This is a genomic window from Kitasatospora sp. NPDC101176 (genome assembly GCF_044768035.1).
Lineage (GTDB): Bacteria > Actinomycetota > Actinomycetes > Streptomycetales > Streptomycetaceae > Kitasatospora.
On the sequence record NZ_JBIWPA010000008.1, the window covers coordinates 130,193 to 242,285 of the forward strand.

The 112,093-nt window shown below is 74.9% G+C and carries 103 protein-coding genes (2 of these 103 cut by a window edge); 48 read left to right on the forward strand and 55 right to left on the reverse strand.

The genetic code is table 11. The features are described 5' to 3' along the window. The 3 genes in view from ACIRS1_RS14800 to ACIRS1_RS14810 are tightly spaced (at most 30 nt apart) and all read right to left on the reverse strand, a layout consistent with a single transcriptional unit that may run on beyond the window. A protein-coding gene (locus tag ACIRS1_RS14800) for a beta-ketoacyl-[acyl-carrier-protein] synthase family protein (protein WP_360211342.1) crosses the window boundary here: on the reverse strand, nt 1-463 show its start. Its footprint begins 794 nt before the window's first position; the window shows 463 of its 1,257 coding nt (coding positions 1-463); it begins with the start codon at nt 461-463; its stop codon lies beyond the left edge, outside the window. Then, nucleotides 460-885, reverse strand: a complete 426-nt coding sequence (locus ACIRS1_RS14805; RefSeq protein WP_360211340.1) for a cupin domain-containing protein — start codon at nt 883-885, stop codon at nt 460-462. The genes ACIRS1_RS14800 and ACIRS1_RS14805 overlap by 4 nt, the downstream gene beginning before the upstream one ends. A gap of 30 nt (nt 886-915) precedes the next feature. Next, nucleotides 916-2,082, reverse strand: a complete 1,167-nt coding sequence (locus ACIRS1_RS14810; protein ID WP_402839447.1) for a SchA/CurD-like domain-containing protein — start codon at nt 2,080-2,082, stop codon at nt 916-918. A gap of 304 nt (nt 2,083-2,386) precedes the next feature. Between ACIRS1_RS14810 and ACIRS1_RS14815 the strand changes: the two genes are divergently transcribed. After that, nucleotides 2,387-4,012 (forward strand): FAD-dependent oxidoreductase, encoded by a 1,626-nt coding sequence (locus ACIRS1_RS14815; RefSeq protein WP_402839449.1) that lies wholly within the window; start codon nt 2,387-2,389, stop codon nt 4,010-4,012. 137 nt (nt 4,013-4,149) lie between these two features. Here ACIRS1_RS14815 and ACIRS1_RS14820 read toward each other — a convergent pair whose 3' ends face one another. From ACIRS1_RS14820 to ACIRS1_RS14830, 3 genes are all read right to left on the reverse strand, one after another. Next, nucleotides 4,150-5,811 (reverse strand): APC family permease, encoded by a 1,662-nt coding sequence (locus ACIRS1_RS14820; protein ID WP_360211334.1) that lies wholly within the window; start codon nt 5,809-5,811, stop codon nt 4,150-4,152. 540 nt (nt 5,812-6,351) lie between these two features. After that, nucleotides 6,352-6,672: a hypothetical protein gene (locus ACIRS1_RS14825; protein WP_402839450.1), complete on the reverse strand. Its 321-nt coding sequence runs from the start codon at nt 6,670-6,672 to the stop codon at nt 6,352-6,354. Beyond that, the gene (locus ACIRS1_RS14830; RefSeq protein ID WP_402839451.1) at nt 6,669-6,989 is read right to left on the reverse strand and encodes an SAV_915 family protein; all 321 of its coding nucleotides are present in this window, start codon (nt 6,987-6,989) and stop codon (nt 6,669-6,671) included. Before ACIRS1_RS14830 ends, ACIRS1_RS14825 begins: the two co-directional genes overlap by 4 nt. Nucleotides 6,990-7,224: 235 nt before the next feature. On the opposite strand from ACIRS1_RS14830, the gene ACIRS1_RS14835 reads away from it, so the two are divergent. The 3 genes from ACIRS1_RS14835 to ACIRS1_RS14845 all read left to right on the forward strand — a co-directional run bounded on the left by ACIRS1_RS14835 (nt 7,225) and on the right by ACIRS1_RS14845 (nt 10,448). Then, nucleotides 7,225-7,656 carry a helix-turn-helix domain-containing protein gene (locus tag ACIRS1_RS14835; protein WP_402839453.1) on the forward strand — a complete coding sequence of 144 codons (432 nt, stop codon included), beginning with the start codon at nt 7,225-7,227 and terminating at the stop codon, nt 7,654-7,656. Beyond that, nucleotides 7,649-8,062, forward strand: coding sequence for a DUF4180 domain-containing protein (locus ACIRS1_RS14840; RefSeq protein WP_402839455.1), 414 nt, complete (start codon nt 7,649-7,651; stop codon nt 8,060-8,062). The genes ACIRS1_RS14835 and ACIRS1_RS14840 overlap by 8 nt, the downstream gene beginning before the upstream one ends. A gap of 166 nt (nt 8,063-8,228) precedes the next feature. Continuing rightward, nucleotides 8,229-10,448 (forward strand): NADP-dependent isocitrate dehydrogenase, encoded by a 2,220-nt coding sequence (locus tag ACIRS1_RS14845; protein ID WP_402839456.1) that lies wholly within the window; start codon nt 8,229-8,231, stop codon nt 10,446-10,448. A gap of 97 nt (nt 10,449-10,545) precedes the next feature. Here ACIRS1_RS14845 and ACIRS1_RS14850 read toward each other — a convergent pair whose 3' ends face one another. Then, nucleotides 10,546-11,184: a YdcF family protein gene (locus ACIRS1_RS14850; protein ID WP_402839458.1), complete on the reverse strand. Its 639-nt coding sequence runs from the start codon at nt 11,182-11,184 to the stop codon at nt 10,546-10,548. An 83-nt stretch (nt 11,185-11,267) separates the two neighbouring features. Then, nucleotides 11,268-12,284, reverse strand: a complete 1,017-nt coding sequence (locus tag ACIRS1_RS14855) for a cytochrome c oxidase assembly protein (RefSeq protein ID WP_360211500.1) — start codon at nt 12,282-12,284, stop codon at nt 11,268-11,270. A gap of 213 nt (nt 12,285-12,497) precedes the next feature. Here ACIRS1_RS14855 and ACIRS1_RS14860 point away from each other — a divergent pair, with 213 nt between their 5' ends. Beyond that, entirely contained in the window at nt 12,498-13,514 is a 1,017-nt protein-coding gene (locus tag ACIRS1_RS14860) for an NAD-dependent epimerase/dehydratase family protein (RefSeq protein WP_402839460.1), read from the forward strand. Between the two features lie 139 nt (nt 13,515-13,653). Here the strand turns inward: ACIRS1_RS14860 and ACIRS1_RS14865 are convergent, their stop codons facing one another. Next, nucleotides 13,654-14,037, reverse strand: coding sequence for a VOC family protein (locus ACIRS1_RS14865; RefSeq protein ID WP_360218376.1), 384 nt, complete (start codon nt 14,035-14,037; stop codon nt 13,654-13,656). Nucleotides 14,038-14,192: 155 nt separating this feature from the next. Between ACIRS1_RS14865 and ACIRS1_RS14870 the strand changes: the two genes are divergently transcribed. The 4 genes from ACIRS1_RS14870 (at nt 14,193) to ACIRS1_RS14885 (ending at nt 19,275) form a co-directional block, all read left to right on the forward strand. After that, nucleotides 14,193-15,083 carry a LysR family transcriptional regulator gene (locus tag ACIRS1_RS14870; protein ID WP_402839462.1) on the forward strand — a complete coding sequence of 297 codons (891 nt, stop codon included), beginning with the start codon at nt 14,193-14,195 and terminating at the stop codon, nt 15,081-15,083. An 80-nt stretch (nt 15,084-15,163) separates the two neighbouring features. Beyond that, complete coding sequence (locus ACIRS1_RS14875; protein WP_402839463.1) at nt 15,164-15,457, forward strand: ATP-binding protein; 294 nt, start codon at nt 15,164-15,166, stop codon at nt 15,455-15,457. 630 nt (nt 15,458-16,087) lie between these two features. Continuing rightward, nucleotides 16,088-17,179, forward strand: a complete 1,092-nt coding sequence (locus tag ACIRS1_RS14880; RefSeq protein ID WP_402839465.1) for a peptidoglycan-binding protein — start codon at nt 16,088-16,090, stop codon at nt 17,177-17,179. 356 nt (nt 17,180-17,535) lie between these two features. Beyond that, nucleotides 17,536-19,275 (forward strand): serine/threonine-protein kinase, encoded by a 1,740-nt coding sequence (locus tag ACIRS1_RS14885; RefSeq protein WP_402839466.1) that lies wholly within the window; start codon nt 17,536-17,538, stop codon nt 19,273-19,275. Nucleotides 19,276-19,395: 120 nt separating this feature from the next. Here ACIRS1_RS14885 and ACIRS1_RS14890 read toward each other — a convergent pair whose 3' ends face one another. The 5 genes from ACIRS1_RS14890 to ACIRS1_RS14910 form a co-directional block, all read right to left on the reverse strand. After that, entirely contained in the window at nt 19,396-20,391 is a 996-nt protein-coding gene (locus ACIRS1_RS14890; RefSeq protein ID WP_402839468.1) for a 2-hydroxyacid dehydrogenase, read from the reverse strand. Between the two features lie 127 nt (nt 20,392-20,518). Next, nucleotides 20,519-21,544: a 6-phosphofructokinase gene (locus ACIRS1_RS14895; protein WP_360218361.1), complete on the reverse strand. Its 1,026-nt coding sequence runs from the start codon at nt 21,542-21,544 to the stop codon at nt 20,519-20,521. A 352-nt stretch (nt 21,545-21,896) separates the two neighbouring features. After that, a complete protein-coding gene (locus tag ACIRS1_RS14900; protein ID WP_360218358.1) occupies nt 21,897-22,625 on the reverse strand; it encodes a glutamine amidotransferase in 729 nt (242 codons plus the stop codon). A 46-nt stretch (nt 22,626-22,671) separates the two neighbouring features. Then, on the reverse strand, nt 22,672-23,934 hold the full coding sequence (locus tag ACIRS1_RS14905; RefSeq protein WP_387904011.1) for a MurT ligase domain-containing protein: 1,263 nt from the start codon (nt 23,932-23,934) through the stop codon (nt 22,672-22,674). Between the two features lie 251 nt (nt 23,935-24,185). Continuing rightward, on the reverse strand, nt 24,186-24,920 hold the full coding sequence (locus tag ACIRS1_RS14910) for a GNAT family N-acetyltransferase (protein ID WP_402839471.1): 735 nt from the start codon (nt 24,918-24,920) through the stop codon (nt 24,186-24,188). 396 nt (nt 24,921-25,316) lie between these two features. Between ACIRS1_RS14910 and ACIRS1_RS14915 the strand changes: the two genes are divergently transcribed. Beyond that, nucleotides 25,317-29,231, forward strand: a complete 3,915-nt coding sequence (locus tag ACIRS1_RS14915) for an amino acid adenylation domain-containing protein (protein ID WP_402839473.1) — start codon at nt 25,317-25,319, stop codon at nt 29,229-29,231. Nucleotides 29,232-29,401: 170 nt separating this feature from the next. Beyond that, a complete protein-coding gene (locus tag ACIRS1_RS14920) occupies nt 29,402-29,647 on the forward strand; it encodes a hypothetical protein (RefSeq protein ID WP_402839475.1) in 246 nt (81 codons plus the stop codon). Between the two features lie 99 nt (nt 29,648-29,746). Here the strand turns inward: ACIRS1_RS14920 and ACIRS1_RS14925 are convergent, their stop codons facing one another. From ACIRS1_RS14925 to ACIRS1_RS14950, 6 genes are all read right to left on the reverse strand, one after another. Then, a complete protein-coding gene (locus tag ACIRS1_RS14925; RefSeq protein WP_402839477.1) occupies nt 29,747-30,625 on the reverse strand; it encodes an aminoglycoside phosphotransferase family protein in 879 nt (292 codons plus the stop codon). Between the two features lie 134 nt (nt 30,626-30,759). Then, complete coding sequence (locus ACIRS1_RS14930) at nt 30,760-32,019, reverse strand: sensor histidine kinase (RefSeq protein ID WP_402839479.1); 1,260 nt, start codon at nt 32,017-32,019, stop codon at nt 30,760-30,762. Then, nucleotides 32,016-32,858, reverse strand: coding sequence for a response regulator (locus ACIRS1_RS14935; RefSeq protein WP_402839481.1), 843 nt, complete (start codon nt 32,856-32,858; stop codon nt 32,016-32,018). The genes ACIRS1_RS14930 and ACIRS1_RS14935 overlap by 4 nt, the downstream gene beginning before the upstream one ends. Then, entirely contained in the window at nt 32,855-33,757 is a 903-nt protein-coding gene (locus ACIRS1_RS14940) for a hypothetical protein (RefSeq protein WP_402839483.1), read from the reverse strand. Before ACIRS1_RS14940 ends, ACIRS1_RS14935 begins: the two co-directional genes overlap by 4 nt. Before the next feature lie 154 nt (nt 33,758-33,911). Beyond that, nucleotides 33,912-34,721, reverse strand: coding sequence for a class F sortase (locus tag ACIRS1_RS14945; RefSeq protein ID WP_402839485.1), 810 nt, complete (start codon nt 34,719-34,721; stop codon nt 33,912-33,914). Between the two features lie 79 nt (nt 34,722-34,800). Beyond that, entirely contained in the window at nt 34,801-35,340 is a 540-nt protein-coding gene (locus tag ACIRS1_RS14950; protein WP_396317652.1) for a hypothetical protein, read from the reverse strand. Nucleotides 35,341-35,768: 428 nt separating this feature from the next. Between ACIRS1_RS14950 and ACIRS1_RS14955 the strand changes: the two genes are divergently transcribed. Further along, complete coding sequence (locus tag ACIRS1_RS14955) at nt 35,769-36,518, forward strand: DUF2306 domain-containing protein (protein WP_402839487.1); 750 nt, start codon at nt 35,769-35,771, stop codon at nt 36,516-36,518. 21 nt (nt 36,519-36,539) lie between these two features. On the opposite strand, the gene ACIRS1_RS14960 is transcribed toward ACIRS1_RS14955, so the two are convergent. The 4 genes from ACIRS1_RS14960 to asnB form a co-directional block, all read right to left on the reverse strand. After that, a complete protein-coding gene (locus ACIRS1_RS14960) occupies nt 36,540-37,049 on the reverse strand; it encodes a hypothetical protein (RefSeq protein WP_360218325.1) in 510 nt (169 codons plus the stop codon). A gap of 76 nt (nt 37,050-37,125) precedes the next feature. Continuing rightward, nucleotides 37,126-38,658 carry a pyridoxal phosphate-dependent decarboxylase family protein gene (locus ACIRS1_RS14965; protein ID WP_402839489.1) on the reverse strand — a complete coding sequence of 511 codons (1,533 nt, stop codon included), beginning with the start codon at nt 38,656-38,658 and terminating at the stop codon, nt 37,126-37,128. 143 nt (nt 38,659-38,801) lie between these two features. Beyond that, complete coding sequence (locus ACIRS1_RS14970) at nt 38,802-39,920, reverse strand: hypothetical protein (RefSeq protein ID WP_360218319.1); 1,119 nt, start codon at nt 39,918-39,920, stop codon at nt 38,802-38,804. 229 nt (nt 39,921-40,149) lie between these two features. Continuing rightward, nucleotides 40,150-42,000, reverse strand: coding sequence for an asparagine synthase (glutamine-hydrolyzing) (gene asnB / locus ACIRS1_RS14975; RefSeq protein ID WP_402839491.1), 1,851 nt, complete (start codon nt 41,998-42,000; stop codon nt 40,150-40,152). A 227-nt stretch (nt 42,001-42,227) separates the two neighbouring features. On the opposite strand from asnB, the gene ACIRS1_RS14980 reads away from it, so the two are divergent. Beyond that, nucleotides 42,228-42,503 (forward strand): hypothetical protein, encoded by a 276-nt coding sequence (locus ACIRS1_RS14980; protein WP_244178662.1) that lies wholly within the window; start codon nt 42,228-42,230, stop codon nt 42,501-42,503. A 142-nt stretch (nt 42,504-42,645) separates the two neighbouring features. Next, a complete protein-coding gene (gene glmS / locus ACIRS1_RS14985) occupies nt 42,646-44,472 on the forward strand; it encodes a glutamine--fructose-6-phosphate transaminase (isomerizing) (protein ID WP_360218313.1) in 1,827 nt (608 codons plus the stop codon). Nucleotides 44,473-44,611: 139 nt separating this feature from the next. Here glmS and ACIRS1_RS14990 read toward each other — a convergent pair whose 3' ends face one another. The 4 genes from ACIRS1_RS14990 to ACIRS1_RS15005 all read right to left on the reverse strand — a co-directional run bounded on the left by ACIRS1_RS14990 (nt 44,612) and on the right by ACIRS1_RS15005 (nt 48,049). Beyond that, nucleotides 44,612-45,022, reverse strand: a complete 411-nt coding sequence (locus ACIRS1_RS14990; protein WP_387904044.1) for a hypothetical protein — start codon at nt 45,020-45,022, stop codon at nt 44,612-44,614. Between the two features lie 187 nt (nt 45,023-45,209). Continuing rightward, on the reverse strand, nt 45,210-46,139 hold the full coding sequence (locus tag ACIRS1_RS14995) for a glutaminase (protein ID WP_402839493.1): 930 nt from the start codon (nt 46,137-46,139) through the stop codon (nt 45,210-45,212). Nucleotides 46,140-46,295: 156 nt separating this feature from the next. Next, nucleotides 46,296-46,997, reverse strand: a complete 702-nt coding sequence (locus tag ACIRS1_RS15000; protein ID WP_402839495.1) for a DUF3152 domain-containing protein — start codon at nt 46,995-46,997, stop codon at nt 46,296-46,298. Between the two features lie 149 nt (nt 46,998-47,146). Further along, nucleotides 47,147-48,049: a LysR family transcriptional regulator gene (locus ACIRS1_RS15005; RefSeq protein WP_402839497.1), complete on the reverse strand. Its 903-nt coding sequence runs from the start codon at nt 48,047-48,049 to the stop codon at nt 47,147-47,149. A 156-nt stretch (nt 48,050-48,205) separates the two neighbouring features. Between ACIRS1_RS15005 and ACIRS1_RS15010 the strand changes: the two genes are divergently transcribed. Together ACIRS1_RS15010 and ACIRS1_RS15015 are read left to right on the forward strand one after the other, a co-directional pair. Continuing rightward, nucleotides 48,206-49,000 carry an SDR family oxidoreductase gene (locus tag ACIRS1_RS15010; protein ID WP_402839499.1) on the forward strand — a complete coding sequence of 265 codons (795 nt, stop codon included), beginning with the start codon at nt 48,206-48,208 and terminating at the stop codon, nt 48,998-49,000. A 14-nt stretch (nt 49,001-49,014) separates the two neighbouring features. After that, a complete protein-coding gene (locus ACIRS1_RS15015; RefSeq protein ID WP_402839501.1) occupies nt 49,015-49,752 on the forward strand; it encodes an ester cyclase in 738 nt (245 codons plus the stop codon). 95 nt (nt 49,753-49,847) lie between these two features. Here the strand turns inward: ACIRS1_RS15015 and ACIRS1_RS15020 are convergent, their stop codons facing one another. Continuing rightward, nucleotides 49,848-50,390, reverse strand: coding sequence for a DinB family protein (locus tag ACIRS1_RS15020; protein ID WP_360218292.1), 543 nt, complete (start codon nt 50,388-50,390; stop codon nt 49,848-49,850). A 109-nt stretch (nt 50,391-50,499) separates the two neighbouring features. On the opposite strand from ACIRS1_RS15020, the gene ACIRS1_RS15025 reads away from it, so the two are divergent. Continuing rightward, the gene (locus ACIRS1_RS15025) at nt 50,500-51,474 is read left to right on the forward strand and encodes a helix-turn-helix transcriptional regulator (protein ID WP_402839503.1); all 975 of its coding nucleotides are present in this window, start codon (nt 50,500-50,502) and stop codon (nt 51,472-51,474) included. Between the two features lie 245 nt (nt 51,475-51,719). On the opposite strand, the gene ACIRS1_RS15030 is transcribed toward ACIRS1_RS15025, so the two are convergent. Continuing rightward, on the reverse strand, nt 51,720-52,637 hold the full coding sequence (locus ACIRS1_RS15030) for a LysR family transcriptional regulator (RefSeq protein WP_402839505.1): 918 nt from the start codon (nt 52,635-52,637) through the stop codon (nt 51,720-51,722). Between the two features lie 214 nt (nt 52,638-52,851). Here ACIRS1_RS15030 and ACIRS1_RS15035 point away from each other — a divergent pair, with 214 nt between their 5' ends. From ACIRS1_RS15035 to ACIRS1_RS15045, 3 genes are all read left to right on the forward strand, one after another. Next, nucleotides 52,852-53,436 (forward strand): SRPBCC family protein, encoded by a 585-nt coding sequence (locus ACIRS1_RS15035; RefSeq protein ID WP_402839507.1) that lies wholly within the window; start codon nt 52,852-52,854, stop codon nt 53,434-53,436. Nucleotides 53,437-53,444: 8 nt separating this feature from the next. Further along, nucleotides 53,445-54,251 carry a maleylpyruvate isomerase family mycothiol-dependent enzyme gene (locus ACIRS1_RS15040; protein WP_402839509.1) on the forward strand — a complete coding sequence of 269 codons (807 nt, stop codon included), beginning with the start codon at nt 53,445-53,447 and terminating at the stop codon, nt 54,249-54,251. 150 nt (nt 54,252-54,401) lie between these two features. Further along, on the forward strand, nt 54,402-54,929 hold the full coding sequence (locus ACIRS1_RS15045; RefSeq protein ID WP_402839511.1) for an NAD(P)-binding domain-containing protein: 528 nt from the start codon (nt 54,402-54,404) through the stop codon (nt 54,927-54,929). A gap of 474 nt (nt 54,930-55,403) precedes the next feature. Here the strand turns inward: ACIRS1_RS15045 and ACIRS1_RS15050 are convergent, their stop codons facing one another. The 3 genes from ACIRS1_RS15050 to ACIRS1_RS15060 all read right to left on the reverse strand — a co-directional run bounded on the left by ACIRS1_RS15050 (nt 55,404) and on the right by ACIRS1_RS15060 (nt 58,756). Beyond that, nucleotides 55,404-56,324, reverse strand: a complete 921-nt coding sequence (locus ACIRS1_RS15050; protein WP_402839513.1) for an immunity 49 family protein — start codon at nt 56,322-56,324, stop codon at nt 55,404-55,406. A gap of 178 nt (nt 56,325-56,502) precedes the next feature. Further along, nucleotides 56,503-57,261 (reverse strand): maleylpyruvate isomerase family mycothiol-dependent enzyme, encoded by a 759-nt coding sequence (locus tag ACIRS1_RS15055; protein WP_402839515.1) that lies wholly within the window; start codon nt 57,259-57,261, stop codon nt 56,503-56,505. A 142-nt stretch (nt 57,262-57,403) separates the two neighbouring features. After that, nucleotides 57,404-58,756, reverse strand: a complete 1,353-nt coding sequence (locus tag ACIRS1_RS15060; protein ID WP_402839517.1) for an aldehyde dehydrogenase family protein — start codon at nt 58,754-58,756, stop codon at nt 57,404-57,406. Nucleotides 58,757-58,874: 118 nt separating this feature from the next. On the opposite strand from ACIRS1_RS15060, the gene ACIRS1_RS15065 reads away from it, so the two are divergent. After that, nucleotides 58,875-59,339 carry a MarR family winged helix-turn-helix transcriptional regulator gene (locus ACIRS1_RS15065; RefSeq protein WP_402839519.1) on the forward strand — a complete coding sequence of 155 codons (465 nt, stop codon included), beginning with the start codon at nt 58,875-58,877 and terminating at the stop codon, nt 59,337-59,339. 149 nt (nt 59,340-59,488) lie between these two features. On the opposite strand, the gene ACIRS1_RS15070 is transcribed toward ACIRS1_RS15065, so the two are convergent. From ACIRS1_RS15070 to ACIRS1_RS15080, 3 genes are all read right to left on the reverse strand, one after another. Further along, nucleotides 59,489-61,474, reverse strand: a complete 1,986-nt coding sequence (locus ACIRS1_RS15070) for an acyl-CoA dehydrogenase (protein WP_402839521.1) — start codon at nt 61,472-61,474, stop codon at nt 59,489-59,491. Between the two features lie 122 nt (nt 61,475-61,596). Further along, the gene (locus ACIRS1_RS15075; RefSeq protein ID WP_402839523.1) at nt 61,597-63,273 is read right to left on the reverse strand and encodes an amidohydrolase; all 1,677 of its coding nucleotides are present in this window, start codon (nt 63,271-63,273) and stop codon (nt 61,597-61,599) included. A gap of 83 nt (nt 63,274-63,356) precedes the next feature. Further along, the gene (locus tag ACIRS1_RS15080) at nt 63,357-64,052 is read right to left on the reverse strand and encodes a TetR/AcrR family transcriptional regulator (protein ID WP_402839524.1); all 696 of its coding nucleotides are present in this window, start codon (nt 64,050-64,052) and stop codon (nt 63,357-63,359) included. Between the two features lie 73 nt (nt 64,053-64,125). Between ACIRS1_RS15080 and ACIRS1_RS15085 the strand changes: the two genes are divergently transcribed. Both ACIRS1_RS15085 and ACIRS1_RS15090 read left to right on the forward strand, forming a co-directional pair. Further along, nucleotides 64,126-65,562, forward strand: a complete 1,437-nt coding sequence (locus tag ACIRS1_RS15085) for a purine-cytosine permease family protein (RefSeq protein ID WP_402839526.1) — start codon at nt 64,126-64,128, stop codon at nt 65,560-65,562. A 274-nt stretch (nt 65,563-65,836) separates the two neighbouring features. After that, a complete protein-coding gene (locus ACIRS1_RS15090; protein WP_402839528.1) occupies nt 65,837-66,526 on the forward strand; it encodes a DUF6461 domain-containing protein in 690 nt (229 codons plus the stop codon). A 115-nt stretch (nt 66,527-66,641) separates the two neighbouring features. Here ACIRS1_RS15090 and ACIRS1_RS15095 read toward each other — a convergent pair whose 3' ends face one another. Then, nucleotides 66,642-67,556, reverse strand: a complete 915-nt coding sequence (locus tag ACIRS1_RS15095; protein WP_402839530.1) for an SDR family oxidoreductase — start codon at nt 67,554-67,556, stop codon at nt 66,642-66,644. Then, nucleotides 67,553-68,233 carry a TetR family transcriptional regulator gene (locus ACIRS1_RS15100; RefSeq protein ID WP_402839531.1) on the reverse strand — a complete coding sequence of 227 codons (681 nt, stop codon included), beginning with the start codon at nt 68,231-68,233 and terminating at the stop codon, nt 67,553-67,555. The genes ACIRS1_RS15095 and ACIRS1_RS15100 overlap by 4 nt, the downstream gene beginning before the upstream one ends. A gap of 209 nt (nt 68,234-68,442) precedes the next feature. Here ACIRS1_RS15100 and ACIRS1_RS15105 point away from each other — a divergent pair, with 209 nt between their 5' ends. After that, nucleotides 68,443-69,156, forward strand: coding sequence for a DUF5995 family protein (locus ACIRS1_RS15105; protein ID WP_402839533.1), 714 nt, complete (start codon nt 68,443-68,445; stop codon nt 69,154-69,156). 97 nt (nt 69,157-69,253) lie between these two features. On the opposite strand, the gene ACIRS1_RS15110 is transcribed toward ACIRS1_RS15105, so the two are convergent. The 4 genes from ACIRS1_RS15110 to ACIRS1_RS15125 form a co-directional block, all read right to left on the reverse strand. Further along, complete coding sequence (locus ACIRS1_RS15110) at nt 69,254-70,099, reverse strand: Ig-like domain repeat protein (RefSeq protein ID WP_402839535.1); 846 nt, start codon at nt 70,097-70,099, stop codon at nt 69,254-69,256. 540 nt (nt 70,100-70,639) lie between these two features. Next, nucleotides 70,640-71,242: an HAAS signaling domain-containing protein gene (locus ACIRS1_RS15115; protein WP_402839537.1), complete on the reverse strand. Its 603-nt coding sequence runs from the start codon at nt 71,240-71,242 to the stop codon at nt 70,640-70,642. Next, nucleotides 71,239-71,619, reverse strand: coding sequence for a PadR family transcriptional regulator (locus tag ACIRS1_RS15120; RefSeq protein ID WP_360215161.1), 381 nt, complete (start codon nt 71,617-71,619; stop codon nt 71,239-71,241). The genes ACIRS1_RS15115 and ACIRS1_RS15120 overlap by 4 nt, the downstream gene beginning before the upstream one ends. Nucleotides 71,620-71,733: 114 nt before the next feature. After that, nucleotides 71,734-72,585: an NUDIX domain-containing protein gene (locus ACIRS1_RS15125; RefSeq protein ID WP_402839539.1), complete on the reverse strand. Its 852-nt coding sequence runs from the start codon at nt 72,583-72,585 to the stop codon at nt 71,734-71,736. A gap of 285 nt (nt 72,586-72,870) precedes the next feature. Between ACIRS1_RS15125 and ACIRS1_RS15130 the strand changes: the two genes are divergently transcribed. The 4 genes from ACIRS1_RS15130 (at nt 72,871) to ACIRS1_RS15145 (ending at nt 79,208) form a co-directional block, all read left to right on the forward strand. Beyond that, the gene (locus tag ACIRS1_RS15130) at nt 72,871-74,478 is read left to right on the forward strand and encodes an alpha/beta hydrolase (RefSeq protein WP_402839541.1); all 1,608 of its coding nucleotides are present in this window, start codon (nt 72,871-72,873) and stop codon (nt 74,476-74,478) included. A 116-nt stretch (nt 74,479-74,594) separates the two neighbouring features. Next, a complete protein-coding gene (locus tag ACIRS1_RS15135; protein WP_360215170.1) occupies nt 74,595-75,200 on the forward strand; it encodes a disulfide bond formation protein DsbA in 606 nt (201 codons plus the stop codon). 281 nt (nt 75,201-75,481) lie between these two features. After that, nucleotides 75,482-77,428, forward strand: coding sequence for an ATP-dependent zinc metalloprotease FtsH (ftsH, locus tag ACIRS1_RS15140; RefSeq protein WP_402839545.1), 1,947 nt, complete (start codon nt 75,482-75,484; stop codon nt 77,426-77,428). Between the two features lie 406 nt (nt 77,429-77,834). Continuing rightward, a complete protein-coding gene (locus tag ACIRS1_RS15145; RefSeq protein ID WP_402839548.1) occupies nt 77,835-79,208 on the forward strand; it encodes a M14 family metallopeptidase in 1,374 nt (457 codons plus the stop codon). Between the two features lie 271 nt (nt 79,209-79,479). Here ACIRS1_RS15145 and ACIRS1_RS15150 read toward each other — a convergent pair whose 3' ends face one another. Together ACIRS1_RS15150 and ACIRS1_RS15155 are read right to left on the reverse strand one after the other, a co-directional pair. After that, entirely contained in the window at nt 79,480-80,724 is a 1,245-nt protein-coding gene (locus ACIRS1_RS15150) for a damage-control phosphatase ARMT1 family protein (RefSeq protein ID WP_402839549.1), read from the reverse strand. A gap of 212 nt (nt 80,725-80,936) precedes the next feature. Then, on the reverse strand, nt 80,937-81,347 hold the full coding sequence (locus ACIRS1_RS15155) for a squamosa promoter-binding protein 15 (protein WP_402839552.1): 411 nt from the start codon (nt 81,345-81,347) through the stop codon (nt 80,937-80,939). A 411-nt stretch (nt 81,348-81,758) separates the two neighbouring features. Between ACIRS1_RS15155 and ACIRS1_RS15160 the strand changes: the two genes are divergently transcribed. The 3 genes from ACIRS1_RS15160 (at nt 81,759) to ACIRS1_RS15170 (ending at nt 83,212) form a co-directional block, all read left to right on the forward strand. After that, nucleotides 81,759-82,355, forward strand: coding sequence for a nuclear transport factor 2 family protein (locus ACIRS1_RS15160; RefSeq protein ID WP_402839555.1), 597 nt, complete (start codon nt 81,759-81,761; stop codon nt 82,353-82,355). 129 nt (nt 82,356-82,484) lie between these two features. After that, nucleotides 82,485-82,634, forward strand: coding sequence for a hypothetical protein (locus tag ACIRS1_RS15165; protein ID WP_402839557.1), 150 nt, complete (start codon nt 82,485-82,487; stop codon nt 82,632-82,634). A 245-nt stretch (nt 82,635-82,879) separates the two neighbouring features. After that, nucleotides 82,880-83,212, forward strand: coding sequence for a hypothetical protein (locus ACIRS1_RS15170; protein ID WP_402839559.1), 333 nt, complete (start codon nt 82,880-82,882; stop codon nt 83,210-83,212). A 13-nt stretch (nt 83,213-83,225) separates the two neighbouring features. On the opposite strand, the gene ACIRS1_RS15175 is transcribed toward ACIRS1_RS15170, so the two are convergent. Continuing rightward, complete coding sequence (locus ACIRS1_RS15175) at nt 83,226-83,807, reverse strand: hypothetical protein (protein ID WP_402839560.1); 582 nt, start codon at nt 83,805-83,807, stop codon at nt 83,226-83,228. Nucleotides 83,808-83,951: 144 nt separating this feature from the next. Here ACIRS1_RS15175 and ACIRS1_RS15180 point away from each other — a divergent pair, with 144 nt between their 5' ends. Together ACIRS1_RS15180 and ACIRS1_RS15185 are read left to right on the forward strand one after the other, a co-directional pair. Next, on the forward strand, nt 83,952-84,623 hold the full coding sequence (locus tag ACIRS1_RS15180) for a hypothetical protein (RefSeq protein WP_402839563.1): 672 nt from the start codon (nt 83,952-83,954) through the stop codon (nt 84,621-84,623). A gap of 58 nt (nt 84,624-84,681) precedes the next feature. Further along, entirely contained in the window at nt 84,682-85,560 is an 879-nt protein-coding gene (locus ACIRS1_RS15185; RefSeq protein ID WP_402839566.1) for a hypothetical protein, read from the forward strand. 103 nt (nt 85,561-85,663) lie between these two features. Here ACIRS1_RS15185 and ACIRS1_RS15190 read toward each other — a convergent pair whose 3' ends face one another. Next, complete coding sequence (locus ACIRS1_RS15190) at nt 85,664-86,086, reverse strand: hypothetical protein (RefSeq protein WP_402839569.1); 423 nt, start codon at nt 86,084-86,086, stop codon at nt 85,664-85,666. Between the two features lie 207 nt (nt 86,087-86,293). On the opposite strand from ACIRS1_RS15190, the gene ACIRS1_RS15195 reads away from it, so the two are divergent. The 4 genes from ACIRS1_RS15195 to ACIRS1_RS15210 all read left to right on the forward strand — a co-directional run bounded on the left by ACIRS1_RS15195 (nt 86,294) and on the right by ACIRS1_RS15210 (nt 90,094). Beyond that, nucleotides 86,294-87,142: an ADP-ribosylglycohydrolase family protein gene (locus ACIRS1_RS15195; RefSeq protein WP_402839572.1), complete on the forward strand. Its 849-nt coding sequence runs from the start codon at nt 86,294-86,296 to the stop codon at nt 87,140-87,142. A 179-nt stretch (nt 87,143-87,321) separates the two neighbouring features. After that, the gene (locus ACIRS1_RS15200) at nt 87,322-87,843 is read left to right on the forward strand and encodes an SAM-dependent methyltransferase (protein WP_402839575.1); all 522 of its coding nucleotides are present in this window, start codon (nt 87,322-87,324) and stop codon (nt 87,841-87,843) included. An 11-nt stretch (nt 87,844-87,854) separates the two neighbouring features. After that, the gene (locus ACIRS1_RS15205; RefSeq protein WP_402839578.1) at nt 87,855-88,598 is read left to right on the forward strand and encodes an SDR family NAD(P)-dependent oxidoreductase; all 744 of its coding nucleotides are present in this window, start codon (nt 87,855-87,857) and stop codon (nt 88,596-88,598) included. A 275-nt stretch (nt 88,599-88,873) separates the two neighbouring features. Further along, complete coding sequence (locus tag ACIRS1_RS15210) at nt 88,874-90,094, forward strand: glycosyltransferase (RefSeq protein WP_402839580.1); 1,221 nt, start codon at nt 88,874-88,876, stop codon at nt 90,092-90,094. Nucleotides 90,095-90,236: 142 nt separating this feature from the next. Here the strand turns inward: ACIRS1_RS15210 and ACIRS1_RS15215 are convergent, their stop codons facing one another. Beyond that, nucleotides 90,237-90,971, reverse strand: coding sequence for a hypothetical protein (locus tag ACIRS1_RS15215; protein WP_402839583.1), 735 nt, complete (start codon nt 90,969-90,971; stop codon nt 90,237-90,239). A gap of 292 nt (nt 90,972-91,263) precedes the next feature. Between ACIRS1_RS15215 and ACIRS1_RS15220 the strand changes: the two genes are divergently transcribed. Further along, nucleotides 91,264-91,650: a hypothetical protein gene (locus tag ACIRS1_RS15220; protein WP_402839586.1), complete on the forward strand. Its 387-nt coding sequence runs from the start codon at nt 91,264-91,266 to the stop codon at nt 91,648-91,650. A 57-nt stretch (nt 91,651-91,707) separates the two neighbouring features. Here the strand turns inward: ACIRS1_RS15220 and ACIRS1_RS15225 are convergent, their stop codons facing one another. The 3 genes from ACIRS1_RS15225 to ACIRS1_RS15235 all read right to left on the reverse strand — a co-directional run bounded on the left by ACIRS1_RS15225 (nt 91,708) and on the right by ACIRS1_RS15235 (nt 95,180). Further along, complete coding sequence (locus tag ACIRS1_RS15225) at nt 91,708-93,384, reverse strand: DUF885 domain-containing protein (protein WP_402839588.1); 1,677 nt, start codon at nt 93,382-93,384, stop codon at nt 91,708-91,710. A 247-nt stretch (nt 93,385-93,631) separates the two neighbouring features. Then, nucleotides 93,632-94,546, reverse strand: a complete 915-nt coding sequence (locus tag ACIRS1_RS15230) for an SDR family oxidoreductase (protein WP_402839591.1) — start codon at nt 94,544-94,546, stop codon at nt 93,632-93,634. A gap of 214 nt (nt 94,547-94,760) precedes the next feature. After that, nucleotides 94,761-95,180: a DUF5997 family protein gene (locus ACIRS1_RS15235; protein WP_360215230.1), complete on the reverse strand. Its 420-nt coding sequence runs from the start codon at nt 95,178-95,180 to the stop codon at nt 94,761-94,763. 67 nt (nt 95,181-95,247) lie between these two features. Between ACIRS1_RS15235 and ACIRS1_RS15240 the strand changes: the two genes are divergently transcribed. Both ACIRS1_RS15240 and ACIRS1_RS15245 read left to right on the forward strand, forming a co-directional pair. Beyond that, the gene (locus ACIRS1_RS15240; RefSeq protein WP_387906991.1) at nt 95,248-96,069 is read left to right on the forward strand and encodes a LysR family substrate-binding domain-containing protein; all 822 of its coding nucleotides are present in this window, start codon (nt 95,248-95,250) and stop codon (nt 96,067-96,069) included. A gap of 181 nt (nt 96,070-96,250) precedes the next feature. After that, nucleotides 96,251-96,832, forward strand: a complete 582-nt coding sequence (locus tag ACIRS1_RS15245; RefSeq protein WP_387906923.1) for a DUF421 domain-containing protein — start codon at nt 96,251-96,253, stop codon at nt 96,830-96,832. A gap of 49 nt (nt 96,833-96,881) precedes the next feature. On the opposite strand, the gene ACIRS1_RS15250 is transcribed toward ACIRS1_RS15245, so the two are convergent. After that, on the reverse strand, nt 96,882-98,210 hold the full coding sequence (locus tag ACIRS1_RS15250; RefSeq protein WP_402839595.1) for a cytochrome P450: 1,329 nt from the start codon (nt 98,208-98,210) through the stop codon (nt 96,882-96,884). Nucleotides 98,211-98,505: 295 nt separating this feature from the next. On the opposite strand from ACIRS1_RS15250, the gene ACIRS1_RS15255 reads away from it, so the two are divergent. Continuing rightward, nucleotides 98,506-99,909 (forward strand): amidase, encoded by a 1,404-nt coding sequence (locus tag ACIRS1_RS15255; RefSeq protein ID WP_402839597.1) that lies wholly within the window; start codon nt 98,506-98,508, stop codon nt 99,907-99,909. Nucleotides 99,910-99,985: 76 nt separating this feature from the next. Here ACIRS1_RS15255 and ACIRS1_RS15260 read toward each other — a convergent pair whose 3' ends face one another. Continuing rightward, nucleotides 99,986-101,944, reverse strand: a complete 1,959-nt coding sequence (locus ACIRS1_RS15260) for an FUSC family protein (RefSeq protein ID WP_402839600.1) — start codon at nt 101,942-101,944, stop codon at nt 99,986-99,988. 523 nt (nt 101,945-102,467) lie between these two features. On the opposite strand from ACIRS1_RS15260, the gene ACIRS1_RS15265 reads away from it, so the two are divergent. From ACIRS1_RS15265 to ACIRS1_RS15290, 6 genes are all read left to right on the forward strand, one after another. Beyond that, nucleotides 102,468-103,577, forward strand: a complete 1,110-nt coding sequence (locus ACIRS1_RS15265) for a phytanoyl-CoA dioxygenase family protein (RefSeq protein WP_402839603.1) — start codon at nt 102,468-102,470, stop codon at nt 103,575-103,577. Beyond that, a complete protein-coding gene (locus ACIRS1_RS15270; protein WP_402839605.1) occupies nt 103,559-104,872 on the forward strand; it encodes a DUF6271 family protein in 1,314 nt (437 codons plus the stop codon). Before ACIRS1_RS15265 ends, ACIRS1_RS15270 begins: the two co-directional genes overlap by 19 nt. A gap of 166 nt (nt 104,873-105,038) precedes the next feature. Beyond that, the gene (locus ACIRS1_RS15275; protein WP_402839688.1) at nt 105,039-106,277 is read left to right on the forward strand and encodes a type III PLP-dependent enzyme; all 1,239 of its coding nucleotides are present in this window, start codon (nt 105,039-105,041) and stop codon (nt 106,275-106,277) included. Beyond that, complete coding sequence (locus tag ACIRS1_RS15280; RefSeq protein WP_402839608.1) at nt 106,274-106,909, forward strand: GNAT family N-acetyltransferase; 636 nt, start codon at nt 106,274-106,276, stop codon at nt 106,907-106,909. The genes ACIRS1_RS15275 and ACIRS1_RS15280 overlap by 4 nt, the downstream gene beginning before the upstream one ends. 5 nt (nt 106,910-106,914) lie before the next feature. Next, nucleotides 106,915-108,150: an MFS transporter gene (locus ACIRS1_RS15285; RefSeq protein WP_402839611.1), complete on the forward strand. Its 1,236-nt coding sequence runs from the start codon at nt 106,915-106,917 to the stop codon at nt 108,148-108,150. 367 nt (nt 108,151-108,517) lie between these two features. Next, nucleotides 108,518-109,258, forward strand: a complete 741-nt coding sequence (locus ACIRS1_RS15290) for a PIG-L deacetylase family protein (RefSeq protein WP_360215260.1) — start codon at nt 108,518-108,520, stop codon at nt 109,256-109,258. A 21-nt stretch (nt 109,259-109,279) separates the two neighbouring features. Here the strand turns inward: ACIRS1_RS15290 and ACIRS1_RS15295 are convergent, their stop codons facing one another. From ACIRS1_RS15295 to ACIRS1_RS15305, 3 genes are all read right to left on the reverse strand, one after another. Then, the gene (locus ACIRS1_RS15295) at nt 109,280-110,083 is read right to left on the reverse strand and encodes a DedA family protein (protein ID WP_402839613.1); all 804 of its coding nucleotides are present in this window, start codon (nt 110,081-110,083) and stop codon (nt 109,280-109,282) included. 50 nt (nt 110,084-110,133) lie between these two features. Then, nucleotides 110,134-110,328: a DUF1918 domain-containing protein gene (locus tag ACIRS1_RS15300; protein ID WP_360215266.1), complete on the reverse strand. Its 195-nt coding sequence runs from the start codon at nt 110,326-110,328 to the stop codon at nt 110,134-110,136. 156 nt (nt 110,329-110,484) lie between these two features. Continuing rightward, nucleotides 110,485-111,168 carry a TetR/AcrR family transcriptional regulator gene (locus tag ACIRS1_RS15305; protein WP_360215269.1) on the reverse strand — a complete coding sequence of 228 codons (684 nt, stop codon included), beginning with the start codon at nt 111,166-111,168 and terminating at the stop codon, nt 110,485-110,487. A gap of 365 nt (nt 111,169-111,533) precedes the next feature. Here ACIRS1_RS15305 and ACIRS1_RS15310 point away from each other — a divergent pair, with 365 nt between their 5' ends. Beyond that, nucleotides 111,534-112,093: the 5' portion of a phytanoyl-CoA dioxygenase family protein gene (locus ACIRS1_RS15310; protein ID WP_402839616.1), read on the forward strand. 238 nt of this gene lie beyond the right edge of the window; the window shows 560 of its 798 coding nt (coding positions 1-560); its start codon is at nt 111,534-111,536; its stop codon lies beyond the right edge, outside the window.

The following is a 112,093-nucleotide window of genomic DNA, read 5'->3' on the forward strand; positions in this document are numbered from 1 at the left end:
GTTCGGCGACCGCGGAGGCCAGCGTGCTGGGCGCGAAGGCCCGGTGCAGCTGCGGTTCGGCCCGGCGGTGGTCGACGTCCCAGCGGGCGCCGCCGGCGCTGACCAGGGCGTAGTCGTGCTCCAGCCGGGTGGTGCCGCCGACGGCGGTGCCGAGCGAGACGGCGATCCGCCACGGGTCCTCGGCGGCCAGGTCCAGGCCCGCGTCGGCGATCGCCTCGTCCGCCGCGACCATCGCGAACTGCACGTAGCGGTCGGCCCGTTGGACCTCGTCGGGGCCCAGCCCGTGTGCCGCCGGGTCGAAGTCGCACTCGGCGGCGATCCGGGAGCGGAACCCGGTGGGGTCGAAGAGGGTGATGCCCCGGGTGGCGGTGCGTCCGGCGGTGAGGAGGTCCCAGAAGGCCGGGACCCCGACACCGCCGGGTGCGACCACACCGATCCCGGTGACGGCGACGCGCCGCGTCACGAGGCCACCTTGGCGTGTTCCGGCGGGCCGGAGGCGGCGGTCTCCTCGGTGTCGACGTGGCCGAGTTCGGGGCGCGGGGCGAGCGGGCCGAGGTGGAAGACCATCCTGGCCTCGGTGTCGCCGACGTTGCGGAACCGGTGGCGCATGTTGATCGGGATCATCAGGCCCTGGTTGGGCTTGATCACGCGGGTCTCGCCGTCCAGGTCCACCTCCAGGTCGCCGCAGACCACGAACACGAACTCCTCGGAGTACGGGTGGTAGTGCTCGCCGATCCGTTCGCCGGGCTGGACGATCGCCAGGCCCATGAACCCGCTGGTCGCCCCGCAGGTGGTCGGGGTGAGCATGGCGCGCAGGTCGCCGCCGCGCCGACGGTTCTCCGGCGCCTCGTCGACGTTGACGATCCGTGGGTACTGCGTAGTCATGGTGTTGCCTCCGAAGTGAATGACGGAACGTCAGCTGTTCTGGGAGCTCCGGTCGGTGACCGGGTTCATGGCGCGGGCGGCGAGCACCGCGGAGAGTCCGGCGACGGTGCGCAGGTCACCCTGCGGGCCGAGGTCGAGCAGACGGGAGAGCTCGGCGGCCTCCTGGTCGCCGGCCACGCCCAGGGCCGCCGCCGGGTCGGCCTCGGCGGGGACCCGCAGGTCGACCAGGCGCACCACGACGTCCTCCCGCTGGAAGACGGTGCCCGCGGCGACCGGGCCGGTGGGGTCGGCGGTGGCCAGGTTGTCGTGCTCGGCGAGCAGTTCGGCGACGGCCCGCCCCTGGCCGGGCCGGACGGGGTACAGCACCGCGTGCCGGTGCAGCCGGGCGGCGGCGGGGGAGCTGGCGATGGCCTGGTGCTTGGCGGGCAGTGCGGCCCGGGCGAAGAAGGCGCGCGCGGCCTGCGGGTCGCCCAGCTGGCGGTGCTCCTCCAGGTACGGGTTGATCGCCTCCTCGACGGCCCGCACCTCGGGCTGCATGGCCACGTGGCGCAGCGCGTCGCCGAGGCTGCCGATCACCTCGACGGCCCGGACCACGCGGTTGCCGTGCATGAACAGCGAGGTGCGGCGCAGCCGGGTGTGCTCGTCCACCTCGGCCCGCGGGGAGGCGTAGCCGGACAGGATCCGGGCGACCTCGGGCTCGCTTCCGGGCTTCACGGTGAACGTGAGCGCGTGCCGGACGACGCCGTCGGGGCCGGGCTCGGCCTTCGGCGGGCCGACGTGCGCGGCGGGCTCGCTGCGCGGCAGGCCGGGCGGGACCTCCATCGGGGCCCGGGTGCCGGTGGAGGTCCCGCCCGAGGTCTCGCGCAGGATGGCGTAGCGCAGCGAGCGGAAGTTGTCGCTGACGCAGCCGTGCATCGGTTTGACCATCTCGCGGTGGGCCGGGCTGTCCACCCACTGCAGGAAGGTCTCCTGGTCCTCCCACTCGCTGGTGATCAGCCACTGGCGGGGGTCGTTGATCGACTGGCACAGCTGGTCGCTGACATGGCCGGGCACCGAGGCCACCTGGTGGCGCAGCTGCTCGTAGACGTCGAGGAAGCGCTGCTGGGCGCCGTCCTGGATCTCCAGCATCAGCACCACCCGGAGCCGGGTGTCGGACTCGGAGTGCTGCTCGCTCTGAGGTTCGGACAGAGTTGTCATGATCCACTTTCTGCTCTGGGCCGCACGCTGCGGGCCGTGGCGGGCCGCGTCCGGCGGGTGCTCCCGGCCTGGGGAGGGCGGTGTGTGGGCGATCGGCCCGCGCGGTCGGCGCCAGGCCTGAGCTCGATCGTGAGCGGCGTACCCGGGGGGCGCGAGATTTGCGGGCCATCCGAGCGAAGGGGCGGCACAAGGGCCCCGCGACGGGGGATGGAAGAGCGGGGCCCCCGGCCGTGCGGGCCCCGTCGACGGCGGCGCCGAGCCCATTCGCCGGTCCGCGGAATCCCCGTACAGGGCGGAGCAATTGATGAATCCGAAGGTTGACGACCGGGTGCCGGTCCTGATCGTGGGCGGGTCGCTGGTCGGCCTGTCGGCCTCGCTCTTCCTCGGCCGACTGGGTGTCAGACACCTGCTGGTCGAGAAGCACGCCGACACCTCGCATCACCCGCGTGGCCGAGGCAACAACGTCCGGACGATGGAGCTCTACCGGGTGGCCGGGATCGAGCCGGCGATCCGGGAGGCGGCCTCGGTGCTCGCGCCGAACCACGGCATCCTGCAGGCGCCCTCGCTGACCGGCGACGAGCAGGAGTGGCTGTTCCGGGAGATCGACCCGGGCGGGCGGCTCGCCCGGTTCAGCCCCAGCTCGTGGTGCCTGTGCAGCCAGAACGACCTGGAGCCGGTGCTGCTGCGGGCCGCCCGCGGCCTCGGCGGGGACGTCCGCTTCAGCACCGAGCTGCTCTCCTTCGAGCAGGACGCCGAGGGCGTCACCTCGGTGCTGCGCAGCCGGGAGACCGGCGAGGAGCGCGTGGTGCGCTCGGAGTACCTCGTCGCGGCGGACGGCCCGCGCAGCCCGGCCCGCGAGCGGCTGGGCATCGGGCAGAGCGGCAAGGGCGAGCTGTTCCACAACGTCAGCATCACCTTCCGCGCCAAGCGGCTGGCCGACGTGGTCGGCGACCGGCACTTCATCGCCTGCTACCTGACCAACCCGGAGGCGGACGGTGCGCTGCTGCCGGTGGACAACCAGGAGGAGTGGGTCTTCCACGCGCCCTGGCACCCCGAGCACGGCGAGCCGCTGGAGGCCTTCACCGACGAGCGCTGCGAGCGGCACATCCGCACCGCCGTCGGCCTGCCCGACCTCGACGTCGAGGTGACCGGCCGGGCGCCCTGGCACGCCGCCGAACGGGTGGCCGACCGCTACGGCGACGGGCGGGTCTTCCTCGCCGGGGACTCCGCGCACGAGATGTCGCCGACCGGCGCGTTCGGCTCCAACACCGGCATCCAGGACGCGCACAACCTGGCCTGGAAGCTCGCCGCGGTGTTGTCCGGCTGGGCGGGCCCGGGCCTGCTGGAGACGTACGGGCAGGAGCGCCGGCCGGTCGCGCAGGTGACCGGCGAGCGGGCCTCGGCCCGTTCGGCCGAGCACAGCCACCCCGGGTACGCGGTCGTCCCGGGCGTCGGGCGCCAGGCCGGGGTGCTGGCGGTGGCGCTCGGCTACCGCTACCCGGCGGGCGCGGTGACCGGCACGGACCAGGCGGGCCCGGTCGTCCCCGAGCAGTTCGAGGTGGCCGGGGAGCCCGGCAGCCGGGCCCCGCACCAGTGGCTGCTGCGGGCGGGCGTGCGGCTGTCGACGCTGGACCTCTACGAGCAGTCGATGGTCCTGCTGACCGGCCCGGACGGCGGGGCCTGGCGTTCCGGTGCGCGGCGGGCGGCGGACCGGCTGGTCGTGCCGCTGGAGGCCTACCGGATCGGCGACGGACCGGAGGACGACCTCGCGCCGGAGCCGGGCGGGGACTTCGCCGGGCTGCACGGCATCGGCTCGGACGGCGCGCTGCTGGTCCGCCCGGACGGCTTCGTGGCCTGGCGCTCGACGGGCCCGGCCGAGGACCCGGAGGCCGAGGTCGCGGCGGCCCTGCGCGCGGTGCTCGACCTGTAGCGGGCCGTCCGGCCGGTCCCGGGCTCGGACCGCCGGGACCGGCCGCGCGGGGCCGGACCCTGCAGACGACGCGGGACGGGCCCGCCGGTCGTGTGACCGGCGGGCCCGTCCTGGGGTTTCGGGGTGTGTCAGTGGGGTCAGTGACCGCCCGCGTCGACCACCTCGACGTCGGCGACCTCGCGCTGGATGTCCTCGGCCGGCAGGGCGACGCGGATCGCCCAGAAGTAGATGCCGAGGGCGAACACCGCGACCAGGCCCATGTCCCACCACATCGGGATCCGGCCGGTGCCGTCACCGAAGCCGCCCTGCCAGGAGATCAGGCCCAGGCCCAGCAGGTAGACGGGCAGCCACTGGGCGGACTTCCAGCTGAGCCGCGGCGCGTTCGGCAGGCCCCTGCGGATCGCGTAGGCCGCGTAGCCGCCGAGCAGGAGGTAGCCGAGGACGATCGCCATGCCCAGACGGGACAGGGTGTGCCAGCCGGACCAGTAGATGATGAGGCTGGAGACCACGAAGGCGGCCGGGGAGATGATCCCGCCGAGCGGCAGCCGGTACGAGCGCTCGTGGTCGGGCAGCCGGCGGCGCAGGGCTCCGAAGGCGAGCGGGGCACCGGCGTACATCAGCACGCTGGCGGAGGTGATGAAGCCGACCAGCTCCTGCCAGCTCGGGAAGGGCAGGAAGCAGATCACGCCGGTGATGAAGGACATGATCAGGCCGAACCACGGCACGCCGTTCTTGTCCAGCTGCTCGAACTTCTGCGGCGCGTAGCCGTTCTTGCTCAGGCCGTAGGAGATGCGCGAGGTGGAGGTGGTGTAGATCAGGCCGGTGCCGCCGGGGGAGACGATGGCGTCGAAGTACAGCACCCAGGAGAGCCAGCCGAGGCCGACCAGGGTGGCGAGACCGGCGAACGGGCCCTCGATGCCGGGGAAGTCGAGCTTGTCCCAGCCGTTGGCGAAGGAGCTGAGCGGCAGCGAGCCGATGAAGGCGACCTGCAGCAGGACGTAGATCAGGGTGCCGATGGCGACGGAGCCGAGCACGGCGCGGGGGATGTCGCGCTTGGGGTTGCGGCTCTCACCGGAGATCTGGATGGCCTGCTCGAAGCCGAGCAGCGCGAAGATGATGCCGCTGGAGCTGATCGCGGCGAGCACGCCCTTGGCACCGAACGGCGCGAAGCCGTGCGAGGTGAAGTTGGACGAGTGGAAGTTGGTGATCGACAGCGCCAGGATCGTGAGCAGCGGGACGCCGATCTTGAGCCAGGTCGCGATCGAGTTGGTGGCCGCGAGGACCCGCACACCGAGGAAGTTGACGGCGACGAACACGCCCATCAGGAGCACCGCGACGATGAACCCGCTGGTGGTGAGGGTGCCGTTCTCGTTGAGGAAGCTCTTGGCGAACTCCCAGTGGCCCGCGTAGCCGATCATCGCCTCGACCTCGATCGGGGCGACGGTGGCGGCCTGGAGCCAGGAGAACCAGCCGAAGGACATGCCGGCGAGGCCGCCGAACGCGTAGTGCGGGTACCGCGCGGTGCCACCGGCGACCGGGAACATCCCGCCGAGCTCGGCGTGCACGAAGGCCAGCAGCACGATCGCGACTGCGCCGATGCCCCAGGAGAGGAGGGCCGCAGGCCCGGCGGCGACGACGGCGTTCTTCGCGCCGAACAGCCAGCCGGAGCCGATGATCGAGCCGACCGAGGCCCACATGAGGCCGATGAGCCCGACGTGGCGCTTGAGCGACCGGTTGGAGGTGCCGGACTCGGTGCCGGTGCTCTGTCCGGGCGGCGAGATCTGGTTGAGGGAAGCCATGGGCGATCTCTCTGTGTGTGGGGGCTCCGGCAGACGACGGAGCGCGGAGAGTTGCCACACAGTAGGGCTATTCATAGACCTCTGCACAGATTTCATTACTGAATGTTTACTTACTTTGCCGGATATCCCTGCAGGTAGGGGGCTATCTGTTCATGTGTGTGTTACGTGACTGGTGAGTAGGTTCAGTATTTGAGCGTGAATTGAGCATCGGCCCCCGAGGCGGCAATATGGACGCCTCGGGCGATACATGGAAATGGTGATCGCCGCATAGCGATGCGCCAATTGCCCCTCGCTGCTTGCTTCTTGGCGAGATGTACGGGCTCACCGAAGGGCCGCCGGCCGCTCCCCGGGGCGGTGTGGAACGGGCCGCGCTCGTGCCGCCCCGGGGCGCGCCCGGGCCGCCTTCCGGAGGGTCGCCGGCCGCTCGGCGGCCCCGGAGCCGCGACTCGGGCGCGTGTCGTGCGTCACGTGGCTCCGGCGGGCCGCCGGTGCTACGAGGTGTCTGGATCACTGCCGGGGCCCTGATCCGCGAGACACCTCTTACGGGACCGGCCGCAGGACCACCGGGGCCGGGGCGAGGGTGCGCAGCACCAGGTCGATCCGGACCTTCGCGGCGCCGGCGCGCTGCAGCGCGGCGGCCACCTCCCGTAACTCCTCCGGCCCGGTGCAGGCCAGTCGGAGCTCCAGGTCGGCGTCGCCGGCGAGGGCGAGGCCGCCCCGGACGGCCGGGTGCTCCGCCGCCAGGGCGTCGAAGTCGAGCGGGACGGGCCCGTGGCTGACCCGGGCGAGCGCGTGCAGCGTCCGGGTTGGCTCCGGCCGCTCCTGCTCCGGGCTTCCGGTGACCAGGTGGAGGGCGGTCACCGGTGCTGGAGCTGTGCGGTCGGGGCGGTGGCCGGCGGTCCGGCCGGGGCGGCGACGGGTGGTGTGGCGACGGGCGGGGCGACCAGGCGCGGGTCGAGGACGAGGGTGTCCACGCCGAGCGGGGCGACGAGGTCGCGCAGCGCGGGCTCGGCGAGCTCGGTGTACGGCTGGGCCGGTCCGAGGAGGGCGGCGAGGGCCTCGGGGGAGGAGAAGCCGACGGCGCAGCGGCGGCCGTCGCGCAGGCGGAAGAGGCGGAGGGCGGTGGTGCCGCCGGTGCCGGAGACGGTGACCGGTACGTGCCAGACGACGCGGGCCATGCGGGTGCTCCCGGGTGGAGTGGTGGGCCTGCCGGAACTGCTGCTTCGACGCTAGGCCGGGTTTCGCCGGGCGTCGCCGGTCCTGACGCGGCGTTGACCGAATGGGGTGGTGCCTTGACGCAGTCCTGACGGTCGGCTCACCCGAGTGGACTACGCCACTCCACATACTTCCGTAAACATCCCCATCGGATGGTAGTTTGCGTGATGATAGGGAAGTTCGAGAGGATGGCCGCAGGTGGCGCAGTACTACTCCGTGGAACAGGTGGCCGAACTGCTCGGCCTGCACGTCCGGACCGTCCGCGGCTACATCCGCGACGGCCGGCTCGCCGCGACCAGGATCGGCAAGCAGTACCGGATCGCCCGCGCCGACCTGGAGGCCCTCACCGGCGCCCCTGCCGGGCGGGCCGACACCGCCGCCGCGCCGCGGGCGGAGGTGTCCGCCGTCATCCGGATCGAGGGCGTCGGGCGGCTCGCCGCGGACCGGCTGACCACCACCGTGCTCGCCGCGATCGCCGGACCGCGCGACGGCGGCCGCCCGCTGCACGTCGAGACCGTCCACGACGCCGAGCGCGAGACCCTGCGGGTGGTCGTGCTCGGGGACCCGGCCGACACCGCCGCGCTGCTCGCCATCATCGACTCGTTGACCAGGGAGAACAGCCATGTCTGAGCAGTCCGTGCAGCAGCCCGTACAGCCGGGGCGGGGGGACCGCCCGGCGGCGTCCCCGCTCAGCGACGGGACCGTCCTGCGCCTGCCCGCGGAGGGGGCGCCGATCCGCGGGGAGCAGGACGCCCTGGACGTGATCGGCGACGCCTTCGGCCGCGGCGCCACCTGGGTGGTCGTCCCCGCGGCCCGCCTGCACCCCGACTTCTTCGCGCTGCGCACCCGGGTCGCCGGCGGCATCGTGCAGAAGTTCGTCAACTACCGGGTCGGCCTGGTCGTGCTCGGCGACATCGCCGCCCACGTCGCCGCGAGCGACGCGCTGCGCGACTTCGTCCGGGAGAGCAACCGCGGCGACCAGCTCTGGTTCCTGGCCGACGAGGCCGCGCTCGAGGCCAGGTTCGCCGAGGTCTGACCGCCCTCCGCTTGCCCCGGGCCCGCTCGGGGACCACGGTGGGACTGACCGTCGCCGCGCCCCCCGGGGCGCCCGGCGCGCGCTCCGGGGCGGGGGGAGGTGGAGCGAGGGGCCCGTGACGAGATATCTTGACGTCAAGACGTTGGAGACGTGAAGCGGAGTACCGATGACTGACTCGACCATCATCTATACGCACACCGACGAGGCTCCGGCCCTGGCGACCTACTCGTTCCTGCCGGTGGTCCAGGCGTACGCCTCGACCGCGGGTGTGCGCGTGGAGACCCGCGACATCTCCCTGGCCGGGCGGATCATCGCGAGCTTCCCGGAGCGTCTGGCCGAGGGCCAGCAGATCGGGGACGCCCTCGCCGAGCTGGGCGAGCTGGCCAAGACCCCGGCCGCCAACATCATCAAGCTGCCGAACATCTCGGCCTCCGTGCCGCAGCTGAAGGCCGCCATCGCCGAGCTGCAGGCCCAGGGCTACGCCCTGCCGGACTACCCGGACGACCCGCGGACCGACGAGGACAAGGACGTCCGCGCCCGCTACGACAAGGTCAAGGGCAGCGCCGTCAACCCCGTCCTGCGCGAGGGCAACTCGGACCGCCGCGCCCCGGGCTCGGTGAAGAACTACGCCAAGACCCACCCGCACCGCATGGGCGCCTGGACCTCCGAGTCCAAGACCAACGTCGCCACCATGGGCGAGAACGACTTCCGCTCCACCGAGAAGTCCACCGTGATCGCCGCCGACGGTGCGCTGCGCATCGAGCTGGTCGGCGAGGACGGCACCACCACCGTGCTGCGCGAGAAGGTCCCGGTGCTCGCCGGCGAGGTCGTCGACGCCTCGGTGATGCGCGCCGCCGCCCTGAACGAGTTCCTGGCCGCCCAGGTCGCCCGGGCCAAGGCCGAGGGCGTGCTGTTCTCGGTGCACCTCAAGGCCACCATGATGAAGGTCTCCGACCCGATCGTCTTCGGCCACGTCGTGCGCGCCTTCTTCCCGAAGACCTTCGCCCAGTACGGCGAGGCGCTGACGGCCGCCGGCCTGAACCCGAACAACGGTCTCGGCGGCATCCTCGCCGGCCTCGACGCGCTGGCCGACGGCGCCGCGATCAAGGCCTCCTTCGAGGCCGAGCTCGCCGAGGGCCCGGCCCTCGCGATGGTCGACTCGGACAAGGGCATCACCAACCTGCACGTCCCGAGCGACGTCATCGTCGACGCCTCGATGCCGGCCATGATCCGCACCTCCGGCCACATGTGGGGCCCGGACGGCCAGGAGGCCGACACCCTCGCCGTGCTGCCCGACAGCAGCTACGCCGGCGTGTACCAGGCCGTCATCGACGACTGCCGCGCCCACGGTGCCCTGGACCCGGCGACCATCGGCTCGGTGCCGAACGTCGGTCTGATGGCCCAGAAGGCCGAGGAGTACGGCAGCCACGACAAGACCTTCGAGATCGCCACGGCGGGCACCGTCCGCCTGGTCGACACCGCGGGCGACGTGGTGCTGGAGCAGGCCGTCCAGCCGGGCGACATCTTCCGCGCCTGCCAGACCAAGGACCTGCCGATCCAGGACTGGGTCAAGCTGGCCGTCACCCGCGCCCGCGCCACCGGCGACCCGGCGGTGTTCTGGCTGGACGAGACCCGCGCCCACGACGCCGTCCTGATCGAGAAGGTCAAGACCTACCTGCCGGAGCACGACACCACCGGCCTGCAGATCGAGATCAAGTCCCCGGTCGAGGCCACCACGTTCTCGCTGGAGCGCATCCGCCGCGGCGAGAACACCATCTCGGTGACCGGCAACGTGCTGCGCGACTACCTGACCGACCTGTTCCCGATCCTGGAGCTGGGCACCAGCGCCAAGATGCTGTCGGTCGTCCCGCTGATGGCGGGCGGCGGCCTGTTCGAGACCGGCGCCGGCGGCTCCGCCCCGAAGCACGTCCAGCAGCTGGTCAAGGAGAACTACCTGCGCTGGGACAGCCTCGGCGAGTTCTTCGCGCTGGCCGCCAGCTTCGAGCACCTGGCCACCAGCACGGACAACGCCCGGGCCCAGGTGCTGGCCGACACCCTGGACCGCGCCACCGGCACCTTCCTCAACGAGGACAAGTCGCCGAGCCGCCGCCTCGGTGGCATCGACAACCGCGGCAGCCACTTCTACCTGGCGCTGTTCTGGGCCCAGGAGCTGGCGAAGCAGACCGCCGACGCCGAGCTGGCCCAGGCGTTCGAGGGCCTGGCCAAGGCGCTGACCGAGCAGGAGCAGGTCATCGTCGACGAGCTGATCGCCGTCCAGGGCTCGCCGGTCGACCTCGGCGGCTACTACCAGCCGGACCCGGCCAAGGCCGCGGCCGTGATGCGCCCGTCGAAGACCTTCAACGAGGCGCTCGGCAACCTCGGCTGAGACCGCTCGGGCTGAACCGCGGGCAGGCCCCCGGATCCCTCGTGGATCCGGGGGCCTGCCCGTGTCGTGCGTCCGGGGCCGCCGGCCTGTGCCGCCCCTAGGCGAGGCCCAGGGCCGCCCCGGTGCCGGTCAGCAGCAGGACGGCCGCGCCGTTGGCCCGGGGGTGGGCCAGCGCGGTGCCGACCGCCTCCCGCAGGAGCGCGTACGGGCCGTGCGCGAGCAGGCCGTCCGCGGCGAGCATCCGGGCGGGGGCGCCGGCCCGGCGGGCGGCGAGCGCGGCGCGGACGGTGTGGAAGCCGTTGGTGACGACGGTGCACCGGTAGCCGGGCCGCTCGGCGGCCATCAGGGCGGCGCTGAAGCGGAGGTTCTCGGTGGTGTTGACGGCCCGTTCCTCGCGGCGGATCCGTCCGGCCGGGACGCCCCGGGCGATCAGGTGGCGGGCCATCGCCGCGGCCTCGGTGCAGTTCTCGTGCCGGCCCTTCCCGCCGGTGACCAGCAACAGGGGGGTGTGGCCGGCGGCCTCCTCGGCGGCGAAACGTTTCAGTGCGCCGTCCAGCCGGGCCGCGAGCGGCGGCGCGGGCTCGCAGCCGTCCAGCGCGGCGCCGAGCACGACCACGAAGTCGGCGCCGAGCGGCGCGGGGCGGCGCCGCTGCCAGAGCGCCCGGCCGACGAAGCCGAGCACCCAGACCAGGGCGTACCCGCCGAGCAGGGCGGCGGTGGGCAGCAGGACGTGCATACCCCGGTGAACGCGTACGGCGGAACCCCCGTTCCGCGCGGGAGACGGGGGTTCCGCCGAGCAGGGGGCAGGAGGGGGCGTGCTCAGCCCGCCTCGGCCGCCGGGGTGGACGGCGTGACCGGCGAGGACGGCGCGGCCGGGGCGTCGGCCGGGCGTCGGTCGCGCTTGTGCAGCGAGGCCAGGTAGGCGTTGTACGCCTCCAGCTCGGCGTCGCCGCTGCGGTCCTCGGCGCGGTCCCGGCGACGGGCCTGCCGCTGCTCCGACCCCATCCACTGGTACACCAGCGCGATCAGCACGATCGCGGTCGGGATCTCGCCGAAGGCCCAGGTGATCCCGCCGGCCAGTTTCTGGTCCTCCAGCAGGTCCGTCCCGGGCGGCGCGCCCTCCGTGGTGAAGGTGGTGACCAGCGGATGGGCGGCCATCATCACCGCCACGCCGAAGAAGGCGTGGAACGGCATGCCCATGAACAGCTCGATGATCCGCATCACGTGGCCCGGGCGGTGCGGGCCCGGGTCCACGCCCATGATCGGCCAGAAGAAGGCCAGACCGGTGAGCAGGAAGTGCACCATCATGAAGATGTGCCCGGCGCGGTACTGCATCAGGAAGTCGAACAGCGGGGTGAAGTAGACCCCGTACAGGCTGGCGATGAACAGCGGGATGGTGAACGCCGGGTGCGAGACCACCCGGACGTAACGGCTGTGCAGCAGCGCCACCAGCAGCTCGCGCGGGCCGCGCGGGCGGCCCTTGCCGGCCGGACGCAGCGCACGGAGGGCCAGCGTGATCGGGGCGCCCAGCAGCAGCAGGATCGGCGTCAGCATGGACAGCACCATGTGCTGGATCATGTGCGCGCTGAACAGCACCATGCCGTAGTCGTTCAACCCGGTGCAGGTGACCAGGAGCAGGGTCCCGACGCCGGCCACCCAGCCGACCGTCCGGCCGACCGGCCAGCGGTCGCCGCGCCGGTGCAGGCGGACCACGGCCACCGCGTACAGGGCCAGGGCGACCAGGCCGGCCAGCAGGAACACCCAGTCGGGGGACCAGGTCCAGACGTTGGAGAGGCTGAAGGGGCCTAGTCGGGTCATCCCGCCGTGGTGGTGCATTCCTGACATTCCGTCGCCCATCGGCGGGTCCTGCTTTCCGTCCGCGCGGCCCCTGGAATGGGTCCGGTTCGCCCGTTTTGCTTGGCATACAGCCTAGGTGGGCCTTACCCCGGGCCGTGCCCCGCCCCCCTTGGTCCGGGTCGGCGCAGGCCGCGGGGAGGCCGCCCGGCGGCTGGCTAGACTGGCCGGACGGTCGACGGGGAGGACGGACGCATGGCGGCTGGACGGGAACGGGCGGGGTCCGGGCGGTCCGTACCGGAACCGCCGGCGGGGGAGCGGCCGGGGCGGGCCGGGGCGGCCCGGCCCACGGTCGCGCTGACCGGGGCGACGGGCTTCATCGGCTCCGCCGTGCGCGCCGCCCTCGACGCCCGGGGCGTCCGGGTGCGCGCGCTGGCCCGCACGGTGCCGGACGAGCGGGGCGCCACCGACTGGGTGCCGGGCGACCTCGCGGACGGCGCGGCCCTGACCGCGCTCTGCGAGGGCGCCGACGCGCTGCTCCACCTGGCCTCCCGGGTCTCCGGCGGCACCGAGGAGTGCGAGGCGGTGAACGTGCGCGGCACCGCGGCGGTGACCGCCGCGGCCGGGCGGGCCGGGGTGCACCGGATCGTCCACCTCTCCACGGCCGCCGTCTACGGCGTGGGGCCGCACGACGGTGTCGAGGTCGACGGGGTGGTGCCCGCCCCGCACTCCGAGGCCAGCCGGACCAGGCTGCTCGCCGAGCGGCACGCGCTCGCGGCCGGCGCCGTCGTGCTGCGGCCCGGCCTGGTGACCGGCACGGGCGACCGCTGGGTGGTGCCCGCACTGGCCGAGCTGGTCCGCCGGGTGCCGGGGCGCTGGGAGGGCGGGCGCGCCCGGCTCTCGCTGGTGGACCGCGAGGACCTGGCCCGGCTGATCACCGTCCTCGCCCTCGACGACCACGCCGTCCCGTCCGGCGTGCACCACGCGAGCCACCCCGAGCCGGTCCGGGCTGGCGACCTGCTCGACGCCCTGGCCGGCCTCGGCCTGCTGCCCGCGGCGGACGGCCCGGACACCTCCTGGGAGGAGTGCCGCCGCCTGCTCGCCGCCGCTCCCGGCCGGGTCTCCGAGCGCCAGTTCGCGCTGATCGCCCGGGACCACTGGTACCGGAGCGAGGACGTCTGGCGCCTCGCCGCCTGCCCGCCCGGCCCGGGCCCGCTGGCGGGCCTCGCCGCGGCTGCGCCCTGGTACCGCCGGGCCCTGGCGCGTGTCTGACGACTCCCGCGGGGCGCGCGGGTCCCCGGTCACGACCTCGCCCCCGGCCGGGGGGGGGGGGGGGCGGGCCCCCCCCCCCCCCGCGGGGCGGGCCCCCCCCCCCCCCCCCCGGCCGGGGGCGTCGGACCGGCCCGGGGCGCTAGTCGGCGTCCTCCGGGTACCAGCGGAGCTCGACGGTGTTGCCGTCCGGGTCCTGGACGTAGACCGAGGTCGCGCTGCCGCGCGCGCCGTAGCGCGGGACGGGGCCCTCGAGGACGGTGAGGGTGCCCGCGTCGATGACCTCCTGCCAGTCCAGCGGTTCCACGGTGAGGCAGAAGTGGTCGACGTTGGAGCCGCCGCGGGCGCGGTCGACCAGATCGATGATCGTCTCCGGGCCGACCCGAACGGACGGGAAGGACACCTTCCCGGCGCGCCACTCGTCGACCCGGACCGGCTCCAGGCCGAGCGGGCCGGTGTAGAAGGCCAGGGACCGTTCGACGTCGCCGACGTTGAGGACCAGGTGGTCGAAGGCCTTGACGCGCATGCTGCACAGCTCCGTGGGTGGGTTCCGTCCCGGGCCGGTGATCCCCGGCCGGGGTGACGGGCTCCACGATCCCGTGCCGCGTCGGGGGCATCAAGAGCCGATCGCCATACGATCAATTAGCGCGATTAATCAATCGGGCGAGGAGGAGGGGGGACGTGCTGGAACGGCTGGAGATCGAGATCTTCCTGGCGCTCGCCGAGGAACTGCACTTCGGCCGCACGGCCGAACGCCTGCGGCTCACCAGCGGGCGGGTCAGCCAGGTGATCGCCAAGCTGGAGCAGCGGATCGGCGGAGCACTGTTCGAGCGGACCAGCCGGAGCGTCCGGCTCACCTCCGTGGGGCGGCAGTTGGCCGACGACCTGGCACCCCTGGTGGCCGGTCTGGACGCGGCCCTCCGGCGGGCGGTGGACGCGAGCCGCGGGGTCACCGGCGAGCTGCGGGTGGCCTTCCTCGGGGAGTGGATGGCGCCGGTGCTGCTGGAGGTCGTCGCCCTGTTCGGCGAACGCCACCCCGACTGCCGGGTCGAGGTCCGCGAGGCCCACCTCTCCAACTCCCGCTCGGGCCTGCTGGACGGTGTCGTCGACGTCCTCATCGCCTCCTACCCCTTCGACGGCATGGCGCGCGGGCCCGCGCTGCTCACCGAGGGCCGGGTGCTCGCGGTGCCCGCCGGACACCCGCTGGCCGGCGAGGCGTCGGTCTCGATCGAGGTGCTCGCGGACCACCCGGTGGTGCAGTACCCGGCCGTGACCTCGGTGACCTTCAAGCAGGACCGCACCCCGGACCGCACGCCGTCCGGGCGGCCCGTCCCGAAGGGGCCCTCCGGCGACTCCCTCTCCGAGATGCTCACCCTGGTGGCGATGGGCCGGGGCGTCCTGCCGGTCGGCGAGCACGCCCGCCGCTACTACCCCCGGCCCGACATCGCCTACGTGCCGATCCGCGACGTGCCGCCGATCGAACGCGGACCGGTCTGGCTGGAGAGCAACACCACCGCCCGGGTGCGGGAGTTCGTCCGGGCCGCGGCGGACGTCGCGGCCCGGACCGGCTGACCGGGTCGGCCGCGCCGTGCGACCGGCCGGGTCCCGTCTCCTCGTCCGCCGGCACCGCTCGCCGCCTGGTACGGGACCAGTTGGCCGGATGGGAGCCGACCGACCTGGTGGTCGGCGAGATGGCCGGCAACGCCCTGCGCCACGGTCGCGCGGTCGGGCCGCTGCGGCTGCTCCGGCATGACCGCCTGGTGATCGAGGTGTCCGACCGGGGCCCCGACCTGCCGCAGATCCAGCACGCCTCGCTGAGCGACGAGGGCGGGCGCGGACTGCAGCTGATCAACGTCCTGTGCCGCCGGTGGGGGGCCTGCCGGACCGCCTTCGGGAAGGCGGTCCGGGCGGAGCTCGACCTGCCGAAGGGCACCCGGGTGCCGTAGCCGCCCCGCAACCCGGTGGCCGCGGCCGGGTCCGTCCACGCCGTGTCGTCCCGGGCGGCATCCGACCGCCCGGATAGCCTGACGGTCAGTCACCACCACGCCAGGGAACGGGGTCGGAAGCCCGAGCGGCTGATCGGCAGCCGGACGGCGAGCAGCGGAGCTTCCCTCGCGGCCGTTCGCCCGCCCTCCCGCCGCCGACGCGCGTCCGTTCCGGCGCTGGGCCCGGCCCCGGACCCGTCGGCGCCCTCTGACGGACCCGGGACGTCCCAGGGACGGGCTTCCCTGGTGGGACGGGTCCGGCACGGTCGAGGATGGCTTCTGTCGGGAAACGGGGACCGCCGCCCGTCACGTGCGGTCCCCTGCCCCGGTGGCCCCGGCGATCCGAACTCCTGTGGGGGGACCTTCCATGACCGAGAACCTGTTCCAGCGTGGTGTCGTCGCCGCCGGTGCGGCCCGCCCCGTCGTCACCGTCCCCGGCGCCCTCGTTCCCACCTCTGACTGACGGCCCGCCACCGGTCGGGAGAAGGAGCGAGGGGGAGGGCGCCAGGCCCGCCCGTCGAGACGATCGCGCGCCGGGGGGCGGGCTGCTCCGCTGCCCTGACGAAACATCACGAACTTGGAGAGCCTTCTGTGACCACCTTCCTGCCTGCCCGGCGCCGGCTGTCGCTCGGCCTGGCCCTGGCGGCCGCGCTGACCGGCGTCGGCGCGTACACCGCCTCCGTCGCCTCCGCCGCGACCCCGCCCGCCCCGCTGCCGCTCACCTCCTCCGCCTGCCCCGCCAACATCCAGCAGGGCGAGGCCGACGGCTGCGTCACCCAGCTGCAGACCGAACTCAACCTCACCGGCGCCACCCCGGCCCTCACCGTCGACGGCCAGTTCGGCCCCGCCACCGGCACCGCCGTCCGCGCCTTCCAGGGCGCCCACGACCTCACCGCGGACGGCATCGTCGGCCCGGCCACCAAGACCGCGCTCGACGCGGCCGCCACCGCCGCCTCCGGCACCGTGGACCTGCGCACCCAGTGCGGGACCCTGCGGACCGGCGCCTCCGGGCCGTGCGTCTCCACCCTGCAGACGCTGCTCAACACCTTCAAGGCCGGGCGCCTCGTCGCGGACGGGCGGTTCGGGCCCGCCACCGACACCGCCGTGCGCAACTTCCAGGCCTCGCACGGCCTGGTGATCGACGGGATCGTCGGCACCGCCGTCAAGAACGCCCTCTACAGCAGCACCCCCGCCCCGCTGCCCAGCGGCCCGGTCAACGCGACGAAGGTGCTGAACGCGGCCAAGTCGTACCTGGGCGTCCCGTACGTGTGGGGCGGCGGGCACTCCCTGCGCGGCGAGGGCCCCGGCCCGTCCCTGGGCACCTGCGACGGCTACACCGGCTCGATCCACCCCTGCCCGGCCGACACCACCGCCGGCCTGGACTGCTCCGGCCTGGTCCGGGCCGCCTTCTGGTTCGGCGCCGGCATCGACCTCGCCAACGGCGGCGACACCACCGAACAGACCCTCGACAAGCACCTCACCCCGATCACCGAGGCCCAGCGCCGCCCCGGCGACGTCGAGTACTTCGGCACCGGCCCCCACGACACCACCCACGTCGTCCTCTACGCCGGCACCGACTCCGCCACCGGCGCCGACATGATGTACGAGGCCAAGGAGACCGGCACCGACGTCCACTACGTCACCCTGCGCACCGGCGGCTACTGGTACCACGTCACCGCCTGACCCAGCCCCACGCGCGGGTGGCACCGACCGCCACCCGCGCCGGGTCCGCCGTCCGTCGACCAGCGGTGTGCCGCCACGCCCGGCCGGGGATCCCCGGCCGGGCGTGGCGCGTGCCCGGGCCCGCTCGGACCGGGCGGCGGCCACGACCGGGCCCCGGCCACGACCCCCACCGGAGCACCCTCCTGGCCACCATCCTCCGGCACGTCGCCCCGTCACCGCCGCGAGTGCCTGCCGGTGCGCCCTCGCCGTCCCCACCGCCGCCGTCACGGCGGTCATGGCCCGTGTCGGCGTCGGGGGTGAGATGCTCTCCTCCGAAACGTGAACATCCATCAGTCATACGGTCTGTTCATCGGGGGATGATCGTGCGGAGCGGCATGCGATTGGCCGGGCGGTACCTGCTCCAGGAGCCGCTGGGCCGCGGCGGCATGGGCGAGGTCTGGCGAGGCCAGGACGAGCGGCTGCACCGCCCGGTGGCGGTGAAGACGCTGTCGCCGGCCGCCGCGACCGATCGCGCCGCCGTCGCCCGGTTCCGCCGGGAGGCGGAGATCGCGGCCAACCTCGACCACCCCGGCATCACCACGGTGTTCGACATCGACGAGCACGTCGAGGAGGACGGCCGCACCCTGCTCTTCCTGGTCATGGAACTGCTCCGGGGGCGCGATCTGCACGCGGTGGTCGCCCAGCACCCCGGCGGCGTCCCGATCGAGCAGGTGAGGGAGTTCAGCCGGCAGATCCTGGAGGCGCTGGGCGCCGCTCACGAGCAGGGCGTGACCCACCGCGACATCAAGCCCGCCAACCTCTTCCTGCTGGCGAACGGCCGGCTGAAGGTCTGCGACTTCGGCATCGCCCGGCTCGCCGACGCCACCCGGATCACCTCGACCGGCGGCATCGCGGGGACACCGCTGTACATGGCCCCGGAGCAGATCCAGGGACGGCCCTCCGACCAGCGCACCGACCTGTACTCCTTCGGCTGCGTGTTGTACGAACTGCTCACCGGCGCGGGCTGGGTGGACACCACCGCCGGTGTCGCCTCGCTGCTCTACCAGCACATCGGCCAGTCGCCCGCCGCGCCGAGCACGAAGCGCCCGGGGATCCCCGAGCACCTCGACCGGCTCGTACTGGACCTGCTCGCGAAGGATCCGGCCGACCGGCCTGCGACCGCGGCGGCGGCGCTCGCGCTGCTGGTCCCGCGCGGCAGCGAGTCCGAGTCCGAGTCCACCGCCCCCGGTCCGGCACAAGCCGGGCTGGCATCAGCCGACCCGCCACCCGGGGATCCGCCGCCCGGAGGCCCGGAGACCCCGCCGCCCACGGCGCCCGCCACCGCGCCGGGCACGGCCGCGCCGGCCGACGCCCCCCGCCCGCGCCGCGGCCGGCGGAAGGCCGTGCTGACCGGCGCCTCCGCCGTCCTGGCCGTAGCCGCCGTCGCGGTCGGCGGCTACTACCTGACCGGTGACCGCTGGTGGCGCGACCCTCCTGCCGACGTGCATCCGCTGCGCAAGGACGAGACGGCCTCCGGCACCGTCATGGCGCAGGGCGAGACGGCCAGGATCCCCTTCATCTACGACACCGGCTCCGACCCGCGGCACACCTCCTCCGTTCGAACCACCCTGGGCGTCACCGTCACCTCCATCGCTCCGGTCGGGGGACCGGCCGGGCCGGGTGGCGGCGACGCCCTCTACTGCGTCCGCTTCACGACGACCAACCTCGGCACCGAGGAGATGCCCGCCCAACTGCGGACCGACGGCGTCGCGGCCTGGAACGCCAACACGAGCGAGACGTTCACCGGCGGCCTGTTGGGCGGTGTGCAGCACCAGACCGTCCACGGCAGACCGGCGCTCCTCATGGAAGGGGTGCTCTCGGACGGCACCGTCACGACCGCACACGTCGTCGGCCCCGGGGCGCGGCAGGAGGTCGAGTCACCCACCTGCCGCCCGCACGACCCGGGCACGGTCGCCGCCGGCCGGTCGGTCGACCAGGCCGCGACCGTCAGCGTCCCCGCCGGGCTCACCGTCACCGGCGCCCGCTGGACGGAGCCGTCCTCCACCGCGGACACCCCGGCCGACGACGCACACACCTACTGGGTCCAATGGGGATAGGAGCGCCGCGCACCGCCGCGGCGCCCGGCCGTCGACCGCCGGGCGTGACGGCGGTGGCGGGGCCCGTCACGGTCGTCGAGCCGCCCTCCGGCCGGGGTGCACGCGGGGCTTCCCGTCGGGTCAGACCTTCGGGACGAGGGTGTTCTCGTTGCGTCGGCCGGCGGCGAAGTCGTCGACGTTGCGGGCGGTGGCGTCGATGATCTGGCCCACCGCGGTGCTGGTGAAGTAGGCCTGGTGGGAGGTGACCACGACCTGGGGGAAGGTGACCAGCCGCGCCAGCACGTCGTCCGTGACGCCCTGGACGGATCGGTCGGTGAAGAAGACGCCGGTCTCCTCCTCGTAGACGTCCAGGCCGACGCCGGAGAGGCGTCCGGCGCGGAGGGTTTCGACGAGGGCGGCGCTGTCGAGGAGGCCGCCGCGGCTGGAGTTGACGAGGATGGCGTCGTCCTTCATCCGGGCCAGTGCGGTCGCGTCGATCAGGTGGTGGGTGGCGGGCACCAGCGGCACGTGCAGGCTCACCAGGTCGGCGCGGGCCAGGAGTTCGGGCAGCTCGGTGTACGTCATGCCGAGGTCGAGACAGGCCGGATTCTGCACGATGTCCCAGCCGAGCAGCTCGGTGCCGAACCCGGCCGCGATCCGGGTGAAGCACTCGCCGATCTTGCCGGTGCCGATCACCCCGACCGTCATGCCGTGGACGTCGCGGCCGAGCAGGCCGTCGAGGCGGAAGTCGAACTCTCGGGTGCGGGTGGCGGCGCGGGTGAGGCGGCGGTTGACGGCCAGCGCGAGGGCCCACGCGTGTTCGGCGACGGCGTACGGGCTGTAGTGGGAGACCCGGGCGACGGTGAGGCCGAGGCCGGCGGCGGCATCCAGGTCGATGTTGTTGAAGCCGGTGGAGCGCTGGGCGATCAGCCTGGTGCCGCCGGCGGCCAGGACGGCGAGGGTCTCGGCGTCCAGGACGGCGTTGACGCTGCTGCTGACGGCCGGGTGGCCGGCGGCGAGCGGGGCGGTGTCGCGGTCGAGGAAGACCGTCAGGCAGCGCAGTGCGTGGCGGCCGCCGAAGGCCCGTTCCAGCAGGGGCTGTTCGTCGGCCTGCACGCCGTACGCGAGGATGTCCATCGGCTGTCCCTCCACGAGTGGTCCGGTCCACCGGTCACGTTAGTGGGGGAACCGCCCGGGAGGCCTGCCGGACGCACGGAGGCCCCCGCACCGGTGCGGGGGCCTCCGTGCGTCCGGTGCGGAGCGGTCAGAGGACCGTCTCCGCCTCCAGGTAGCGCTCCTGCGGGACGGTCTTCAGCTCGGCGACGGCCTCGGCCAGCGGCACCAGGTTGATGTTGGTGCCCTGCAGCGCGGTGATGTGCCCGAAGGCGCCCTTGTGGACGGCCTCGACGGCGTGCCAGCCGAAGCGGGTGGCGAGCACCCGGTCGTAGGCGGTCGGGGTGCCGCCGCGCTGGGTGTGGCCGAGGATCACCGGGCGGGCCTCCTTGCCGAGGCGGTGCTCCAGCTCGCGGGAGAGCTGCGTGGCGATGCCGGTGAACCGCTCGTGGCCGTAGATGTCCTTGCTGCCCTCCTCCCAGTGCATGGTGCCGGGTTCGGGCTTGGCGCCCTCGGCGCAGACCACGATGGCGAACTTCTTCTGCCGGTCGAAGCGCTCGCGGACGACGGCGGTCAGCGCGTCGATGTGGAACGGGCGCTCCGGGACGACGATGGCGTGCGCGCCGGCGGCCATGCCCGCGTTGAGCGCGATCCAGCCGGTGTGCCGGCCCATGACCTCGACGACCATGACCCGCTGGTGGGACTCCGCGGTGGTCTTGAGCCGGTCCAGGGCCTCGGTGGCGACCGAGACGGCGGTGTCGAAACCGAAGGTCACGTCGGTGGCGGCGATGTCGTTGTCGATGGTCTTCGGCACGCCGACGATCGGCAGGCCCGCGTCGCTCATCAGCTTGGCGGCCTTCAGGGTGCCCTCGCCGCCGATCGGGATGACGGCGTCCAGGCCGAGGTCCGAGCAGTACTTCTTGGCCCTCTCGACGCCGTCCCGCAGGTGGCTGGGCTGCACCCGGGAGGAACCGAGGATGGTGCCGCCCTGGGCGAGGATGCCGCTCACCGAGTCCAGGGTCAGGGGGCGGTGGTGGCCCTCCAGGAACCCGCGCCACCCGTCCTCGAACCCGATGATCTCGTCGCCGTGGTCGACCACCCCCCGGTGCACCACGGAACGGATCACCGCGTTCAGGCCGGGGCAGTCACCGCCGCTGGTCAGCACTCCGATACGCATTAGCTTTGCAACTCCCGAGCAGAACCGAGGAACGGCCGGACTACAGGCTGGGACGACGAGCCGACACCGTAGCGGGGCGCCCCCACGCCGCGGTGGCGGGGAGGTTGCCGTGGGGTGAAGGACCGGCCGATCCGGACAGAACATCCGAAACCGGCCGCGGAGTCGAGCATACGGCGCCTGCGTCCGGCCGGGCAGGAGCCGACGCGGGAGCGGCGCCGTCGGCGCCCCCGCGCGGAAATGCAGCCTGCTGCCGAGGAGGGTGTGCAGTAGGCAGCCCCATTGTGGTACGTCCGGGGCCGTCCGCGGACCGGGTGACCGCATCGCGGGCACCCGGCCGGGACGGGCGGACGTGCTACGCGGGGCGCGTCGTGGCGGCGATGCGCTCGGCGCGCAGCGCGTCGTACCAGGTGGTGTCGGCCGGCGGCAGGGCGTTGACGTCCAGCGCCAGCTTGATCAGCATGTCCGCGACCGCGGGGTTGCGGGCCAGCACCGGGCCGTGCAGGTAGGTGCCGAAGACGGTGTCCCGCCAGGCGCCCTCGGTGCCGTCGCCGGTGCCGTTGCCCCGGCCGACGCTGACGGTGGCGAAGGGCTGCACGCCCTGGCCGAGGTGGGTGATGCCCTGGTGGTTCTCGAAGCCGGTCAGCTGCGGCAGACCGAGCCGCGGGTCGACGTCGGCGAGCACGTCGCCGACGCAGCGCTCGCCCTCGCCGCGCGCGGTCCAGACGTCGAGCAGTCCGAGACCGGGCTCGCGCTCGCCGAGGTCGTTGATGAACTCGTGGCCGATGATCTGGAACCCGGCGCAGACGCCGAAGATGATCGCGCCGTTCTCGGCGGCCCGCACCAGACCGCTGTCGGCGCGCAGCCGTTCGGCGGCCAGTCGCTGCGGCCGGTCCTCGCCGCCGCCGATCAGGTAGATGTCGCCGCTGGTGGGGACCGCCTGGTCGGAGCGGACGTCGATGCGGGTCACGTTGAGATGGCGCTGGCGGGCCCGGCGCTCCACGACCAGGGCGTTGCCGCGGTCGCCGTAGGTGCTGAGCAGGTCCGGGTAGACCCAGACCACGCGCAGGCTGCTCTCACTCATCCTCGAAGGCCTTCCGTCACGATCAGATGGGGCTGCGGGCACGGCATCAGCCGGCCACGACCTTCCGCAGCTGCTGGAAGGCGGTGTAGTTGGCGATGGCCTCGATCCGGCCGGGCGGGGCCATCCGGACGGCCTGCTCCAGCGTGTCCACCACGTGGAACTGCAGCCCGGCGACCTCCAGGCGGACGGCCAGGTCCAGCTTGCGCTGCCCCATCACGAACACCGGGTGCCCGGCGAGGCGCTCGTAGTCGACGTCCCAGAGCCAGGAGGTGTCGGTGCCGTCGGCGTCGAGCGCGTTGACGGAGAGGATCACCGGGGTCGGCGGGCCGTCGATCAGCGAGAAGGTCTCCAGCCAGCCGGCCGGGTTCTTGGCCAGCAGCAGCCTGATGTCCCGGCCCTGGTACTGGACGACGTCGTAGCGGCCGGCCACCGCGGTCACCGAGCGCATCCGCTCCAGCGCGACCTGCGGGGAGACGCCGAACACGGCGGCGACGGCGGCCGAGCTGGTGGCGTTGGCCAGGTTGGCCCGGCCGGGCAGCTGGAGCTGGATCGGCCAGGCGCCGCGCTGCGGGTCGATCACGTGGGTGCCCTGGAGCGCCCAGTGCGGGTTGGGGCGCCGGAAGCCGCACTCCTGGCAGAACCAGTCGTCGCCGGGGCGCTGCATCACACCGCCGCAGGCGGGGCAGGACCAGGCGTCCTCCTTCCAGGCCTGTCCGGCGGCCACCCAGACCACCTTCTTGCAGGAGGAGGCGGCCCAGGTCACCAGCGGGTCGTCGGCGTTGGCGATGACCACGGCCTCGGTGTTCTGCAGGCCCTCGCGCCACTTCTCCGCCATCATGCGGGTCTCGGCGGCGCGGTCGAGCTGGTCGCGGGAGAGGTTGAGCAGGGCGATCGCCTTGGGGCGGGTGTCGCGGGCGACCGTCGCCAGGTACTTCTCGTCGACCTCGATGACGCCGAACCGGGCCTCCGAGCCGCCGGCCAGGGCGGAGGTGATGCCGGCCGGCATGTTGGCGCCCAGGGCGTTGGAGACCACCGGGCCGGCGGCGCGCAGCGCCTCGGCGATCAGGCGGGTGGTGGTGGTCTTGCCGTTGGTGGCGCTGACCAGGACGACGTCCAGGTGGTCGGCGAGGGTGCCGAGCAGGTCGGGGTCGAGCCTGAGGGCGACCTTGCCGCCGATCACCGAGCCGCTTCCGCGTCCGGCCTTGCGGGACACGGCGGCGGCGACCCGGCCGGCCGTGACCGCGATCTTGGCGCGGGCCGGCAGCGAGGCGTCGCGTGCGCCTGTGGGCTCCGATTCGGTGCCTGCCATGCTCAGTGATTCCTCCTTGCTGCGGCACCGCCCGGGGCCGGATAACGGGCCGTCGGGCGGCGGGGACGGGGCCAGCCTACCGACTCCGCCGCCCGGCTCGACGATCCGGACCCCGTGCCGCCTGCTGCGACGGGCCCCCGCGGGGCACTGACGGGCCGTCAAGGAGGGCGGTGTACGGAGGGCCCCTCGCCGCCGGGGACGCCTCGCGGGGCCCGCCCGGTTCCCCGGGTAAGGATGTCGTGAAGAAATGATCAGCAGGCCGGACGGCTGCGGGCGCCCGGCTCCTCCGCGGTCAGCGTGGCCGTGATCACCAGGGTCCCGTCCTCGGAGTGGAAGGCCAGCGGCGCGGGCAGTCGGCGCATCGCGGTGATCAGCCCGGTGTTGCCGCCGTGCGTCACCGCGTACACCGTCCCCACCCCGGCCGAGCGGGCCGCCGCGGACAGCCGCCGCAGCAGGGCGAGCCCCAGCCCGCGGCGCTGCCAGGCGTCCTCGACCAGCACCGCCAGCTCGGCCTCGCCGTCGTCCCACATCAGGTGCCCGAGCGCGACGATCCGCCCGTCGGAGGTCGTCACGGCCAGGCTCCGGCCGTGCCGGCCGTCCAGCAGGTGCTCCAGATAGCGGCCGGCGTCGCGCACCGGCCCGTGGTAGCGCAGCCGCAGCGAGGCGGGGGAGCAGCGGCCGTGCATCGCCAGCGCCGCGGGCTGGTCGGCCGGCCCGGCCGGGCGCAGCAGCAGCTCGGTGCCGTCGGCCAGGACGAGTCGGGACGGGGCCTCCACGGCCTGGTCGCCCGCCGGGCGGGGGCGGGCGGGAGACGGATGCCGGGGCGCCGGCTGCTCCGTCGACGGGTGCGAGCGGGCCACCCGGAACGGCCCCCCGGTGAGCGCGGGCAGGCGGGCGGCCCGGCCGTCGGGCGCCGCGCACCTGCGGTCGGACCTGCGGAAGGGCCGGGGCCAGATCCGTTCGGGGCGAGTGCGTGATGCCGTCATGCCGCCGACGCTACCGATGTCGCGCTTCCGGCCGGTTACGTGATCGTGAACGCACGAATGCCCGCTGCGACGACCGGGCGGTGACGGGCCCTGTCCGGCTCCTGACCGGCCCATGCCGGATCCCTGCCCGGTCCTGCTTCCGGCGCCGGCCCTGCTCCCGGTCCTGCTTCCGGGGCTGGTCCCGGTCCGGGTCCTGGCCGGGTCCGGGCCTTCCGGGACGGTGGGCGGCCGGGGGTGGGACGGGTGCGCCGCCGGGGCGGGACGGGCCCGGGCGCAGGACCGGACCGCTGCCTCAGGCGGCCGGGACGGCGGGCGGCCGACCGTGGAGGACATGCCCGGCGCTCCCCCGAGAGCGGAGCCCGGCCCCTCGTTCGTCCCCGCACCGAAGGCCCTCCCATGCGAAACACCCCGTCCGTCCCCACCCCCGCCGTCGCCACCGCGACCACCGGCGCCACCCCCGTCGTCCCGCACGCCCGCCGGGCCCCGGTCGGCGTCGCCCTCACCGGCCTGCTCGACCGGCAGGCCCACACCCGGCCCGAGTCCCCGGCCGTGATCGCCGAGGGGCGGAGCCTCACCTTCCGGGAGCTGGCGCAGGAAGCCCGCCGGCTCGCCGCGCACCTGCGCGGGCTCGGCGCCGGCCCGGACGACTGCGTCGGCCTGTTCGTCGAGCCCTCGGTGGAGCTGGTGGCCGGCGCCTGGGGCGTCCTGTACGCCGGGGCCGGCTACCTGCCGCTGGCCCCCGAGTACCCCGAGGAGCGGCTTCGCTACATGCTGGAGGACAGCGGCACCCGGGTCGTCCTCACCCAGCCGCACCTGCGGGAGCGGCTGGCCGCGCTGGCCCCGGCGGGCACCGCCGTCACCACCGCCGAGGACGCGCCGGACCACCCGGCCCCGCCCGACCGGGCCCCGGCCGACGACGGCCCCGGGCCGGGGGCGCTCGCCTACGTGATCTACACCTCCGGCAGCACCGGCCGGCCCAAGGGCGTCCTGATCGAGCACCGCTCGGTGGTCTCCCAGCTGCGCTGGATGCGCGGCGCCGGCCACCTCGACCCGGAGGTCACCGTGCTGCAGAAGACGCCGATGAGCTTCGACGCCGCGCAGTGGGAGATCCTCGCCCCGGCCGTCGGCGCCCGCGTCGTCACCGGCGCCCCCGGGATCCACCGCGACCCGGAGGCCCTGGCGGCCGCCGTCCGCCGGCACGGGGTGACCGCGCTGCAGTGCGTGCCCACGCTGCTGCAGGCGCTGCTCGACACCGAGGGATTCACCGACTGCACCGGCCTGACGAGGATCTTCTCCGGCGGCGAGGCGCTCTCCCGGCGGCTCGCCCGCAACCTCGGCCGGGCCCTGCCGGGGGCCGCCCTGGTCAACCTGTACGGGCCGACCGAGTGCACCATCAACGCCACCGCGCACCCCGTCGACCCGGCGGAGCTCGACGACGACGGGGCCGGATCCGTACCGATCGGGCGGCCGGTCGACAACACCCAGTGCTACATCCTCGACGAGGCCCGGGCCCCGGTCGGCGTCGGTGCCGTCGGAGAGCTGTACATCGGCGGCGTCCAGCTGGCCCGCGGCTACCTGAACCGCCCCGACCTGACGGCGGAGCGCTTCGTCCCGTCCCCCTTCGTGCCCACCGAGCGGCTCTACCGCACCGGCGACCTCGCGCACTGGAACCCCGACGGCACCATCCAGTTCGCCGGGCGCACCGACAACCAGGTCAAACTGCGCGGCCACCGGGTCGAGCTGGACGAGATCGCCCGCGCGATCGAGGAGCACACCTGGGTCCGCCGCGCTGCCGCCGTCGTCACCGGCGACGACCGCGGCGGGCACCGGAGCCTGGTCGCCTGCGTCGAACTCGACCCCCGCGAGGCCGCCCTGATGGACCAGGGCAACCACGGCGGCCACCACCGGTCCAAGGCCAGCCGGCTGCAGGTCCGGGCCCAGCTGTCCGACCCGGGACTGCGCGAGCCCGCCCGGACGGCCGGCCGCGAGCGCGTCGAACTGCCCGGCCGGCGCGAGTCCGAGGCGCAGCGCCGGGCGGCCTTCGCCCGCAAGACCTACCGCTTCTACGACGGCGGGGCCGTCACCCGGAGCGACCTCACCGCGCTGCTCGCCCCCCGCCCGACCGCCCCCTTCGGCCGGGACCTGGAGCTGCTCAGCCACCCCGAACTCGGCCGCGTGCTGCGGTGGTTCGGCCAGTTCCACAGCGCGGAGCGGCTGCTGCCCAAGTACTCCTACGCCTCGCCCGGCGCCCTGTACGCGACCCAGCTGTACCTGGAGACCGGCGGGCTGGACGGCCTCGCGGCCGGGCTGTACTACTACCACCCGGTCGAGCACGCCCTGATCCGGATCGGCCCCGCCCCGGAGCGCGAACGTACCTACCTGGCGCTGCACTTCTCCGGGAAGACCGGCGCGATCGCCCCCGTCTACCGGGACAACATCCGGGAGGTGCTGGAGTTCGAGACCGGCCACATGCTGGGCGTCCTGGAGGAGGTGCTGCCCGAGTACGGGCTGGACGTCCGCCCGCTCGGCCTCGACCCGGCCGCCAAGGACCGGCTGGACGTCGCCGAGGAGGACCACTACCTGGGCGCCTTCGCGGTCGACCGCAACACCGGGCGGGCCCGCCCCGAGTGCACCGAGCTGTACGTCCAGGCCCACCGGGACCGGGTCGAGGGCCTGCCGGCCGGCCTCTACCGGTACGCCGACGGCGCGCTGGAGCGCGTGGCCGACGGGATCGTGGAAGCCCGGCACGTCATCGCGATCAACCAGGCCGTCCACGCCCGCGCCGCGTTCGGCATCACCGCCGTCAGCCGCGCCGGGCAGCCGTGGCTGGAGTACGTCGCCCTCGGCAGCAAGCTCCACCACCTCCAGCGCAACGGCCTGGGCCTCGGCCTGATGTCCTCCGGCTACAGCTCCAGGAGCGGCCACCCGCTGCCCGCCGCCCGGCGCTTCGACGCGCTCCTCGCCGCGGCCGGCCTCGACGCCGGCGCCTCGTACTTCTTCCTCGGCGGCAAGGTCAGCGAGGAGCAGATCCGCAGCGAGGGCATGCACGAGGACACCGTCCACATGAAGGGCCCGGCCGAGATCGTCAAGGACGAACTGGCCGCCCTGCTGCCCGACTCCATGCTGCCCAACCGGGTCCTGGTCGTCGACGCCCTGCCGCTCACCGCGAACGGCAAGGTCGACCAGCGGGCCCTCGCCGCCTCCGACGCCGTCCGCACCGCCCAGGTCCGCGGCGAGTACGTCGCCCCCGCCACCCGGCACGAACGGTGGCTCGCCGAGGCCTGGAGCCGGGCGCTGGGCCACCAGGACGTCTCGGCGGCCGACGAGTTCTTCGCCGCCGGCGGCAACTCGCTGATCGCCGTCGCCCTGGTCAACCGGATCAACCGCGAGTTCGGCACCTCGCTGCCGCTCCAGGTGCTGTTCGAGAGCCCCCGGCTGGCCGACCTGGCCGCCCGCATCGAACGGGCCGGCACGGCCGGCGGCGCCACCGGACCCGCCTCCTCCCGTCTGATCCGGCTCGACCCCGGCGACGACCGGGCGGCCAGGCCGGTGTTCTGCTGGCCCGGCCTCGGCGGCTACCCGATGAACCTGCGCCTGCTCGGCCGCGAGGCGGCCGACGGCCGACCGTTCTACGGCGTCCAGGCGCACGGCATCAACGAGGGCGAGACGCCGTACCCGACCGTCCGGGAGACGGCCGCCGCCGACATCGCCGAACTGCGCCGCGTGCAGCCCGAGGGCCCGTACACGCTGTGGGGCTTCTCCTTCGGTGCCCGGGTCGCCTTCGAGGCCGCCTGGCAGCTCGAACGGGCCGGGCAGCGGGTCGCCGACCTGCTGCTGATCTGCCCCGGCAACCCGGAGGTCCGCAAGGCCGACGGCCGCCGGTGGGGCCGTGAGGCCTCCTACGCCAACCCCGCCTACGTGAGCATCCTGTTCGGCGTGTTCACCGGCCGGGTCAGCGGCCCCGAGCTGGAGCGGTGCCTGGCCGAGGCCGCCGACGAGGACGGCTTCGTCGGCTTCGTCCACCGGCTGCTGCCCACCCTGGACGAGGAGGTGATCCGCCGGATCGTCCGGATCGTCGGCGAGACCTACGAGTTCGACTACAGCTTCCGCGAACTCGCGGAGCGCCGGCTGGACGTCCCGGTGACGGTCTTCAAGGCCGCCGGCGACGACTACTCCTTCATCGAGGGCAGCACCGGCTACTCCGCGGCCCCGCCCACCGTGGTCGACCTGGCGGCCGACCACTACGGCGTCCTCAAGGAGCACGGCGTGGCCGAACTGGCCGCCGCGGTCCGGGCGCTGCCGCGGCGCTGACCCGGCTCGGGCCGCGGCCCGTCGACCGGGCCCGCCGACCGGGCCCGCGCCCGCGACGCCGGCGTCCGGACACGCTCACGGATGGCGCAGGATCCGTGAACGGGGGATCCCCTTCGGGTAGGGATGGCTCGGCTCACCGCCGAAACCCACCTCCTCCGAAGGGGATCCCCATGTCCGCGTCCCGCCTCCCGTCCCGTCTGAAGAAGTCCGTCCTGGGCGCCGCGTGCTGCGCACTGCTGCTCGCCGCGCCGCTCGCCCTGGCCCAGTCGGCCGCCGCCGCCGACACCACCAACAACGGGCCGAAGACCCCCGAGGAGGCCGCCGCCTGCAAGGCCGTCACCGGGGCGCTGCTCGGCGGCTTCGGGTCGATGCTCGGCAACGCGGTCTGCGTGGTGCAGCCCGACGCCAAGGGCTGAGCACCCGCCTCCGGGGCCCGTCCGGCGGATCGGGCCGGGCCCGCGACGCCGGACGGGCCCCGGAACGGATCGGGCCCCGTCCGACCCGCGGGCCCAGCCCTAGAAAGGATCGGCGAGGGCCTCGGTGATCTGACGGCGGGTGGCGGCGGCCACCCGGGGGTCGGTCGCCGCGTACGTGGCGTGGGCGTTCAGGCCGGTGGTGATCGCCCAGCCGCGCCCGCGCAGCCAGGTGGCGTCGTCCACGCCCAGGGCGGCGCGGAAGGTCCGCCGGGTGTCGGCGGTCAGCAGCGTCCAGGCGATCACCAGGTCGCAGGCCGGGTCGCCGACCCCGAGCCCGCCGAAGTCGATCACCGCGGACAGCCGTCCGTGCCGGGCCAGCAGGTTGCCGGTGTGCAGGTCCCCGTGGAACCAGACCGGCGGCCGGTCCCACCCCGGCGCCCGGACGGCGGCCTCCCAGAGGGCGGTCAGCGCCCCGGCGTCGAAGTCGCCCCGGACGGCGGCGATGTCGGCGCGGGTGTCGGTGTCCCGGGTGGTGAGCGGTGAGCCGAGGAAGCCGTTGTGCTCGCCGGGCGCGAGCGAGGAGTCCGGCGCCTGCCGCTGGAGCTCCGCCAGGAACGCCGCCAGCCCGCGCGCCGCCTCGTGCGGGTCCGTCAGCGAGCCCTCCGTCGGGGTCTCGCCGTCCAGCCAGCGGGCCACCGACCAGTGCCACCGGTACCCCGCGGCCGGGACACCGACCGCCACCGGCGTCGGCACCGCCAGCGGCAGGTGCGGCGCCAGCCGCGGCAGCCACGCGTACTCCTTGGCCGCCTGCCCGGCGGCCCAGTCGCCGCGCGGCAGGCGGACGGCCAGCTCCGCGCCCAGGCGGAAGATCACGTGGTCCGACCCGCCCGGCTCCACCCGCCGCAGCGGCAGCCCCGCCCACTGCGGGAACTGCCCGGCCAGCAGGCCCCGTACCAGGCCCTCGTCGATCGTCGTCATGCGGACCATCCCAGCAGCGGGACGGCCCCGGCGTCGACGGGATTTCCCCGGGGGCGTGCTGAGGGGCGGTCAGGCCGCGGGCGGTGGGGCGGTGGGGCCGGCGGCCGGGGCCGGGTGATCGGAGCCGGGGTGCGTCACGGCTGCGGGTCGGGGTCGGGGGCGGGGTCCGGGCCGGGCGGGGCCGGGTCGGGCGGCAGGACGAGGGTGGCGACGGCGCCGCCGGCCGGGTGGTTGGCGAACGTCAGGTCGGCGCCGATGACCCGCGCGTGCCCGGTGGCGATGGTGAGGCCGAGGCCGTGGCCGCGGCCGCGTTCCGGGGCGTTGGTGCGGAAGCGCTGGGGGCCGTGGGCGAGCAGGTCGTCGGGGTAGCCGGGGCCGTGGTCGCGGACGGTGATGCGGTGACCGTCGACCCGCAGCCGGATCGGCCCGGCGCCGTGGCGGTCGGCGTTCAGCAGGAGGTTGCCGAGGATGCGGTCCAGGCGGCGCAGGTCGGTGCGGACCCGGCGGTCCGCGCCCGCGTCGGCGCTCACCTCGACGTCCACCTCCAGGCCGGTCAGGCCGACCGTCCGGCGCACCGCCCGTTCCAGCGGCACGGGTGCCAGGTCGGGGAGTTCGGCGTCGGCGTCCAGCCGGGAGACCTCCAGCAGGTCCTCGACCAGGGCGCGCAGGGCCTGCACCCGGTTCCGGACGAGCTGGGTGGGCCGGCCGGGCGGCAGCAGCTCGGCCGCGGTGACCAGCCCGGTGAGCGGGGTGCGCAGCTCGTGGGCGACGTCCGCGGTGAAGCGCTGTTCGTCCGCCAGCCGGCGGTGCAGCGTGCGGGACATCAGGTCGACGGCGGCGGCGAGCTCGGCGACCTCGTCCCGGCCGTCGACGAGCTCGCCGATCCGGGTGTCCGTCCCGCCCGCGGCGATGCCCCGGGCGGCCGTGGCCGCGGTGCGCAGCCGGCGGCTGATCCGGTCGGCGACCAGCACGCCGGCGAGGACGGTGGTGAAGACCGAGGCGATGACGGCGAGCAGGATGATCCGGTCGAGGTCGGCGATGGCCTGCCGGTCCTGGGTGAAGTCGACCCGGGCCGAGATCACCCCGCCCTGGACCGGACGGGCGGCCCACATCGACTCGCCCTGCGCGCCCCGGGCGAGCAGCGATCCCTGCCGTCCGCCCGCGGCGAGCGCGCGCAGCGGGGCGGGCAGCGCCGGGTCGTCCACGGTGGCCCGGCCGGGGGGATCGCCGCGCCGGTAGGCGTCCAGCGCCGCGTCGAGGGAGGTGAGCGCGGAGGCGCGGGCCTGGTCGACGTGCTGGCGGATCATCGCCTGGTGGACGAGCAGGCCGACGGCCACCGCGACCAGCACGGAGATGGCGGCGACGGCGGTGGCGATCTGGCGGCGCAGGGTCATGCCGGGCGCCGGAACTTGTAGCCGAACCCGCGTACGGTCTCGATCCGGCCCGCGCCGATCTTGGCGCGCAGCCGCTGCACGTGGACGTCGACGACCCGGGTGTCGGCGCCCCAGTCGTAGTCCCAGACGCGTTCCAGCAGGGTGGAGCGCTCCAGCACGATGCCGGGCGCGGCGGTGAACTCCAGCAGCAGCCGCAGTTCGGTCGGGGTGAGCGGGACGAGCCGGCCGTCGACCCGGACCTCCATGCTGTCGGTGTCCACCTGCATGCCGTCGAAGCTGCGCACGGCGGACGGGGGCGCGACCGGCGGGGTGCCGCCGGGGGCCGGCGGTGCGGCCGGTGCGGCCGGTGCGATCGCGACGGGCACCGTGACCGCGACGGGCACCGCAGCCGGTCCGGCCGGTCCGGCCGGACCGTTCTGGGCCGCGGGCGGAGGCGTGTCGGAGGCGGGCACCACCCGGACCCGGCGGAGCACGGTGCGGATCCGGGCGACCAGCACGGCGCTCTCGAAGGGCTTGACGACGTAGTCGTCCGCGCCGGCCTCCAGACCGGAGACCACGTCGACCGGGTCGGTGCGGGCCGACATCATCAGGATCGGCAGCTGGCTCTCCTCGCGGATCCGGCGGCAGAGCCCGACCCCGTCGAGGAGCGGCAGCATCACGTCCAGCAGGAGCAGGTCGGGGTGGCCGGCGTGGAAGGCCTCCAGGCCCTCCAGGCCGTCCGCGGCCGTGGTGACCGGGAAGCCGTAGCGCTCCAGGGCCATCCGGGTGGCCTCCCGGATCACCTCGTCGTCCTCGACGAGCAGGATGTGCGGGTGGGCGGGGGCGGCTGCGGGGTTCATCGCTTCGCTTCCGAGGGAACGGGGGCCGGGCGGGCGGTCGCGGGGGCGGCGCCCGCCAGTGGGGACGGTGTGGCGGTGGGGGGAGCGACGTCGGGGGCGGTGGACTTGGGCCGCGACGGCGCCTGCCCGCGGCCGGAGCTGGGGGTGACGGCGGGCGCGGGCGCGGGCTCGGGACCGGAGCCGGCGGCCGGCCGGCCGGTGCCGTTCCCGCCGTCGGTGGTGGGCCCGGGGACGGGGCCGATGCCCTCGATCTTCCGTTCCAGCAGGGCGAGGCGGGTCCCGTTCCAGCCGTAGTGGCTGCTGGTCCGCAGGAACACGGTGGTCGGCTCGTACAGCCACAGGTCGGATCCGACCGTCGCGGCGCTGAACCCGCGCACCAGCTCGGCCCGCAGCACCGGCAGCAGGCGGTCCTCGGCGAGGGTGTAGACGTGCAGCACGACCGGCCCGGTGGTGGCCACGGCGGCGACGAGCTCGGGTCGGCCGTCCCCGGTGAGGTCGCGGAACTCGGGTGCGCGGACCTCGCAGCCGGGGCAGGAGTCGAGGGCGTGGCGCTCCTCCGGCCCCAGTGCGGGGTCCTTGGCGAGGACGGCGCGGACGTCGACGGCGGTGATGTCGCGCCCCGGGACGGTCACGTCGGGGAGGGGCTGCGGCGGCGCCTGGGTGGCCGGGTCGGCGCCGTCGGCGGGGGCGATCGGCGGCGGGGAGGCCGCCAGGTCGGGCCAGAGCGGCTGCGGCCGCGGCGGTGGTGACACCGGGGCGGCCGCGCCGTCGTCGTGCAGCCCGCCGGCGGTGACCCGGCCGGCGGCCAGGACCGCGAGCGCCACGAGGACGGCCAGGGCGGCCAGGGCCGCCGCCGGTACGGCGACGCGCCGGCGGCGGGGTGGGGTTGCTGCTGCCACGGTCGGTGTCCGTCCTCCTGGTCTGCGGCGATGCGCCGGTTCGTCCCCGGCCGGTCCCGGTGGTAGGTCGTGCGGACGGCGGTCGGCGGTTCCCGCCGGGGCGGCCCGGGGGCGGGCCGGGGGCGGTCGGGCCCGGCCCGGGGGCGGCCCGGGGTCAGCCCGCGTCGGTGACGAGGTCGGCCAGGACGATGATGTTGTCCGTCCAGTGGCCGTCCGCGCCGATCCGCCCGCCGCAGGTGATCAGCCGGAGCGCGGGGGCGGGCGTGTCGCCGTAGACCGTCTCGGTCGGGAAGCGGTCCTTGGCGGCCTGCAGCAGCTCGCGGACCCGGAACCCGACGGTGCCGCCGTCGGCCCGCCGGACCTGGATCAGGTCGCCGGGCCGCAGCTTCGGCACCCGCTGGAAGACCGCGGGGCCGTGCGCCGTGTCGTAGTGCCCGATGAGGACGGCGGGGCCGGTCTCCCCGGGCGTCGGGCCGTTGCGGTACCAGCCGACCTCCCCGGCCCGGTCGGCGGCGGGCACCTCGACCGTCCCGTCCGGGTTCAGGCCCAGGCCCGTCACCGGGGCGTCCACCCCGGCGGAGGGGATCAGCAGGCGGGTCGGCACCGAGGCCGCGAACGGCTTCGGCGCGGGAGGCGGAGTGGTCGCCCCGGTACCCGCCGCGCTGCCGCCCGTCGCCCCGGTGCCCGCGGTCGGGCCGCCGGAGGGGGCGGTCCCGGTGGCCGGGCCGTCCGCACGGCCGTGCACCGAGGGCTCGACCCGGACCACCGGGGTGCTCCGGCCGGACACCGCCAATGCGGTGCCGAGCACCAGACAGGCCAGGCCGGCGGCGCCGAAGGCCGTCCGGCGCAGCGGGCCCGGTCCGGGCGCACCGGGACGGGCCCGGCGGTGGGCACCGGTGCGCGGGAGCCCGCGGCGGGAGGCCCGGCCGGTGCCGGGCGTGCTCTCGGATCGCCCGTCCGCCACCGGGGCCCCGGTGCCGCCGCCCCACCCGGTCAGGGGCGGGGCGGCGGCACCGGGGTGCCCGGCGGGGTCGGGGCCGGTGTCAGCCGCGCGCACCGGAGCGGCGGCGCAGGACGGCGAAGCCCAGGGCCCCGGCGCCGACCGCGGCGACGGCTCCGCCGCCCGCCAGCGCGAGACCGCTGTGGTCGGTGGCGGTGGACCCGTCACCGGCCTGGGCGGCACCCTTGGGCACGTCCTTGACCTGGGGCTGGCCGCCGCCCTCGGCGGGCTTCGGCGCGGGCGAGGGGGTGGCGCTCTCCCGGCCGACGACCGCCGGGGCGGCGGAGGGCTGGGCCGCGCGGGGCGGCAGGGGGCTGGGCGTCGCGGTCGGCACGGCGCCGGACCCGGCCGAGGGCTTGGCGTCCTGGACGGCGGCGGGCTTGGCGGCCGGTGCGGGGGCGGCCCCGGTGCCCGAGCCGGCCTCCTGGGCGGTGGCTGCCTTGGCGGCCGGTGCGGGGGCGGCCCCGGACCCGTCGGCCCAGGCCTGGCCGCCGGTCACGGCGGTCAGCAGCGCGCCTCCGGTGAGGGCGCAGACCGCCAGCACGCGGCGGACGGGCGAACGGTCGGTACGGCTCCTGCTCATACGGGGTCTCTCCTTCGTCACGGACGCCGTCCGGCCCTGCTGGCCGGTGCGTCGTCAGTGACGGTAGGAGGCCCGTGTCGCGGTCCCCGGCCGGTCGTGTCACGGCCGCCCATCGGCTGCGTAACGAACCTTCCGGACCGTCACGGCCGATTCCCTCCCGCGGCCGGAGCAGGTGTCAGCCACCCGTGACGGCGTGTTCGGTGACGCCTCGCCACCTCGCGGACCGCGACGGCGGCGGCACCCCGGGCTACGGGCCAGCCATGGGGGTAACCCCCCTACCGGGGTGGGGGGTTGCTCCATGGGGTGGGCGGCCGGACCCGGCCAGACTGGCGGGGCGCGGGCGGGTCCGCGCCTCCGGTGCGACCGGGCGTGTGCCGTCGCGCCCGGCCGCCCGAACGCCTCCCACCGAGCAGAGAGCGGGTCACCGGATGACCAGCACCATCGCCGGGGCCGGGCCGACCGGCACCGAACCGACCGGCACCGTACGGACCGGACGCGGCGGGCGGGTCCGCTGGGTCGTCGTCCTGCTGACGTCGCTCGCCATCGTCGGTGCGGTCCTGGCGAGCTACGCCCGGGCCAGTCTGCCGATCTCCGCGTCGGACGGCGGGGTGTCCGCCGCCTACGCCGACCGCCCGTACGCCGTGCAGGTCGTCTTCTACGTCCACGTCGTGACGGCCTCGCTGGCCCTGCTGGTCGGCCCGTTCCAGTTCTCCGCCGCGCTGCGCCGAAGAGCACCGCGGGTGCACCGGTGGACCGGCCGGGTGTACGTGCTGGGGGTGGGCGTCGGGGCGGCGGCCGCGTTCGTGATGTCCTTCGTCAGCTCGATCGCCTTCGACGGCTTCTTCGGGTTCGGCACCCTCGCGCTGCTCTGGGCCTGGACCACCTGGCGCGGCTACCGGGCCGTCCGCGCGGGCGACCTGGCGGGCCACCAGGCCTGGATGATCCGCAGCTTCGCCCTCACCTACGCCGCCGTCACCCTGCGGGTGTGGCTGGGCGTGCTGATCGTGCTCCAGCTGCTCACCGCCGGCGGTGACCTCGACGGCGACCGGGCCTTCGACAACGCCTACGCGGCGCTGCCGTTCCTGTGCTGGCTGCCCAACCTGGTGGTCGCCGAGTTCCTGGTCCGCCGCCGGGGCCTGCCCGCCTACCGCCTCGTGCCGGCGCCGTCCCCGCGCTGATCCGGGAGGGCGCCGGGGTGCTCAGCCGATGCGGGTCGGCGTGTCCAGGAGCGGCTGACCGGTGGCCAGGAGGCTGGTGAGGTCGGCGGGGGTGAGGGTGTGCGGGGCGCGGAGGTAGAGCTCGTCGACGGTGGTGTGGGGGAGCGGGTGGGGCTGCAGCGAGAGCAGCGTGACCTGCCGCCCGGCCAGGGCGGTGTGGACGCGGGCGAGGTCGGTGGGGGTGCTGCGTCCGGTGGTGCGCACCCGCCACAGGGCGGTCGGCGGCGGGGGGCCGTGGAGGTGGTGCCGGTGGGACCACCAGGCGTGGAAGAGGGCGGTGCCGAGCAGGGCGAGGGCGGAGGTGGCGAGGACCACCGGGCCGTCGGGGCCGCTGACGACGATCTTGGCGACCAGGTCGGCCGCGGTGACCGAGACGAAGACGGCCGCGAGCTCGACGGTGTCGCGGCGCCAGCGGTGGGTGCGGGCGCCGCGCTGCGGGGCGCGGGGGAGGTCGGGTGCGGGCCGGGTCGTCTGGTGCTCCGTGTGCTCCATGGCACCACGGTGCCCAACGGGTGTTTCCCGACCGCGCACCCCCCGTGACCCGGCGGTTACGGTCTCCGGGCGCGCGTTACGGTCGGAGGTCCGCGGCCGCGGCGGCGACCTCGGCGAGCAGCAGGTGCAGGTCGGCCTCGGTGGTGTCGGCGTTGAGCAGGCAGGCGCGGAGCACCTCCCGCCCGTCCAGCCGCGCCCCGGTGACGAACACCCGGCCGCGCCGCTGGACGGCGGCCGGGAGCTCGCGGTTCAGCGCGTCGAGCGCCTCCTCGCCCAGGCCGGCCGGGCGGTGCCGGAAGGCCACGATGGAGGTCTGCACCTCGGCCAGCAGCTCCGACTGCCCGTCGGCCTCGACCAGTTCGCCGAGCCGGCGGGCCAGCGAGGTGCAGCGGGCGATGTCCCGGGCGAGGCCGCTGCGGCCCTTGTGGGCGATGGTGGCCCAGACCTTGAGGGCGCGGAACGGGCGGGTCTGCTCGGTGCCGTACTCGGAGAACCAGCCGAGCGCGCCGGCGGCCTCGTCGCGCAGGTAGGAGGGGACGAGGCTGAAGGTGGCGCGCAGCTCCTCGGGGTCGCGGACCAGGGCGCAGCCGCAGTCGACCGGGACGCCCAGCCACTTGTGCGGGTCGAGGGCGAGGGAGTCGGCGCGTTCGAGGCCGGCGTAGCGGTGGGCGATCGCGGGGTCGAGCCGGCCGAAGGCCCCGTAGGCGCCGTCGACGTGCAGCCAGAGCTGCTGCTCGGCGCAGAGGTCGGCGAGCGGGCCGAACGCGTCGACGGCACCGGTGCCCACGGTGCCCGCCGAGGCGACGACCAGGAAGGGGAGCAGTCCGGCGGCCCGGTCGCGGTCGACGGCGGCGCGCAGCTCGGCCGGGTCGAGGAGGCCGTCCGGGCCGGTGGGGACGGTGCGCAGGTGCCGGCTGCCGAGGCCGAGGAGTTCGGCGGCCTTGCGGACGCAGGAGTGGGTCTCGCCGGTGACGTAGCCGACCAGTGGCGGCAGGCCGGCCAGGCCGTCCTCGCGGACGTCCCACCCGGCGCGGCGGGCGGCCCGGTTGCGGGCGGCGGCGAGGCAGACGATGGTCGCCATCGAGGTGCCGGAGGTGAGCAGTCCGCCGCCCGGCGGGTGCGGGAAGCCGGCCAGTTCGGCGATCCAGCGGACCACGGCGCGTTCCAGGTGGACGTCGGCGTGGTCGCCGCCGGCCGAGCTGGGGTTCATGGCGGCGGCGGCGAGGGTGGCGAGCACTCCGGCGGGGGCGGGGGCGGAGTTGACCCAGCCGAAGAAGCGCGGGTTGCCGTTGCCCATCGGGTGGGGGAGGACGTCCCGGTCGATGGCGGCGAGGAGCTCGGCGAGCGGGCGGCCGTCGGCGGGCAGCGGCGCGTCCAGCAGGGCGGTGCGGGCGGTGTCGTCCATCGGCTGCCAGACCGGGCGGGCGGGCAGTCCGGCGAGGTAGTCGGAGACCAGGTCGGCGGCGGCATGGGCGGCGCCGCGGAACTCGGCGTGGGCGGCGCTGCCGCACTCGGCGCGGGGCTCGGTGCGGGGCTCGGTGCGGGGCTCGGTGCGGGGCTCGGGGCCGGACCCGGGCCGGAGCCCGGCGCGGGGGTCCTCGGTGGTCATGGCGGCGGCTCTCCAGGGGTGGGGGGAGGCGCGGCGTCCTCGGCGCACCCTGAGCGGCCGATCCTACGGAACGGGCCCGCGCCGTGTGGCGCGGGCCCGGTGGGTGGGACGTGGCGGACGGGAGCGGTCGCCCCGGGGGCCGGTCAGTCCAGGGAGGCGGAGAGACCGCTCGCGGAGCGGCAGTAGCCCTGCATCTCCTTGTTGGTGATCTTGGAGCAGAGCCGGCCGGCCGCGCCGCCGTCCGTGTAGTTGACCGTGTAGTAGCTGACGAGGCCCTCGGCGCAGGCCTTGCGCTGCCAGCCGTCGGCGGCGGTCGCGCACTGCTGGGCGGCCCAGTCCTCGCGGTCCAGGTTGTACTTCATGGTGCGCGAGCCGACGCCGCGGCTGCAGTCCACCGCCCCGCCGCTGGCCTTGCCGTTGAGGCACCACTTGAGGGCGTCGGCGTAGACCTCGGGGTGGTTCGGGTAGTCGTGCGAGGAGAGGTAGAAGGTCGGGGCGTAGAAGAAGCACGCGGACTGGAACAGGGACGGCTGGTCCTTGCAGGGGTACAGCGGGTCCTGGGCGAGCTTGTCGGCGGGCAGGTTCGCCTTGGCCTTCTCGTCCTCCTCGTCCGGGCCGAAGAGCTGCATGAACAGGCCCTCGGAGCAGCGGATCCGGTTCTGGTCGGTGGGGAACTTGTTGCACAGGTCGCGCGCCTTGGCGACGTCCTGCTTGGCGACGAACATGGTGCCGTGGCCGACGCCGTGGATGCACGGGCCGGTGTTCTTCGGCGCGCAGAGCTTGAGCAGGTCCACCTCGGGCTGGGCGGAGGCGTTGAGCATCTCCTCGACGGCGCCGTGCAGGTAGCCGGCCGCGCAGGTCTCGTGCGGGAAGGAGATGACCTTCTGGAAGTCGGCGTTGAAGCGCTTGACCGCCGCGTGGCCGAGCTCGTGCGCGATCGGGTGGCAGAAGCGCACCGTGTACGGCTTCTCCTTGGTGATCTTGTCGAGGTCGGCCAGCGCGACGCCGGGGTCGGTGGCGTCCATCTCGGCCATCAGCTTGTTGCGCAGCGTCGAGCGGGTCCACACGGCCGGGTCGCCGGTCGGGGTGGCGCTCGCGGCCGGGGTGCCGGCCGGCGGCGCGGTGCCGGGGGTGGTGCCGGTGGCGGCCTGGGCCGTCGCCGCGGTGGCCGTCGCGGGCGTCCAGTCGGTGACGGCCACCGACCCGAGGCCCAGGACGCCCAGGAGCAGGGCGGTGAGAATCGCGAATACTCGCGGCTGCATGACGGGATCCCCCGGCGGATCGAGGTGGACGGTTCGCTCCCATCCTGACGGCACGGTGGCGGGAATCCGCGTTTTCGCCCGCCATTCGGGAGGTGTCGGCGACGCTATCGCACGGTCCGACGCCCGGGTGCGGCGGGATGGTTCCCGATGATCACCCGGACGGTGCAGCCGCTGGGCCGCCGGCGCCGCCGGCCCGTGCGCGGGGGCGGCCCCGGCGGGCGGACGGGCCTCAGAGGTCCAGCGTCACCCGGTACTGCGTCAGCCAGGCGTCCAGGTCGAGCGCCAGGTCGACGGCGAGCCGGACGGACTGCGGGTCGGTGTCCGGGGCGAACGCGTCCGCCAGCCGCCTGCGGTCCAGCAGGCCGAGCACGGGGGAGGTGCGCGCGGCGGCGAGCCGGGCCAGCTCGGAGCGCAGCAGCGCCGGGTAGTGCGGGTCGGTGGTGACGGGGTAGGGGCTCTTGGCCCGGTCGGCGATCTCGGGCGGCAGCAGGTCCCGGACGGCGGCGCGCAGCAGGCTCTTCTCCCGGCCGTCGAAGTGCTTCATCGCCCACGGCGTGTTGAAGACGTACTGGACCAGCCGGTGGTCGCAGAACGGGACCCGCACCTCCAGTCCGTTGGCCATGCTCATCCGGTCCTTGCGGTCCAGCAGGATGCGGAGGAAGCGGGTGAGGTTGAGGTACGAGATCTCCCGCATCCGGCGTTCCCGCGGGTCGGCCGCCGGCAGGTGGGGCACCTCGGCGATCGCCTCGCGGTAGCGGGCGCGGCGGTAGCCCGGCAGGTCGAGCTTGCGGAGCAGGTCGGCGTCGAGCAGCTGCTCGCGGGGGCCAGCGCCCGGGCCGCCGATGGCGTTGACCGCGGAGGCCCAGGGGAAGTCCTCGGCGGCGATCGCCCGCGGGTCGTGGAACCAGCGGTAGCCGCCGAACAGCTCGTCCGCGGACTCGCCGGACAGCGCGACGGTCGAGTGCCGGCGCACGCCGCGGAACAGCAGCAGCAGCGAGACGTCCATGTCCCCGACGCCGCCGGGCAGGTCGCGGGCGCGCAGCACGGCGGAGCGCTGGGCGAGGTCGGTGAGCTCGGCGGGCGCCAGCTCGATCACCCGGTGGTCGGCGCCGACGTGCCGGGCGAGCAGCCGGGCGTAGGGGCCGTCCGGCGTCGTGCGGGTCTCGTCGGGGTGGAAGTCCGCGCCCTGTCCGGCGAAGTCGACCGAGAAGGAGCGCAGCGGGCCGGCGCCCGCGGCCCGCAGCTCCCGGGCGGCGAGCGCGGTGACGGCGCTGGAGTCCAGGCCGCCGGAGAGGAGGGAGCAGAGCGGGACGTCGGAGTCGAGCTGACGGTGGACGACGTCCTCCAGCAGGGCCCGGACGGTGGTGACGGTGGCTTCCAGGCCGTGGGCGTGCTCGCGTGCCTCGAGCGCCCAGTAGCGGCGGGTCGTGACGCCCGCGCGGCCCACCCGCAGCAGGTGGCCGGGCGGGACCTCGGCGATCCCCCGGTAGGGGGTGAGACCGGGGGTGCGGGTGAGGGCGAGGAGTTCGCGCAGCCCGTCCAGGTCGACGACCGGGCGGACGGCGGGGTGGGCGAGCAGGGCCTTGACCTCGGAGCCGAAGACCACGCCGTCGGCGGTGGCGTGGTAGTGCAGCGGCTTGACGCCCATCCGGTCGCGGACCAGCAGCAGCTCCTCGGTGCGGGCGTCCCAGACGGCGAGGGCGAACATGCCGTTCAGCCGCTCGGCCAGGCCCTCGCCCCACTCGAGGTAGGCGTGCAGCACCACCTCGGTGTCGCTGCGGGTGCGGAAGCGGTGCCCGGCCGCCGCCAGTTCCGCGCGCAGCTCGCGGTGGTTGTAGACCTCGCCGTTGTAGGTGAGTGCGGCCAGCAGCCGGCCGTCCCGTTCGACGGCCATCGGCTGGGTGCCGCCCCCGGGGTCGATGACCGCGAGGCGGCGGTGGCCGAGCGCGGCGTGCCGTTCGAGGCGGACGGCGCCGGCGTCCGGGCCGCGGCAGAGCTGGGTGGCCGTCATCGCGTCGAGGACGTCCCGTTCGGCGGTGAGGTCGCGGTCGAACGCGACCCATCCGGTGATCCCGCACATCAGCAAGCCTCCGGTCTTCCGCTGCGTACGCAGGGTGTCACGCTACGTGACGGCCGGGTACGGCTACAAGAGTGCGACGGAAAGGTGCGGCAGGGAGGAGAGGGGAGGGGCGAGGGTGCCCGCTGGGGGCCGATCGGCTGATCTCTTGAGCTGAAAGTCGTAATGTCTGCCCGAATTCGGGCAGGATCTTTGTCCTCCCCGACCGGCGCGGCCTAGGCTCCTCACTCGTGTCGAGCTCACCCCACCCTCACGAGGACCTCCTCGCCCACCTCACCCGGACCAGCCCGCTCGGGCCCCGGGAGGCGGCGCGGATCGTGGCCGAGGTGCTGGCCTACTTCTCCGAGACCACCGAGGAGTACGTCCGCCGCCGCCACGGCGAGCTCCAGGCACGCGGACTGACCAACGAACGGATCTTCGCCCGGCTCGCCGAGGAGCTGCCCGCCCGCCGCGTCGCGGCACCGGAGCTCTCGGCCCGCCAGCTGCGCCGGATCGTCTACGGCTGAGCGCCGTCGCCGAGCGGGCGCCGCGCCGCCCCGGCCGCGCCGCCCCGCTGCTTCACCGCCTACCGCTCCACCGCCGTATCGACGTATCGCCGTATTGCTGTATCGCCAAGTGCCTTCCCGCCTTCAGAAGAGGAGCCCACGCATGTGCGGAATCGTGGCCTACATCGGCCCCAAGGACGCGACCCCCTTCCTGCTGGAGGGCCTGGCCCGCCTGGAGTACCGCGGCTACGACTCGGCCGGCGTCGCCGTCACCGGGCGCACCGGCGGCCTGAAGGTCCGCAAGGTCAAGGGCCGGGTCGCCGACCTCGCCGCCGCCGTCCCCGCCCGGTTCAAGGGCGGCACCGGAATCGGCCACACCCGCTGGGCCACCCACGGCGTGCCGAGCGACGCCAACGCCCACCCCCACCTGGACAACGCCGAGCGGATCGCCGTCGTCCACAACGGCATCATCGAGAACGCCGACGAGCTGCGCGCCAAGCTCGCCGCGGACGGCGCGGTCTTCCGCTCCGAGACCGACACCGAGGTGCTCTCGCACCTGATCGCCGCGCACGTCACCGAGGGCGTCGAGCTGGAGGACGCCGTCCGCGCCGCCCTCGGCCGGGTGGTCGGCACCTACGGCATCGCCGTCCTCGACGCCGAGCAGCCGGACCGGATCGTGGTCGCCCGCAACGGCAGCCCGATCGTGCTGGGCATCGGCGAGAAGGAGATGTTCGCCGCCTCCGACGTCTCCGCGCTCGTCCGCTACACCCGCCAGGTCGTCCACCTGGAGGACGGCGAGCTGGCCACCGTCCGCGCCGACGGCTTCCGCACCTTCACCTCCGACGCCCGCACCACGCACCGCCAGCCCTCCACCGTGGACTGGGAGATCGACTCCTACGACACCGGCGGGTACGAGCACTTCCTGCTCAAGGAGATCCACGAGCAGCCCGGCTCCGTCGAGCGCACCCTCAGCGGCCGCCTCGACGAGCGCTTCGCCACCGCCCACCTGGGCGGCCTCAACCTGGACGCCCGCGAGCTGCGCGAGATCCGCCGGGTCAAGATCCTCGGCTGCGGATCCGCCTACTACGCCGGCGAGATGGGCGCCCAGCTGATCGAGGAGCTCGCCCGGATCCCCGCGCACAGCGAGCCCGCCTCCGAGTTCCGCTACCGCAACCCGGTGATCGAGGCGGACACCCTCTACATCGCGGTCAGCCAGTCCGGGGAGACCTACGACACGCTGGCCGCCGTCCAGGAGGTCAAGCGCAAGGGCGGCCGGGTCCTCGGCGTCGTCAACACCGTGGGCAGCGCCATCGCCCGCGAGTGCGACGGCGGCATCTACCTGCACGCCGGGCCGGAGATCTCGGTCGCCTCCACCAAGGCCTTCACGTCCACCGTGGTCGCCTTCGCGCTGCTCGCGCTGCACTTCGGACGCATCCACGACCTCTCGCCCGCCGACGGCCGGCGGATCGTCTCCGCCCTGAACGCGCTGCCCGACCAGATCCGCGAGGTGCTCGACCAGAGCGGGAAGATCGCCGAGCTCGCCGCCGAGTACGCCGGGTCCACCGGCATGATGTTCATCGGGCGCGTCCGCGGCTACCCGGTCGCCCGGGAGGGCGCGCAGAAGCTCAAGGAGATCTCCTACGTGCACGCCGAGGCGTACCCGGCGAGCGAGCTGAAGCACGGTCCGCTGGCGCTGATCAGCCCCGAGCTGCCCACCGTCGCCCTCGTCCCGGACGACGAGCTGCTCGACAAGAACCTCACCACCCTCGGCGAGATCAAGGCCCGCTCCGGCCGGGTCATCGCCGTCGCCCACCGCAGGCCCGAGGAGAAGCTCGCCGACCACTGCATCCTGGTCCCCAAGAGCGAGCCCGAACTCGACCCGCTGCTCCTCAACATCCCGCTCCAGCTGCTCGCCTACCACGCCGCGGTGGCGCTGGGCCGCGACGTCGACAAGCCGCGCAACCTGGCGAAGAGCGTGACCGTCGAGTAGTCGTTCCGGCCCGGGTCGGCCGGGCCGGTCCTGCCGGGCCCGTCCGCCCCGATGCCTCCGCGGCGCTCCCGGGGCCCGGCCGTCCGCGCGACGGCCGGGCCCCGGGGGCTACGGGCCGGGCGCGGCCCGGCGCCCGCCCTCAGACCCGCTTGGGCGGCAGCAGGGCCACCGCGAGCAGAATCGCCAGGGCGCCTCCGCAGGCGTTCCAGAAGCCGTTGTCCAGGTCGGTGACGTCCAGCGAGACCGGCGACAGCTCGCGGCCCTTCTGGTACACCCACAGCACGCCGGTGACCACCCCGACCACGCAGGCCAGCAGCAGCCCGGGCCGGGACCGCACCAGCAGGGCGACCACCGCGATCCCGGCGGCGAGGGCCAGGAGCAGGAACATCGACATCGCGGTCGAGGTGGTGCGCGTGGGGGACATCCCCCGGAACAGGTCGGCCACCGGCACCGACCTCGGATCGCTCTTCCCGTACCAGGGCTGGAAAGAGCTGAGCACCAGCCCCGCCGCTCCGGCCAGACCCAGCAGGGCTGCTAACGCGGTACGCATCGGACGGTTCCCCCCAATTCCTCTCGGACTCCTCGTGACGACGATTGGGCCCCCGCCTGGAGCATGCCACGGACTGCCCGTCGGCCGGTGGTCAACCGGCCGACGGGCGTGAGAAGTTGCGGTGGTGGTCGGCCGGCGGAGTGTCCGGCCTCCGTTGGGTCCCGGGTCGGCAGGGGCCTGCCGTGGGTCAGAACACCGAGCAGCCGGAGAGGGTGGTCAGGGTGTCGAGGGCGGTGACCGCAGCCACCGAGTTGCCGGCCTGGTCCAGCCGAGGGCCCCACGCGCAGACCGCGGCCCGCCCAGGGAGTATCGCGAGCACGCCGCCGCCCACGCCGCTCTTGCCGGGCAGGCCGACCCGGAAGGCGAACTCGCCCGCCGCGTCGTAGGTGCCGCAGGTCAGCAGCACGGCGTTGACCCGCTTGGCCTCGCTGCGCGACATCAGCCGGGTGCCGTCGGCGCGCACCCCGTAGCGGGCCAGGAAGGAGCCGGCGAGGACCAGGTCGCGGCAGCTGGCGGTGACCGCGCAGTGCGCGTAGTAGTGGTCGAGGACGGTCTCGACCGGGTTCTCCAGGTTGCCGTGGCTGGCGATGAAGTGGGCCAGCGCGGCGTTGCGGTGGCCGTGCTCGGCCTCGGAGGCCGCCACCACCGGGTCGGTGTCGATCAGCGGGTTGCCGGACTCCCGGCGCAGGAAGTCGCGGACGGCCCCGGCGGCGTCGCCCGTCATGCTCTGCAGACGGTCGGTGACGACCAGGGCCCCCGCGTTGATGAACGGGTTGCGCGGGATGCCGTGCTCGGTCTCCAGCTGCACCAGGGAGTTGAACGGGTTGCCGGAGGGTTCGCGGCCCACGCCGGTCCAGACGGTGTCGCCGCCGTGCGCCATGGCCAGCGCGAGGGTGAACAGCTTGGACACGCTCTGGACCGAGAACGGCCGCTCCCAGTCCCCGGTCCCGTACAGCTCGCCGTCGACGGTCGCCACCGCCATGCCGAAGGCGTCCGGCTCCACGGTGGCGAGAGCCGGGATGTAGTCGGCGACGCGGCCCTGCCCGGCCGTGGCGTGCGCGGCCGCGGAGGCTGCCTCCAGCAGCAGCGGGTAGTCCAGGCTCTCTCCCTCGGGCATGCCGCTCAACGCTGTTCCTCCACGGGCGCGATCACAGGTACGACCAGAATTATGCGGGTTTCGGCACGACGGGCCGGCCGCCGGGGCGTGGCCGGCCGCCCTGTGGTCGTCCTGTGATCCGTTCCGTCGGGGAGCGTGGCCGTCGGCGCGTGGCCGTCAGGGCGCGGCGCTCGGGGCCGGGAGGGCCGGCCCGGAGAGCAGGGTGCCGGTGTCGGAGTACGGCCAGCCGTTGGGCACACAGCCGTGCAGGCCCTTGATCTGCTGCATCATCACCGGCGCCGGCTGGCCCTCGCCGGGGCAGTCGACGTGCCCGTACCCGATGACGTGGCCGACCTCGTGGTTGACGGCGAGCGCGTGGTAGAGCGCGGGCTTGCCGACGTAGAACTCCGACAGCTCCCGCCAGCGCTTGACGTTGATGACGACCTGGTGCCCCACCCCGCAGTTCACCGTGCCACCGGTGTCCAGGCCGTACTGGCCGCAGATCCGGTCGGTGGTCGCCGGGGTGGCCAGGTAGACGGTGAAGTCCACCGGGTCCGCGGCCACCCGCTGGAACGAGGCCTCGCCGCCGGCCGCCCAGCCGCGCCGGACGTCCCCGAGGACGGCGTCCACCTCGGCGGCGAACTGCCCGGGCTTCTCCGGGAGGCTGTCCTCCGCGCGGACCTTGTAGCGGTACAGGTGCTCGCCCGTGCCGATGCGGGCCGTGCCGCCGGTGGCCGTCGTGAACCGCATCGGCTTCTGCCGGGTGTCCTGCGCCCACGGGTGCCACCACAGCAGACCGGCGGTCACCGCCGTGACCACGACCAGGGCGGGTGCGCCGTAGCGGATCCGCCGGGACCGGGGTGCGCCGAGCCTCTTCATGAACCTCCTCATACCGGGAGGAACGCGCGGACGGGGGCGATTGGTTCAGTCGGATTCGGACAGGTCTGGTCGGGTTCGGTCGGATCGGGTCGGGGGTGGGCGGGGCGGATCGGTGGCGGGGCTCGGTGTCCCGGTGGGACCGGCCGGTGTCAGGACGGCCGGAAGCGTTCGGGGGTGACGCAGGCCTGGCGGGCGAGCAAGTCGGCGAAGGCGGTGGTGGCCGGGTCGGGGCGGGTGCGGGTGTAGGCCGCGAGGGTGCGGTGCACCAGGGGGTCGGGCAGCAGCACGGCGGCGTCGAAGCGGTCCGGGACGAGGTTGGCCGGCACCAGGGCCGGCCCGAGGCCCGCCGCTGCCAACAGCGGCGCGGCGGAGGTCTGTTCGGTGCGCACGGCGGCCCGCGGGGTGAAACCGGCGCGGGCGCAGACCTGGTCGAGCAGATCGGCCAGACCGTGGCCGGGGGCGTAGTGCACCCAGGCGCGGTCGGCCAGTGCGCCGAGCGGTAGCGGCTGTTCCGGGCGCCCGGCGAGCGGGTCGTCGGAGGGGAGCACCAGGACGAACTCCTCCACGCCGAGCTCGCGGATCGGGCCCTCCCACCCCGCCGGTACCGGCCCGACGGCCAGGTCGGCCCGGCCCGCCGCCATCGCCTCCTGGAGCCGGTCGGCGTGCGGGTACTCGCGCAGCCGGATCCGCACGCCGGGGTGCCTCGCCCGCCAGATCCGCAGGACGGGCGGCAGGATGCCGAGGCTGACCGAGTGGACGGTGGCGACCTCCAGTTCGCCCTCGTCCAGCCCGCCGGCGCGGCGCGCGGCCGCGTGCAGCCGGCCGGTCTCGGCGAGCGCCGCGCGGGCGTGCGGGAGGACGGCCCGGCCCAGCGGGGTGAGGCGCACCGCGCGGGGGAGCCGTTCGAGTAGCGGACCGCCGACGGCCTTCTCCAGCGCGCGCACCTGGTGGGACAGCGCCGGCTGGGTCACGTGCAGCTGTTCGGCGGCGCGCGTGAAGGAGCCGGTGTCGACGACGGTGACCAGGTACTCGAGCTGCCGCAGCGTTGTCATGAGCGGATTTTATCGATGGCATCGACGGCATGCCTTGGACGCATGAGTGCTGGTCGGGGGAGGGTCAAGGGGTGGCCGCCGGGCGAGACGCCCGGCCCGGGGACCTTCCGTCCCCGTTCCCGCGCCCGTACCCGAAGACCCCTGAAGGAGTACCCCGTGTCCTCGACGTCCCCGCAGGCCCCGACGTCCGCGCAGGCCCCGACGTCCGCGCAGGCCCCGACCCCGCGGCCCGCGGTCGCCGCCCTCGAAGGGAAGCGCCTGATCGTGGTGGGCGCGGGTTCGCGCACCGGCCGCCTGCTCGCCGTGACCGCCTCGGCGGCCGGCGCCGAGCTGGTGCTGGCCGGGCCCGACCCCCGCAAGCTGGAGTGGACGGCCGGTGAGCTGTCCGGGCCGTCCGAGGTGGTGCCGCTCGACCTCGCGGACGAGGCCTCAATCGCCGCCCTCGCCCGGCGGGCCGGCGGCTTCGACCACCTGGTCTCGACCGCCGCGATGCCCGCCAACGGCCCTCTGAAGGACCTCGAACTCGCCGACGTGCAGCGGGCGTTCGCGGCCAAGGTGATCGGCCCGCTGCTGCTCGCCAAGCACCTGGCGCCGCAGGCCGCCGACGACGGCTCGTTCACCTTCTTCTCCGGCGTGGCCGCCTGGCGCCCGGCGCCGGAGCGGACGGTGATGGCCACCGCCAACGGCGCGCTGGCCTTCCTCGTCCAGGCGCTCGCGGTCGAGATCGCCCCGGTCCGGGTCAATGCCGTCTCGCCCGGCATCGTCGACACCGGCTCCTGGGACGGGCTTGGCTCCGGCAAGGCCGCGTTCCTGCGCGGCGTCGCCGAGCGCAACCCGGCCCGCCGCGTCGGCACCCCCGACGACCTGGTCAAGGCCGTCCTCTACGCAGTCGACAACCCGTACGTCACGGGCACGGTGCTGCACGTCGACGGCGGCGGCCGGCTGGCCTGACGGGAGGACCTCCGATGACGCACACGATTCCGACGGCCGCCGGGCTCCCGGCGGCGATTCCGCAGCGGGCACCAGGGCGTGGCAGTGGCCAGGGCCGGCGCCGGATCCTGCAGCGGGGCCCGCACCGGACTCCGCCCCGCGACCTGCTCCGGGGCCGTCTGGCCCGCGGCACCGTGGCCCTCGCGGTGGCGGCCTGCCTGGTGGGCGGCACCACCGCGGCCGCGCAGTCCCGCGGCGGTGGGCACCGGGACACCCCGCGGGCCTGGCCGCAGCGCCTGGTCGACCGCTCGCCCGACCTCGTCCGGCCCGGCACGCTCACCGTCGACCGCTCGATCGGCGAACGCCGGGCCACCCGGCTGGTCCACCTGGCCCAGCAGCTCTACACGTTCTGGAACACCGGGCGGCAGCAGTACCTGGACGCCGCGATCAGCCCGTCGTTCCGGGACAACACCCTGCCGGACGGCCGCCCGCAGGGGCCCGCCGGACCCGCCGCCGCCTCGGCGGCCTTCCGGGCGGCGGTGCCCGACCTCACCTGCGAGCTCTCCGACGTCCTGGTGACGGGGGACCGGATCACCGCCCGGCTGGTCTTCCGGGGCCACTTCACCGGCACCTTCGAGGGCGTCCGGGGGCGGGGCCAGCGGGTCGAGTTCAACGCGATCGACATCCAGCACGCCGGGGGCGACCGGATCACCGAGGACTGGCACGTCGAGGACAACCAGACGCTCCTGCGCCAACTCGGCGTCGGCGGCTGACGGCCGGCCCGTCCGCCCCCTCCCTCCCCGGCCCGTCCGCCTCCCCCCGGTTCTCCGGCGGCTCGGCCCCTGGTCGCCGAGCCGCCGGAACCCGCTCAGCCCATGCTCTTCGCGCCGTCCAGGGACTCCCGGATGATGTCGGCGTGGCCCGCGTGCTGGGCGGTCTCGGCGACGACGTGCATCAGGACGCGGCGGGCCGACCACTCAGCGTCGGCCTCGAACCAGGGCGCCTTCGGCAGCGGCTGGGTGGCGCCCAGGTCGGGCAGCTCCACGACCAGGTCGTCCGTGCGGCGGGCCACCTCCTCGTACTCGGCGAGCACGCCGGCCAGCGTCTCGCCCGGCAGCATCCGGAACTCGTCGGCCCGGCGGGCGAAGTCCTCCTCGGTGAAGGCGGTGAAGTCGGGCATCGCCGACGGGCCCCCGACGATGAAGTCGGCCCAGACCCGCTCGACGGCGGCCACGTGCTTGATCAGGCCGCCCAGGCACAGCTCGCTGGCCGTCGTCCGCAGACCGGCCTGCTCGTCGGTGAGGTCGCGGGTGGTGAAGCGGAGGAAGTGCCGCTGCTTGGCCAGGGCCGTCAGCAGGTCGGCGCGCTCGCCGGTGGCGGTGGCGGTGCTGCTGCTCGGGGTCGCGGTCATGGTGTGGCCTTCCGTTCGGGTCGTGCTCGGTTCCTGCTCTCTCGGACAAGGCCTACGCTACGGGCCATTGCGGTCAGTTCCTGGCCTGAATTGCGCGAGAATCGCTGACATGGCGAACACCAGCACCCGAACGCTGCGACTGCTCTCGCTGCTCCAGACCCACCGCTACTGGCCGGGCGGGGAACTGGCCGACCGGCTCGGCGTCTCGATCCGCACGCTGCGCCGGGACGTCGACCGGCTGCGCGAACTCGGCTACCCCGTCGAGGCGCAGCGCGGCGTCGACGGCGGCTACCAGCTCGCCGCGGGCGCCGCCCTGCCCCCGCTGGTGATCGACGACGAGGAGGCGGTGGCGCTCGCCGTGGGCCTGCAGGCCGCGGCCGAGAGCCCGGTGGAGGGCATCGCCGAGGCCTCCGTCCGGGTGCTCGCGAAGGTCGCGCAGGTGATGCCGGCCCGGCTGCGGCGCCGGGTCGAGGCGCTGCGCGCGGTCACCGTGCCCATCGGCGGCGGCACCCCGGCCGGCCCCGGGGTCGACCCGGACCGGCTCACCGCGGTGGCGCTCGCCTGCCGGGACACCGAGCGGCTCCGCTTCTCCTACTCCGCCGCCGACGGCCGGGGCTCCCGACGGCACGTCGAGCCGCACCGGCTGGTCTGCCTCCACCGCCGCTGGTACCTCGTCGCCTACGACCTCGACCGGCAGGACTGGCGGACCTTCCGGCTCGACCGGCTCAGCTCCCCGCAGGGCAGCGGCACCCGGTTCGGCCCCCGCGAACTCCCCGCCGAGGACGCCGCCGCGTTCGTCCGGGCCGGGCTCGGCGGCGTGCCCCGCCCGCACCGGGTCGAGGCCCTGGTGGCCGCCCCCGCCGAGACCGTCCGCGCCCACGTCGGCCGCTGGGGCACCGTCGAGGAGGTCGACTCCGGGCACTGCCGGCTGCTGATGACGGCGGACTCGCTGGACTGGCCCGCGATGGCGCTCGGCTCGCTCGGCGCCGAGTTCCGGGTGACGGCCCCGGCCGAACTGCGCGTCCTCGTCGAGGAGTGGGGGGCACGCTTCACCCGGGCGGCGGGGGCCGGGGCCGCCGGGTAGCGGCGGTGCGGCGCTGTGGGGCGGGGCAGTCGTCCAGACGTGTGGGCGTGCTCGCCGCACCCGCCGGGCCGCGGCACGCCGCCGAGGGCGCCTCGGCGGCCGGCGCCGCCGGCCCCGGCAGGACGGCGACTACCTGTCGACGGCGCCGGTCACGCGCTTCCAGCCGTCCAGGTCCGCGATGCGGGCCTCCAGGACAGGTCCGTCCCGAACCCCGACGGGGCTCGGGCGGTCGCGCCGGGGTTCGGCTACCGGTGTCGAGCCCGCGGCGTCGGGTCCGGGTGACCGCAGTGGTCGGCGACGGTGTCGGCGAAGGCGCGGGCCAGTGGGGAGAGCGGGTCCCCGCGGCGGACGGCCCAGCCGGCCGCGAGGACGGGGAGCGCGGGCAGCGGCAGCAGCCGCAGGCCGGGGTGGCCGGGGCCCTGCCACTGCGGCAGGGCCGGGACGACGGCGTGGCCCAGACCCAGCTCGGCCAGCAGGATCGCGGTGTCCCAGTCCGCGACGCTGGTGTCGAAGACCGGCCGGATGCCGGACCGCCCCAGCCAGGAGTCGAGTTGGGAGCGCGACACCGAGTTCTGCGGCAGCCCGATCAGCCGGGCGTCCTGCAGGTCGGCGGGCTCGATGGCGTCCCGGGCGGCCAGTGGGTCCCCGGCGGCGACGGCCAGCACCCAGGGCAGCTCGACCACCGGCCGCTGCTCGATCCCGTGCACCGGGGTACCGAGCGTGACCCAGGCCAGGTCGACCCGGCCTGCGGTGAGCGCCTCGAAGCAGCTCCGGCTGGAGACCTCGGTCTGGAACTCCAGGCTGACCTGCGGGAAGCGCCGGCGGTAGTCGACCACGGCGGCGGACATGAAGTGCCGGATGCTGGTGGCTCCGGTGGTGATCCGCACCGATCCGCCCTCACCGCGGGCGAGTTCGCCGATGCTGCGCAGCGCGTGGTCGATGCTGCCCAGACCGGTGGCGACGGCCGTCTGCAGGAGGCGGCCGGCCTTGGTGGGCACCACCCCGCGCGGACGGCGCTCCACCAGGGTCAGGCCCAGCTCCCGTTCGAGCCGTTTCACGTGCTGGCTGACGGCCGACTGGGTGCAGGACAGCTCGCGGGCGACGGCGCTCAGCGAGCCGGCCCGGCAGACCGCGGCGAAGACGCGGAGGTCGTCAAGAGTCACGACGACCCAAGGTAGTGCTTGGGGGTTTCCCAGTAAATCGGTGGATTGACTTGGGTGTTCGGCAGGATCGATCATCGTCGTGGGCCCAGGGCGGCAACCCGCCCGCTGTCCTCGCGCGCACCGGACGCACAGGCGGGGACGCGGCGGGTGCCGACCCGCACAGCTGGTGCAGGATGAGGACGACCGCGATCGGAACGAACGAAGGGGGACGGACGTGCGCTACGCCGACGGTCCGGGGACGCACTGCGAGGTGCACGTCGACGCCACGGTGGAGCAGGTGTGGCGGCTGGTCACCGACATCGGCCTGCCCGCCCGCCTGAGCCCCGAGCTCCAGCGCGTGGGCTGGCTCGACGGCGCGGACGGGGCGGCGCCCGGCGCCCGGTTCGAGGGCCACAACCACCGCGACGACATGGGGGACTGGCGGACCGTCAGCCAGGTGATCGAGCTGGCCGAATACCGGTCCTTCGCGTGGGCCGTCGTCGACCCGGACGGCCGCTACGGCGCGCCGGTACCGACGTCATCCGCCCTGTCGGACGATCAGGGGCTCGACCCGGCGGTCGCGCTGGCCACCTGGCGCTTCGACCTCGCCCCCGAGGAGGGCGGCACCCGGCTGCGCCAGTCCGTCGTCATCGGCCCCGGGCGCAGCGGGGTCAGCCTGGTCATCGACCGGTGGCCGGACCGCGAGGAGCAGATCGTCGAGTACCGCCTGGCGGACCTGCGCAAGGGCATGACGGCCACTCTGGAGGGGATCAAGGCGCTGGCCGAGCAGGGCGACCGGGCCGGCCGCGCGGAAGGATGACGAGTCCCGTGCCACCGGGCGAGGCGTCGGCGCCGCCCGGTGAGGTGTCCGCGCTGCTCGACGGTGTGCGCGCCTCGGCGGCACGGTTCGGTGCCGCGGTCGGGCACTTGTCGGACGCGCAGGCCCGCGGGCCCTCCCGGCTCCCGGGCTGGAGCCGGGCCCACCTGGTCACGCACGTGGCCCGCAGCGCCGACGTCTACCACTGGCTGCTGGAGCTGGCCCGCACCGGTACCGAACCCGGGCCCCGGGCGGACGCCCCCACCCTCGACCGGTTGCTGCGCGAGGGCGCGGGGCGGGACGCGGCCGCCCTCGGCGCGGACCTGCGGGAGAGCCTGGACCGTCTGGTCGAGGAGGCGACGGCCGGGCCCGCCGAGCGGTGGCCGGTGCTGGTCACCGCCCTCGCGGGGTGGCGGCACCCGGCGTGGTACGTCCTGTGCCGGGCGCAGCGGGAGCTGGAGGTCCACCTCGTCGACCTGGGTGTCGGTCACCCGGCCGCGCGGTGGCCCGCCGACTTCGTCGGCCGGGAACTCGACGAGGCCTCGGCCGCGCTGGGCGCCCGCCGGTTCCCGCTGGCCGGGATGCACGCCACCGATCTGGGCCGCACCTGGCGCCCGGCCGAAGCGGAGCCCGAACCGGAGCCCGAACCGGAGGCCGGTCCGCAGACCGGTCCGCAGGCCGGCACCGTCGTGTCCGCTCCGGGCCACGCCCTGCTCGGCTGGCTCGCCGGCCGGGTCCCGCCAGAGCGGCTCCAGTCGACCGGCCCGCTCCCGGTGCCACCGCGGTGGCCGCTCCCGCCCGCTCCCGGCTGGGGCTGACGGCGCCACGGGTGCGCCCCGGCCGGTGGCGACGGGCCCGGCGTTGATCGTTCGTTTACCCGGACGCGGTTCACTGGCGACACCTCCGCCGCGCGGCCGCTCCGGGCGGTGCAGCGCCGGACCACCGCCTCGCACCACGGGAGAAGACACGTGATCGCCGTCGCCGTCCTCGGATCGAACGCCAACGCCGTCCGGGTCGCGGGCAGACTCGCCGCGGCCGGCTACGTGGTGCGCACCTGGGGCACCGCCGAAGCCGGCGCGGCCGGATCCGCCCGCCCCGGCCGCGGCCCCCGCGCGAACCCGACGCCCGCGGGGGCCGCGGCCGGGGCACGAGCGCTGCTGACCTGCGTCGAGGACCCCGACGACCTCCGAGCGCTGCTGACGGACCGCCGTGCCGGTGCGCTCGGCGCCGTGGCGTCCGGCGCCTGGTGGCTCAACCTGGCCCCGGCGGCCGCCGCGACGAACGAGGAGTTCCGCGCCCTCGCCCGCTCCCATGCGCTCACCTACCAGCACACCCCGCTCATCGGCGAGCACGGGGACCTGCTGGCGGTCGGCCCGGCGGCCGCCGACGCCCGCGCCTTCTGCGATCCGGTCCTCGGGGCGATCGCGCCCGTCGTCCGTGCCGGCACGCCGGTGGTGGAGGTGCCGGTGTCGGCGGTGGGCGGCTCCCGGCGCTGAGCCCCGTGCGCCGGTTCCGGGGCGCCGGGGCTCACCAGGAGACCGGGTAGCGGACGGGGTGACCGCCGATCCGTCCGGGGAGCAGGCCGATGGATGGTAGGCACACCGCCGGTCAAAGGGTGGGATGTTTCGCCTGGTGGACTGCCCGGTGGACACTCCGGTGGACTGCTCGCCGCGCCCCGCCCCCCGCCCAGCCGACGCCTGGGCGAGTTCATCGCCGCCCTGCCCCGGATGCCCTTGCGCGTCACCGCCGGCGCGACGTCCGCGCGGCCGCCGGCACCTGAGCGAGCCCGACCGGCCCCGCCGCGGCACCGGTGCCTTCGCCGCCAAGCGGCCCCGGTGAGGCCCCGTCCACGGCTGATTCGCCACCGTGCCGACCGTCCCGTCATCGCCTTCGGGCGCGCGGCTTCGGCCCCTCGTGCCGTCGGCCGCGCACCGCTGCCACCGAGGATCGGGCCCGGGACCGGTCATGCTTCAGGCCTGCTGGGGCTCCTGGGCCGCCTGGGGGCGTATCAGTGCCGCCGGGAGGTAGCCGGAGGAGACTCCGAGCTGCCAACCGTGGGCCTGGACGGCCAGGGCCGCCAGGGTGATCGGGCCGACCGGGAGGAGGCTGCGGGCGGGGGCCGTCTCGGGTGTCGTCTCCCGGTGCAGGTCCAGGCGTGCGACCAGGGCGCGCTCGAAGGCGGGCTGGTCGTCGTCGAGCAGGACGCGCAGCAGGCGCTGGTCGGGCGTCAGTGCGCCGGCGGCGTCCAGGGCCGCGGCAGCGGCGCCCCGTTCGGCGGCGTCCGGCTTGCGCAGCGGCAGCGGGCCGGGTGCGACCCAGGGGGAGACGGCCGTCTCCACCACGTCGAGGTAGTCGCAGAGCGCGTCCATCTCGGCGAGCTCGGCCGGTTCGGAGGTCGAGTGGATGTCGGACCAGGGCAGGCCCTTGCGGACGGAGGGCGCGTAGTCGTCCTTCAGCAGCGGGCCGAGCATCCGGCGCCGCTCCCCGATCTGGCCGCTGATCACGACCAGCGCGAAGGCGTCGACCCAGGTGGCGGCGGTGGGGGCGAAGTCGATGGTGTCGAAGCGGAGCTCCTCGCTGGAGAGCGTCTCGTCGATGAGGGGGAAGGGCACCTCGAAGTCCCCCCGGGGGAAGCAGCCGAGGCTGAGCACGCCGTGGAAGCACTCGGCCGCCGTGTCGAGGGCGGCACCGGCGCGGGCGCCGCCGAGGGCGCCCTCCTCCAGGCTGAGTGCGCCGAGGTGGTCGAGGAGCACCTCGCCCATCTCCCGGACCGTCCCGATCGCGAGACGGCCGTAGCGGAGGGTGTACCAGTGGTCGAGCACCCGCCCGCTGACGCCCTCCGCCGCCTCGGTGATCCGCTCCTGCACAAGCTGGTGGCGCGCCACGTTCACGAGCCGCTACCGTCCTTCCTCGATCGTCTGCTGACGGAACGGCACGCTAGCAGCGACGACTGACGGTCGCTCACCCGTGCGGGTGAGGGGTGGGCGGTGGAGCGGGGGCCGGGCGGGGGGCGTCACGCCCGCCCGGCCGCTCCAGGGATCAGGGCGCTGAGCTGCGGAACGCGGGGGCTCAGAACGCGGAGTGGGTGAACCAGTGCGCGAGCAGTGCGTCGTCCCCCCGGACGCCGATCCGCGGGGAGGTGCGGTCGAGCCGGCCGTAGAGGAGGAGTAGGAGGTCGGCCGCGCCGGCGCGGACGGTCGCGTCGGCCGTGACTCCGGCGCCGTCCGGGTCGAGCCCGAAGCCGTCCGGTCGCAGGCGGACCAGCCAGTCGCCCTCGCCGTCGGTCCGGGTGAAGCGCAGGGTGCGGTCGGAGCCGCGCAGTTCGGCGGTCCGCGGCGCGAAGAGGGCCGCGAAGGGCAGGTTGGTGAGGAACTCGTCCACCCCGTCGGCGGCGAGCACCGGGTCGAGGTCGGGGGTGCGGCCGAGCGCGAGTTCGGCGTCGGCGCGGTGCACGAGGGTCTCGAACAGCATCCGCCGCACCCAGAAGCGGGCGTGCTGGTCGGCGCCCCAGGCCCACATCGGCGCGTCGAGGTCGAGTTCGGCGAACGCCTCGGCGGCCTCGGCCGAGGCCTCGGCGAGCCAGGCCGGGTAGCCGTCCGGCCGTTCGGGCAGCCGCAGGTCGACCTCGCGGCTGCGGGGCGGCTCCTGGACCCGGCCGCGCAGCAGCACGGTGAACCAGCGCTGCACGCTGCCGGTGTGGCGGGCGAGGTCGGTCAGCGTCCAGCCGGGGCAGCCGGGCACCGGGGTGTCCGGGTCGGCGTCCCGGAGGACGGCGACGAGGCGGGTGGTCTCCGCGGCGACGGCGGCGCCGTGGTCGATGGTGGTCATGGGGTGCTCGCTCGGGTACGGGGGTGGATGGGTGTGGGGTGGACGGGCTCGGGGTGGACGCGTGCCGACGGGCGTCGGCCGGGCCGCGGGTCCCGGCCGGTGCCGGCCGGGCTCGGGGGCGACGGGCCGGCCCGTCGGACGGTCAGTCCAGCGGCTTGTCGACGACGGCCTTGGCGTGGCTGAAGGTGTCGATCGAGTACTCGCCGTGGTACCGGCCCATGCCGCTCTCGCCGACCCCGCCGAACGGCAGCTCCGGCATGGCGAGGTGGGAGACCGGCAGGCCGAAGGTGAGCGCGCCGGAGGAGGTCTCCTCGGTGAGCCGCTCCTTGGTGCGCTCCGACGCGGTGAAGGCGTAGAGGGCGAGGGGCTTGTCGCGCTCGTTGACGAAGGCGATGGCCGCGTCGAGGTCGGGCACGGCGACGATCGGCAGGATCGGGCCGAAGATCTCCGCCCGCATCGCCGGGGCCTCGGGGTCGACGTCGGCGAGCACGGTCGGGGCGAGGTAGCGGCTCGCGCGGTCGTGGGTGCCGCCGGTGACGGTCCGCCCGTCGCCGAGCAGCGCGGTGAGCCGGTCGAAGTGGCGCTCGTTGACGATGCGGCCGTAGCCGGGGTCGGCGGCCGGGTCCTCGCCGAACAGCTCGCGGACGGCCTCGGCCAGGCGCGCCTCCAGCTCGGCCGCGGTGTCGCCGACGGCGAGGACGTAGTCGGGGGCGACGCAGGTCTGACCGGCGTTGAGGAACTTGCCCCGGGCGATCCGCTGCGCGGTGACGGCCAGGTCGACGCCGGGTTCGACCACGACGGGGCTCTTGCCGCCGAGTTCCAGGGTGACCGGGGTCAGGTGCCGGGCGGCGGCCGTCATCACGATCCGGCCGACCGCGCCGTTGCCGGTGTAGAAGATGTGGTCGAAGCGCTGTTCCAGCAGGGCGGTGGTCTCCGGGACGGCTCCCTCGACGACGGCGACGGCCTCCGGGTCGAGGTAGCGCGGCAGCAGCCGGGCGATGGCGGCGGAGGTCGCGGGGGCGAGCTCACTGGGCTTGACGACGGCCGCGTTCCCGGCGGCCAGCGCGCCCACCAGCGGGGCCAGCGCCAGCTGCAGCGGGTAGTTCCACGGCGCGATGATCAGCACGACGCCGAGCGGGTCGCGCACCACGCGGGCCGCGGCGGGCCGGAAGACCTCGGGCACCTCGGCGGGCTTGGGCCGCAGCCACTGCTCCAGGTGGGCGACGGTGTGGTCGAGCTCGTTCAGGGTGAAGCCGACCTCGGTGCGGTAGGCCTCGGCGGTGCCCTTGCCGAGGTCGGCGTGCAGGGCCTGCAGGAGCTCCTCGGACCGCTCGGTGAGCAGCGCGCGCAGCGCCGCCAGCTGGGCCAGTCGCCAGGCGAGCGGCTTGGTCCGGCCGGTGTCGAAGGTGGCGCGCAGCCGGGCGACGGTGGCGGGGACGCCGGCGGTGCCGGGGGCGTCGGGGGCGGTGTCCGGGGTGGCGGGGGTGTGGGTCATGGGGGCTCGCGGTCCTTCCGAGTGTCTTGAGGTCGTCGATGGTTTATGACCTCAAGCATTGTTGGACCGTAGACCTCGATGGTTGAGGATGTCAAGCAATCTGCCTATGCTCGACACCGTGCACGAGAACCCCCGGCCGGACCGGACCGCCACGCCGATCGAACTGATCGAGCAGCTCGCCCGGGTCGCCGCGGCCTACTACCGCCACTTCGCCGCCGCCGCGGCCGGGCACGGGCTGACCCTGATGCAGGGCAAGACGCTCAGCCTGCTGACCCGCCCGCGCTCCATGCGCGGCCTCGCCGGACTGCTCTCCTGCGACGCCTCCAACGTCACCGGGATCGTCGACCGCCTGGAGGCCCGCGACCTGGTGCTCCGGGAGCCCGACCCCTCCGACCGCCGGGTCAAGAACATCGCGCTGACCGAGCACGGAGAGCGGACCGTCCGGCTGATCCGCGCCGACCTGATGTCCGGCCTCACCGCCCTCGAGGAGCTCACCGCCGAGGACCGGGGCGCCCTGCGCTCCCTGCTGGACCGGGCCTTCCCGGAGACGACCTCCGCGGCGTACCGGGCCCTGCCCGGGTAGCCCCCGGCGGATCGGCGCCCGGCCTCCCGCCCGCGGCCTCCCGTCCGGGTCGGGACGGGAAGCCGGGCGGGAGGCGCTGCTGTGTGGACCGCCCGGTGCGGCCCCGGTCGTGGGCGGGCCGGTCGTCGCGGTGGGCTCGGGCCGGGGGCTCAGGCCGTCCGGGTGGTGAACGCCTGCTGGTAGGCCGGCGTGGCGATGGGGCGGTGGGCGAAGAAGGCCTCGGGCAGGTCGAAGGCGTCCACCAGGACGAGCGCGTGCCCGGCCAGCCGGTCGATGGAGCGCTCCCGTAGAGCGGCCAGTCCGTCGGCCCGGTCCGGGGCCAGTTCGCCGGTGGCCAGCAGCAGCGTCCCGTGGGCCTCGATCCGGCTCAGGGTGAACAGGCGGTGCAGGTCGAGGAGCAGTGCGCGGGCCTGCGGGTCCCGTGCGGCCCCGGCCCAGGCCAGCAGGGCGGCGCCGGCGTCGTGCTCGGCCCGCGCGGTCACCGCCGCCAGGGCGTCCGGCGCGGCCGCGTTCCACCGCCGGAGGCCGTCGCCGGCGGGCGCCCCGCGGAGCCGGGCCCGGGCGCGGGCCAGCCGGTGCCCGCCGACGGCGTGCAGCAGGGCCTGGCGGGTGGCCGGGTCGCGGAGGTCGCCGGGGTGCGCGGGGGCCGCGGCGGGCGGTTCGGGCGCGCTCTCCAGGATCAGTTCGGCGCCGGCCTTGGCCCAGAGGGCGAGGTTGTCGCCCTCGGCGGTGATGGCGCCCTCGATGTCCGCCGCGAGGGGGATCAGGCCGTTGACGGGGAGCAGCCCCTGGGCGCCGCAGCGCTCGCGGCACTCGATGATCAGGTCGCGGGCCTGCCAGGTGATCCAGCCCTTGGTGATGGCGACGCGGCGTTCGGCGTGCGCACGGTCGACCCTTCCAGCGCCGGCCGCCCCGGGGTCGGCCGGCTCGCGGTCGACGGCCTCGCGGTCGGCGGTCACGGGCCGGGTGCCGTGGTCGCCGGCCCAGTGCTCCACGGTGGCACGGTGCAGCGCGGTCATCGCGTAGCCGGTGGCGAGCGCCTCCAGCAGGGGCCCGTGGTGGGTGCGGTGCGCCCAGACGGGCACCCGGCGATCCGGTCGTGCACCGGTGACCTCGCGGTGGTGGGCGTAGCGGATCGCGGTGGCGAGGGCCGCCCGGGCACCGCCGACCGCGCTGGCGCTCATGCACAGCTTTCCGAGGCCCACCCGGGAGATCGCGGTGAGGAACCGTTTCCGCTTGCTGCCGAGCGCGCTGGTCAGCGTGCCGTCGTCGGAGAGCCGCCCGTGGTCGCCGGTGAGCAGGGCCTCGAACGGGAGCCGGACCCGGTCGAAGGAGGTCAGGCAGTGGTCGACCGGGCTGCCCGGGCGCAGCGGCAGCGGGCGGACCGTCACCCCGGGCAGGGTGCCGCGCTGATCGGTGAGCGGGACGAGGAACAGGAAGATCCCGTGGTCGCGGCCGTCGACCCGCAGCCGTGCGGCGACCACGGCCGACTTCGGGCCGCCGGCCGGGCCGGTGTTCGGCATGAACTTCGCTGCCGCCGGGACGGGGGTGTGGAGGGTGAAGGTGCGGTCGGTGGGGTCGTAGTCGGCGACGGTCTCCAGCGCGGCGGCGTCGTTGCCGTGGCCGAGCTCGGTGCAGAGGAAGGTGCCGATCCGCTCCATCCGGAGGTACTCGTCGAGGGGGCGCTTCGGCGCCGGGTCGTGGTCGAGGAGGGAGCCGAGGAAGAGGTTGTAGTGGATGCCGGCCAGGACGGTGAGTGCTCCGTCGAGCGGGGCCGTCCACTCGTGCAGGGCGGTCAGCAGCCGCGGGTCGGTGGCCAGTCCGGCGGCGTCGGTGCCGGCGTTGATCCGGTGCAACCGTCGGTAGGAGGCGGCGAGTTGCTCCTCGGTGCCGGCCTCGGTGCGGCGGTGCATGGCCGGGTCGGTGGCCAGCGCGCGCCAGGGGGAGTGCACCCGGTCGCGGTCGGGGCCGAAGAGGAGACGGGTGAGGTCGGCGGTCGTCGTGGTCGTGACGGTGGGGGCGGTCGCGGCATCCGGGACGGACGGGCCGGCCGGACCGTCCGTCCCGGCCTGGGTGGAGGGTCCCGCCGGGGTGGTCGGGGCGGGGATCGGCAGGGTGTCGCTGATCAAGGTCATGTACGGGCCATTGACCGGGAGGCGGCCGGGTAACGGCTTTGTGATCAAGATCACCGGCGGTTCGTCACTGCTGTTCGACACCGCCGCCGTCCGGCTCCGGGGGCCGGACGGCGGCGCCGGGATCAGAGCGAGTCGGCGCGGTGGGTGGGGCGGCCGTCGAGGAGGGTGAGCAGGACGGGGACCCCAGGCAACGCGGTGGCCGGGGTGGTCAGCGGGTCGGCGGCCAGCACGGTGAGGTCGGCGCGCCGGCCCACGGCGATCCGGCCGGCCCGCTGCTCCTCGCCGGCGGCGTGCGCGGCGTTGACGGTCATCGCCCGCAGCGCCTCCAGCGCGGTGAGCGCCTGGCCGGGGTTGTGCGGGGGCTGGGCGAGGTCGCGGCTCGGCCGGCGGTGACGGGCGCCGGCCATGACGCCGAGCGGCGGGTAGGGGGCGATCGGCCAGTCCGAACCGAGGACGACGGTGGCGCCCGCGTCCCAGAGGTCGCGGCAGCGCCAGGCGCGGTCGGCGCGCTCCTCGCCGAGGCGGCGGGACCAGTTGTCGGTGTGGTCGGCCCGGGTGAAGTCGCAGCAGTGGGTGGGCTGCATGGAGGCGATCACGCCCAGCTCGGCGAACCGGCGGACGGTGTCGTCCGGGACGGTCTCGATGTGCTCGATCCGGTGCCGGACGGCACGGTCGCCGCCGGGAGCCCCGGCCGCCCTGCCCGCCGTCCCGCCGGCCGCCTCGCCCGTCGTTCCGTCCGCGGCCCCGGCGATCGCGTCCAGCGCGTGACGGACGGCCGCGTCGCCGATGGCGTGGGTCGCGGTGGGCACCCCCGCGCGGTGCAGTTCCGCGATGACGCGGGTGTACTCGGCCGGGTCGGGCCAGAACGCGTGGGTGGACTCGCCGTGGCAGTCCGGGCGTTCCAGCCAGGCCGTGCCGTTGTCGATGGTGCCGTCCATGAACAGCTTGACGCCGTCCACCCGCCAGAGCCGGCCGCCCCGGCGCTGCTGCTCGATCAGCGCGCGCAGCCCGTCCGGGTCCACGCCCGGCTGGCACCAGGGCGCGACCCGCAGCCGCAGCGGGAGGTCGCCGGCCTCGTCGAGTTCGGCGTACAGCTCGAGGCTGTCGCCGTTGGCGTCCATCGCGTGGCCGCCGGTGAGGCCGGCGGCGGCCATCGCGGAGAGCGCGGCGGCGAGGCGGTCGCGGCGCTCCGCGCGGGTGGGCTGCGGAGCGGCGCGCTCGACGAGCTCGCAGGCGGCGTCCTCCAGCAGGAGCCCGGTGGGGCGGCCGGCCGGGTCGCAGACCACCTCGGCGGCCTGGTCGAAGCGGCGGGGGCCGTCGACGCCGGCGAGTTCCAGGGCGCGCGGGCTGGCCAGCATGGAGTGGGCGTCGAAGAGTTGGAGCAGGGCCGGGACGCCGTCGAGGACGGGGGCGAGCGCCGCGGACTCCACCGGCCGGTCGCCGAAGACGTTGGGGTCCAGGCCCCAGGCGTGCAGCCAGGCCCCGGGGGCGAGGGCGCGCACCCCCGCGGCGAGGGCGGCGCGGACGTCGGAGAGGTCGGTGCAGCCGGAGAGGTCGAGGCCGTGGGTGAGTTCGGCACCGGTGACGGGGTGCAGGTGTCCGTCGACCAGGCCGGGGGTGACCACGGCGCCCTTCAGGTCGATCACCGTGGTGGCGGCGTCGGCGAGTTCGCGGATCTCCCGGTCGTCGCCGAGGGCGGTGATCCGGCCGTCCGCGACGGCCAGCGCGGTCTGCGGGAGGAATCCGCCGGTCGCGGGGTCGAGCAGACGGGCGGAGAGGAGGGCGAGGGAGGTGCGCACGGCGGCTCCAACGGGGCTGCGGGGTGGGGGAGAAGGGGCCCGGGGCGGGTCCGGCGGATCCGGTGCGGGCCCGCCGGCGGGTTCTACGCCTCGGCGGGAGGGGCGGCGGGGGTGTCCGGAGGGGTGGCGGGGGCGTCCGGTGCCTCGGCGGGAGGGGCGGCGAGGATGCCCGGGGGCAGGCCGAGTTCGCGCTCGGCGGTGCTGGCCGCGAGGCCGATGACGGCGGCCGGGTGGCCGCCGAGCCCGGTGTTGGCGTGCCCGGCCAGGCCGTCGATCACCACCAGGATCTGGAGGGCCGTCACGTCGGCGTCCTCGGTGCGGAACTCGCCCTGCCGCACGCCCGTCTCGATGACGCCGCTCAGCCGGCCGCGCCAGAGGGCCTCCTGGGCGAGGACCCGCTCGGACAGGACGGGCCGGTAGCGGCTGAGGTGGCGGGCGTTGAGCCAGAGCCGGCTCATGTCGTCGTAGGCCGGCCCGGTGGCGTGGGCGAAGAACCGGGCGAGGTGGCGCAGCGGCGACCCGTCGTGGGGGTCGGCGGGCAGCAGGGTCTCGAGTTCGGCGGTGGCGGCGCTGCCGAAGGCCTCGGCGACGAGGTCCTCGACGGCGGGGAAGTAGTGGCTGATCAGCCCGGGGCGGACGTCGAGCTGCTCGGCGATCCGGCGCAGCGTGATGCACTCCAGGCCCTCGGTGAGGGCGACGGTGGCGGCGGCCCCGACGATCTCCGCCCGCCGGTCGTCGGGGGATTTGCGGACCCGTTTGCGCTGAACGCTTGACGTCATGTGCCGGATGCTATTGAGTGTGCGACCAATAAGCAAGCAGGTGGGCACGACACCCCCCACGGAAGGCCCCCACATGGCGTCCACGCTCCCGGACCACCCCCACTCCGACACCCGGTCGGCCGCACCGCTCCAGCCGGAGAAGGCCGGTCGGGTCGAGGTCCACGGCATCGACCACATCCCCGAGGACGAACGGCGCGGCCGCGCCCGCGAACTCTTCTCCGTCTGGGCCGCGGCCAACGTCAACTACCTCAACCTGGTGGTCGGCGGCGCCCTCGTCCTGGCCGGCCTCGACCTCCTCCAGGCCTTCGCCGTGGTCGTCGTCGGCAACCTCTTCTGGCTCGGTACCGGGCTGCTCGCCGTCCCCGGACCGGCCGCCGGCGCACCCAGCGAGGTGATCACCCGCGCCATGTACGGCGTCATCGGCAACCGCGTCAACAACGCGGTCACCGGCTGGATGATCTCCGTCTGCTACTTCGCGCTCAACCTCGCCGCGGCCGCCGTCGCCGCGTTCTCCCTCGCGGAGCAGGCCGGACTCACCCCGACCACCCCGGTCAAGGTCGCCATCGTGGTCGCCATCGTCGTGGTCACCCTCGCCATCAGCGTCTACGGGCACGCCGCGATCGTCCGGCTCTACCTGCCGATCACCCTCGCCCTCGCCGCCGCCTTCGCGGTCGTCGGGTACGTGGTCCTGCGGCGCGCCGACTACGGCTACGCGCCCGCCGAGCCGCTCTCCGGCAGCCACCTGTGGGCCGCCGTCCTGGCCGGCGTCACCCTGATCGCCTCCGGCCCGCTGTCCTACACCACCAGCGCCGACTTCTCCCGGTACCTGCCGCACACCACCTCCCCGCGCGCCGTCCTCGGCTGGACCGCCCTCGGCGGCTTCCTGCCCAGCGTCCTCGTCGGCGGCCTGGGCGTGCTCGCCGCCACCGTCGTCGACATGACGGACCCGCAGGCCGCGCTCCAGCAGATCCTGCCCAGCTGGTTCAACCCGGTCTTCCTGCTCGCCCTCGTCGTCGGCACCATCGCCGTCAACGCCCTCACCGCCTACAGCGCGGGCCTCGCGCTGCAGGCCGTCGGCATCCGCATCAAGCGCACCGTCAGCGTGCTCGTCGACGGTGCCGTCGCGGTCAGCCTCACCCTGTACGCGCTGCTGGTCTCCAACTTCCTCGACACCGTCAGCAACGTGCTCCAGCTGACCGTCGTCCTGCTCGGCCCCAGCACCGCGGTCTACGCCGTCGACATCCTGCTGCGCCGCAACCGCTACGACGGCCGCGCCCTCGGCGACGAGTCCCCGGGGAGCGCCTTCTGGTACCGGGCGGGCGTCAACCCCGCCGGCGCGCTGGCCCTCGGTGCCGGGGTGGCCTGCGCCGCGCTGTGCGTCGACACCCTCTACACCGGGCCGGTGGCGGCGCTGTTCGGCGTCGACCTGGCCCTGCCGGTCGGCATGGTCGTCGCGGCGGCCGTGTACGCGGTGCTGATGCGTCGCCCGGCGGCGCGGCGGGAGGTCTGACGGGGGAGGTCCGCCCGGGGGGTGCGGCCGGGGAAGCCCGGGTGGGGGGCCGGCCGGGGAGGTCCGGACGGGAGGTCTCGACGGGAGGTCCGACGGGGTCGGCTGTCGGCTCGCACGGGGGGCGGGCCCTCCCGGCCGACGGCTCTCCCGCCCGTCGGTGGTCCGTTCCCTCCCCGGCCGTCCGCCGAACGCCCGCCGGGTGTCAGTGCGGTCGGTTAGGGTGCCGACCGGCAGCCCGGTCCACGGCGGATCGGCGCCAGGGGAGGGGGCGTTCATGACGAACGGTACCGCCGGGGCCGGGCTCGGGGCCGGGGCCGGGGTGGGGGGCGGTGACGGCATCAGATGGCTCGCCGACGCCGGCGGGTCCCTCGACGGCGTGGTGTTCGCCCGGGGCATCCCGCCGCAGGAGCTCGCCCGCCGGATGGGTGCCGATCCGGCCGCCGCCACCGGGCCGATCAGCGGCACCGAGGTGTGGGAGCTCGACATCGAGGTCTACCGCCCGAGCGACGACGGCGACGGCGTGATCCGGGTCGGGGAGGCCGGCGGCTGGTCCTTCGCGGTCGAGTACGGCGACTCCACCGGCGGCGAGCGGCTGACGGAGATAGCCTGCGACGGCGCCGAGGTGGTCCACTTCCGCCCGATGCCCGAGCACCCGCCGGCGCTGCTCGACTACGCCCGCGACGGCGCCGTGCTCTGCGGCTTCGGCCTCGCGGAGGAACGCTGGCGCTGGGGCCGGGAGCCCGATCTGCTGCTGCCCGACCTGGTCGCCGCGGGCGTGCTCGAAGCCGACGGGGTGACGTACCGGGGCCCGGTGGGCGAAGCGCACGAGGCCGTCCGGCGGCGCGCCCTCGGCGCCGTCGAGCGCCGCTTCGGCCTCACCCTGCCCCGGGCCGTCCTCGGTGACCTCCGGCTGCCGGCGTACGCCGTGCGCGGCACGCCGGGGCTGGAGCTGCAGGCCCGCTGAGCGCCCGCCGGGCGTCCGTCCCGGCAGTCCGTTCCCGTCGCGTCCCCGGCGTCACGTCCCGCCCTCGCGCCCCGGCATCAGGTGCCCGACGTCGCGTCCCGCCGGCCGTCCCCGGTCACAGCGGGTCGCCCAGCGGGCCGTAGGTGTCGACCAGGGCCTCGGCCCAGTGCGCCGCGAAGTCGGGCCGGGTGCCGTCCGCGTCGGTGAAGCCGTACTCCTGGTAGAGCCCCCAGGTGGCCAGCGCCCGGCCGCTCTTCGCCATCACCTCCGGGTCGGCGGCGAGGGCGGCGACCGCCCGGCCGAGGTAGGCGGGGCTCTCCGAGTAGGCGAAGTCCGGGTCCTGGGCGGCGGCTTCGCGCCAGGTCTCCTCGGTGACGCCGAAGTGGTCCAGGACGGCCTCGGAGCGCAGGAAGCCGGGGGTCAGGGCGACGGCGGCGACGCCGTGCGGCCGCAGCTCGGCGGCCTGGGCGAAGGCCAGCCGGATCACCGCGGACTTGGCGAGGTCGTAGAAGAACGAGCCCCGGTAGCGCGCGGTGTTGCCGTCGGTGACCTCGACGACCAGGCCGCTGCGCCGGGCGACCAGCAGCGGCAGGGCGTACCGGCTGGTGATCACGTGGGTCTCGACGGCCTGGCGCAGCAGCCGCAGGCCGGTGTCCAGATCCTGCTCCCAGAGCGGGTGTTCCCAGTCGACGAGCGGATCGCCGCCCCAGACGCAGTTGACCAGGACGTCCAGCCGTCCGTCCTGCTCGGTGGAGATCCGCTCGACCAGGGCCCGGACGGCCGACGGGTCGCTGTGGTCGGTGGGGGCCGGGATCGCCGTCCCGCCGGCCGCGGTGATCCGGTCGGCGGTCTCCTCGACGGTCTCCGGGCGGTCCAGGCCGGTGGTGCCGGCCGTCCGGCTGCTGCGGCCGGTGACGTACACGGTGGCGCCGGCGGCGCCCAGCTCGACGGCGATGCCGCGGCCGCCGCCGCGGGTGCCGCCCGCGACCAGGGCGACCTTGCCGGACAGCGGCTTGGGGGCGGTGCTCATGATTCCTCCGACGTCGTGGTCGTGGTCCGGATCGTGCCGGTGCCGGTGGGGCCCGTGCCGGCGGGGACGTGCGGGTGCGGGGCGAGGTCCGCGGCGAGGTGGGGCGCGAGCAGGTCGGTGAGCTCGGTGCGCAGCCGGTCCGGCAGCGTCCCCTCGCGGTCCAGGGCCCAGGTCAGTCCCGTTCCGGCGACGACCGTCTGCACCGAGCGGGCGAGGCGTGCCGGGTCGGCGGAGGGGCGGAGTTCGCCGAGGGCCGAGGCCGCCTCCAGCAGTCGGGCGACGGCCCGCCCCTGGGCGCGGTGCACGGTCAGGGCGTGGGCGTGCAGCTCCGGGTCGGCGAGGTCCATCCCGAGGAAGGCGAGGTGGTTGGCGAAGCTCTCGGGGCTGGCCAGGGGCGCGGTCTCCTCCTCGGCCAGCGCGAGCAGCGCGGCGAGCGGTGAGGCGTGCGCGGCGCGCAGCCGTTCGTACCGCGCGTCCGCCGCGTCCGCCGAGGCGCGGGCCAGCGCCAGCAGCAGTCCGCGCTTCGACCCGAAGCGCTGCACCAGCGTCGCCGGCGCCACACCGGCGGCCCGTGCCACGGCGGCGAGCGTCAGTCCGGCGGGGCCGACCCGCCCCATCACCTCGGCGGTGTGCCGCAGCAGCACGGCGTCCTCGACACCCCGGGGGCGTCCGGCCATGGTGCACTCCCATCCTATTTATAAATTACTGTTCATTTATTAATACGGGATGGGATGCGGCGAGGGCAACGCCCGGTGCGGCGGGTCGCGCCGCGCGTCCGTTGCTCCGCGTACTACCTTGTGGGCGGTTTCGACACGCTCCGTAGTCAAAGCGGCCGGACAGGTCGTACCGTATCCGCTGAGCTGACCCGCCCCACGGAAGGCCGACCATGACCACCCAGTCCACCCAACTCCCCACCACCATCGATGCGGTGATCGCCAGGATGGAGCAGGTCGACGCCGAACTCGACCCCCGCGACGGCGTGGCCTGCTTCAACCGCATGTATCTGAAAGTGACCAAACTGGTCAAGGAGAAGGTCGCCGCCGGCGGCTTCGAGGACAACCCGTTCATGGAGCGCATGGACGTCCTGTTCGCCGGGCTCTACCTCGCGAACGTCGACGCCGCGAAGGCCGGGAAGCCGGTCGACCCGGCCTGGGAGCCGCTCTTCCGGATGCGCGGCAACCGGGTCGTCTGGCCGATTCAGTTCGCCCTCGCGGGGATGAACGCGCACATCGACCACGACCTCGCGATCAGCGTGGTCGAGACCTGCAAGGAACGCGGCACCGCGCCCGAGCGCCCGCCGGTCCACCGGGACTACGAGAAGGTCAACGACCTGCTGGCGAGCGTCGAGGCCGAGGTCCGGGCCGAGTTCGAGGGCCGGCTGGTCCGGATCGCCACCGCGCCCGCCGAGGCGCTCAAGCACGCCGTCAGCGGCTTCAGCATCAGGGCGGCCCGCGACGTCGCCTGGGGCGCGGCGAACGGTCTGTGGGCCGTGCGGGGCCTCCCGTTCGCCTACAACGGCCAGCTCGCCCTCATGGCCCAGGGGGTGCGGACCACCAGTCACGGGATCCTCGTCCCCGTCGTCCCGCCGCCGGCCGAGTAGCCCCGGCGCGCGTGGAGCGGCGGCCGTTCCCCGGTGGGCGGGGAGCGGCCGCCGCGTCGTGCGGCGGACCGTCCGGTCCGCCGCTACGGCGTTCCGATCAGGGATTCACCGTCACGGTGATGGTCTCGGGGGTGGCGCTGTTGTCCTGGTACACCGAGTCGCCGCTGTAGACGGCGGTGATGGTGTGGGTGCCGACGGTGCGGAAGGCGGTGACCGTCCCGCCGGCGGCGCACCTGCCGAGGGAGACGAACGGGCGCCCCGTGCCGAGGGTCGTCCCGGTGGTGGTGTCGGTGAACGTGACGGTTCCGGTGGGCCTGGTCGTGGAGGCCCCGCGGGGGCAGACGATGTCGTTGAGCACGACCGGCGAGCCGATCCGGGTGCGCTGGGGCATCGCCGTCATGGTCGTGGTGATCGGCTCGCCCACGGTGTAGCTGATGATCACCTGGCCGTTGTGGTTCGCCGTTCCGATCGTGGAGGCCGCATAGGACGTCCCGGTGCCCGACGGGGTCGCGAAGCTGCTCCCGCCACCGCCTCCGCCGCCGCTCGCCGCGGTGCCGGTGTTGTTGACGGCACCGCTGCCGCCGCCCCCGCCGGCGAAGTACCCGCCGCCTCCACCGTCCCCGGCACCGGTGGCGGTGGCGGCGCAGCCGCCGCCGATGGAACCGCCGGTGCCGCCGGTGCCGACCGTGTCGCCGACGAACCCGCCTCCCGGCCCACCCGTTGTGACGCCGCAGAGCAGAACGCTGCCGGTGGTCCCACCGGGACCACCGGTGGTCGTGCTGGTGCTGCCGCCGCCACCGCCCTGGCCCGGCGAAGCCCCGGGGCCGGTGGCGCTTCCCGCGGTACCGGCGGTGGCGTCCGGCGTCGTCCCGCCGTCGCCCCCGTTCCCTCCCGCGCGGGTCGCCCCGGTGCCGCCGGCGGCACCGGGGCCAGGGCCACGCACATCCCTGTCACGATCCCGGCCTGCCACCACCGTGCACGAGCGCGGACGCCTGCTTCTCCTTCGACGACGGGATGTCCGGGGGCGTGGTGTCCGATCACTGCCGTCTCCCGACGTGCTGGCTTGAAGTGGGGCTTCGGGGTGCTGGATCACGCGATCGGTACAGCGGTGGTGTCCCTGGCCCGGAGCGCGATCGAAAGGCACAGCGTGACGACCGGACGGCCCGTGTGCCCCGATTGCGGCATGCCGCACACCATCACACTGGGCCGTATGCGAACTCACTGGGCGGCGTACGGCAGGAAGCCGCAGGCCGTGGGCCCGGTGTGCGTCGGCATGGGTGGACTCGCGCTGGTCGTGGGCGGATGACTGCGCGGACCGGCCGTCGGCCGGCGGGCTGCTTCGCGGCTCGTCAGGACCGGTCGGTGCCCGTACCGCGGCCGAGGCCCGAACCGCAGCCGGCGCCTTGTGCGGGCGCGTCGGGCTCCTCGTCGTGCGGGGCCCGGGGGGGCCTGCCTCCGGCCTGGCTGTCAGGCCATCAGATCGTCAGGCCGTCAGCGCGGCCGTGCGCAGGCGGGAGGCCGAACGGGCCAGCCGGAAGGCCGCCACCAGGGTGGGGCAGAAGCCCGCGGCGCAGGCGAGGAGGACGCCGACCGGCGTCAGACCGGGGCCGGAGACGGCCAGCACGGCGGCGGCCAGCGGGGTGATCAGGGCGGGCGAGAGCAGGAGCAGGGCCGCCTGCCGCTTCTCCCGGCGGGTCCACTGGGGGGAGCGCCACACCCGGGTCGCGGCGATGACCGCGGCGGCCAGTGCGAGCGGCGGCCCGAGGGCGGGGATCAGCACCAGCGGCATCGGGAGCACGGCGAGGATCAGGGTGCGGGTGGTGCGGCCGGCGCTCTCCGGTTCGGGCCGCGCCCGGCCCTCCTCGTCGAGCGCGGCGTCGGCGATCGCCCGCGGGCTGCCCAGCTGCTCCAGGACCCGTCGGACGGCGGCCTCGTCGGCGGGGTCGCACTCGGCGAGGGTGATCTCGACGTGCTCGCGCAGGTCCGCCAGCAGCTCGCGGCGGCGCTCCTCGGGGAGCGGGGCGGTGTAGCGGGCGACCGCGTCCAGGTGGGCGCGGACCAGGGGGTGCTCGATCGGCTCGTTCACGGGTTCTCTCCCGGGGTCAGGACGTGGTCGACGGTTTCGCGGAAGGCCGGCCACAGGGCGGTGAACTCCGCCAGTGCGCTGCGGCCCGCATCGGTCAGGGTGTAGTACCGGCGGGACGGGCCGCTGGCCGAGTCGCGCAGGAAGGTGTCGGCGAGCCCGGCGCGGCGCAGCCGGGACAGCAGGGGGTAGATGGTGCCCTGGCTGGTCGCCAGCATCGGGAACCGGCCGAGTTCCTGGAGCAGCTCCACCCCGTAGCGGGGGCCGTCCCGCAGCAGGGCGAGGACGCAGTACTCCAGCACGCCCTTGCGTAGCTGCGTCGCCACCGGCCCGTCGGCCGGGTCGCCGGCGCCCTCGTGCTGTGCGATGCCAGGTACCATGCAATGCAAGATAGCAGGCGAAGCAAGATAGTGCGACGGACGACGGGCGACGGCCGGCGGATCCCGAAGCCGTCGACCGCTGACCGTCGCCCGCGCCGCGGCATCCCCGCCGGGTCAGGCCCGTGCGCGCGGCCCCGGGCGCCAGGCGGCCAGGTGGGCGGCCAGGACGGAGGCGGCGTCCGGGGTGGTCTCGCGCAACGCGACCATGGCGGCCGTGATCACGTCGCACAGCTCGCCCTGCAGGTCGGCCACCGTGTGGCTGACGCCCTTGCGCGGGTTGGCGCCGAGCACGCCGAGCAGGGCCTCGGCGACCTCCCCGGCCTCCTCTTGGATCTTCACCACCTGGAGCGGCAGCAGCGGCTGCCCGATCGCCGCCCGGTGGTCGGAGAGGTGGCGGTGGATCTCGTCGATCACGGCCCAGACCCGGGGCCTGCCGGTGCGCAGGTGGCCCTCCAGCTGGCGCAGGTAGTCCAGGACCGCCGGCGGCACCTTCATTCCGCGGGCCTCGGCGATCGGGACGAACCGCAGTTCCCGGCCTTCGCCAAGGACCAGGTCGGCCGGGTCGACGTCCACCACGGCGTGGAAGAAGCGGTACGGGCCGGTGGTCGCGCCCTCGTACGGCACGGGGTCGAAGGGCAGCAGGCCGGGCACGTCCAGGCCGGTCTCCTCGCGCAGCTCGCGGACGGCGGTCAGGTACGGCGTCTCGCCCGGTTCGCGGTGGCCACCGGGGACGACCCAGTACGCGGGCCAGCAGATGTCCGGCCTGTCGTCGCGCAGTTGGAGCAGGACCTCGTGCCGGCTGTTGGTGATGAAGACGTCCACGCTGTCGTAGTCGTCGTCGGCCGGGCCCGCGCTCGTCCTCGCGGACGCGGAGGCGGAGGCGGAACCGGACTCGCTGGAGCTGGGGCCGGAACCGGAACCGGAGTCGGAACCGGTGGAGTCGAAGCTCGTGAAGTCGGTGCTCAAGTCGCCCTCCCTGCAGACGGGGCCGCCGCCCGGCGCGGGCGGCCGGCGGTTGAGGCTGCCACCTGACGGGCGGCTTGAACCCTCACCCGGAGGGCGGATCGCTCCTTCACCCGGACGGCCGGTGGCGGCCGGTCCGGCGCACGCCCCCCGTCCGGGGCTTCCGGCGGGCACGGCCGCCCCGCCGCCCCTAGGGTCGGTGATGCGTCGACCATGCCGGGCGCCGGGGCATACGCCGCGCGGCCGTGCGCCGGAGCGCGCCCGTCAACCCGAGAGGTGGACCGCACCATGCAGACCGTCGTTCGCGGGGCCGGAGCGGTCGGCCTGGCAGCGCTGCTGTTCACCGGTGCCGTCGGCTGCCAGGACGACGGCCGGTCCACCGCAGAGCCGGCGCCGACCTCCCCGGCCTCCCCCGCCTCCCCGGCCGACCGGGCGGCCATGGCGGCCGCGGCGACCACGAGCGGCGGGCCGTCCGCCCGGAACCTCGACTGGCACGCCTGTGCCGCACCCAGTACCGCCCAGGGCGCCGGGACGGCTCCCGCCGGCGACTGGCAGTGCGCCACCCTCAAGGTCCCGCTGGACCACGCCGACCCGGGCGGCCGCACCATCGACCTGGCGCTGATCCGGACCCCGGCCAAGGACGCGCAGCACCGGATCGGCTCGCTGCTGTTCAACTTCGGCGGACCCGGCGCTTCTGGCGTGGCCACCCTGCCGGCCTTCGCGGCCACCTACGACTCCCTCAACTCCCGCTACGACCTGGTGAGTTTCGACCCGCGCGGAGTCGGTGAGAGTGCCGGGGTGCACTGCCTGGACGACCAGGCGACGGACGCCAGTGCGGCCGTCGACAGCACGCCGAGCGGCCCCGAGGCGGTCAAGGCCCTGGACGACAGCAACGCACAGGTCACGGCCGCCTGCGAGCACAACTCCGGCCCGGTGCTGCCCTACGTGGACACCGAGAGCGCCGCCCGCGACCTCGACCTGATGCGGCAGGCGCTCGGCGACGAGAAGCTCTCCTACGTCGGTATCAGTTACGGCACCGAGCTCGGCGGCGTCTACGCGCACCTGTTCCCGCACCAGGTCGGCCGCATGGTGCTGGACTCCGTGGTCGATCCGACCCAGGACCCCCAGCAGTCCGCGCTCGGCCAGGCCCAGGGCTTCCAACTCGCCCTCGACGACTTCATGAAGGCCTGCGCGAGCCAGGCACCGGCCTGCCCGACCGGTGGCGGCGGCGCCGAGGGCACCGCGACGATCACCGCCCTGCTGAAGAAGCTGGAGCAGTCCCCGCTGCCCACGGCGAGCGGCCGCCGACTCACCGAGAGCCTGGCCCTCACCGGCATCGCCGCCGCCCTGTACAGCCAGGAGACCTGGCCCGCGCTGGCCGCCGGCCTCACCGAGGCCACCCAACAGGGCACCGGCGACACGCTGCTCCAGCTGGCCGACGCGCTCCTCGGCCGGGACCCGCAGGGCCACTACAGCACCCTGATGTCCGCGAACCGGGCCATCTCCTGCGTGGACTCCCGACAGCGCTACTCCGACCAGGACGTCCAGCAGCAGCTGCCGCAGTTCGACAGCGCCTCACCGGTGTTCGGCGCCTTCACCGCCTGGGGGCTGACCAGCTGCACCGGCTGGCCGGTGGCGGGCAGGACCGACCATCCGGAGGTGTCCGCCGCCGGCGCGGCCCCGATCCTGGTGGTCGGCACCACCGGTGACCCGGCCACCCCGGTGGAGGGCGCCCGGGCGATGGCCCAGCAGCTCGGCCCCGGCGTCGGCGTCACCGTCACCCTGCAGGGCGAGGGCCACGGCGGCTACAACACCGGCAACCCCTGCCTGAAGAAGATCGTGGACGGCTACCTGCTGGACGGCACGGTCCCGGCCGACGGCACCACCTGCAGCTGACCCGGCGGGAGCCCGTCCGCAGCCGGCGGGGCGACCGGCAGCGGGCGAGTGGCCCACTCCATCGAATATCGATTGGCCCTGGATACCGGTCCACTCGGACGGTTAGTCTCTCCGGCGTGACCACCAAAGTCGACTTCTACTTCGATCCGATCTGCCCGTTCGCCTGGATCACCTCCCGGTGGATCCTGGAGGTCGAGCGCCACCGCGAACTCGACCTCAACTTCCGGGTGATGAGCCTGTCCGTCCTCAACGAGGGCCGCACCGACCTGCCCGAGCGGTACCAGCGCCTGATGACCACCGGCTGGGGCCCCGTCCGGGTCTGCATCGCCGCCGCGGAGCAGCACGGCGAGCACGTGCTGCGCGACCTCTACACCGAACTCGGCACCCGCCTGCACGACCAGGACCGGGAGGCCGACGCCGACGTCATCCGGGAGGCCCTGGTCGCGGCCGGACTGCCCGAGCAGCTCGCCGACGCCGCGGACAGCACCGCCCACGACATCGCGCTGCGCAAGAGCCACCACGAGGGCATGGACCCGGTCGGCGAGGAGGTCGGCACGCCGACCATCCACGTGGACGGCGTCGCGTTCTTCGGCCCGGTGCTGACCGCGATCCCGCGCGGCGAGGACGCCGTCCGGGTCTTCGAGGGCGTGCGGCTGCTGGCCGGCTACCCGAAGTTCTTCGAGCTCAAGCGCACCCGGACGGGCTCGCTCGACTTCTCCTGAGGCGTTCGCCCGGGGCCCTGCGCCGCCGCCCTCGGCGTCCTCGGCGTCCTCGGCGTCCTCGGCGTCCTCCCGGCCTCCTTCCGCCGGTCTCCGGGGTCCTTCGGCCTCCTTCCGCCGACCGCCGACCGCCGTCCGCCGCCTCCCGGCCCGCCGCCTCCCGCCCGGGCTGCCCCGGCCCGCCCGCCCCGGCCCGCTCGTCGCCCCCAGGACTCCCGTCCGGGCGCATCCGGCCCCACCATGGAGGGGTGGGCCCGGAGGTGCCGAGAGGCGGTGAGCGACGGATGATCGTGCGAGGACGGTCGCGCGCCGACCGACACCCGGCCACCCCGCCGCCACACCGCGGCTGGGGGTCGGGCGCCGGCCCGGACCCTCCCCGCAAGCCCACCCCGGGCCGCCCGCCGCCGGGCAAACCGCCCCCGCCGTCGGCGCGCCGCTGGCTGCTGCCCGTCGCCGTCCTGGTCGCCCTGCTCCTGCTGGTGCTGTTCGCGAGCCCCGGTCCGACCGGCACCCGCTACGGCTACACCGACCTCCTCAACCGGGTCGACGCCGGACAGGTCCGGACCGTGAACGTCAACAACACCGGCGGCGTCGCGGGCAGCCTCAAGGACGGTACGCACTTCACCAGCCAGATCCCGACCGCCCTGGACACCTCCCAGCTCAGCCGGGCACTCGCCGACCAGCACGTCGACGTCACCGCCACCCGCAGCGGGGGCGGCTCGATCTGGTCCACCCTGCTGCTGTTCCTGCCGCTGCTGATCTTCGGCGGACTCTTCCTCTGGTCCGGCCGGATGGCCACCCGTGCGCTCGGCGGAGGCCTGAGCGCCATCGGCCGCTCCCGCGCCAAGATCATCGAGGCCGAGCGGCCCGCCACCGGCTTCGCCGACGTCGCCGGGTACGAGGGTGTGAAACAGGAGGTCAGCGAGGTCGTCGACTTCCTGCGCAGCCCGGACCGGTACGCCGCCGCCGGCGCCAAGGGCCCGCGCGGGGTGATCATGGTCGGTCCGCCCGGCACCGGCAAGACCCTGCTCGCCCGCGCCGTCGCCGGCGAGGCCGAGGTGCCGTTCCTCTCCGTCACCGGCTCCGGCTTCGTCGAGATGTTCGTCGGCGTCGGCGCCTCCCGCGTCCGCGACCTCTTCGACGAGGCCCGCAACCGCGCACCGTCCATCATCTTCATCGACGAGATCGACGCCGTCGGCGGCCGCCGCGCCGGCGGCACCCGGCTCGGCGGCAACGACGAACGCGAGCAGACCCTCAACCAGCTGCTCGCCGAGATGGACGGCTTCGACCAGAGCACCGGCATCGTCGTCATCGCCGCCACCAACCGCCCCGACGCCCTCGACCCCGCCCTGCTGCGCCCCGGGCGCTTCGACCGCCAGGTCACCGTCCCGTTGCCCAACCAGGCCGAACGGGCCGCCATCCTCGCCGTCCACGTGCGCGGCAAGACCCTCGCCCCCGATGCCGACCTCGACCGGATCGCCCGCGGCACCCCGGGCTTCTCCGGCGCCGACCTCGCCAACCTCCTCAACGAGGCCGCCATCAACGCCGTCCGCGCCGACCGCGCCACCCTCACCGCCGCCGACCTCGACGCCGCCCGCGACCGCGTCCTGCTCGGCCGCCGCGACTCCTCCAACGCCCTGCTGCCCGAGGAGCGGCACGCCGTCGCCGTCCACGAGTCCGGGCACGCCCTGATGGCCGCGCTCTGCGAACACGCCGACCCGGTCGCCAAGGTCACCATCATCCCGGCCGGCGTCGCCCTCGGCGCCACCGAGCAACTCCCCGAAGCCGAACGCCACCTGTACAGCGAGAGCTACCTGACCGACCTGCTCACCGTCCAACTCGGCGGGCGGGCCGCCGAACTGGTCGTCTTCGGCGAAGGCTCCACCGGCGCCGCCAACGACCTCGCCAACGCCACCGGCGTCGCCACCCGGATGGTCCGCGAGTTCGGCCTCTCCCTGGAACTCGGCCCCGTCGGCTACTCCTCCGGCGCCCCGCAGTTCCTCGGCGACACCCCGGAGGACCTGCTCCGCCGCCCCTACTCCGAACAGACCCAGCGCGCCGTCGACGAAGCCGTCGCCCGCCTCCTGCGCCGCGCCGAAAAGCACGCCGTCGACCTCCTCCGCGAACACCGCCACCACCTCGACGAACTCGCCGCCCTCCTCGTCGCCCAGGAGACCGTCGACGGCTCCGTCGTCCTCGCCCTCCTCACCCACCCCACCCCCGCCCCCTGACCCCCACGCCCAGCCTGGTCTGACCTGATGCAGTCCCGCATCCTGCGCCCCCGGCACTGAATCCCTGTGTGCGGGGAGGACCGCCGGGGTGCGGATCACCGATGCGCGGGGGCGGCTGACCCGCAGGCATGGGTGGGCGGCCTGGGCGACCGGCCTCCCGGCGCTTGAGTCCCGTACCACGTAGGCGAGTTGGGGCTTGGTGCCGTCCCCCGGTTCCATCATGCTGCGCGCCGGCCCGGTTGGCGTGGCGGCTGGTTTGGGCGCCGTCGGGTTGGGGGTGTTCGGGGGGCTTTTCCTTTCCTTCCCGGTGTCTTGACGAACCCATGACACTGGCGGACCATCATGCTGGCGCGCGCCTCACCTCCTCCACCGTTCCGCCCCCACGGACCCCCACAGGAGGACAGTCATGCGACTGCCCCGCCGAGGGAAGCCCGCTGCGGCCACCGCCGTGCTGCTGGCCCTCGCCCTCGCCACACCGATCACCGCCCGGGCGGCCTCCCCCGACCGCCTCCCCGCTCCCTCGTCCGCGCCCGTCGACGCCGCCCGGCAGTACCGGCTCGACGGCCCCCGCAGCGTCGCCGAACGCACCGCCGTCGCCGCCACCGGTGCTTCCGTCGACGCCGTGCTGCCCGACGCGGTGGTGGTCACCGCCACCCCCGCCGAGGCCGAGCGGCTGCGGGCGCTCGGCTGGTCCCCGGTCGCGCTGCCCGGCCCCCGCTACGGCGCCGAGCCGGGCACCGGGCAGGGCGACGGGCCCGGCGTCGGGAGCCTGAGCGGGGTGAACGACTTCCCGCAGGCCGACTCCGGATACCACAACTACGCCGAGGCCACCGCCGACATCGACGCCGTGGTCGCCGCACACCCGGACATCATGAGCAAGCGCGTCATCGGCACCTCGTACGAGGGGCGGCCGATCGTCGCGGTGAAGATCAGCGACAACGTCGGCACCGACGAGAACGAGCCCGAGGTGCTGTTCACCGCCCACCAGCACGCCCGCGAGCACCTCACCGTCGAGATGGCGCTGTACCTGCTGCACGAGTTCGGCGACAAGTACGCCACCGACAGCCGGATCGCCGACGCCGTCAACAGCCGCGAGATCTGGGTGATCCCCGACCTCAACCCGGACGGCGGCGAGTACGACATCGCCACCGGCCGCTACCGCAGCTGGCGCAAGGACCGTCAGCCGAACCCCGGCAGCAACAGCGTCGGCACCGACCTCAACCGCAACTGGAACTACAAGTGGGGCTGCTGCGGCGGCTCCTCCGGCTCCACCTCCAGCGAGACCTACCGGGGCAGCGCCCCGGAGTCCGCCCGGGAGACCAAGGTCGTCGCCGACTTCGTCCGCAGCCGGATCGTCGGCGGCAAGCAGCAGATCACCGCGGCCATCGACTTCCACACCTACAGCGAACTGGTGCTCTGGCCGTTCGGCTGGACCACCGCCGAGACGGTGCCCGGCATGACCGCCGACGAGTACAACACCTTCGCCACCCTCGGTCGCAGCATGGCCGCCACCAACGGCTACACGCCCGAGCAGTCCAGCGACCTCTACATCACCGACGGCGCGATCGACGACTGGCTCTGGGGCGCCCAACGCGTCTTCGCCTACACCTTCGAGATGTACCCCGGCCCCAACGGCAGCAGCGGCTTCTACCCGCCCGACGAGGTGATCGGCCGCGAAACCAGCCGCAACCGCGAGGCGGTCCTGCGCCTGGTGGAGACCGCCGACTGCGTCTACCGCGTGATCGGCAAGCAGCAGCAGTACTGCGGTACCCCGGCCTGACCGCGCCCACCTCGGAGCGGGTGCCCGGCCCTTCCTCGCCGAACGGGCCGACGCTCACGAAGAGTCGAGGCCTCCGCCGCCGGCGCGCGAGAAGCGCCGGCGGCGGAGGCCCGGCCGCTGCAGCTCAGTCGGGCCCGATGGCAGGGTCGGCTGCCGGGCTGTGTCGTCCGCTGTACCGCTGCGGCCCGCGACGCGTGGCCGGAGGGAGCGCACGGCACGGCCCGCGTCATCGGTGCGCGCTCCGGTCTGACCGGGCTCGCCGCCGTCGTCGTCAACCCTCGGCGTCGGCGGTGCGGTCGCGGGCGGGGGCGAATTGGATGACGGCGTGGCGGCCGTTGGTGCGCCACGGGGTGGCGGTGTCGTCGAGTCGGGTGACACGGGTGTCGTCGAGGCCGACGATCACGTCCGACTTGAGGGTGCGCAGTGCCGCCACGGCGGAGGGGAAGTGGCGTGTCGTGTCGGCGAACGGGGTGGTCGGCGGCCAGAGCCGGTCGCCGACGAGGCGGCGGTAGTTGAGGTCTCCCTTGAGGACGGTCAGGGCCGCGCCGGTGAACTCGGCCCGCAGGTCGTCGGGCATGTCGTGGTACGGCAGCGGGGCGCAGAAGAACGGGTGCGTGCGGACGGCGAGCGTTCCGTCGCCCATGGCTCGCCACAGTCGCCCGCCGACCGCCGCGGCGGCCGGTGAGGGGGCGGTGCGGAGGCGGCCGAGCGCGGCGAGGACGTCGGCCGTCGTCGCGTCCGACACGAAGTACGGCTGCGGCTTGACGTACAGGGCGACCTGCGCCGCCAGGCCGCGGGTCAGGAGGTGGTCGATCAGGACGAGGTCCGGGAGGAGCTCCCGGCCCGCGTTGTCCGCGACGACGCAGACCCGCCCGCCCCCGGCCCGCGCGAGCGTGGCCCAGAGCTGCGCGCTGTCGTCGGCGAGCAGGCCGGATGCGGCCCGGCCGGTGGCCGAAACCGGACCGTCGGGCGCACGCGGGCCGTCGGGCGCAGGCGGACCCTCCGGCTCGGCGGTGATGCGGAAGCTCAGGTCCGCGCGGTTGCCCCACAGGGCGGACGACAGCAGGGCGTCCGCCCGTCGGCTCTGCGGCAGGCCGTCCAGGACGTCGAGGGAGGCCAGCTCGTCGTCGACCGCCGCCCCGGCCAGCTCGTCGGCCTTGAAGGGCGCGAACGGGTCGACGCCCTGCCAGGCACCGGGCCGGAAGTAGCCGGTGGCGTCGAGCAGGCGGTGGTAGAAGTAGCTCTCCGCCCACAGGAACGGCGCCTCACCCCACGGCTTGCCCCACAGGCCCCGGCCCCACTCCACCCACTGCCCGGCGTCCGGGCTGTCCGTGCCCGGCGGCTCCAGGACACCGGTGGTGCTCTCCGCGAGCAGCCGCCCGACCGCCGCCCGCTCGGCGGGCCCGTACGGCAGCGCGTCGAGGACCTGCCGGAGGAGCACCGGGTGCCGCTCATGGAAGACGCCCCAGGCGAACGACCCGGGGACGTCGCTGCGGATCACGGGCGCGTTCGACACGGTGCTGCTCGTTTCTCTCGTCATCGCCGGGCGGCCGGTCGCCGACCCAGGGCGCTGCCGGACCGGGGACGTTGCCGGACCCAGGACGCTGCCGGAGCGGGGAGGCGACGGACGGCGGACCGGGGAAGGGCGGGCCGGTCCGACAGTACTGCGGGCGGGGAGGCCGTCGGGCCCACGGGCGCCGTAGGGGGCCGGGATGTCGACAGGGAGCGTCAGGTCAGGAGCGGGACTCGCCCGACTGGACCACGTCCTCGCGGCCTTCGGGCGCGATCTGCCGGCTCCGGCCCGAAGAACATCCAGACGCGGAAGTAGGCCTGGTGCTGATCCATCACGAAGAGCTGGACGACCTCGGGGTGCTCCCATGCGGCGCTCTCGACACGGGTCACCAGCCCGGTCAGGTCCGCGTGGTTGAGCGCCCCGGCGTAGACGTCGCATTCCGGGTACGTGCCCCCGCCCCAGTGCGTGTTGCCGCCGGTGGTCGCGCTGAGCGAACCGACCCAGCCGGCCCCGTCAGGGCCGGAGCCGCGGCGTGGGGCGTACGTTTGCAACCACTGGCTCAGCTCCTCGACGGCCCTCCGGTCGTCCGGATCCACCGAGATCATGATGTTGGCAACGTGACTCACACCCTGATTCAAGTGGGCGGACGTTCGCCCGGTCAGCGGATTTCTCCGTTCGTTCCGGCCGGATGCCTCCCTCCACGGTCCAGGCAGCGTGGCTGTGCCCCTCGGTCCCTCAGACGCATGGGGAGCAACGGCAGCCGTAGTCCCGTGCGTCGCGGCTCCGGGTGAAGCGGGTGAAGCGGGTGAAGCGGATGGACAGGTGCGGGCAGTGCCGGACGGTCGCCGTTCCCCGCAGGCCTGGGAAGTGGACAGCGCCTGACGTGAGGCTGTGCTCCATGAACGTCGCACACACGCACCCGGACGGACGGGAGGTGCGCCGAGTCCCGACGGGCCGTTCCGGTCCGGTCGCCTGACGCGCCATCTCCGCACCTCCGCACTGCACGACCGCCCGGCCCCGCCCGAAGGAGCAGCACCATGACGTCCCGTCCGCCCCACGCCGTGAGCACATTGGTCGCCGTCGCGGCCCTCTGTGCCACCGCTGTCTCGGCCGCCACCACCGCGCAGGCCGTGGAGGACGCCGGCCGGCGTCCGTCGAGAATCGTCAACGACTGGGCCCGGGCCTGGAACGGCACCGACCCACGGGCGCTGGGCGCCCTGTTCACCGTCGACGGCACCTACTCCGACGAGGGCGTGGGCGTCACCTTCCACGGCCGCCAGGAGATCTCCGGGTGGAAGGCCCGCGCGGACGGCATGATCGACGGCGTCCACGTCACCGTGCGGGCCGCTCACCGCAACGGCGACCGCATCACCGTCGACGCCGTCTACGCGGGCCACCTCAAGGGCGCACCGACGCCGTTCGCCGTGCCGATGACCACCCTCCTCGAACTCGACGGGAGCCACTGCAGGATCACCGCCGACCGCGACCGCTACAGCCTCTCCACCGTCCTCGCCCAGTCCGGCCTCCCCGCCGACTGGACCCCGCCCGCTGGTCAGATCGCGCACCGCCGGGCGGCCCCAGTGGCCGGTGCGCGCTCGCGGTGGCGGCCGGGTGGAGTGGCGGCCGGCCTCTGAACTCCCGACCAGCGGTGGAGCCACGGCCCGTCCGCCGACGCACGGGAAGTCGGCCGGGTCGACTTCCCGTGCAGCGGGCGGCGCGGTAAAACGCGTTGGTCGAGGAGGCCCGGCCGGTTCTCGAGGGCGATGGGATGGGGGCCGTTCAGGGCGCTCCTGGTCGAGCGTGGTGCGACCGTCATCGAGGCGATGGCGATCACCCGGGAGCTGCTCGGGAGAGCGGAGACGCCGCTCCGGGTCGCCGTCGACATCGTGACCGAGAGCGGGGCGCGGCGGTAGTGCGTGGAGGCGCACCCGTAGGGTCGGGGGGATCGGGATCGGGGAGCGGGGCCGGGACGGGGGTGGGTGGGATGGCGGAGGCGCCCGGAATGCGGGTGGTTCGTATGGAGATCGACCGGTACGACTGGGGCGCGCTCTCCTGCGGGTGCGGGCGATCGGCGGCTCATCTGCCGGGTGCGTTGCTCCGGTTGATCACCGCGCGTACGCCGGGGGAGGCGACGCCGGCGGAGATCGACGGTCACGTCATGATCCAGTCGAGCCTGATGGGCCCGGCTCCCGCGGCCACCGCCGTCGTCCTCGCGGCGCTGGCCGATCCGGCCGTCACCACGCCGGTGGCCCGCACCGCCCTGCTGGGTCTTCTCCTGGCCTTCGGCGCGGGGGACACCGTGCAGCAGGAGGAGTGCGAGGAGCTGATCCGGGGAGGCGTCTGGATCCTCTACCGGGAACTCGTCACCCATCCGTCGGGCATCGCCCGGGAGCACGCCTACGAGACTCTGAGCAACCTCGACACGGAGCGGGACCGGCTGGAGTCCTTCCTGCGGGCGAGCCGCGCGCAGCACCCGTCGGACGTGGACTGACCCGGGCGGCGGCTCAGGGCAGGAAGTGGGCGCCGAGGAGGCCCCGGCCGGTGTCGGCGGCGGCGCGCCAGACGGGTGGGACGCCGTCCAGGAGGGTGTCGAGGTCGGCCCGGGTCGCCTCGTCGCGGAGGGCGGTGGTGAGGAGCCGTTCGGCGTGGTGGCGCGCGGGGGCGTCCCAGGTGAAGGCCTGTTCGACGGCGGGGAGGGTCTGCCGGACCTCCTCGGGGGTGAGGACGAGGTCGCCGAACCAGCCGGGGAGGAGCGCGAACCGGGTGGGGCCGAGGGCGTGCGCCAGGGCGGCCGCCGGGTAGGAGTTGCGGGCCGAGACGGTCAGGCGGGGCAGCGAGTCGTCGCTCCCGCGTTCCCAGGCCTCGTAGACGAGGCAGATCCGGTCGTCCAGTGCGGACGGCGCGGCGGACTCGACGAGGTGGTGCCGTGATTCCTCGGTGCTTCCCGCCTCGCGCCACCACGCGAGGAGCTCCCGCGACCCGGGCAGGGCGGCCTCGGCGTCGACGGCCGGTCGCAGCGGCGGCGCGTACTGCGCGACGGCGTCGGCCGTCATGGGCAGCAGGCACCACATCCCCAGGAAGCTCACCGTCGTTCCTTTCCTCGTCGTAGGGGGGATGCTGCCACCCGGGTCTGACAGTCGTGCGGGTGCGCCGGCGCACCGGCGTAGCGGCGTACGGCCGCACGGGCGGCCCGGCCGGGAGTGTCGGTGGCGTGCTGTCGGGTGTGGGGCATGACCGTTCACGACCTGCTGGCCGACCTCCCCGACCTCCCCGACCCCCGTGAGCTGCGGGCCCGCTGCCGGGCGGTGGCACTGCTCGACTCGATCCTGTCGGCTCCGTACGCCCCGGCACACACCTTCGTCACGGACTGGCGCCCGGGCGTCGACCTGGCCCTCATGGACAACGGTTCCGGGGACGACTACGCGGTGGTCTTCGCTCCGGCCGGGGTGTTCCTCCACGGTTTCGACCACGAGAGCGACGCCACCCCGTGGCGGGCGGAGCAGCGCGCGCACTGGCCCGGCCTGCTGGACGGGCTGCCCACGTCGCTCGCGCCGTACGCGCAGGCCCCGGAGTCCCAGTTCGAGGGGTTCTTCGACGCCACCGCGTGCGTCTGGAGGGAGGCGGCCGCCCCGGCGTGGCGGTGCGGTCCGGTGGAGTTCGCCGACGGCGAGTCGGACGGCTCCGACTGGCCGTTCGGGCTGCTCACCGGGGAGGGCCCGGAGGCGTACGCCGCGTTCGCCGAGCACTACTACGAGCGGGAGGTGGACCGGGAGGCGGTGGCCGCGGTGCTGGCCGGCGGGGCGGTCGGCCGGGGGCTGGTGGCGACGCTGTCGTCCGTGGCGCGCTTCGAGGCCGTCGCCGAGCAGGCCCGCGCGCTGGGGTACACCGTGCTGGAGGACTGACCCGCCCGGCTGCCGGGGTGGCGTGCGGGGGTGCGGACGCGGATGGCAGGCTGTGCCGGTGCCGAGCGACTACACGCGTGACCAGGGCGACGAGGGCGACCAGGGCGACCAGGGTGGCCACCGGCCGGGGCCGGGGGAGGCCGAGGGCAGCCCGGACGGGAGGCTGATCCGTCCGGCCTTCTGGGCCGCCTACCTGATGCGGATGTGGGCGCTGGACGATCAGGACGGCCGGCGCCTGGCGCGCTGGTTCGGGGTGGACGCCGTCGACGCCGAAGCGGCCTGGGACGCGCACCTGAGGGGCGAGTCCGAGTTCCTGGCGCCGTTCGGAGGCGGTCACCGCGTGGCCGTGACGAGCGTGGAGCTCCCCACGGACTGGGGGACGGAGTTCCGGATCCACCACCCTGGCTGGGGCGGACGTTCGGTGCAGCTGGCGGACGTCGACCGGTACGTCGCACGGCGCCTCGGGACGCCGGAGCACCAGCGGGGCCCGGGGCTGTCCTGGCGGGAGGCCGCACACCTGGCCCGGACGCCGGACCGCGCGGCCCCGGGGGTCCACGACCCGCACGCGCGGCTGCTCCTGCTGCTCCCGGTGGTCGGTGACGCCGAGACCCCGCAGGGGGCGGTCGGGTCGATCGGGGCGGCCCTCACCGCGGCCGGTGTGGCGGCGGCGGACGCGCCTGCTGCCGCGCGCTTCCTGCTGGACCGCCCGGTCTGGCCGGCCGCCCGCTGGGAGTCGCCGGCGTCCGCAGACCGCGGCCGGCGCGGGCCGTCGTGGTGGAGACGGGTGGCCGGGGGGCCTGCCGACCACGTCCTCCGGTGCGACGCCCCGGCGAGCCCGCGACACGCCGCGCACAGCGGCGCGTCGGGTGTGTCGGGTGAGACGGCCGACCGGCTCGCCCGGGCCCTCGGCACCCGGCCGGACGGGGCGGGCCGATAACGGTGTGCCGCCGTCCACCCGTTGCGGTGAGGTGAAGCCGAGGAGTCGGGCGCGGGCGTTGTCCCGGGCCGCTCACGGCAGCTGCCGAATCCCTCCCCGGGGTTCAACTCAGCTGGTCGCGCACGAGATCAAGGAATGCCTGTCGGCTCGGATGTATGTGTGCCCAGACCTTCTCGTCCTGTGGCTCTCCCGGGTCTTGGGGGCCCTTTCTGATCAGGTCCTGTAGTGCGAACGCGAGGCTGCGTGCCGCTTCGCTGACCTCGGACGGGCACAGTACGTGGATCGTCTTCTGCATCACCCACACCCTGTCAAGGACCTGCTTTGCCCGGGCCTGCCACTGCTCGTCAGCCAGGTCGTGGTGATGCCGATCCACCGCGACTCGTTCTGCCTCCTGCACCGCAGACAGAAATTCGATGAGGTGAGTGAGACGCTCGTTGCGGCGCGCCTCGGCAAGTTCACGAACACTGCGGCGCGCCTCGCCGCGTTCCAAGGCGCGTCCTGCCGAGCGCTGGGCCAGCATCGACATGAGTCCGCCGAGTAGGACGCCGATGAGCGGCGCAAGCGTTGTCCACATAGCGTCCGACTATGACACCAACGGCATGAACACGGCACGGGGTTCGGGCAACACCGGGCCGAGGCCGGGACGCGAAGGCGGCCAGGTCGTCGCCGCCTTCGACAGCGGCGGGCAGCAGACGGCGGAAGACCTGAGACCTTCGCGTTGTCCTGGGTGCTCTTGGCCACAGCGCGGACCGGGAGGTCCGGCACGGGCGGCCATGGCGGCGGCTGGGAGCGGGGTGAGGCGATCGACGACACGCAGATGGCCGTGCTGGTCGCCGAATCGCTCCTCGACCGGGGGGAGTTGGACCTCCCGGACGTCTTCGAACGGTTCCGGCGCTGGGCCGCCGCCGAGCCCAAGGACATCGGCATCCAGACGGAGGACGTGCTGACCAACGGCATGCCGTGGGACCTCGCGGCCGCCGTCCACTTCAACTCGACGCTGCGGGCGGCCGGAAACGGTTCGCTGATGCGCGCCTCGACGTCGGCCGTCGCGTTCGCCGGCGCCGGACGGTCGGCCACCATGGACGCCGCCCGCCGGATCGCCGCCCTCACCCACGGGGACCGGGCGGCCTGGGAGGGGACGGCGATCTTCCACGAGCTGGTCCGCCTCGCCCTCGGCGGGGCCGATCCGCTCGCCGCCGTCCCCGACGCCCTGGCTCACGTCGACGCCGAGCACCGCGACCGCTACGCCGCCGTTCTGGCGCCGGACTGGCACCCAGACCGGGCCACCGAGGCGAACGGGGCGGTCTGGCCGTGCCTCGGTTCGGCGGTGTGGGTGCTGCGCACCACCGGCGGGTTCGAGGAGGCGCTCCGCGCCGCCGTCGATCTCGGCGGCGACACCGACACGGTGGCCGCCGTCACCGGGGCCCTGGCCGGGGCCAGGTACGGCCTGACGGCGATTCCTGCGCGCTGGACGGAGCCACTGCACGTACCGCTGCCCGGATCCGGTGGGCGGGTGCTGAGGGTGGGTGATCTGGTGGACCTGGCCGCGCGGTTGGCGGCCTGGCCGGGCCGCCCGGTCTGACGGGACGGGCCGACGACCTGAGGGGCAAGGGCCCGACGTCCCACCGATCCACCGGCCCGACGGCCCCGAGCGTCCTGACCTCGTGGCCTTCCGGGGCCCGCCGGACCCGGTGGCCGGGTCGGTGGTGGGCGGGGCTACCGTACGGTGGCAGCGGTTCGAGAGCGAATGAGGGGGGCCAGGTGGCAGTCGAGGTGACGGTCCGTCCGGTGGCGTGGGTGGTCGGCGGGCGGGAGGAGGTGCGGGACGACGGCTGGGGGAGTGTCGGTGCGGTGATCCGGCTGGACGGCGAGCGGTTCGGCGAGGAGGCGCTGTACGGGCTGGCGGACTTCTCGCACCTGGAGGTGGTCTACCACTTCGACCGCGTCCCGGAGGACGAGGTGGAGTCCGGGGCCCGGCGCCCGCGCGGCAACCCGGACTGGCCGCTGGTCGGCATCTTCGCGCAGCGCGGCAAGAACCGCCCGAACCGGTTGGGCGTCTCGCGGTGCGAGCTGGTCCGCGTCGACGGTCTGGAGCTCCACGTGACCGGGCTGGACGCGGTGGCCGGTACGCCGGTGCTCGACATCAAGCCGTACCTGGCGGAGTTCGGGCCGCGGGGCGAGGTCCGGCAGGCGGAGTGGTCGGTGGAGCTGATGAAGGAGTACTACGAGACCGAGTCCGCCGAGCCCGCTCAGCCCACCGAGACCTCCGGGTCCGCCCGGTGAGGCTCGCGGTGGTGTCCGGCGGGGGGACCGGGATCGGCCGGGCGATCGCCGCCCGCCTGGCCGCCGACGGGAACCGGGTGGTGATCCTCGGCCGCCGGGAGGCGGTGCTGGAGGAGGCCCGGGCGCGGATCGAGGAGACCGTCGGCCCGGGCCGGATCGTCCCGGTGCCGGCGGACCTGACGGACCCGGAGGCGGTCGAGGCCGCGGCCGCCCGGATCGCCGTGCTCGGCCCGGTGGACGTGCTGGTGAACAACGCGGGCGCCATCGTCACCCCGCCCGCCGGGGACGGCCTGGCGGCCCTCGCCGACGCCTGGCGCAAGGACCTGGACGCCAACCTGCTCACCGCCGTGCTGCTGACGACCGCGTTGCAGGGGAGGCTGCGCCGGCCCGGTGGCCGGTTGGTGGTGATCAGTTCGGCGGCGGCGCAGCGCGGCGGTGCGGGCCCGCACTCGGCCGGTTCGTACGCGGCGGCGAAGGCGGCGCTGCACGGCTGGGCGTTCGGGCTGGCGCGGCAGTTGGGCCCGGACGGTGTCACGGTGAACGTGCTCGCGCCGGGTTACGTGGCGGACACCGAGATCTTCGGTGCCGGCTGGAGCGAGGAGTTCCACGCCGGGAAGGTCGCCGACACGCTGGTCGGTCGGGCCGGTACGCCCGCCGACGTGGCGGAGGCGGTCGGCTTCCTCGCCTCGCCGTCCGCCGGGTACCTCACCGGGCAGGTGATCGGGTTGAACGGCGGTGCGGTGCTCGGCCGCTGAGGGGTGCCCGGGCGTCGCGGCACCGCGGGCCGCGCCGCCGCGCGGCGCGTTCATCGGACGTCAACCGGCCCTGCCTACCGTGGGTCCGTCCGCCGACGCACGACCGACGCACGGCTGCCGCACGACCACCGACGACCGACGCACGACCACCGACCGCCGACGACCGACCCGAGGAGTCCCCGCTGTCCAGGATCATCACCACCGCCCTGCCCGCACACGGCCACACCGGCCCGCTGCTGGCCGTCTCCGCCGACCTCGCCGCCCGAGGGCACGAGGTGGTGTTCCTCGGGGGCTCCCGGTTCGCCGGGGCGGCGCGCCGGGCCGGGGTGCGGTTCGCCGCGCTGCCCGCCGAGGCGGACTTCGACGACCGGGACCTGGACGCGTCGTTCCCGGGCCGGTCGGCGCTGCCGCCCGGGCCGGAGCGGATCGGCTTCGACGTGCGGCACGTCTTCCTGGACCCGATTCCGGCGCAGTACCGGACGCTGCTGGCGCTGCTGGCAGACTTCCCGGCCGATACGGTGATCGCCGACGCGTTCGTGCAGGGCGCGCTGGCGCTGGCGTCGAGCCGGCCGCGGGCCGAGCGTCCGGCGCTGATCGGGATCGGGGTGTCGCCGGTGATGCTGCCGAGCGTGGACACCGCGCCGTTCGGCTACGCGCTGCCGCCGATGCCGGGGGAGGAGGGCCGGGCCCGCAACCGGGCGCTGCTGGCGGAGTCGGAGCGGCGCGGCGAGCCCCTGCGGGAGTACGCCGCGAAGGTGTACGCGGGCCTGGGGGTGCGGATGCCGGAGGGGCCGCGCGGGTTGGCGATGGTGACGGTGCCGGACCACTACCTCCAGCTGACCGTGCCGGGTTTCGAGTACCCGCGCAGTGACGCCCCGGCGTCGTTCCGGCTGATCGGGGCGCTGCCCGGGGTCGACGGGGAGGCGCAGCCGCTGCCGTCGTGGTGGGACGAGCTGTCCGACGGGCGGCCGGTGGTGGTGGTGACGCAGGGGACGCTGGCCAACGCCGACCTGGGGGAGCTGGTGGTGCCGACCGTCACCGCGCTGGCGGACCGCGACGTCCTGGTGGTGGCCGTCACCGGCCGCCCGGAGGGGCCGGCGGCGCTGGTGGATCTGCTGGGCGGGGAGCTGCCGGGCAACGTGCGCGCCGCCGGGTACGTCCCGTTCGAGCGGTTGCTGCCGCAGGCGGACGTGCTGGTCAGCAACGGTGGTTACGGCGGGGTGCACACCGCGCTGCGGCACGGGGTGCCGCTGGTGGTGGCGGGGGCGAGCGAGGACAAGCCGGAGGTGGCGGCCCGGGTGCAGTGGGCGGGTGTGGGGGTGGACCTGCGCACCGGTCGCCCGGATCCGGCCGCGGTGGGGCGGGCGGTCGACGAGGTGCTCGGGCGGGGCCGGTTCCGCGAGCGGGCCCGGGCGCTGGGCGCGGAGCTCGCGGAGTACCGGCCGTTCGACGCCATCGCCGAGCTGGTGGACTCCCTGGCTGCTGAGGGTCACTGAAGGTCTCCGGGGGCCACTGAGGGCTGCTGAGAGCCGCTCAGGGCCGCTGAGGCCGGGTTCCGGGTGCCCGGGCCACCCCCTGGCGCCCCGGGGACCGGGCCCGCTCGCCGCCAGTCCCCGTCGCCGTCAGCCCCCGTCGCCGTCAGTCCCCGTCGGCGTCGGGGGCCACGGTCGGCGCCCCGCCGGACTTGATGCCGAGCTTGACCTCGGCCGTGGTCCAGTCGGTGGCGATGGCCTGCTGGGCGGCGGCGAGGGTGGTCTGGCCCTTGCAGATCGCGGTGTGCAGGTGGGTCTCCACCGAGTCCTTGGGGTTGTTGGGGCCCTTGCCCGGCACGTGGTCGGGGGAGGGCGGCTGGACCCAGAGGTTGCGCGGGTCGTTGGGGTCGCCGCCGAGCTGCAGGCTGATCAGGTGGTCGTACTCGGCGTCGCCCATCGGGCCGCTGTAGCCGTAGGACTTGGCGTTCTCGGCCTTCTCCTTGCCGGTGATGTTGGACGGCGGGCGGATCGTCGAGGTGTAGCCGCCGGTCTTGCAGATGGTGTCGTTGAGGTTGCCCTGGTTGACGGCCGGGCTGATCGCGCCGGGGGTGCAGTTCGGGTCGGGCAGCGGCTGCTTGTCGGCCGTGTAGCGGTACTTGCAGCTGCCCGGCGCGGGCTGCGGCTGGACGTCGTAGGAGCTTTTCGGGCCGGCTCCGGTGACGACGGCGGCGGGTGCGGGAACCGCTCCGGCGTTGGGGTCGGCGGCGTCGCCGGCGGGTGCGGCGGCGGTGCTGCGGCCCGCCGGCCTGGCGGTGTGGCCGCCGCCGGGCGAGCAGCCGGTGGCTGCGGCTATCAGGGCGGCCGCGGCTATGGCCAGGGCGGCACGGGCGGGAGCCGGCACGGGTTCCTCCAGGTCGGTGCGGTCGGACGGGCGGCGGGCGGACGGGTGACGCCGCCGACCGCGCCAGCGGACACTACCGTGTCGAGGGGGCCGAAGGGGTGACGCCACGTCCGGGCGCGGGAGGGCTGTGACCGGCGTGCGGAATCGTTTCCGCGACACCGGACGCCCGCGCCCTCCCCGGCGGCCGGCCGCGGCCGACGCCGGGCGGAGCAACCCAGCAGGGCGGCAGGCGCCGGGCGGCGTAGCTTCGTGACCGAACGACGACGCCTGGTGCTTCGCCACCTCGGCGCCGGTGACGAACGGCGTGCTGGAGATGTGGCGGCCCCCGAAGCCGGCGGCGCCCGGCGACCCGGCCGACTTCGAGGTGCTGGAGCGCAACCTGGGCCCCTCCACCGGCTACCCGTGGCGCGGCCGGGTGGTGGCACAGCTGCCGCCCGGCTCCACCTGGCTGGACACCGCGCCGAGTTCCAACCCGTGCGTGATCTCGGCGGACGGCACGACGGCGACCTGTGACGACCCGGTCAACAACACCTGGTCCCGGTACAACCGGGGCTTCGCGCTCCGGGTCGACCCGGCCGCGAGCCCCGGGACGAGCATCCCGGTCACGCTCACCTACCAGGCCCCGGCCAACCCGGACCCGCACGCCTTCGTGCTGACGGTGCCGATCCCGCTCTGCTGATCCCCCGGGTGCCGCCGTGGGGGCGAGGCCGCGCCCCACGGCGGCACGGCCGACGGGCTACCGCTGCGCCGCGATCCAGTCCGAGATGAGCTCGTCCAGCACCCCCAGGGGCAGGCTGCCGTGCCCGATCAGCTGGTGGTGGAACTCCCGGACGTCGAACCGCCCGCCCAGAGCCGCCTGGGCGCGCTCGCGGTGCCGGACGATCTCCCGACGGCCGATCAGGTAGGCGGTGGCCTGGCCCGGCCAGGAGATGTACCGGTCGATCTCGTTGCGGACGTTCTCCTCGGTGGTGGCCGTGTTGTCCCGCATGAACGCGATCGCCCGCTCCCGCGACCAGCCGAAGTGGTGCAGTCCGGTGTCGACGACCAGGCGCACGGCGCGCAGCGCGTCCATCGAGAGCATGCCGAAGCGCGAGAGGTCCGAGCTGTACAGCCCCATCTCGTCGGCGAGCCGCTCGGTGTACAGGCCCCAGCCCTCGACGTGGGCGGTCAGCTGACCGCTCGGCTTCTGCCGGAACACCGGCAGGTGGTGCAGCGTCTGGGCGACGGCGATCTGCAGGTGGTGGCCGGGCACGCTCTCGTGGAAGGCGATCGCCTCGTACTCGTACCGGAACCGGGTCTGCGGGCGCAGGGTGTTGATCCAGTGGGTGCCGGGCAGGCCGCCGGGGCCCGGCGGCTGGTAGTAGGCCAGCGGCGCGGTCTCCGCCTCGACCGGGTCGATCTCCCGGGTCACGCAGTCGGCGATCGGGTAGGGGCGGAAGTAGTCGACCGAGGCGCGGCGGGCGCGCTCCAGCGCGTCGTCGACGAGGGCGATGATCTCGGCGGCGCTGTCGAAGCGCAGCGCGCGGTCCTCGCGCAGCGCGGTCAGCACGCCCTCGGTGTCGGTGATGCCGAGCACCCGGCCGCCCAGCTCGGCGAACTCCTCGCGCAGCTCGGCCACGGTGTCCAGGCCGATCCGGTGGACCTCCTCCGGGGTGAGGCCCGGCCGGGTGTAGCGGGCGACGGCGTCGGCGTAGCCCTCGGTGCCGCCGGGCACGTGGCAGACGCCGGCCTGGTCGTCGGGCCGGGCGTCCGCGGCCAACTGCTGGGCCAGCCCGGCCCGGTAGCGGGCCACCGCCGGGCGCACGCCGTCGCGGACGATCGCCAGGGCCCGTTCGAGCTCCGGCCGGCCCCGCATCGGGCGCAGCAGCTGGTCGTCGTCCGGGCCGGCGGCCAGGTAGGCGTCCAGCTGGGTGACGGCGGCGTCGACGCCGCTGCGCAGCGGCCGTCGGCCGTCGGCCGCGGTGTCCAGGAAGCCCTGCAGGACGGCGTCGAAGTAGCCCGGCAGGCCGGCCAGCCGCTCCAGGTAGGCCTCGGGGCCCTCCTGGTCGACGGAGGTCATGGCGAGCGAGGTGAACGCCGCGTTCTGCGGTGCCACGATGGTCGCCGAGACGCTGAAGTCGGCCAGCCCGTGGGTGATCTGGCCGGTGCCGTTGTCGATCAGCCGGCCGAGGACGCCGTGGGTGATCCGGTCGTCGCCGGTCAGCGCGTCCACCGGGATCGCGGCCAGCCGCGTACCGATGCCCGTCAGCACCTCGCGGTGGCGCAGCGCGGCCGCCCGGGAGGGGTCGGGCACCTGGTGGGCGTGGCCCTCGACCCCGCTGAGCGTCGCGTCGAACGGGTTGTGCGCGTTCTCGGCGGCGAAGAACTCCTCTGCGAGTGCGGCGAGTTCGGCCTGATGCGGCTGATCGGTCACGATCGTTCCCCCGGTCCGGTGCGGTCTGTGTGCCGAGGGGGCCCTGGGCGGCCCCGGTTGCGCCGATTATTCGGAGCGGCCGGCGGCGCGGTCAATAAGCACCGGTGGAAATAAGCACCGGTGGTACGGGGCCGGTGGAACGAGCGCCGGCCGACGTCGGGGCCGGGCCGCGCCGGGGTGCGGCACCGGCGCGGTGCTGCCGGTCCGCGCCGGTGTCCGCGTGCCGGGGCACCGGTCTGACGGTGCGTCAGCGGTAGGCCTCCGGTGCGGCGGGCAGGCCGGCGTCCTGGACCTCGACCAGGTAGCGCCAGCAGTCCGGGCGGCTGCCGTCGAGGTCGGTGAAGCCGTACTCCCGGGCGAGCTGCCCGCTGGACAGCGACCGGCCGTTCCACCGGGCGAGCGCCGGGTCGGCGGCCAGGGCGGCGACCGCCCGGCCGACGTAGTGCGGCGTCTCGGAGATGCCGAAGTGCGGCTCCCGCGCCACGGCGTCCCGCCAGGTCTCCTCGGTGACGCCGAAGTGCTCCAGCATCATCTCGGAGCGCATCCAGCCGGGCGTGAGCGCGACGGCGGTGGCGCCGCGCGGGCCCAGCTCGTGGCCGAGGGAGAAGGCCATCCGCAGCACGGAGGACTTGGCGAGGTCGTAGAAGAAGGAGTTGCGGTAGGTGGCGCCGTTGTACTCGGCGGTGCCGTCCGTCATTTCGACGACCAGGCCGCCCGGGTGCCGCAGCAGCAGCGGGAGCGCGTGGTGGCTGGTCACGGCGTGCGTCTCCACGGCCAGCCGCAGCAGCCGCAGGCCGTCGTCCAGGTCGTGCTCCCAGACCGGGACGTTCCAGCCGAACAGGTTCTCGCCGCCCCAGATGTCGTTGACCAGGACGTCCAGTCGGCCCTGCTCGGCGTCGATCCGCTCGACCAGGGCGGCGACCCGGGCGGGGACGAGGTGGTCCGTCGGGACGGCGATGCCCGTTCCGCCGGCCGCCGTCACCAGGTCGGCGGTGTCCTCGACCGTCTCCGGGCGGTCGTACTCCGAGCGCTGCCGCCGGGTGCTGCGCCCGGTGACGTACACCGTGGCGCCCGCGGCACCGAGTTCGACGGCGATGCCCCGCCCCGCGCCCCGCGTCGCCCCCGCGACCAGCGCGATCCGCCCGTCCAGTACCCCTGCCACGCGCCCCGCCTCCCTGACCGCCTCCGGCGGCCGCCCGCTGCCCGGTCACGCCACCGACCGGCCCGGGCGGGCCCGGCTGCGCCCGGGAACGACCCGCCGGACCCATCGGACCCACGGGGACCGACCGGCCGCGGTGACGACTGTGCCGACGCCCGTGGAACGGACGTCGGCACCATCCTCGCGCAGGGGTCCGACACTCGGCCGGAGCCGCTGCTCAGCCCGCGTGGGCGGCCTTGGCGGCCTTGGCCGCGGCCTCCTTGTCGTGCTTCGCCTTGATCCGGGCGGTCTCCTTGCGGACGTCCACCTGGTTGGCGCGCTCGTGCTGCAGCCAGAGCGGGTTCTCGGCCTTGATCGCCTCGATCTGGTCGGTGGTGAGCGCCTCCGTCACACCACCGCGGGCCAGGCCCGAGATGGAGATGCCGAGCTTGGCGGCGACCACCGGGCGCGGGTGCGGGCCGTTCTTGCGCAGCTCCTGGAGCCACTGCGGCGGCTCGGCCTGCAGCGCGTTGAGCTCCTCGCGGGAGACCACGCCCTCCTGGAAGCCGGTCGGCGCCGCGTCGAGGTAGATCCCCAGCTTCTTGGCCGCGGTGGCCGGCTTCATGGTCTGGCCGGTCTTCTGCTTGAGCGATGTCATGGAGACAAGGGTAAGGGAGTGCGCGGGCGCTCCCGGTCACGGTCGGTAGCCTTGCCCTGTGACAGAGATGCAGGTGAACCCGTCCTTCCGGCTCGTGTACGTCCCGGGCGTGACCCCCGGCAAGTGGGCCCGGGTCTGGGGCGAGCGGCTCCCGGACGTGCCGCTCGACCTCCTCGCGGTGCCGGTCGGCGACGCCGAGGGGACCCTGCGCGGGGGCACCGCGGACGCCGGGCTGCTCCGGCTGCCGGTCGACCGGGACGTGCTCAGCGCGATCCCGCTGTACACCGAGACCACCGTGGTGGTCTTCCCCAAGGACCATTGGCTCGCCGCGGCCGAGGAGGTCGCGCTGACCGACCTCGCCGAGGACGTGGTGTTCCACCCGCTCGACGACACCCTGGGCTGGCCGGGGGAGCTGCCCGGCCGCCCGGCCGTCGAGCGCCCGGCCACCACCGCCGACGCGATCGAGCTGGTGGCGGCCAACGTCGGGGTGCTGCTGGTGCCGCAGTCGCTGGCCCGGCTGCACCACCGGCGCGACCTCACCTTCCGTCCGGTCGTGGAGGCGCCGCAGTCCCAGGTGGTGCTGGCCTGGCGGCAGGAGGAGACGACGGACCTGGTCGAGGAGTTCATCGGCATCGTCCGCGGCCGGACGGTCAACAGCTCGCGCGGCCGGGGTGCGCAGCCGGCCGCCCCCGCCGCCGAGCCGAAGAAGGGCGCGCAGGCGCGCAAGCCCCAGTCGCCGAAGGCGGGCCAGCAGAAGGCCGGCCAGCAGCGGGCGGGCCAGCAGAAGGGCGGCCAGCAGAAGACCCAGGGCAAGCCGCGGCCTTCGGCGGGCGGCCGGGGCGGTGCGGCCGCGAAGCGGGGCAGCGGCAAGCCCAAGCGGCGCTCGTAGCGCCAGCCCCGGGCGGCGGTCCTTGGGGCCAGGCCCGGGCGGCCGCCCCGCGGCGCCACGCGCCGGAGCCCCCGGCCGGTACGCCCGGGGCCTCCGGTGCTGGCCGGGGCCCGGTGGGGCGCGTACCGTCGGCCCCGGGCGCTGCCGGCCCCGTCCGGTCGAGGGGTTGGAGGAGCACGCCGTGTGGCACGACCTGGTGGTTGTCCAGATGCCGATCGCGGAGAAGGTCGTCCGCACGGTGGCGGTCTACGTGCTGATCCTGGTGCTGTTCAGGGTCGCGGGCAAACGCGGGCTGGCCGGGCTGAACACCTTCGACATGGTGGTCGTCTTCCTGCTCTCCAACGTGGTGCAGAACGCGATCATCGGCAACGACAACAGCCTGCTCGGGGGCACGATCGGCGCGGTCACCCTGGTCACGGTGAACTCCGCCGTCACCCGCTGGCTCGCCCGGGACCCGCGCGCCGCCCGGCTGCTGGAGGGAACCCCGACCACCGTCGTCAAGGACGGCCGGCTCGTGCCGGAGTCGCTGCGCGGCCTCGCGCTGCGGGCGTCCGAGATCGAGCACGCGGTGCGGGTGCAGAACGGGGACACCGTCCGGGACGTCGCGGTCGGCCGCCTGGAGCCGGACGGGCAGCTGGTGATCACCCTCAAGCCCGAGGAGCAGGGCGCCACCCGGGGCGACGTCGAGGAGCTGCGGCGCCGGCTGGAGTCGATCGAGGGGCTGCTCGCCACCCTGGCGGCCGACCGGGGCCGGGGGCGCTGAGGCGGGCGGCCCGCCGCGCCCGGACGGGCTCACCGGGCCCCGTGAGGCCTCACCGGGCCCGGCGGGCGAGGGTGGCCGTGTAGGGGCGCGGGGAGAGCGAGGGGCCGCGGCCGGGGCGGACGGTGCGCCCCGGGGTCGGGGTGACGCTCCACCGGGCGGCGATGGTGGCGATGGCGAGGACGGCCTCGGTGGTGCCGAAGGCGTCGCCGAGGCAGCGGCGGGCACCGAGGCCGAAGGGGGCGTAGGTGCCGGGGGAGGGGCGGGCGGTGGTGAGCCAGCGGTCGGGGTCGAAGCGGTCCGGGCGGCGGAACAGGTCGGCCCGGCGGTGCAGCAGGTACGGGCTGAACAGGACGGTGGCGCCGGCCGGGACGTGCAGGCCGCCGAGGTCGGCGTCCGTGGTGACGGTGCGGCTGAGGATCCAGACCGGCGGGTAGAGCCGCAGGGTCTCGCTGACCACGCGGGCGGTGAGCGGCAGGGCCGGGAGGTCCTCGTAGCGGGCGGGGCGCCCGTCGAGCACGGTGTCGAGTTCGGTGTGCAGCCGCTCGCGGACGGCCGGGTGGCGGGCGAGCAGCGACCAGGCCCAGGCGAGGGTGGCGGCGGTGGTCTCCGTGCCGGTGAGCAGGAAGGTGGCCACCTGGTCGTGGACCTCCGCGTCGGTGAGCCCGCGCCCGTCCTCGTCGCGGGCGTCGAGCAGCCCGGACAGCAGGTCGTGGTGGTCGGCGCCGGTGGCCCGGTGGCCGGCGACGAGCCGCCCGGTGAGCTCCGACAGGTCCCGGCGGGCGCGCCGGAGACGGCGGTTGCCGGGGGTGGGGAGGCGGTCGGCTCCGGGCAGCGGCAGCGTGACGCGCCGGCCGGTGCCGCGGGTGACGACGTCCACGCTGTCGTGCACGGCAGGGGAGCCGGCCCGGTCGTGGGCGGCGAACAGGCAGCGGGCGGTGGCGGCGGTGGTGAGGCGGTGCATCGCGGCGGGGACGTCGACCACGTCGCCGACGCGCCAGCGGGCGGTGGTGCCGGCGATCTCCTCGGCCATCAGCGCGGCGTAGCCGGGCAACCGGTCGTGGTGGAAGGCGGGTTGGAGCAGGCGGCGCCGGCGCCGGTGGGCCGCGGCGGGGCAGCCGGCGGGGCCGGCGCCGCCCGCGGGGCCGGCGCCGGGGCCGGGCCCGCCCCGGTCGAGGAGGTGGTCCTCGGCGAGCAGCCGGCGTACCAGCTCGGGGTGGCAGGCGACGTACGCGTCGCGCGGGCCGAGTCGGAGCCGGACGAGGTCGCCGTGGGCGGGCAGGCCGGCGACGAAGGCGAGCGGCCGGCGGAGCAGGGCCGGGGTGTGGCCGAGCAGGGGCAGGGCGCCGGGGGCGGTGGCCGAGGTGTACTGGGTGGGCACGGGCGTCACCTTGGGTGGGGGTGGCCGCAACGGTGGTGGCCGGGACGGTTCGTGCTCCCGATCTTTCCCGGGGCCCGGTGGCGAAACGATCCGCGGTGGGCGGGCGGGGGAGGCAGGGGGGCGCGTGCCGAACGTCCGTGCGCCGCCCGGCGCCTGGGGGAACGTCGGCCGACGCCGGGAGCGCGGTGGTGCGTGGCGGCGCCGCCTTCGGCGTGGGGGGTATCCCCGGGCGCCGCCCCGCCCCTACACTGCGGAACTTGCGAGACTACTGGTCAGTAGGGATTGGGGAGTTCGGATGTCCGACGAGCGGGCCCACGCGTTCACCGACGACGCCCTCGGGGCGCACGACGCCGTGGCGCTGGCCGCGCTGGTCCGCTCCGGCGAGGTGTCCCCCGCGGAGCTGGCCGCCGCCGCGGCCGCCCGGGCGGCCCGGATCGACGGCGTGCTGACGCCCGTCGCCCACCCCTCGTACGACCGTCCGCGCTCCGGCCCGGGCGGGGCCGGCGGCCCGCTGTACGGCGTTCCGACCTTCCTCAAGGACAACGTCGACCTGCAGGGTCTTCCGACGGCCATGGGCAGCGAGGCGTTCCGGGCCCGCCCCGCCCGCCGCAACGCCCGCTTCACGGACCAGTTCCTCGCCACCGGCCTGTCCGTGCTCGGCAAGACCCGGTTGCCCGAGTTCGGGCTGAACGCCTCCACCGAGTTCGCCACCGCGCAGCCGGTGCGCAACCCGTGGAAGCCCTCGCACTCCGCGGGCGCCTCCTCCGGCGGCTCGGCCGCCCTGGTGGCCGCCGGCGTGGTGCCGATCGCGCACGCCAACGACGGCGGCGGCTCGATCCGCATCCCCGCGGCCTGCTGCGGACTGGTCGGCCTCAAGCCCACCCGGGGCCGCCTGGTCGTCAACGCCCAGAGCGACAAGCTGCCGATCGACATCGTCACCGACGGCGTGCTGACCCGCTCGGTGCGCGACACCGCGGCCTTCTACGCCGCCGCCGAACGCCACCACCGCAACCCCCGGCTGGCCCCGATCGGGCTGGTCGAGGGCCCGGCGGCGCGCCGGCTGCGGATCGGGCTGGTCGTCGACTCGCCGATCGCCACCACCGACGGCCCCACCCGGGCGGCGGTGCAGGAGACGGCCGCCCGGCTGTCGGCGCTCGGGCACCACGTCGAGGAGACCACCCTGCCGTTCGGCGAGGAGTTCTCCCGCGACTTCGTCCTGTACTGGGGGTACATCGCCTTCGCCATCGCCGTCAGCGGCCGGCTGATGCTGGACCGCAGCTTCCGGATCAACCGCCTGGACGGCCTGACCACCGGCCTGCGCCGCCGCTTCCAGCGCGAGTTCCGGCACGTCCCGGCGGTGCTGCGCCGGCTGCGCCGGACCGAGGCCGCCTACGCGGGCATCTTCCGCAGCCACGACGCGGTGCTCTCGCCGGTGCTCGCGCACACCGCCCCGCCTATCGGGCACCTCAGCCCCAACGTGGCCTTCGACGAGCTGATCGAGCGCCTGCTGCGCTACGTCGCGTTCACGCCGGTCAACAACGTGACGGGCGGGCCCGGCATCGCGCTGCCCACCGGCGTCGCACCGGGTGGCCTGCCGATCGGCGTGCACCTGTCGGCGGCGCACGGCGAGGAGCGGCGGCTGCTGGAGCTGGCCTTCGAGCTGGAGGCGGACCGGCCCTGGCGCCGGATCCAGGACTGAGCCCCGGCCCCCCGCTCCCGGCTCCGTCTCGTCCCGGCCCGGGCGCCCGGCCCGGGTCGGCCCGGCGCCCGGGGCGCTACCCGGCCGGGGCGGCGACCGCCCGGGCCGCCTGCACCTCGTGGTGCAGCCGGGCCAGCGCGCAGTCCGGCGAGAGGGCGTCCGCCCCGGCCGCGGGCAGCGGTGCGCCCGTGCGTAGCGCGTCGGCCAGGGCGGCCAGCTCCCGGGTGACGGCACGGACCTCGGCGGGCGAGGGGGCCGGCGCACCGTGCTCGACCCGGACCCGGGTGGCCGTGGTGGTGTCCACGATCCGCTCGACCGCGATCACCAGCGGCCACCAGGCCTCGGCCCTGGTCCCGACCGGCGGCGGCTCGGTGAGCGCCCGCTGGAACTCGCTGCGCACCGCGGAGAGGTCCCGGTAGAGCCGCCGCCGGTAGCGGGCGCGGGCCGGGTGGTCCCGTCCGGGCGCGGTGGTGAAGGCCAGGGCGACGTACGAGCCGCTGTCCGCGACGGCGTCGGCCAGCCGCTCCCCGATCCGGGTGTGCCAGGACTCCGGCCAGAACAGGTAGCCGGCCAGCAGCGCGATGGCGCAGCCGATCAGCGAGTCGTACAGCCGGGGCGGCACCAGGTGGAAGCCCTGGTGGTTGAGCAGGTCCGAGAGCAGCAGGACCACCGGGGTGATCGCCGCGGTCTGGAAGGCGTAGCCCTTCGCCGACATCGCCGGGATCAGCGCCGCGAGCACCGCCATCACGGGGACGTCCCACCAGCCGCGCGGCACCGCGGCCAGCACCGGCACGGCGATCAGCAGCCCGCCGGCGGTGCCGAGGGCGCGCAGTACCGCCCGGGAGAACACCGAGCCGAAGTCCGGTTTCATCACGAAGGTGACGGTGAGCGCCACCCAGTAGGAACGGGGGACGGCGAGCACCGAGACCAGGATCTGGGCGAGGCCGATGCACAGCGCCAGCCGCAGGCCGTACCGCCAGGACGCGCCGGACAGCAGCAGGGCGTGCGCCGCCTTCCGGGCGCGGACCCGCAGCGCGGCGGGCCGGCCGAGCCGGTCCTCGGCGCCGTACGGGTCGGGTTCGGTCTCGTGCACGACGCTCCGGGCGTGGCCGATGGCGTCCACCAGCGCCCGGGTGGACGGCCCCGTGGGTGCGGGGAGGGCGGGTGGCGGGGCGCGCCCGGGGCGGTCGTGGTCGATGGCCGCGGCCAGGTCGCGCACGGCCGCCGGGTAGGCGGCCGGCAGCGGTACCTGCGGGCTCGGGCGCAGCTGGGCCGCCGCGACGGCCTCCACCACGGGGATGACGGCGTTGAGCTGGGCGAGCAGGCGCACCAGGGTGGGGGAGCGGCCGTGCCGGCGGGCCCGGCGGGCGAGCAGCAGGTCGTAGGAGTGGTTGAGCGACCGGGTGAGCGCCTGGCGCCGGGCGTCGTGGCCGGGGGTGCCGGTGGCCTCGAGGACGGCGGCGACCGTCCGGTAGGTGTCCGCGACGGCCGATCGCTCCGGTGTGCCGCCGCGCAGCGGCCAGGCCAGCAGGGTGAGGGCGAGCACCAGCAGGCCGCCGAGCAGCAGCAGCGCGGGAGGCAGCCACCACGGCGGGGGCAGCGGGAGCCCGGCGCCGACGACCGCGTTCAGCAGCAGGAGCAGCCCGGAGACGGAGGCCACCGCGCCGATCGAGGAGATCATGCCGGAGACCAGGGCGACGGCGGTCAGCACGGCGACGGCCGTCCAGCCCGAGCCGTACACCAGGGCGCCGAGGAGCACCCCGAGCGCGCCGAACAGCTGGGGGACGGCGATGTTGAACACCCGCATCCGGTAGGCGTCCGCGGTGTCACCGATGACCCCGGACAGGGCGCCCATCGACACCAGCGCGCCGTACCCGGTCCGGCCGGTGGCGGTGCCGACCGCGAGCGGCGCGGCGAGCGCCACCGAGGCCCGGGCCGCCGCCGCCCAGGGCACCGGCGCGGGCGCGGGCCGCAGGCCCTCGGTCAGCCAGCTGGGCGGGGCGAGCCTGGCGGCGACTCGTCGGCGGCGTGCCATGGGCCCAACGTACGGCCGGGCCCGGCCCGCGGCTCGTCCTGCGTCCGGTCCGGGGTCGTCCGGCCTCCGGTCCGGGGTTCGCCGGGCGTCCGGCCCGGGCGGGCGGGCAACGGACGGGCGGCCGATCCGGTTCACCGACGGTTATGTCAATTCCGGAAACATATCCCGGCTTATGTCGGTTCCCGAAACATAAAGCGCTCCCGAGGGCCGTCATGAGCTGCGTGGATTTCCCCGTTGGTAACCGCCGATCGAGGGTTGACACCATTAGTTGGTCTAGTCCAACGTATGGGGAGCGCGGTTCGGCAAAAGGCTGAGACGGGGTGAGCACGCCTGCCGGACTTGCGAGTTGGCCCCTTTCGGCGAAGCCCGCGACCGGGCCCCGGAAGGGACGGAGCGTGTGCGGATCGGCACGCGTTCGTGGGCCGAATTCCGCGTGCGGCCGGTGACGGGCCGTCGGCTCGCCGTACCCGCACTCTGCGCCCGAGGGGCGCTGCGTCGACTACGAACCATGGAGTGACTGCCCATGCCGAGCCCTGACGGGTATCTGCACCGAGCCGCCTCGGAGCGCCCCTACTTCAGTGAGGACGGGGAGAGCTACCTCGCGCGGACCGCGCTGCGCGAGATCCGCAAGAAGCACCCGCTGCGGGTGCTCTCCGACGAGGACTTCGCGTTCTGGCAGACCTACGGCTACGTCGTGGTCAAGCAGGCCGTCCCGGCCGAGGCCGCACGGCGCCTGCTGGAGTTCGCCTGGGAGTTCCAGGGCCTCTCGCCCGACCGCCCCGAGGACTGGTACCGCGAGCGCGACTACCGGGACGAACTCGACCAGCACCTGCACATCTACGGCTTCGTCGAGGCCTACCACCACCAGCTGATCTGGGACAGCCGGCAGACCCGCCGCGTCTACGACGCCTTCGTCGACGTCTGGGACTGCGAGGAGCTCTGGGTCACCCTCGACCGGCTCAATCTCAACCCGCCGAACGTCCGCAACCGCGACCGCGCACTCATCGAGCCCACCGACAAGGGCTTCGACATCGAGCTGCACTGGGACGTCGACACCACCCAGGGCATGCTGCCCCAGCGCGTCCAGGGCATCATCGCGCTCGACGACACCCGCCCCGACCACGGCGGCTTCCAGTGCAACCCGGAGCTGTTCCGCCGGTTCAACGAGTGGCAGGCCGCCCAGCCGGCCGACCGCGACCCGATCCGCCCGGACGTCGACCGCACCGAGTTCCCGGTGGTGCGGCCCGAGTTGGCCGCCGGCGACCTGCTGATCTGGAACGGCCTGCTGGCCCACGGAGTCGCCCGCAACACCTCCGAGAACGGCGTGCGGGCCGTGCAGTACCTGTCCATGATGCCCGCGCTGGAGGAGGCCGAGCAGATGCGCCGCTCCCGGGTGGAGTCCTGGCGCACCCTCGCCACCCCGGACTGGAACCGCACCCTGGTCGGCGACCCGGTCAGGCACGAGTCGCTGCGGTACGGGCCGGCCCGGCTCACCGAACTCGGCGAGAAGCTGCTCGGCCTGCGCTCCTGGCACGGCCGCGCGAGCGCGGACCCGGCGCCGGCGGAGCAGGATCCCGCCTCGCACCAGCCCGCCACGTCCACGGGGGAGCCCGAATGCGAACCGTCTGCCTGACCCTGCCCACCAACCGCGAGTGCGCGGCCACCATCGCCGCGATCGGCGCCGAAGCCGCCTTCGCCGCGGCGCGGTTCGACGTCCGCGTGCACCTGCTGCTCCTGGACTCCGCCGACCCGGCCGTCTTCCGCCGGCACGCCGAGGCCGTCGCCGCCCTGCCCGCCGTCGAGCGGGTGACCGTCCACCACCTCGACGAGGACGCCCAACGCGCCTTCCTGCGCGACGTGATCGAGCGCTCCGGCGCCGCCGGCCCCGAGCGGTTGCTCGACCTCATGCTGCCCGACGCCGTCTCCTACGGCGCCTGCACCAACCGCGCCTTCCTGCTCGCCGCCGCCCTCGGCTGCACCTCCGTGCACCGCCGCGACTCCGACAGCCACTACCAACTCCTCGAGGGCGAACCGGTGTTCCCGATCGTCCCGGAACTGGCCGCACTCGGCCTGAAGGCCGCCGACGCGGCCGCCGCCGTCACCGACCACACCCTCGACCCGGCGCACGCGGACAAGCCCGTGGCCCTGGTCGGCGGCTCCTTCGTCGGTGAACTCTCCGTCGACCTCGCCGAGATCCGCGACCTCGACCCGCAGGCCTACCACCGGGTCGTCGCGCTCTGGGCGCCCACCGGTGCGAGCGAGGAGGAGCGGCGCGAGCTCGTCGCCGAGTCCTTCACCGGCGGCGGCACCGAACCGTTCGGCGGCGACCGCGCCGTGCTCGACCTGCCCGACATCTGGCGGATCGACATGTGCAACGTCGCCATCGACCACGAGGTCTACGAGCGCGTCCCGCTGCCGCCCGCCACCGACACCATCGGCAGCGACTACTTCCTGCTGCACCTCGTCCGGGACGCCACCCTGCCCGGCGTCGTCCACAACCGGCACATCGTCAACTACTACACCCCGGAACGCCGCACCGGCGCCGGCTTCACCGCCTACCAGCTGCGCTACGCCAAGTTCCTGCTCTCCATGCTCTACCTCTACCCGGTCTACTTCGACATGGAGGCGGCCGGCGACGCCCTCCTGGACGAGGCGCACCACGTGCGCGCCGACGCCATCGCCGACTCCGCCCGCCGCAGCGCCGCGACGGACCGCGCGGAGAACCACCGGCGGCTCGACGAACTCGACCGCTGCTACCGGCGACTGGGCGGCAAGTACGCCGAGTTCGCCGACCACCTGGCGCCCCAGCGGGCACGCCTGCTCGACGAGGCGCAGGCGGACATCGAGGACTTCGCGCTGCTGATCGACGCGTGGGGCCCGCTGACCCGGGCGAGCAGGACCACCCCCGCCGAGCGGCTGCCGCGGTAGCCGGACCGGGAGCCCATCCGTGATATCCCAGAGCACCACCCACTGCCAGAGCGCCGGCCACCGCCAGGCGAACGCCCACCGCGCCCCCGCGCACCACACCACCGCCCACCACGCCGGCGACCCAGCCGGCCCCGCACCCGACCCGGGCGCGCACGACCGGACGGCGATCCGCGCCGCCCTCGCCGCCGCCACCGACGACCGGATCGTCTACGACCTCGACGGCATCGGGCGCCAGTACGCCGCCCTCGTCCGTGAACTCCCCGGCGTCGACGTCCGGTTCGCCATGAAGGCCTGCCCGGTCGACGAGGTGCTCGCCGGCCTCGCCGCGCTCGGCTCCGGCTTCGACGCGGCCAGCCCGCAGGAGATCGCCCAGGCGCTGCGCACCGGGGTCGGCCCCGAGCGGATCCACTACGGCAACACCATCAAGTCCGACCGCAACATCGCCGAGGCGTACCGGCTGGGCGTGCGCGACTTCGCCACCGACAGCCTGGAGGACGTCGCCGCGATCGCCGAACACGCTCCCGACTCAAGGGTGTTCTGCCGGATCGCCACCACCGGCGACGGCGCCCTGTGGGGCCTGAGCCGCAAGTTCGGCTGCTCGCCGGAGGACGCGCTGCGCGTCCTGGACGCGGCCCGCACGGCCGGGCTCGTCCCGTCCGGGCTCTCCGTCCACGTGGGCTCCCAGCAGATGACCGCCGAGGCCTGGGGTGCCGCCGTCGACTCGCTCGCCGCCGTCCTGGAGGCGCTCAACTGGCGCGGCATCACCCCGCAGCGGATCAACCTCGGGGGCGGCCTGCCCGCCCTCGGCGTCCTCGACCGGCACGGCCGACCGCTGGAGCCGCCGCTGGACAAGATGTTCGCGGTGATCCGCGAGGGCATGGAGCGGCTGCGCACCGTCAACGCCGCACCGCTGGAGTTCCTGCTGGAACCCGGCCGCCACCTGGTCGCCGACCACGGGGCCATCCGCGCCCACGTCGCCCGGCTCTCCTCGCGCCGCCAGCTCGACGGCACCCGGGAGGACTGGCTCTACCTGAGCTGCGGCAAGTTCAACGGCCTCTACGAGATGGACGAGCTGCAGTACCGGCTGGAGTTCCCCACCCACCCCGGTGGCCAGTTCGTCAACGCCGTCGTCGCCGGGCCGACCTGCGACAGCGACGACGCCTACACCCGGGACGGCGGCCTGGTCCGCGTCCCGCGCGCGATCGCCTCCGGCGACCCGGTCTGGATCCACTCCTGCGGGGCGTACGCCACCGCCTACACCACTCGCGGGTTCAACGGCTTCGAGCCGCTGCCCTACGTCTGCGTGGGCGGGACGGAGCCGGCGGACGGCACGGGCGGTGCGGACGGCCCCGGCGTGACCGGCGCCGTGGACGGAACGGCCGGCCGGGACGGGGGCGCGGCATGAACGACGTCAGGATCCGGCTGCTCCGGGAGGGGGACTGGGACGCCCTGGTCGCGCTCGAGGAGCGCGCCTACGCCGCCAGCGGTCTCTCCGAGGGGCGCGCCGCCCTGCAGTCCCGGTACCGGGCCTCACCCGACACCTGCTTCGTGCTGGAGCACGCCGGCGGCTTCGGCGGGTACCTGCTCGCCTTGCCCTACCCGCTGTTCCGGTGTCCGGACCTCAGCCGGAGCGAGGCGGGCGGCGTGCGCGCCACCAACATGCACGCCCACGACCTGGTCGTCGCCGAGGAGCTGCGCGGCCGGGGCCTCGGCCACCGGCTGCTGCGCCACCTGGAGGAGACCGCCCGCGCGGCCGGCTACCGCACCGTCTCGCTGGTCGCCGTCGGCGGCGCGCAGGTGGTGTGGGGCCCGCTGGGCTACCGGGCGCGGCCCGAGGTCGACCTGCCCGAGAGCTACGGGCTGCAGGCCGTCTACATGGCGATGCCGCTCGGCCCGGTCGCGGCCCCCGCGGTGCTCCCCGCCGCCCCGGCGCCCGTCCCTGCCGCCGCCCCGGCGCCCGCCCCGGGCGTGCCCCGGCCGCCGGCGCGCTCCACCGAACCGTCCCCCGGGTCCCCACCCAGAGCCGAAGTGGGCTGATGCACATGTCCCCCGATCGAGACGCCTTCCGCCGGTCCCAACTGGCCATCGGCGCCCTGTTCCTCCTGCTCGGATTCCAGTACGCGAGCTGGGTCTCCCGGATCCCCGCGCTCAAGGCCCGGCTCGACCTCGGCGAGGCCCAGATCGGCCTGCTGCTGATGACCTGCGGGGTCGGCGCGGCGGTGTCCTTCCCGCTGGTCGCGGTGCTGATGCGGCGGGTCGGTTCGCGCCTGCTGTCGGTGCTGTCCGCGCTCGCCCTCGGCGTCGTCCTGCTCGCCCTGTCCGTGGTGCCCGACTACCCGCTCACCCTCCTGGTGCTGTTCTGCGACGGCGTCGCGGTGGGCTGCCTGAACGTGGCGATGAACGCCCAGGGCGCGGCGCTCGAGGCCAGGTACCGGCGGACCACGATGTCCCGGCTGCACGCCACCTTCAGCGCCGGCTCGCTGCTGGCCGCGCTGCTGGCCTCCGGCGTCACCGCCGTCACCGACGGCCTGCTCGCGCACTTCGGTGTCGCCGCCGCCCTGCTCGCCGTCCTGGTCGTCGCCGCCCGGCCCGGGCTGCTCGTCGACGAGGCGGACGCCGACGAGGCGAAGACGGACGAGGCGAAGGCGGCGGAGCCGGCGCCCTCGGGGCGGAAGGCGCGGCGCCGCTTCGCCCTGCCCGTCGCGGCCACCCTCTGGATGGGGCTGGCCATGGTCTTCGGCACCGTCACCGAGGGCGCCATGAACGACTGGTCCGCGCTCTACCTCAAGGACGTCGTGGACGCCGGCGCCGGGCTCGCTCCGATGGGCATCGCGGTGGTCTCGGTGATGATGGTGCTCGCCCGGATCTTCGCCGACGGCTGGCGGACCCGGTTCGGCGACGGCCGGATCGTCCGGACCGGCAGCCTGCTGGCCGGCGCCGGACTGGCCCTCGCCCTGCTCGTCGGCGGCGTCGTCCCGACCCTGCTCGGCTTCGCCTGCGTCGGCCTGGGCGTCGCGGCCGTCACCCCCTGCGTCTACGTCGCCGCGGCCCGCCAGGGCTCCGACGCGCTCTCCCTGGTCGCCGCGATGGGCACCACCGGACTGCTCGCCGGCCCGGCCGTGATCGGCTTCATCGCCGACGCCACCAGTCTGGTCTGGGGCATGGCCGCCGTCGCCGCCTCCGCCGCGATCGTCTCGCTCTGCGCCCTGCGCATCGGCTGGCCGGCCCCGGAGCCCCGCACCGGGCCCGGCGCCGACCTCGCGGCAGGCCCGGCCTGACGCCCGTACCCCCGACCCTCGCCCGGCACGCCGCGCCCTCCCCCGTCGCGGACGTTCCGGGCGAGCCCCCCCTCCGTCGGGGCGGGACCACCCGGTCACCCGCCCGCACCCGACCCTCGCCCGGCACGTCCGCGCCCCCGTCGCGGACGTTCCGGGCGAGCCCGTCCCGTCGGGCGGCCCGCCCGGACGCTCCCGGCGTCCGGGGCGCCACTCCTTCGCGGGGCGGCGGGTCGTCCGCCGGACCGGCCCCGGGGCAAGGACGCGGGCCGGAAGGTTGTCTGACGGTGCGTCGACGCCGGGGGTCTTCTAGAGTCGCCTGCGGTACGACCGTACGACTGTGATGCACGGAGCGAGAGGCGAGAGCACCATGACCGAGCAGGCCCCCGAGCCCTACCTCCCCGTCGACGAGGACTGGACCACGGCCCTGGCCGTCGTCGCCCACCCGGACGACATGGAGTACGGCGGCGCCGCGGCCGTCGCACGCTGGACCTCGCAGGGCAAGAAGGTCGTCTACGTGATGGTCACCAGCGGCGAGGCCGGCATCGACTCGATGAGCCCCGAGGAGTGCGGTCCGCTGCGCGAGGCCGAGCAGATCGCCTCGGCGCGGGTCGTCGGCGTCGACACGGTAGAGTTCCTCGGCCACCCGGACGGGGTCCTCGAGTACGGGCTGCCGCTGCGCCGGGACATCGCCCGGGCGGTGCGCCGGCACCGGCCCGACGTGGTGATCACCAGCAACTTCCGGGAGACCTACGGCGGGGTGTTCCTCAACCAGGCCGACCACATCGCGGTCGGACGCGCCACCCTGGACGCGGTGCGCGACGCCGGTAACCGGTGGGTGTTCCGCGAGCTGCTCGACGAGGGCCACGAGCCGTGGAACGGGGTGCGGCAGGTGTGGGCGGCGGGCTCGCCCGAGGCGCGGCACGCGGTGGACACCACCGACCACTTCGACCTGGGCGTCGCCTCGCTGGAGGAGCACAAGGCGTACCTGGCCGGGCTGGGCGGGGCGATGGCGGACGCGCGCGAGTTCCTGGAGGGCTTCGGGCGCGGCGCCGGCAGCCGGCTGGGGGTGCGGTTCGCGGTGCCGTTCGAGGTGTTCCCGCTGCGGTAGGCGCGCGGGCGGCCGGCCCGTTCAGTCGCGGTCGGGGCCGGGTTCGGTGCCGTCCCCGGTGGCGGTGTCGTGCCCGGTGGCGGTGCCGTCCCCGGTGGCGGGGTCGGAGGTGGTGCCGGTGGTGCCGCCCGGGGCGGTGTCGGGCCCGGTGCCCGGCTCGGTGCCGGCGGGGTTCCCGTCGGCACCGCCGTCCTCCGCGCGCCGGCGCCGGTAGCGCAGCACCTGCCGGAGCAGGAAGGCCGCCACCAGCAGGCCGAGGCCGACGGCGAACCAGAGCTGGTAGCGGATCGCCGTCCGGTAGACCGTGCCGATGTTGGCCCCGGCCAGGTAGCCGAAGGTGCCCCAGACGCCCACCCACAGCACCGCGCCGAGCACGTTGAACGGCTGGAACCGGCGCCAGGGCATCTCCGTCGTGCCCGCGATGATGCCGTTGGTCTGGCGCAGCCCGTCCACGAAGCGGGCCACCGTGACGACCTTGGCGCCGTGCCGGGCGAAGAAGCCGTCCGCCCGCTCCATCCGCTCCGGGGTGAGCAGCACGTAGCGGCCCCAGCGGTGGACGAAGGCGCGCCCGCCGGTGCGGCCGATCAGGTAGCCCAGGCTGTTGCCGACGGTGGCGGCGACGACGGCGATCAGCAGGACGGCGGCGAAGTTCAGGTGGCCCGTCCCGGCGTACACCGAGGCGAGCACCAGGATGGTCTGCCCGGGTACCGGGATGCCGCAGTTGTCGAGCAGCACGAGCAGCGCCACCGCGAGGTACCCGTAGTGGTCCAGCAGTGGCGCGAGCCCGGCGAGCGCCCCGGGCAGCGGGGTCGTGGCGGCGGACACCGCTCCTCACCACCTCGTCCCGGTGGGGTGCGGGGCGGTGGGGGTGTCGGTCAGCGGTTCGTCGCGCGCGGCTCGATGTTGCAGTCCGGGCCGGGGTAGATCAGGCCCTGGTGTCCGTCCTCGAAGCGGACCACGTACGGCGGTTGGCCGTCGGCGCCGCGCACCTCGACGATCTCGCCCTTCTGGTCCACCATGCCCACCGACCTGCTGTGGATGTGGAGCTGGTCACCTACCGCTGCGTGCATGGTCTGCTCCTCGGGTCGTGGCGGCCGCCGCGCGGCCGTTCCGGTCCACGGTTTCCACTGTGCTGCCGCGGCGGCGGGCTCGCAACGCCTCGGGCGGCCGGGTCGGGGGCGGCGGGTGCGCTGCCGGCGGGGCCCGGTGGCGGGCCCCGGGCCGGTTCAGCGGGCGGGCGGCTGCTCGGTGAGGTAGCAGCGCACCAGCCGCTTGCACTCGGCGATCAGGGCCGGATCGCCGTCCGGGTCGCTGCGGAAGGCCAGTTTGAGCACCGCGTCGGCGGCCTCCAGGGCGACCCGCAGGGCCAGGGTGAGCGCCGCCGGGTCGGCCGCCGCGAACAGGTCCCCGCCGAGCGCCTGCAGGCGCAGCGCGACGGCGGTGTTGTTGTCCACGCCCGCGTCGAGCAGGTGCTGGTCGTCGTGGACCCAGGCGGGGAGGGCCGGCCCGGCGTCGGCGAGGCCGAAGTCGACCTGGCCGAAGCCGCGCACCGTGCGCTTCATGGCGACGAACTCGTCCACCGCGAGGTCGGTGAACCCGGCCGGGCCGAGCGGGGCGGCGCCCGCGAGCCGGCCGTCGAGCCGCTGGAGGTACTGGTCGAGGTTGCGGGTGGCGAGCGCCGCCAGCAGGTCCTCCTTGCCGGCGAAGAACTGGTAGAGGGTGCCGATCGGCACCTGGGCGCGCTGTGCCACCTCCTTGGTGGTGAGCGCGGTGGCGCCGACCTCGTCGAGCAGTCCGGCGCAGGCGTCCAGGATCCGGCCGTACCGCTCCTGGCTGCGCTGCTGGACCGGTCGCCGTCGGACCACGGGGCCGCGGCCGGCCGTCTGGTGACTCCTGGTGTCGGCGCTCATGACGTCACTCTGCCGTATCCGCTGTTCCGGCGGCCAATCACCGGTGCGGTGGCGCTCCCGAGTGCCCCGTGGGGAGCGGGTCGACCGGTGGCCGGAGCTGAACGGCACGGTGGCGGGAAGGTGTCCACGGGTCGGCCGTGGTCTTGTCGTGGACGCGAAGGCCGGTTCATACTCCTCACGCGGACTACTTTGCGTGATCAACTCGTGTCTCTTCGTGGTGACCCGTGTGTCAGCTGTGGCGACGACGGACGTCTCCGTCGCCACCCGAGGTCTGGATGGTCCCGTGCGACCCACCGAACCCGTTCAGGTCCGATCGACCGTGCCCGGTTGTGCGTCCCGTCGTCCGGAAGGAAGGGATCCGCTCGGTGACGCCGTCCTCCCCGGGGCGTGAGGCCCCCTCCGGCGCGCAGCGCCGCCGGTTCCTCGAGTCCGGCTACCTGGTCCTGCCCGGCCTGCTGCCGGAGCCGCTCCGCTCGCGGCTCGTCCCCGAGGTCGACCGCTGGGTCGACGAGGGACTGCGCGCCGACTCGATCGCCGCCTGCGCCGACCCGACCGGGCGCGCGGCGCCCCCGCTGCTCGAACTGGAACTGCCCGCCCACGGCCGGCTCCTCACCCACCCGCCGCTGTTGCGCACCCTGACCGGCCTGATCGGCCCGTCCTTCGTCTTCCACCACCTGCACAGCGACCGCCAGGCGCCGGGGATCCCCGGCAAGCCCTGGCACCACGACCGCGAGCCCAACGACCGCTCCGACCCGTCGCTGCTGATGGTCCACGCGCTGCACTACCTCGGCGGGCTGGACGAGAAGGTCGGCAGTCTGGCGGTGCTGCCCGGCTCGCACCGCCGCGTCGTCGGCAAGGCGTCCTTCGCCCACCACGGCACCTGCGAACTGGCCGGCGAGGTGGTCATCGACCGGCTGCCCGCGGG

Coding starts and splice junctions, on each gene's coding strand:
- ACIRS1_RS14805 (WP_360211340.1), bottom strand. CDS start 885: ATGACTACGCAGTACCCACGGATCGTCAACGTCGACGAGGCGCCGGAG.
- ACIRS1_RS14810 (WP_402839447.1), bottom strand. CDS start 2,082: ATGACAACTCTGTCCGAACCTCAGAGCGAGCAGCACTCCGAGTCCGAC.
- ACIRS1_RS14815 (WP_402839449.1), top strand. CDS start 2,387: ATGAATCCGAAGGTTGACGACCGGGTGCCGGTCCTGATCGTGGGCGGG.
- ACIRS1_RS14820 (WP_360211334.1), bottom strand. CDS start 5,811: ATGGCTTCCCTCAACCAGATCTCGCCGCCCGGACAGAGCACCGGCACC.
- ACIRS1_RS14830 (WP_402839451.1), bottom strand. CDS start 6,989: ATGGCCCGCGTCGTCTGGCACGTACCGGTCACCGTCTCCGGCACCGGC.
- ACIRS1_RS14840 (WP_402839455.1), top strand. CDS start 7,649: ATGTCTGAGCAGTCCGTGCAGCAGCCCGTACAGCCGGGGCGGGGGGAC.
- ACIRS1_RS14845 (WP_402839456.1), top strand. CDS start 8,229: ATGACTGACTCGACCATCATCTATACGCACACCGACGAGGCTCCGGCC.
- ACIRS1_RS14850 (WP_402839458.1), bottom strand. CDS start 11,184: ATGCACGTCCTGCTGCCCACCGCCGCCCTGCTCGGCGGGTACGCCCTG.
- ACIRS1_RS14855 (WP_360211500.1), bottom strand. CDS start 12,284: ATGCACCACCACGGCGGGATGACCCGACTAGGCCCCTTCAGCCTCTCC.
- ACIRS1_RS14860 (WP_402839460.1), top strand. CDS start 12,498: ATGGCGGCTGGACGGGAACGGGCGGGGTCCGGGCGGTCCGTACCGGAA.
- ACIRS1_RS14865 (WP_360218376.1), bottom strand. CDS start 14,037: ATGCGCGTCAAGGCCTTCGACCACCTGGTCCTCAACGTCGGCGACGTC.
- ACIRS1_RS14885 (WP_402839466.1), top strand. CDS start 17,536: ATGATCGTGCGGAGCGGCATGCGATTGGCCGGGCGGTACCTGCTCCAG.
- ACIRS1_RS14890 (WP_402839468.1), bottom strand. CDS start 20,391: ATGGACATCCTCGCGTACGGCGTGCAGGCCGACGAACAGCCCCTGCTG.
- ACIRS1_RS14895 (WP_360218361.1), bottom strand. CDS start 21,544: ATGCGTATCGGAGTGCTGACCAGCGGCGGTGACTGCCCCGGCCTGAAC.
- ACIRS1_RS14900 (WP_360218358.1), bottom strand. CDS start 22,625: ATGAGTGAGAGCAGCCTGCGCGTGGTCTGGGTCTACCCGGACCTGCTC.
- ACIRS1_RS14905 (WP_387904011.1), bottom strand. CDS start 23,934: ATGGCAGGCACCGAATCGGAGCCCACAGGCGCACGCGACGCCTCGCTG.
- ACIRS1_RS14910 (WP_402839471.1), bottom strand. CDS start 24,920: ATGACGGCATCACGCACTCGCCCCGAACGGATCTGGCCCCGGCCCTTC.
- ACIRS1_RS14915 (WP_402839473.1), top strand. CDS start 25,317: ATGCGAAACACCCCGTCCGTCCCCACCCCCGCCGTCGCCACCGCGACC.
- ACIRS1_RS14920 (WP_402839475.1), top strand. CDS start 29,402: ATGTCCGCGTCCCGCCTCCCGTCCCGTCTGAAGAAGTCCGTCCTGGGC.
- ACIRS1_RS14925 (WP_402839477.1), bottom strand. CDS start 30,625: ATGACGACGATCGACGAGGGCCTGGTACGGGGCCTGCTGGCCGGGCAG.
- ACIRS1_RS14930 (WP_402839479.1), bottom strand. CDS start 32,019: ATGACCCTGCGCCGCCAGATCGCCACCGCCGTCGCCGCCATCTCCGTG.
- ACIRS1_RS14935 (WP_402839481.1), bottom strand. CDS start 32,858: ATGAACCCCGCAGCCGCCCCCGCCCACCCGCACATCCTGCTCGTCGAG.
- ACIRS1_RS14950 (WP_396317652.1), bottom strand. CDS start 35,340: ATGAGCAGGAGCCGTACCGACCGTTCGCCCGTCCGCCGCGTGCTGGCG.
- ACIRS1_RS14955 (WP_402839487.1), top strand. CDS start 35,769: ATGACCAGCACCATCGCCGGGGCCGGGCCGACCGGCACCGAACCGACC.
- ACIRS1_RS14960 (WP_360218325.1), bottom strand. CDS start 37,049: ATGGAGCACACGGAGCACCAGACGACCCGGCCCGCACCCGACCTCCCC.
- ACIRS1_RS14965 (WP_402839489.1), bottom strand. CDS start 38,658: ATGACCACCGAGGACCCCCGCGCCGGGCTCCGGCCCGGGTCCGGCCCC.
- ACIRS1_RS14970 (WP_360218319.1), bottom strand. CDS start 39,920: ATGCAGCCGCGAGTATTCGCGATTCTCACCGCCCTGCTCCTGGGCGTC.
- asnB (WP_402839491.1), bottom strand. CDS start 42,000: ATGTGCGGGATCACCGGATGGGTCGCGTTCGACCGCGACCTCACCGCC.
- glmS (WP_360218313.1), top strand. CDS start 42,646: ATGTGCGGAATCGTGGCCTACATCGGCCCCAAGGACGCGACCCCCTTC.
- ACIRS1_RS14990 (WP_387904044.1), bottom strand. CDS start 45,022: ATGCGTACCGCGTTAGCAGCCCTGCTGGGTCTGGCCGGAGCGGCGGGG.
- ACIRS1_RS14995 (WP_402839493.1), bottom strand. CDS start 46,139: ATGCCCGAGGGAGAGAGCCTGGACTACCCGCTGCTGCTGGAGGCAGCC.
- ACIRS1_RS15000 (WP_402839495.1), bottom strand. CDS start 46,997: ATGAAGAGGCTCGGCGCACCCCGGTCCCGGCGGATCCGCTACGGCGCA.
- ACIRS1_RS15005 (WP_402839497.1), bottom strand. CDS start 48,049: ATGACAACGCTGCGGCAGCTCGAGTACCTGGTCACCGTCGTCGACACC.
- ACIRS1_RS15015 (WP_402839501.1), top strand. CDS start 49,015: ATGACGCACACGATTCCGACGGCCGCCGGGCTCCCGGCGGCGATTCCG.
- ACIRS1_RS15020 (WP_360218292.1), bottom strand. CDS start 50,390: ATGACCGCGACCCCGAGCAGCAGCACCGCCACCGCCACCGGCGAGCGC.
- ACIRS1_RS15025 (WP_402839503.1), top strand. CDS start 50,500: ATGGCGAACACCAGCACCCGAACGCTGCGACTGCTCTCGCTGCTCCAG.
- ACIRS1_RS15055 (WP_402839515.1), bottom strand. CDS start 57,261: ATGACCACCATCGACCACGGCGCCGCCGTCGCCGCGGAGACCACCCGC.
- ACIRS1_RS15060 (WP_402839517.1), bottom strand. CDS start 58,756: ATGACCCACACCCCCGCCACCCCGGACACCGCCCCCGACGCCCCCGGC.
- ACIRS1_RS15070 (WP_402839521.1), bottom strand. CDS start 61,474: ATGACCTTGATCAGCGACACCCTGCCGATCCCCGCCCCGACCACCCCG.
- ACIRS1_RS15080 (WP_402839524.1), bottom strand. CDS start 64,052: ATGACGTCAAGCGTTCAGCGCAAACGGGTCCGCAAATCCCCCGACGAC.
- ACIRS1_RS15085 (WP_402839526.1), top strand. CDS start 64,126: ATGGCGTCCACGCTCCCGGACCACCCCCACTCCGACACCCGGTCGGCC.
- ACIRS1_RS15090 (WP_402839528.1), top strand. CDS start 65,837: ATGACGAACGGTACCGCCGGGGCCGGGCTCGGGGCCGGGGCCGGGGTG.
- ACIRS1_RS15095 (WP_402839530.1), bottom strand. CDS start 67,556: ATGAGCACCGCCCCCAAGCCGCTGTCCGGCAAGGTCGCCCTGGTCGCG.
- ACIRS1_RS15100 (WP_402839531.1), bottom strand. CDS start 68,233: ATGGCCGGACGCCCCCGGGGTGTCGAGGACGCCGTGCTGCTGCGGCAC.
- ACIRS1_RS15105 (WP_402839533.1), top strand. CDS start 68,443: ATGACCACCCAGTCCACCCAACTCCCCACCACCATCGATGCGGTGATC.
- ACIRS1_RS15120 (WP_360215161.1), bottom strand. CDS start 71,619: ATGGTACCTGGCATCGCACAGCACGAGGGCGCCGGCGACCCGGCCGAC.
- ACIRS1_RS15130 (WP_402839541.1), top strand. CDS start 72,871: ATGCAGACCGTCGTTCGCGGGGCCGGAGCGGTCGGCCTGGCAGCGCTG.
- ftsH (WP_402839545.1), top strand. CDS start 75,482: ATGATCGTGCGAGGACGGTCGCGCGCCGACCGACACCCGGCCACCCCG.
- ACIRS1_RS15145 (WP_402839548.1), top strand. CDS start 77,835: ATGCGACTGCCCCGCCGAGGGAAGCCCGCTGCGGCCACCGCCGTGCTG.
- ACIRS1_RS15160 (WP_402839555.1), top strand. CDS start 81,759: ATGACGTCCCGTCCGCCCCACGCCGTGAGCACATTGGTCGCCGTCGCG.
- ACIRS1_RS15165 (WP_402839557.1), top strand. CDS start 82,485: ATGGGATGGGGGCCGTTCAGGGCGCTCCTGGTCGAGCGTGGTGCGACC.
- ACIRS1_RS15170 (WP_402839559.1), top strand. CDS start 82,880: ATGATCCAGTCGAGCCTGATGGGCCCGGCTCCCGCGGCCACCGCCGTC.
- ACIRS1_RS15180 (WP_402839563.1), top strand. CDS start 83,952: ATGACCGTTCACGACCTGCTGGCCGACCTCCCCGACCTCCCCGACCCC.
- ACIRS1_RS15190 (WP_402839569.1), bottom strand. CDS start 86,086: ATGTCGATGCTGGCCCAGCGCTCGGCAGGACGCGCCTTGGAACGCGGC.
- ACIRS1_RS15235 (WP_360215230.1), bottom strand. CDS start 95,180: ATGACATCGCTCAAGCAGAAGACCGGCCAGACCATGAAGCCGGCCACC.
- ACIRS1_RS15240 (WP_387906991.1), top strand. CDS start 95,248: ATGCAGGTGAACCCGTCCTTCCGGCTCGTGTACGTCCCGGGCGTGACC.
- ACIRS1_RS15255 (WP_402839597.1), top strand. CDS start 98,506: ATGTCCGACGAGCGGGCCCACGCGTTCACCGACGACGCCCTCGGGGCG.
- ACIRS1_RS15260 (WP_402839600.1), bottom strand. CDS start 101,944: ATGGCACGCCGCCGACGAGTCGCCGCCAGGCTCGCCCCGCCCAGCTGG.
- ACIRS1_RS15265 (WP_402839603.1), top strand. CDS start 102,468: ATGCCGAGCCCTGACGGGTATCTGCACCGAGCCGCCTCGGAGCGCCCC.
- ACIRS1_RS15270 (WP_402839605.1), top strand. CDS start 103,559: ATGCGAACCGTCTGCCTGACCCTGCCCACCAACCGCGAGTGCGCGGCC.
- ACIRS1_RS15280 (WP_402839608.1), top strand. CDS start 106,274: ATGAACGACGTCAGGATCCGGCTGCTCCGGGAGGGGGACTGGGACGCC.
- ACIRS1_RS15285 (WP_402839611.1), top strand. CDS start 106,915: ATGTCCCCCGATCGAGACGCCTTCCGCCGGTCCCAACTGGCCATCGGC.
- ACIRS1_RS15290 (WP_360215260.1), top strand. CDS start 108,518: ATGACCGAGCAGGCCCCCGAGCCCTACCTCCCCGTCGACGAGGACTGG.
- ACIRS1_RS15300 (WP_360215266.1), bottom strand. CDS start 110,328: ATGCACGCAGCGGTAGGTGACCAGCTCCACATCCACAGCAGGTCGGTG.
- ACIRS1_RS15305 (WP_360215269.1), bottom strand. CDS start 111,168: ATGAGCGCCGACACCAGGAGTCACCAGACGGCCGGCCGCGGCCCCGTG.